The sequence below is a fragment of the Microbacterium sp. DT81.1 genome, assembly GCF_049844955.1.
GTDB lineage: Bacteria > Actinomycetota > Actinomycetes > Actinomycetales > Microbacteriaceae > Microbacterium.
The window spans coordinates 199,491-287,095 of sequence record NZ_JBNCMA010000003.1; the positions used below are offsets into that span (position 1 = coordinate 199,491).

The window sequence follows — 87,605 nt, forward strand, 5'->3', positions numbered from 1 at the left end:
CGTAGCGCGAGCGCGCGCGGCAGCGATCAGGCGATGCCGAGGCGCGTGCGCTCGCGGGTGTCGTGGGCGATGCGCGAGCGGCTGAGAATGCTCACGGCGACGTAGGTCACCACGATCGGCGCCAGGATGGACGCCGCCCACAGCCACGGGTTGTCCTCGGCGAGACCCGCCCACTGCAGGACGGTGTAGAGCACCCCGGCGGTGGCTGCGCCGATCGCGGGGGCCAGCACCACACCGCGAGTGGAGCGGTGAGGCAGCACGAAGTGCAGCACCATCCCGGCGACGGCGCCGGCGATCAGCGCGAGCAGGATCAGCACGTCAGGCCACGAACCCCACGCGGCGCGACTCCTCGCTGCCGATCTCGATGTAGGCGAGGCCCGCGGTGGGGACGACGTACTGGTTGCCCTTGACGTCGGTGAAGGTCAGATGCGTCGATCCGGAATCCAGCGCGCTGGCGACGGACTTCTTCAAGCTGTCCGCCGATTCGGAAGTGTCGAAGCTCAGCTCGCGACCGGTGTTGGTGATGCCGATGCGGATCTCCACGGGATGACTGCCTTTCGTAGCGCGCGCCCCACCCGGGGCGACACGGCAACTCTACGACACCGCCGGTGAGGCCTCGGCCGTGTCGGCAACGCTGAGGGCGAACGCTCTCCGGCCTGTCCGAGGAGCGGTGTCGGAGCGCGCAGGTAGCGTTGAAGGCATGACTTCCCAGGGCGCTCGCGTGGCTCGGCAGAGCACCCTGGATGCCGCACAGCGGGCGGTTGTGGAGCTGCCGGCCGATGCGTCCGCCGTTGTGGTCGGTGCTCCGGGAACGGGCAAGACCACGACGCTCGTGGCACGGGTGGAGCGACTGCTGGACGAGCAGCTCGAACCGGAGGAGGTGCTGGTGCTGACGCCGTCGCGGCAGAGCGCCACCGACCTCCGCGACGTGCTGGCACTGGCGGCGGGCACGGCGACGCCCGGTTCTCTCGCGCGCTCCGTGGCGTCCTTCGCCTTCCACGTGGTGCGCGCGTCGGAGGTCCATGCGGGCGCCGAGCCGCCGCAGCTGCTGACCGGCGCCGACGAGGACCAGATCGTGCAGGACCTGCTCGAGGGCGACGACCTGGATGCCGCGGCCGGGCACAGCCGGTGGCCGGAGTGGGTGGGCACCGGCATCCGCTCGTCCAAGGCGTTCCGCAGCGAGGTGCGGGCGTTCATGGCGGAGTGCGCCGCGCTCGGCATCGAGCCGCCGACCCTTGCTGCGCTGGGGTCGGCTCAGGACCGAGCGGTGTGGGTGTCGATGGCTTCCTTCATGGCGGAGTATCAGCGGGTGCGCACCGCCATGCGCGGCGCCCACCGCGACCCCGCGGGGCTGGTTCGCGAGGCCGCGGCGATCCTCCGCACGGCCGAGCCTGGGGCCGCATCGCTCGGGCAGCTGTCCCGACTGCGAGCCGTGCTCGTCGATGACGCGCAGGAATTGACGCTCGGTGGTGTCCAGCTGCTCGAGGCGTGTCGTGGGCGCGGAATCGCCGTGATGGCGTTCGGCGACCCGGATGTCGGCTCTGGAGCGTTCCGCGGGGCGGCGCCCGAGCACTTCGCCCGGCTCGCCGCGGTGCTCGGCGAGACGCACGTCGTGGCGGCGCCCCATCGCGGCACGCCGGCCCAGGCCGATCTCGTGCGCCGCGTGACCCAGCGCATCGGCGCGGCTGGGATCGTCGCGCATCGCACGCCGCCGGAGGGGCACCGCGCCAGCGAGCCGGGGGTGTGGGGCGGAGCCCCACAGGGGCACCGCGCCAGCGAGCCGGGGGTGTGGGGCGGAGCCCCACAGGGGCAGCGCGCCAGCGAGCCGGGGGTGTGGGGCGGAGCCCCACAGGGGCAGCGCCTTACCGATGACCCGTCGGTGCGGGCGGTCATCGCGCGATCCGCCTCGGAGGAGTTCGACCTCATCGCCCGGCTGCTCCGCGAACGGCATGTGCACGACGGAGTCGCGTGGGATTCCTGCGCCGTGATCGCGCATGACACGCGACAGGTCGCAGCCCTCGAGGCCGAGCTCGCGGCACGCGAGGTGCCGGCCAGGGCCAGCGGACCGGGGCGTGCTCTCGGTACGCGCGCGCCGGTGCGCGACATCCTGCACCTCATCACCCTGGCGACCAGTGAACCCGCATCGTGGACGGCCGCCGACGTCGATGACGCCCTCACGGGCGCCTTCGGCGGCCTCGATCCGGTGAGCCTTCGACGGCTGCGCACCACCCTCCGTCATGCGGAGGTCGCGCAGGGCGGCGAGAGGTCCGCGCGGGAGCTGCTGCGGTCGGCGCTGGCGAATCCGCTGGAGTTCGCCCTGATCGACACGCGGGAGGCTCGGCGAGGAGGGCGGGTGGGCGAGGGGCTCGCCCGCGTCCGGGAACAGCTGGGACGCGGGGCCACTGTCCACGACCTGCTGTGGACGGCGTGGGAATCGAGTGGACTGGAGCGGGCGTGGGGCGCCGCGGCCCGCGGCACGGGTCCACTGGCAGAGCAGGCCAATCGTGATCTCGACGCCCTCGTCGCTCTGTTCCAGGCAGCGAAGCGCTTCGTCGAGCGCGAGCCCGGCGAAGAGGCGATGGTGTTCGTGCGCAGACTGCTGGACTCCGATGTCGCCGACGACTCGCTGACCGCACCGCCGCCGCGGTCCACGGTGCGCGTGCTGACACCCGCCGCGGCGCTCGGCGCCGAGTTCGACACCGTGGTGGTTGCCGGCGTGCAGGAGGGCGTCTGGCCCAACGTGCGCCTGCGTGGCGGACTCCTCGAGACATGGCGGCTGGGCGACGCACTGGCGTCCCCCGACTCGACGGCGCCCGACGTGCTCGACCGGCGACGCACGGTGATGCACGACGAGCTGCGGCTGTTCGTGCGTGCCGTCTCGCGGGCACGCAACCGCGTCGTGGTGACGGCGGTCGATGACGATGACACGGGGCCGAGCGTGCTGTTCGAATTCCTCCCCGAGCCGGAGCGGGGCGCGAAGGGGAAGGAGCATCCGCTCTCGTTGCGCGGTCTCGTCGCCCAGCACCGGCGGGCCCTCACCGATCCGGGGGCGCCGGCCGCCGCGAGACGTGCGGCTCCTTCGCAGCTCGCTCTGCTGGCGGATGCCGGCACCGCAGGTGCCGATCCGGTGGAGTGGTACGGAGTCGCCCCCGCCACCAGCACGGCTCCGCTCCGCGACATCGTGCAGGAGGGGGTCCGAGTGTCGCCGTCGCGACTGCACGCCCTCGAGGAGTGCGAGCTCAACTGGGTGATCGCCGACCTGGGCGGTGACACGCGAGGAGGTCCCGTCGCGGGTCTGGGCGTTCTGCTGCACAGTGCGATGGAGACCGCCGATGGCATCGACCAGGAGAGTCTCTGGAAGGTCGTCGAGGCGCGGTGGGGCGAGCTCGAGTTCGACGCGGCATGGCGCGAGCGCCAGTCGCTCACGAAGGCGCGCGATCTGGTGCGCCGCCTGCACGTGTATCTTCGCGAGTTCGAGGCGGCGGGCGGCTCGCTGATCGGCGCCGAGCCGCACTTCGAGATCCCGCTGCCGTTCGACCCCGCTGCCGGGGAGGACGGCGGGCCGGGCATCATCGTCAGCGGGTACATCGACCGGGTCGAGCTGAGCGGCGCCGGCCATGTCGTGATCGTCGATCTCAAGACGGGCAAGAGCGAGCCGCAGACCGATGCCAAGGTCGCCGACAACCCGCAGCTCGCCGCGTACCAGCTCGCCTTCGAATCCGGGCTGATCACGGGGACCGACGGTCGTCCGACCGGGGGCGCGAAACTGCTCGTCCTGGTGCCGTCATCCAGCAAGGCGGATTTCGTGACGCCCACCCAGCAGCCGTTCGACGACGAGCGTCGCGCCGCCTTCCTCGCACGCGTCCGAGCCGCAGCGTCGACGATGGCGGGCGTTTCGTTCACCGCACCCTACGAGGACCACTGCCGCAAGGACCACTCCTACGGCCTGTGCCGCATCCACACCGTGCGCGCGGTGAGCGCGTCGTGACCCGCGCTCTCAGTGCCGGGGTGATCAGCGCTGCCCTCGGACAGTTCCCGCCGACGCCCGAACAGGCGGCGGTCATCGAGTCCGAATCGGCGCCCGCCCTCGTGGTGGCGGGTGCCGGCAGCGGCAAGACCGAGACGATGGCCGGTCGCGTGGTGTGGCTCGTGGCGAACGGCATCGTGCGCCGAGACGAGGTGCTGGGTCTCACCTTCACTCGCAAGGCGGCGGGAGAGCTCGCCGAGCGCATCCAGCACCGCCTGGCTCGTCTCGCGGAATTCGAGGCGCGGGGGCTGCTGCCGGCTCTTCCCTCATTGCACGCGAGCGGCGAGCTGGCGCCGTTCTTCGATCTGCAGCGGCAGGAGGAAGAGGAGAAGGATGCCGCGGCGCGGGCCGGGCGCGACATCCGCGCGGTGGAGCTGCGCTTCGCCGAGCGCCGTCGGTCGAGACTGGACGACCTCGCGGCGCGGGCCGGCGCGCCGTCCGCCGCGCCGTCGGGTGCCGACGACCTGCTGCTGCGCCCCACGGTGGCGACGTACAACAGCTTCGCCGATCAGATCGTGCGGGAGAACGCGGTGCTCCTCGGGCGGGATGCGGAGGCCGCGATCCTGTCCGAATCAGCGGCATGGCTGAAGATGCGCAAGGTGGTGCTCGCGTCCGATGATCCGCGCCTGGAATCCCGCACCGAGGCGCTCAGCACGCTGATCGACGGCGCGCTCCGCATCGCTCGCGACGCGGTCGACAACCTGGCCGAACTCGACGACATCGCCGCCTTTCCGGAGTCGTTCGCGGACGTGCTTGATCGCCCGTCGACGTCGGCGCGCGTGGGTGTATACGCGGACATCGCCACGGCCGCATCGAAGGTCGAAGGACTGTCCGTGCTCGCGGATCTCGCGCGTGCCTACAACAGCGAGAAGCGCAGGCTCGGCGTGCTGGACTACTCCGACCAGGTGGCGGGCGCCCTGGGAGTCGTTCGATCCCACCCGGCGGTCGGCGAGGAGCTGCGCAGTCGCTACCGGGTCGTGCTCCTCGATGAGTACCAGGACACCTCGGTCGCGCAGACCGATCTTCTGGCGGCGCTCTTCCACGACACCGCCGTGATGGCCGTCGGCGACCCGCACCAGTCCATCTATGGGTGGCGCGGGGCGAGCGCCGGCAACCTCGGGGGCTTCGCCGCAACGTTCGCGCCCGCGGGCGGCTCCCGCGAGTTCGCGCTGATGACGAGCTGGCGCAACAGCCGCGTGGTGCTCGACGCCGCCAACGCCGTGCTGCAGCCCCTGGCGGCCACCAGCCCCGTGCCGGTGCGCGAACTGCGGCCGCGTCCCGGTGCTCCGGAGGGAGCCCTCGAGATCATCTTCGAGGCCGACCTCGACGCTGAGGCAGACCGTGTCGCCGCGTGGTTCGCCTCGGTGCGCCGGGATCGGGCCGCCGCCGGGCGTTCGACCACCGGCGCCGTGCTGTTCCGGAGCAAGCGGCACATGGTGCGGTTCAGGGAGGCGCTGTCGGCGGCCGAGATCCCGAGCCGGATCCTCGGCCTCGGCGGCCTGCTCACGACCCCGGAGGTGGTGGATGTCGTCAGCGCCCTGCGCGTCCTGCAGGATCCGGCCGCTGGCTCGGCGCTGATCCGCCTGCTGTCGGGGCCGCGATGGGCGATCGGACTCGCCGACCTGCGCACACTTTCGGCACTGGCCGAGCGCATCGCCCGCCATGACTTCGCCTTGCAGCCCCTCGCGCCGGAGGTGGCGGCGCGCATGCGGTCATCGGCGGGCGACGAGCAGGGATCCCTCATCGAGGCGCTGGATTTCGTTCGTCGGCACCCCGACGACCATGGATGGCTGACCGGATTCACGCCCGAGGCGCGTGAACGCCTGCGTGAGGCCGGCGCGGTGATCGCCGGCCTGCGGGCGTCGGTCGGGCTTCCCATCCCGGAGCTGGTGCGCCTCATCGAGCTCGAGCTGCGCCTGGACATCGAACTGGCGGCCAATGAGATGACCGGCTCCGCACGTGTCGCATCCGCCCAGCTTCGCGCCTTCGTCGACGAGGTGCACGCCTTCCTCGCCACCGACGAGTCCGGATCCATCGCAAGCCTGCTCGCATGGCTCGACCACGCCGAGCAGCTCGACGAGTTCGCGCCCCGCACCGAACCGCCCGAGGACGATGTGGTGCAGCTGCTCACCATCCACGGCTCGAAGGGCCTCGAATGGGACGCCGTCGCCGTCGTGCGCGTGGTCGAGGGCGAACTGCCGTCGGCGCCGCGGGATACCAAGGGGTGGCTCGGATTCGGCGTGCTTCCCTACTCCTTCCGGGGGGACGGGCCATGGCTGCCCGAATTCGCCTGGAGTCGGGAGGATGCGCCGACTCAGCAGGATCTGAAGCAGAACCTGACGGCGTTCGTGGATGCCAACCGGGCGCGGCAGCGCGAGGAGGAGCGCCGTCTGGCGTATGTGGCGGTGACGCGCGCCAAGGATCACCTGCTGATCTCCGGCTCCAGCTGGGCCGGCAACAAGGAGTCGCGGGACCCGGCGCCGTACTTCGATGAGATCACCCGGGCCATCGGCCGGGAGGGCTTCGAGATCACGGCGGGCGAGAACCCCTACGTCGGGCGGCGTCGGCTGCTGGAGTGGCCCTTCGACGCGCTCGGCAGCCGTCGGCGCGCCGTGGAGGCGGCGGCCTCTGCGGTGCAGAGCGCGATCGCGGCGCCCCGGGGAGAGCCTTCGGCCGACGTGGCGCTTCTTCTCGCCGAGCGGGAGGCCCTCCGGCATCCGGTCGCACCCGACGCCCCGACCCGCATTCCGGCGTCGCGATTCAAGGACTACGTGACCGACTTCGCCGGCACGACGGCCTCGATCGCCCGGCCGATGCCCGAGCGTCCCTACCGCCAGACGCGCCTCGGCACCCTGTTCCACGCCTGGGTGGAGCATCGTTCAGGAGTCGTGGGAACAGCCGCCGCGCCGGATGATCCACTGTGGGAGCTCGACGACGACGAGTTCGTCGACGACGCGGCGGCCACGGATGCCTCGGCGGAGGATGCCGCCGAACTCGCGCGACTGCGAGAGATCTTCGAGCGATCCGAATGGGCGCCGCTTGCTCCCCTCGAGGTCGAGACCGAGATCGACTTCGTGCTGAACGCCGGATCTGACGGTGCCCGTGTCGTGATCTGCAAGCTCGACGCGGTCTACCGTCGGGAGGACCGCGGCGGGCGCATCGAGATCGTGGATTGGAAGACCGGCCGGCCGCCGCGGACGGCGGCCGAGAGGGAGGAGCGGATGCTGCAGCTCGCCCTGTACCGGCTGGCCTATCACCGAGCGCGCGGGGTGCCGCTGGAAGACATCGACGTAGCGCTGTACTACGTGGGCGATGACCTCGTCGTACGCGGCGATCGGATCTACTCGGAGCCCGAACTCGCCCAGCGGTGGATCGCGGCCCGGGCCGCCCGCTCGGCTTCGACCTCTTCGTCGTCGCCGTTGCCATCGGCGTCGGAGGAATGAGTCTTGGCATCGATCCACGCCGAGATGTCGATCGGCGCCGTTGAGACGTCCTCATCGGGGGCGGGTCGACCGGTGGCCGCGGACCGAGCGCCCGCGGAATGCTCCCGCTCGCTCGCGCTGAAGAGGGAGATCATCTCGGGGTCGTAGGCGTCGGTCTGCATCGACGTGTCGACATCGCTCGCAGCGGCGGGCTCCGGAACGCTGGCGAGCAGGGCGATCGCGTCGTCGACGCCGCCGGAGGTCGCCGCTCCGGGGTCGAGGAGCGAGTCGGCACCCACGCCGTCGGCCAGGGCGTCCAGCAGCGCGGTGGCGTCATCCACGACGTCGGGCCGGTGTGCGTCTGAGCCGTGCACCAGCCACTGCGCGAACTCGAGCTCGGCGTACAGGCGCGCCCGGGTCTGCACGAAGGCATCGGGGGAGCGGTGCGCTGCGGCGGAGTAGGCGGCGTAGATGTCGTCCGAAGCCTCTGGAGCCGAGGCCAGCCAGCGCAGATCCACCGCGGGGTCGCCGACGGAGAGGCCATGCCAGTCCAGCACGCCGGTGACGGCGGGTCCCATGTCGGTGTCCTGGTAGAGGAACGAGGAGGCGGCCGCGCCGCCGAGGGTGACCGTGGACTCGAAGCGCCACAGTGCGTCGGCCTCGACGGCGTCGCGCCAGCGGACGGTGAGGCGCACCGGCAGCCGGCCCGTCGCGCCCGCCCGGTCGATCACCGTGCGGACGTCATCCCGAGCCTCTTCGGGACTTCGCTGAGGGAGCCCCTCGGCGCGGACGACGGAGTGGGGGAGCGCGTGCAGGGATGCAAGGGCGTAGCCGATGGATATCGCTGCGCCCTCACCCGGAGGAATGTGGGCGGCGTCGATGTGGAACCCGGGCAGCATGTCGCAGACGAGCGCACGTGCGTCGCCCAGGCCCGCCTCCCCGAGAAGTCGAGGGGCGCGGAAGCCCAGCAGCTCCCGCACGCCGGGTGTCAGGGCGCGCAGTGCGAGGGCCTCGGCGGCGAGCTCGCGGGCTGCCGTCGCATCGACCGGGGCACGCACGATGACGCTCGTCCCGTCGGCGAGCGAGACCACGGCCGAATCACAGCGCCCGGCTCCACCGGACGTCAGCGAGCCCACACCGGAGACCGATGCTCCGGGCACTGCCGACGTGACCGACGCGGCTAAAGTGAGGAGTGAGCGTGCCATGCCTTCAGGGTAGGTCGGTCGCGGGGAAGAGCCTCCGCGCCACGCCCGTGAGAGAGGGAGTCGATGACAGTGCCCCCCGATCCGGTCTCTCCTCCGCTGGCACGCGCGGATCTCGATCGCCGAGGCGACGAGCGGGAGACCGAGGGCCTTCTGTCATCGGCGCAGGCGGATGCCGGCAGCCGCGTTCTGGTCCTGCGAGGGGATGCCGCGCCGCTCGCGGATGCGGACGGATCGGCTTTGCGGTACTCGTCCCCGGACGCCGTGGCACCGGGCGGCGAGTGGGCGTTCCTCGGACGCGACGCCGACGGCGCCGCTTTGCTGCTGGCCGCCTTTCCCCGTGCCGATGAGCCGGTGGAAGCCCCGCACGGCTGGGGCGCGCTGCGCGCGGTCGGCGGCGGGCTGCCGGACTTCGACGCGGGCGTCTTCGTCGAGGGGCTGAGCCTCGGGCGATGGCTTCTCGACGCCCCGTTCTGTCCCGCCTGCGGCACGCGCACCGAGACCATCAAGGCCGGCTGGAGCCGCCGGTGTCCCGCCTGCGGGCGCGAGCACTTCCCCCGCACGGACCCCGCGGTGATCGTCGCGATCGGCAGCGAGGACGGGGATCGACTGCTCCTGGGATCGAACGCCCTCTGGGGCGGGAACCGCTTCTCCTGCTTCGCGGGCTTCGTCGAAGCCGGCGAGTCCCTCGAGGCCACCGTCTCGCGCGAGATCCACGAAGAGGCGGGAGTGCGCGTGCGCGCAATCCGCTATCACGGTTCCCAGGCGTGGCCGTATCCTCGTTCGCTGATGGTCGGCTTCCATGCGACGGCGGTGGATGACGCCGAGGCGGAAGCCGATGGAGCTGAGATCCTGCAGGTACGCTGGTTCACGCGGGCGGAGATCGGCGACGCGCTCGAGGGCAGGAGCGAGATCGCTCTGCCGGGACCGGCATCCATCGCTCGCAGCCTCATCGCGTCGTGGCACGCGGGGGCGGCGTGATCGATCTTGCGCTGCAGGGCCTCGATGAACGGCAGCTCGAGGCGGTGACGGCGCTGCGCGGACCCGTCTGCGTGCTGGCCGGTGCGGGCACCGGGAAGACCCGCGTCATCACGCACCGCATCGCGCATGGCGTGGACACGGGGGCCTACTCGCCTGGCCGCGTGATGGCCGTCACCTTCACCTCGAAGGCCGCCGGTGAGATGCGGGGACGCCTTCGCAACCTCGGGGTGGAGGGCGTCGCGGCTCGTACCTTCCACTCCGCGGCGCTCGCGCAGCTCAACTACTTCTGGCCGACGCTGGCGGGCGACACGGCGCCGAAGATCGTCGACAACAAGGTGCGTCTGCTCGCACACGCGGCCGATGGCATCGGCCTCGACCTCGACACGCCGACCCTGCGCGACGTCGCGTCGGAGATCGAGTGGCGCAAGGTCACCATGCGCAGCATCGGGCAGTACGCCGCGCTCGAACGTGGCGTCGGCCGCATCGGCCCTGCGGTGGTGGTCAGCCTGCAGACCGCGTACGAGAAGCTCAAGGACGAACGCCGCCAGCTCGACTTCGAAGATGTGCTGCTCGCGTGCGCCGGGATGCTCGAAGCCGAACCGCGCGTCGCCCACGCCGTGCACGAGCAGTACCGGCACTTCACGGTCGATGAGTTCCAGGACGTCTCGCCCCTGCAGCACCGGCTGCTGGAGCTGTGGGTGGGCGACCGGCGCGACGTCTGCGTCGTCGGCGACGCCAGCCAGACGATCTATTCGTTCGCGGGCGCGGACGCCCGCTTCCTGCTGGAGTTCGCGAGCCGGCACGAGGATGCGCGGATCGTGCGGCTCGAGACGAACTACCGGTCGGATGCCGCGGTGCTCGCGGTGGCGAACGAGCTGATGCGGGGCCGGCCGGGGGCTCTGGAACTGCACGCGGCGAAGGGCGAAGCGTCATCGCCCACGCCGACGGTCACCGCATTCGACGATGACCGCGACGAGGCCGATGGGGTGGCTCAGGCGATTCAGACCCAGCTCGCCACGGGGACCCCCGGCGAGCACATCGCGGTGCTGTACCGCTCGCATGGGCAGTCCGCCGTGCTGCAGCAGGCGCTGGCCGCACGGGGGGTCGCGGCAACGGTGCTCGGCGGCAAGCGCTTCTTCGACATGCCCGAGATACGGCAAGCCGTCATGGCGCTGCGCGGGGCATCCGTCGCCCCCGTCGAGACCTCGTTCCTGGCTGCGGTGCGGGACGTGCTGCGTTCGCTCGGCCTCGCCGAGGACCCGCCCCCGGCCGGCGGCGCGCTGCGCGATGCCTGGGAGGCCCGGATGGCCCTGCTCCGGCTGGCCGAGGCCGCACCTCCGGGCACCGACCTGCGAACGTTCACGGACATGTTGATGGCGCGAGCCCGCGACCAGCACGAACCGGAGCTGCGCACCGTGACGCTCTCGACGCTGCACGCCGCGAAAGGCCTGGAGTGGCCGCACGTGCACATCGTCGGGTTCGCCGAGGGGCTGCTGCCGATCTCGTACGCCTCCACCTTCGAGGCGGTCGACGAGGAGCGTCGGCTCGCCTACGTCGGCATCACGCGTGCCGCGCGAACCCTCTCGCTGTCGTGGTCGCGGGGCCAAGGGCGGTCGGCGCGAAATCCCTCTCGCTTCCTTGCAGAGATCGGCACCCGCACTCTGCGTGCGGCCGGTGCGTCGTCCATACCCGTCGTGCGGAAGCAGCGCTCAGAGTCACCGACCGCTGCGGCTGGTCCGGAGCGGTCGCGCCCGCGCGCATGAGGCGAGCCGCGAGGCCTCCGGCTTCCGCGGCGAGCGACATGGGAACCGTGGCGACACGGCGTCCGATCAGCTGAGCCGCGAGCATCGGCCAGTCCGGGTCGGCATCGCGACGATGTGCGTGCGCGCATGCGAGGCATGCCGTGACGCCGGGCTGAACGTACGGGCCGATGGTCGCCTGGCCGCCGGAGAACACCAACGGCAGGTGGTGGATGTCGTCCCGCGTGAGGGCGGCCGCCGAGCGCGGCTCGACGATGTGCTGGGCGATCAGCAGCACGGGCAGCCCCGGCCCGGGCTGTTCGTCCGCCGCGACATCGTGCGGCGTGATCCCCGCGCTCTGCAACGACTGCCGGATCGCCTCGCGCACGTCCCGGTCGACGTCGCGATCGGCACGTACGGCCACGGCAAGGGGAGGTGCGCCGACCGCGTCGCGGGCCAGCAGCACGCGGTCGAGGGTGGCGACGAAGTCGCGCACCTCTCGATCGGGAACCCCGAAAGCGTCGGCCAGGTCGAGAAGTGCCGTGTCGGGGATGCCCCGATCCAGTTCGGTGAGGAGGCGCTGCTGCCACGGCGTCGGGTCATCGACCACGGCGACGGGCTGGATGCCGAACTGCAGGGATGCCGGCCCGCGCCAGAGGGTGGGGTAGGCGGGATCGAGGCGCAGCACCGTGGTCATGGGGCCGAGTCTGGCGCGCCTCCGATGGCCCCGGCGGTTCTCCACAGCGTCTGGACCGCTTTGCCGCGGCATACGTCACCTGGGGAGGAGACGATGCGAACACCATCTTCGGAGAATGTCGCGGACTTCGGGCATCCAGGCCCAGATGAGCCGAAGTTGATTACATCTTCCGAAGTTGGTGGCACCGGCGAAGCCCGGGGTCCCATGGCGGGCCCGACGACGAGAACACCGTCCTCGGAGCATGTCGCCGATTTCGGGCGTCCTGGGCGGGATGAGCCGAAGTCGGTCACATCTTCCGAAGTTGGTGGCACCGGCGAAGCCCGGGGTCCGATGCCAGGGCCGACAACGAGCGTTGCAGCTAGACGGCCCGCGGATCCTCCGGCCCGGCATCCGACTGTGGCGCATCGCCGTGGTCCGGCCCGGCATCGGCCGCCGGCGCATCTCCACCGTCCTCGGCGCCACCGCCCCCCGCGCCACCGCCCCCGGCACCACCGGAATCACCGGGCGCGTCGTCCTCGCCGGCGAGCAGCCGGGCAAGGGCGTCGTCCATCTCGTCCTGCACGGGCTCCTCGCCGCGCGCTCGCGCCTGCAGGCGCGCGATGAGGCCCGACGGATCGTCGATGTCCGTCGCCATCGGCATGAGGTCCGGGTAGTCCCACAGTGCGTCCCGGGCGCCGATGCCGACGGCATCCGTGACCGCCCGCCACATGGCCGCCGCTTCGCGAAGCCTGCGCGGACGCAGCTGAAGGCCCACGAGCGCGCCGAGCGCCTGCTCCGCGGGACCGCCGACCGCGCGACGACGCCGGGCGGTCTCGCCGATGCGGTCGGCGTCCGGCAGCCGCGACGTGGCGTCGGTCGTGACGACGTCGACCCATCCCTCGATCGTCGCCAGGAGGTTCTCCAGGCGATCGAGCGCCACCTTCTGCGCGTCAGACTGGCGGGGGAGCAGCACGCCGCTCTCGAGCGCCTGGCGCAGCTCGTCGGGTTCGCTGGGGTCGAACCTCGAAGCCAGCTCTTCGAGGGCATCCGTGTCGACGTGAATGCCGCGGGCATACTCCGTGACCTGCGAGATGACATGCAGCCGCAGCCACTTCGCGTGCCGGAAGAGGCGCGCGTGCGCGAGCTCGCGGGCCGCGATGAAGAGCGCGAGCTGGTCGTCCGGGATGTCGAGTCCGCGCCCGATCTCGGCGAAGTTCTGGGGGAGTATGGCCGCCTCGCCCGAGGGCATGACGGGGATGCCCACGTCGCCGCCGCTGACCACCTCGGTGGAGAGCCGGCCGACCACGTGACCGAGCTGCGTGGCGAACAGCGACCCGCCGACGTTGCGCATCAGGCGGCCGGCGCCCTCGACGACGCCCTTGAGCTCTTCCGGCGCCTGCTGCTCCAGGGCCGCCGTGAGCGCGTCGGCGATGCTGTTGGCGACGGGCTCGGCGAGCTCCTGCCACACGGGAAGAGTCTCCTCCACCCACTGGCCGCGTGTCATGGCGCGGGGTGGAGACGCGAGCTCGGCGATCTCCGTCGCCTCGCTCAGCCAGAGCCCGGCGAGCACGAACGCCTGGTCGAGGTCGGTGCGCTGGCCGGACGTGACGCTCAGGCCGTCCTGGTTCGCGATGTGGAGCGCCTGCCGCTTGGTGAGGTCCCACGAGATCCCACCGGTGCCGCTGCCGGCGAAGGCGCTCTGCAGGTGCTGCATGACCGTCGCCATCATCGCGGGGTCGATGTCCATGCCGGACAGCTTGGACAGCTGCTCCGCGTCGAGGTTCCCTCCCGCCGCGCCGAACAGCTGACGCATCAGCTCCTGGAACTCCTCTTCGGGAGTCCGGTCATCGTCTGCCACTTCAGCCGCCTTTCAGCCGCGTATCACCGTCGGCCTCTACGCTAGTCGCACGAGTCGTCGCACTCGCCGGCGGCGAACCCCTCGCCTTACGCCGGTCGCGAACGACCAGCCGGGAAGGTATCGCGTGGTGCTGATCGATGAGACCGTGGCCGTCGTGCCGGCGCCCAAGAAGCGGCTGCCCCGCGGCACGATCGTCGGTCTCTGGGCGCTCACGGTGGCGCTCGTCGTGCTGCTCATCATCACGTTCCTGCCCACGTCCTACGTGATCCAGCGCCCCGGACCCGTATACAACACGCTGGGCACGGCGACCGCCGCCGACGGGACCCAGGTGCCGCTCATCTCGGTCGAGGGTGCCGAGACGTTCGAGACCTCCGGCAGCCTGGATCTGACGACCGTCCAGGTGGTCGGCAACCGCGAGCGGACTCCGTCGTGGTTCGAACTGGCCAGCGCCTGGTTCGACCCCTCCAAGGCGGTCGTGCCCCTGGCATCGGTGTTTCCCGAAGGCCAGTCCAGCGATGAGCGCAACGAGCAGAACGCGACGCTGATGGTGGATTCGCAGCAGGAGGCCACGGCCGCCGCGCTCACCGAACTCGGCTACGACGTGGAATCGTCCGTGCGGGTCGTGGAGCTCGTCGAAGGATCCCCGGCCGAGGGGGTGCTCGAGCCTGACGATGTCATCGTCTCTGCCAACGGGACGCCCGTGGCCGACGCCGAGACCCTTCGCGAGATCATCCGCGCCGGCGAAGGCCAGCCGGTGGAGCTGAACATCCGTCGCGGGGGCTCCGACGAAACGGTGACCATCACCCCGGAGAGCCGCGAGATCGACGGCGAGGACACGTGGATCATCGGCGTCACCCTCATCCACGACTACGAGTTCCCCATCGACGTCACGATCCAGCTCGACAACGTCGGCGGTCCGAGCGCCGGCATGATGTTCGCCCTCGGCATCGTCGACACGCTGACTCCTGAGGAGCTCACCGGGGGCGAGAACGTCGCCGGCACCGGCACGATCGACGCCGAAGGCACGGTCGGCCCGATCGGCGGCATCCGCCAGAAGCTCTACGGGGCTCGCGCCGCGGGCGCCGACTTCTTCCTGGCGCCGGAGAGCAACTGCGACGAGGTCGTGGGGCACATCCCGAACGGTCTGAGGGTGTTCGCGACGGGCACTCTCGAAGAGTCCATGACGGCCCTGGACGCCATCGCGGATGGCGGAGATGTGGCGGATCTTCCCACCTGCACGGGCGCGGCAAGCTGACGGCTGCCGCTCGGCTTACCCTCAGATCCGCCCGCCTAGGATGGTCAGGTGACCACGACGTCGGCTCCTCGCCCCGCCACCCCCAACCGCTCCAGACGAATAATCTCGATCTCCCTTGTGGTGATCGCAGCCCTGGTGATCGGGTTCTTCGTGTTCGCAAGCCTGTTCGCCGACTGGCTGTGGTTCGAGCAGCTCGGCTTCGAATCGGTCCTCGTCACCCAGTGGGTGGCGCGCGTGACGATGTTCCTCGTCGGCTTCATCGGAATGGCCCTCCCCGTCTGGCTGTCCATTCAGCTCGCCTACCGGCTGCGCCCGGTGTACGCGCGCCTCAGCTCCCAGCTGGACCGCTACCAGGAGGTGGTGGAACCGCTCCGCCGGCTCGCGATGTGGGGGATCCCGATCTTCTTCGGCCTTTTCGCCGGCTTCGCCTCGTCGTCCCAGTGGGAGACCACCTGGCTCTGGTTCAACGGCGTCGCCACCGACGTGCGCGACCCGCAGTTCCAGCTCGACACCGGCTTCTACCTGTTCGCGATGCCCTTCTACTCGGCCGTTCTCGGATTCGCATCCGCCGTGCTGCTGCTCTGCCTGCTGGTGACGGCCGTCGTCTCCTACCTCTACGGGTCGGTCCGCATCGGCCAGCGCGAGCTGCGCATCTCCAAGGGCGCCCGCATCCAGGTCGCCGTCATCGCGGGTCTCTACCTGCTCGTTCAGGGCGCGAGCCTCTGGCTGGACAGGTACAAGACCCTCGTCGACCCGGGCGAGCGCATCACCGGCCCCGGCTACACCGGCGTCAACGCCGTCATCCCGGGTCTCACGATCCTCTCGATCGTCGCCGTTCTGGTCGCCATCCTGTTCTTCGTGACCGCCATCATCGGCCGGTGGCGGTACCCCCTGATCGCGACCGCGCTGCTCATCGTGTCGGCCATCGTCGTCGGCGTCGGCTACCCGTGGATCGTGAACACGTTCCAGGTGCAGCCGAACCAGTTCGCGCTCGAGAAGGACTACTACCAGCGCGGCATCGACATGACGCAGCAGGCTTACGGCATCGACGGTCTCGAGAAGAGCGACTTCCAGGCGGTGACCGACGTGGGCCCGAACCAGCTGCGGGCGGATGCCGCGACCACGGCGCAGATCCGCATCATGGACCCGACCGTGATCAGCCCGACGGTGCGGCAGCTCGAGCAGTACCGCTCGTACTACCAGTTCCAGGACCCGCTGGATGTCGACCGCTACAACATCGACGGAGTGTCGCAGGACACCGTCACGTCGGTGCGCGAGCTCAACATGGATCAGCTGGGCGCCGCTGCCTCCTGGCAGAACACGACGCTCGTGTACACGCACGGCTACGGCGTCGTCGCGGCGAAGGGCAATGACCGCACCACGGACGGCGATCCCGTCTTCCTCGAGCGCGGCATCCCCGCCGCGGGGTTCCTCTCCGACCAGGAGGACTTCGAGCCGCGTGTGTACTTCGGCGAGTACTCGCCGGAGTACTCGATCGTCGGCGCCCCCGAGGGCACGGCCCCCGTCGAGCTGGACTACCCCTCAGGCGAGGACGGCGCGAGCGAGACCAAGACGACGTTCGAGGGCGACGGCGGCCCCAGCATCGGCAGCGTCTTCAACCGCCTCATCTACGCCCTGCGCTTCCAGTCGGAGCAGATCCTGTTCTCCGACTACGTGAACGAGGACTCGCAGATCCTCTACGACCGCGACCCCAGCGTGCGTGTGCAGAAGGCGGCGCCCTACCTCGAGATCGACAGCGACCCGTATCCGAGCGTCGTCGACGGCCGCGTCGTCTGGATCATCGACGGCTACACCCTGAGCGCCAACTACCCGTACTCGACGACGGTGAGCCTGCAGCAGGCCATCTCCGACTCGAACACGACGGCCCAGCGCTTCGCCCTCGACAACATCAACTACATCCGCAACTCGGTGAAGGCCACCGTCGACGCCTACGACGGCTCGGTGACGCTGTACGCGTGGGATGCCGAGGACCCGATGCTGCAGGCGTGGCAGAACGTCTACCCGACGACGGTCAAGCCGATCAGCGAGATGTCCGGCGACCTGATGAGCCACGTGCGCTACCCGACCGATCTGTTCAAGGTGCAGCGGTACGCGCTCGGCGTGTACCACGTCGACGACGCGCAGTCCTTCTACCAGCGGGACAACGCGTGGCAGACGCCCAACGACCCGCAGCTCGAGACGCAGCTGCAGCCGCCGTACTACCTGACCATGCAGATGCCCGGTCAGGATGCGCCGACCTACTCGATGTTCACGAGCTTCATCCCGTCGTCTGAGGGGACGGCGTCGAGGAACGTGCTGATGGGCTATCTCGCCGTCGACTCGAACGCTGGAAGCGAAGCGGGCGTTCGAAGTCCGGACTACGGGAAGCTGCGGATGCTGGTGGTCGACGCCGACACGACGATCCCCGGTCCCGGGCAGGTGCAGAACACGTTCAACGCCGACCCGATCATCTCCTCGCAGATCAACCTGCTGAAGCAGGGGCAGTCCGAGGTGCTGAACGGCAATCTGCTCACCCTTCCCGTCGGCGGCGGTCTGCTCTACGTGCAGCCGGTGTTCGTGCAGGCATCCAGCGGCACGCAGCTCCCGCAGCTGCAGAAGGTGCTGGTCGCATTCGGCAACGAGGTGGCCTTCGAGGACACGCTGAACGAGGCCCTCGACGCCCTGTTCGGAGGCGACTCCGGCGCGGACACCGGTGATGCGGACGTGCCGACGACGCCCGACCTCATCCCCGATCCGGAGGCTCCGGCTCCCGAGCCGACCGAACCGGCGGACCCTGACGCACCGGAGGTCCCGTCCGGTGACCCGCGCGAGGCCGCTCTGCAGGAGGCTCAGGAGGCGCTCGTCGCCCGCGAGGCCGCTCTGCAGGCCGGCGACTGGGCCGCCTACGGCGCGGCGGACGAACGGCTCACGGCGGCCATCGAGACGCTTCTCGAGCTCGAAGGCCAGTAAGCGTGCGCGGGCTCGTCTTCCATGCCGTCGGTGACGTGCGCATGGAGGACGTGCCCGACGCGCGTCTGGTGGAGCCGACGGATGCCGTCGTGCAGACCGTCGCCGCGTGCGTGTGCGGCAGCGACCTGTGGTGGTACCGCGACGCCTCCACTAAGGCGGCGGGCTCGCGGTGCGGCCATGAGCTGATCGGCACCGTGACGGAGGTCGGCGCGGAGGTGCGCGACATCCGCCCCGGAGACTTCGTGATCGTGCCGTTCTGCTACTCGTGCGGGTTCTGCCCGGAGTGCCGTGCCGGCGTCACGAGCGCCTGCCGCAACGGCGGAGCAATCGGCGGCGCAAACGGCGACGGCGGCCAGGGCGAGGCGGTGCGCGTGCCGTGGGCCGACGGCTCGCTCAAGGTCGTGCCCGGCGGGCGCCCTGCGGACGACGGTGTGCTGGCATCGCTCCTGACGCTGTCGGACGTCTTTCCGACGGGCCACCACGCCGCCGTCACGGCCGGGGTCCGCCCGGGATCCACCGTGGCCGTGGTCGGCGACGGGGCGGTCGGCCTCCTCGGCGTCCTCGCCGCCGCGCGTCTCGGCGCCGACCGCATCATCGCCCTCAGCCGCCACCCCGACCGCCAGGCGCTCGCCCGGCGCTTCGGCGCGACGGACATCGTCGCGGAGCGCGGACGTGAGGCCACCGCCGCCGTGCGCGAGCTCACCGACGGTGTCGGCGCGGACGCCGTGCTGGAGTGCGTCGGACTCGACGAGTCCATGCAGACCGCCTTCCGCATCGCTCGGGCGGGGGCGGATGTCGGCTACGTCGGCGTTCCGCACGGGGTGCAGGTGCCGGTCGGCTACAACTTCTCGCGCAACATCGGACTTCGCGGTGGCGTGGCTCCGGTGCGCACCTACCTCGATGAACTGCTGCCCGAGGTGCTGGAGGGAGCCGTCGAGCCGGGACTCGTCTTCGATCTGCGGCTGCCCTTCGAGCGATTCGCCGACGGCTACGCCGCGATGACGGAGCGCCGTGCGGTCAAGGCCTGGGCGGTCGCCGGTTGATGGCGGCCCCCGACCGTCTCCCGCCCTCAGCTCGTCAGGATCCAGAACCAGATCAGGAGCAGCGTGACGCCGAAGCCGGCGAGCTGATTGATCCAGAGGAACCTCTTCCAGCCGCGCGTGGCCTCGGCCGCCGTTTCGTCCGTCACGTGCCGGAACGGCCACACCGCCAGCAGGTACGGCACGACCAGCAGCGCCGCGAGCGGACCGGGCCAGGCGGTCGCCAGCATCGCGACCCCCGCGAGTGCGTAGCAGACCAGCGCGAACCGGACCGTCCATGCCGGTCCGCGAGCGGTGGCGATCGAAGCGATCCCCGCTTCCCGATCCGCAGCGACATCCTGCACCGCACCGAAGGCGTGCGAGGCCACCCCCCACAGGGCGAAGGCGACGATGATCGCCAGCAGCTGCGGCGTCCAGACAGCGCCCGCCAGCACCAGGCCATAGACCGCGGGGGAGAAGAAGTGGATGCTGCTCGTGACCGAATCGGCGAACGGCACCTCCTTCAGGCGCAACGGCGGCGCGGAGTAGAAGACGACGAAGAACATGCTGGCGGCCAGCACGATCCACGACTGCCAGCTGCCGATCAACGCCAGGTAGATGAGGAAGGGGATGCACAGAACGGCGGCGGCGGTGAGGGTGATCGGGTGCATCCGGCGATCGAGCACGGCGCCGTGCGCGCCGCCCTTGCGGGGATTGCGCAGGTCGGATTCGTAGTCGAACACGTCGTTGATCCCGTACATCGCGAGGTTGTAGGGGATCAGGAAGAACAGCGTGCCGATGATCAGCGGAGCATCGATCTGCCGCGTCGTCAGAAGGTAGGCGGCGGCGAAGGGGTACGCGGTGTTGATCCAGCTGACGGGTCGCGACGACACGAAGAGCGTCCGCAGGACGGATGCCGCTCCCAGGCGTTCCGCGGCGCTCACGCCGTCGCTCCGTCGGCGGTCGCGGGAGTGCGCGGCGCGAGGAGTGTGAAGACCGCGGGAACGAGGAACGCCGCGCACAGCGCATACGTGAAGTCCTCGATCGGTGCCAGTCCGATGCGCAGTCCGCTGAGATGCTGCTCCGGGTACGTGAACAGGTCCGCCGCGATCATGACGTTGTCGAAGATCGCCGTCAGTGCGATCAGCGCCACCGACGCGATTCCGGACGCCGCCATTCGACGGCCGAAACCCGGGTGGCGGAGCGTGCTGAGCGCGACGAGCGCCGTGACGGCGAGGAACGGGAGCGTGATGACGGTGTAGGTCATGCCGTCTCCGCCGCGGTGCGGGACCTGCGCCTGGCGAGCATCCGGATCGACGCGCTCCACAGCACGACCGCCAGATAGGAGAGGAACGCCAGGAACAGGGGCTCCTCGAGCGGAAGCTCGGGGGCGAGCAGGATGCCGATGAAGATCGGGCTGTCTCCCTTCACGAACACGCCCGTGGCGATGCCCACGGCATCCCACACGAGGAAGAAGGCCGTGCCGATGCCGACCGCCGCGGCCGTGCGGCCCGGTACGGCGAAGGCCGCCAGGCGGAAGCGCCAGTCGAGCGTGGCGATCCCCGCCGCGGACACGAGGATCGCGAGCAGATACAGTCCGGGCATCACACGCCCAAGGCTACGGGCTCGGGCAGCGGGCCCGCGCTCCGGTCGCCTCGGAGCCGTTTGATCACGAGTTCCGCGCTGATGAGGCACATCGGCAGGCCGATTCCCGGCAGTGCCGATGAGCCGGCGTAATACAGCCCGTCCACCTTTTTCGATACGTTCCGTGGCCGGAAGACGGCGCTCTGGCGCAGCGTGTGCGAGAGACCCAGGGCGTTGCCCCGCCATGCGTGGAGGTCCGAGTGGAAGTCGGCCGGTGCGATGGTGCGGCGCTCGACGATGCGGTCGGCGAGGTCCGGGATGCGGCACCAGTCGGAGATCTGCGCGAGGACGCGGTCGGCCGCCGCCTCGACCGCCGCGTCGCCGTCGCCGTCGACGCCGCCATGGCCGAGCGAGGTGTCGGCGGGAACGGGCACCAGCACGAAGAGGTTCTCGTGCCCGGCCGGCGCGACGCCGGTGTCGGTCGCGCTCGGGCGGCAGATGTAGACGGACGCCGGATCGGGCACGCGGGGGCTCGCGCCGAAGATGTCGTCGAAGTTCGACCGCCAGTCCTCGGCGAAGAGCAGGGTGTGATGGGTGAGCTGGGGAAGCTCGCCCTCGACACCGAGCAGCAGCAGCAGAGCGCCGGGACTCGGCTCGCGCTTGGCCCACCACTCCTCGGGGTAGGACTGCAACGCTCGGGGGAGCAGCGACGTCTCGGTGTGGTGGAGCTCGGCCGCCGAGACGACGATGTCCGCCGACAGCACGCGCCCGTCGGTCAGCCGCACGCCCGTCGCCTTCGCCTTCGATGCGGGCTTGGACGCGCCGGCATCCGAGGAACCCGCCTCGGTCGTGATCTGCGCGACCTCCGCCCGGGTCTGGATGCGCACGCCCCGTTCCGTGGCCAGGCGGGCGATGGCCTGAATGATGCTGGTGAATCCGCCGCGGGGGTAGAGCACGCCCTCGTCGAGGTCGAGGTGACTCATCAGGTGGTAAAGGCTCGGCACGCCGTACGGCGAACCGCCGAGGAACACCGCGGGATAGCCGAGCACCTGGCGCAGACGCGGGTCGGCGAAGCGCTTGTCGATGTAGCCGGCGAGGCTCCGTGTCAACAGGGGCGCGAGCTGCGGCATCCGCTTCAGCATCTCCGGGCTGCGCAGCGCCGCGGTGCTCTCGTAGGAGTCGTAGAGGAAGCGGGTCACGGAGAGGTCGTACGCGTCGGCGGCCGAGTCCAGGTAGGCATCGAGCTTCGCGCCGGCGCCTTCCTCGACGCCCTCGAAGAGCGCTCGCGCCTGGGCGCGGCCCGACACGATCTCGAGCGGCTCGGGGTGATTCTGCGTGTACACACGGTAAGCGGGAACGAGCGGAACGAGGTCGAGCTGCTCCTCGGCGGTCGTGCCCAGCATGCGGAAGAAGTGGTCGAACACCTCGGGCATCAGGTACCAGCTGGGGCCGGTGTCCCACCGGAAGCCACCGCTCTCCCAAGAACCTGCTCGACCGCCGAGGTCATCGCGCGCCTCGAGCACGGTGACCTCGTGCCCCTCGTCCGCGAGCAGCGCCGCCGTGGCGAGCCCGGCGATCCCGCCGCCGATCACGATCGCGGTGCTCATGCGCGCTCCTCCTGGTGGCCCCGGCTTGCTGACGCCGGCGCGTGATGGGGCTCCGCCGCAAACCCCCGGCTCGCTCGGGAGGCCCGTGGAGCCCGGCCGGCGACGGCCCTGGCGGCGAGTGCGAGCTTGACGGGATCGGGCACGCGTACACGTCCTTCTGTGTCGTTGCGTCGGAGGCGGGACGAGAGTTCGGCGAAGAGGTCGTGCGCCGCGGTGACCGCCCGACGGCAATCCTTCGGCAGGTCGGGAATGACGGCGGCCGCCGCCGCGAGGTCGGCGTCGATGCGATCGAGCACATCCGCGCGGGTGATGGTCGTGCCGTCGATGGCGAGGTAGTCGCGGCCGAGTGCGCCGGCATCGTGCTGCCGGTCGCGCAGGAAGTTCACGTCCTGGAATGCGGCGCCCAGCCGTCGTGCGCCCTCGACCAGGTGCGGAGCCGGCGCCGGTGGCGGTTTCTGTCCCACGCCGACGAAGGAGCGAAGGCACATCAGCCCCACGACCTCGGCCGAGCCGTACACGTAGTCGTCGTGCGAGGCGCTGTCGTGCGATGTCACGGTGAGGTCGGTGCGCATCGACGCGAAGAACGGGGCGATCAGGTCCGCCTCGATTCCCGACGCGCGCGCGGTGCGCGCGAAGGCGTGCACGATCAGGTTGGCGCTGAAACCCCGGTCGATCGCGGCCAGGGTCTCCGTCTCGAGCTCATCCAGCACGGCATGCGCCTGCGCATTCGACATCCCGGACTCCTCACCCGGCCCGTCCACGATCTCGTCGGCGATGCGGACAAGGGCGTAGATGTTGCGGACATGCGGGCGCACGCGCGGGCCGAGCAGCATCGCGGCCATGCCGAACGACGTCGAGTAGCGGCGGATGACCTCGCCCGCCGCCGCGTCCGCGGTGCGGTCGTACAGCGCGAGCCCGGTCGAGTCCGGTTTCACGGGATGCGCCCCTCGACGGCGTGGGCGAGCTCGCGCAGCATGCGCCGCGCCTCGTCGGGAAGCCGGGCGGCATCGACGATGGCCTGCGCCTCGTCGATCGTCTGACGCACCATGTCCTGCAGGCGTCGCCGCGCCCCTGTTCCCTCCAGCGCGTCCTGCGCGCGCCGCAGCGCGATCGGCCCGGTGTGGGCGAGCGCCAGCGCGCCCTGCACATCCGTCCACGACCCCGTGTCCCTGGCGAAGGCGATGAGAGGGGTCTTCTTCGCCTCGCGCAGGTCGGCGCCCTCGGGCTTGCCGGCCTGTGCGTCGGTTCCGAACGCGCCGATGAGGTCGTCCACGAGCTGATACGCGAGACCGAGGCGGGCGCCGAAGCGCCGCAGCACGGCATCCGTCTCATCGTCCGCGCCGGCGAGCGTCGCGCCCGCGCGCAGGGGAGCGCAGAAGGAGTACACGGCTGTCTTGTCGTGGGTGGCGGCGAGGATCGCATCGGGCGCGCCGTCGAGGATCGCATGCTCGACGTCGGCGAGCTCGCCCGCCGCCGAGACCACGACCGCATCATCCAGCTGATCGAGCAGGCGTCGTCGCGTGTGCTCGTCTGCCTCGGCCAGCGCGATCATCCGCTGGGCGGCGTGCAGCAGCAGGTCGCCGGCGAGGATGCCGGCGGTGTCGCCGAGCAGCTCGGAACCGGCGGCATCCGCGCCGTGCTCGACGGCGCGGGCACGGAACTCGCCCGAGATGTTCGGGATACCGCGGCGCACGGTGTCGCGGTCGATGACGTCGTCGTGGGCCACGAGGGCGGTGTGGAGCAGTTCGTACGAGGCCGCGACGGGATAGAGGGCGGGCGTCGTCGCCGGGTCGCCGCCCAGCGCCCTGAAGGTGGAGACCACCAGCGCCGGTCGCCAGCGCTTGCCCCCGCGGATGGCGCGGCGCATGGCCTCGGCGAGAGCGTCGAAAGCCGCGCCGCGGCCCGCCATCCGCCGATCGATGTCCGAGAGCGCGCGCTCGAGTTCGCGGTTCAGCTGCTCTTCCGCGTCCGCGGCCAGGGGTGTCATGAGGCGCGTCGTTGAACGAGCGGATCCGCGATGTTGAAGAGGTGCAGCTGTTCGGCCTGGAGCACGAGCCAGGGGCTGAAGGCCCACGGCGTTCCCGACAGCGACGACGCCAGGTCGGCGGGGTGGACCCACCGCGCTTCGGCGACCTCGAGCGGGTTGAGGCGCAGCTCGTCATACGTGCGCGCGGTGTAGACGGGGCAGACCTCGTGCTCCACGATGCCGCTGGCATCCACCGCGCGATAGCGGAAGAGGGGGAGCGCGAGCTGGATGTCGGTGAGGGTGATGCCCAGCTCGTACTCGGCACGGCGGTGCACGGCCTGCAGCACCGGCTCGGCCGGGCGAGGGTGGCCGCAGAACGAGTTGCTCCACACGCCGGGCCAGGTGGTCTTGCCCAGCGCGCGGCGGGTCACCAGGACGCGGCCCTCCTCGTCCATGACGTGGCACGAGAACGCGAGGTGAAGAGCCGTGTCCGTGCCGTGCACGCTGCTCTTCGGGGCGGTGCCGATCTCGCGGCCCTCGTCATCCAGAAGGACGACGTGATCGGTGTCGGTCATGAGTCCTCCATTTGCTAGTTTATCTAGCGATCTGTGTTCGTTGATGATACAACGGCAGAGGAAGGGGTGTCCACATGGCTGGATGGGCCGCGCCGCGTACCCCGCACGAGGACGCCGTGCTCGGTGTTCTTCATGCCGTGCGCGCCTTCAGCGACGCCATGGACCGCATGTACGGAGAGATCAAGGGCGACATGGAGATGAATACCACGGACCTCGCCGCCCTCCGGATGCTCGTGGTGCGAGAACAGCGGTCGACGGATGTCAGCCCGCACGATCTCGCGCGTCATCTCAGGATATCCACCGCCTCGACCAGCAAGCTCCTGGATCGGCTATCTGCTTCGGGTCATGTGGAGCGGCGCCCGCACCCCCGGGATCGGCGTGCGCGCATCGTCGTCCTCACCGACGAATCACGCCAGGCGTTCTACACGCACTTCGGCGCGCGCCTCGAGGCGATGAGGGCCGTTGCCGACCGGTACACCGACGAAGAGCTGGCCGTCATCACCCGATTCATCGGGGAGATCTGCGAGGTCGTCGACCCCCAGTGATGCCGCTCGCGCAGGCAAGGAAAAAGTCCCGGAAACCGTGCGGTTTCCGGGACTTTCTTGTTGCGGGGACAGGATTTGAACCTGCGACCTCTGGGTTATGAGCCCAGCGAGCTACCGAGCTGCTCCACCCCGCGGCACAAGAATCAACTCTAGCACGGCCTGCGGAGTCGGTCGAACCACGGCGGAAAAGAGGCACCTCGGTTGCCGCGGTGAGCGGCAATGGCAAGGATGATCAGATGGCCGCCACGAGGGACACCCGCCCAGGAGACGACCTCGACGACGGCCGCGACGAGACGCCGAGCGAGCGTTACGACCGCAACTGGATCGAGGTGCTGCAGGAGCTTCGGGTGCTGCAGACGGGCACGCAGATCCTCACCGGGTTTCTCCTGGCCCTGGCGTTCCAGCCGGCTTTCGCGGACCTCGACGAAGGGGAGCGCACGTTCTACCTGATCCTCGTGGTGCTCTCGGCACTCAGTTCGATCATGGCGCTGGCGCCGGTATCGCTGCACCGCGCGCTGTTCCAGCGGCGGGCGAAGGCGAACGTCGTCGCGTACGGGCACGCCGCCCTCATCGCCTCCCTCGCCACGGTCTCGCTGCTCCTCGTCGGTGTCGTGGCTTTCGTCTTCGAAGTGGTGATCGGAGACGCCGCGGCATGGGTCGCCGCGATCGTTCTGGGCATCCTCATCCTCGTGCTCTGGGTGATCGCCCCGCTGCGCATGCGGGTGCGGCTGGCATCACACAGGCGGTCCGACACGTGAACGCCCTCGCGATCGCCGTGGCGCAGTTCGCCCCGACCGCCGGCGCGGGCGCGAACCTCGAGCTGATCGGCGAGCTCGTCGCGAGGGCGCGCGGCCGTGGCGCGGGGCTCGTGCTGTTCCCCGAGTACTCGAGCTACTTCGTCGACCCCTTCGACGAGTCGGTCGCCGACAACGCCGAGGACATCGACGGCCCGTTCGTCCAGGGTCTGAGGACGCTCGCCGCCCAGCACGGCGTGCACATCGTCGCGGGGCTGCTCGAGCGAGGATCCGATGACCGTCGCGTGCGCAACACCGTGGTGGCAGTGGACGGCGAGCGGATGCTGGCACGCTACCGGAAGCTGCACCTGTACGACGCCTTCGGACAGCGCGAGTCGGACTGGATCGAGGCGGGCGAGATCGAGCTGCCGCAGACCTTCGAGATCGACGGCCTGCGATTCGGACTGATGACCTGCTACGACCTGAGGTTCCCGGAGGTGTCTCGCCTGCTTGCGGACGCCGGAGTGGATGTGGCCCTCGTGCCGGCGGAATGGGTGCGTGGTCCGCTGAAGGAGCACCACTGGCGCACCCTGCTGCACGCGAGGGCGATCGAGAACACGATGTACGTCGCGGCCGCCGATCATCCGCCGCCCCTCGGCGTCGGGCACTCGATGATCGTCGATCCCCAAGGAGTCGAGATCGCCGCCGTCGGTACGACCACCGATGTGGCCGTGGCCCATATCGAGCGCGACGCGATCTCGAATGTCCGACGCGTGAACCCCGCGCTGCGGCTGCGCCGCTTCGGCGTCACACCGCTCTGAGACCCGGGACGAAGCCGCGGGCGCCGGGTGCCCTCAGCCGAGCGCCGCGAGCCGGGATGCCGCCTCTTCGAGCACCTCGACGCGCTTGCAGGCGGCGAACCTGACGAGGGTCGCGTAATCGGCGCGCCGTTCCGGAGTGGCGAAGGCCGTGAGCGGGATGGCGACCACCCCCGCGCGGTCCGGAAGCGCGCGGCAGAACTCCGCGGCATCCGTGGCGCCGATGCCCGCGGCATCCGCCACGACGAAGTAGGAGCCATCCGGCACGGACACGCCGAAACCGGCGGCACGGAGACCCTCGACCAGCACGTCGCGCTTGTGTCGGAGCGTCTCGGCGATCCCGTCGAAGAAGTCGCGACCGAGGCGCAGTCCCGTCGCGATGGCCGGCTGGAACGGAGCCCCGTTGACGTACGTGAGGAACTGCTTGACGGTCAGCACGGCGTCGACCAGTTCGGCAGGCCCGGAGACCCAGCCGATCTTCCACCCGGTTGTCGAGAACGTCTTGCCGCCCGATGAGATCGTCAGCGTGCGCTCCCACGCGCTGGGCAACGTGGAGATCGGAACGTGGGGAACGCCGAACGTGAGGTGCTCGTAGACCTCGTCGGTCACGATGATCGCGTCGTGCAGGTGCGCGAGGCGCACCACCTCGTCGAGGACCTCCCGCGAGAAGACCGCGCCCGTCGGATTATGAGGGTCGTTGACCAGGATGATGCGGGTGCGGTCGGTGACGGCATCCGCCAGCCGTTCGAGGTCGGGCTGGAAGTCCGGCCAGCGCAGCGGCACCGTGCGCATGGTCGCGCCCGCCAGCGCGACGCACGCCGCGTACTCGTCGTAGTACGGCTCGAAGACCACGACCTCGTCCTCGGGACCGTCGAGCAGCGCGAGCAGGGTCGCGGCGATCGCCTCGGTCGCTCCCGCGGTGACGATGACGTCTCGATCCGGATCGAGGTGGAGGCTGTAGAACCGCTGCTGATGCTCGGCGATCGCCTGCCGGAGATCCTGGATCCCGCGCCCGGGTGGATACTGGTTCACTCCGTGTGCGATCGCATCGCGGGCGGCCTCGAGCACCTGCGCGGGCCCATCCTCATCGGGGAAGCCCTGGCCCAGGTTGATCGCACCCGTGCGGGCCGCCAGGGCGCTCATCTCTGCGAAGATCGTCGGCGCGACGACCCCTTCCGCCGACAGCAGCCCGGCACCGGCGGCCGTGCGCTTCCAGGGGCCCGGAATGTTTCGCATCCCGCCCAGGGTACTCGCATAGGCGAATCCCATCCGCGGCATATGAAACGCACAGATACCCCGGGCACTCTGGAGGGAGCTTGTCAGAAGGAGCACTCATGACCGAGAACAACGGCGACATCCCCGCCGAGACCCCCCAGGCCCGCCAGGGCGTCGAGTCGCCGTCGCAGCCGTCTGCGCCCGCGCCGGCTCCCGCTGCATCGGGCGCCCCCGCCGCTCCCACCTACCGCCCCGCGCCGCCGTTGCCCTCCGCCCAGCCGTGGACCGCGCCGCAGCAGACGGCACCCACTCAGCCCCTCGGGTCGTCCGCCGGCACCGGTGACGACCGCGCATACGCCGGCCAGCCCACCGGGCAGTCCTTCGGCGTCACCGCTCCCCAGCAGTCCTACGCGTGGGCGCCGAGCGCTCCCGCCGGCGCCGCGACGGACACCAAGAAGAACAAGGGTGCCGGCAAGGTCGTCGGGCTCATCGTCGCTGCGGCCCTCGTCGGCGGTGCGGCAGGACTCGGCGGAGCGGCCGCCGGCAACTCGCTGTTCCCGGGTCAGACGCAGAGCCCCGCGGCGGCGCCCTCGGCCGTGACCGTCAACAACCCCGACGACGTCAACGCGACCACCGCGATCGCGACGAAGACGCTGCCGAGCGTCGTGACGATCGAGGTCTCCTCCGGTTCCGCCGGTGGCAGCGGCTCGGGTGTCATCCTCACCTCGGACGGCTATGTCGTCACCAACACGCACGTCGTGACCCTGGACGGCGCCACCGCGGACCCCGCCATCCGGGTCACCACGTCAGACGGACACCTCTACGACGCAGAGGTGGTCGGACTGGACCCGGTCTACGACCTGGCCGTCATCAAGCTCGCGGATGCCGAGGGCCTCACACCCATCGAGTTCGCCGACTCGTCCGACCTCAACGTCGGTTCGAGCACGGTGGCGGTCGGCGCGCCCCTGGGCCTTGCGAACACCGTCACCACCGGAATCGTCAGCGCGCTGAACCGCAGCATCGAGATCGCCTCCGCCGCGGTGCCCGACACCGGTGACGAGTCCGACCAGAGCGAAGAGGCCCCGGCGCCCGGGGAGGGTGGACCGTTCACCTTCGACATTCCCGGGCAGCAGCAGTCGCAGACCCCGTCGGAGACGATCTCGATCTCCGTGATCCAGACGGACGCGGCCATCAACCCGGGCAACTCGGGTGGCGCGCTCGTCGACGGCGAGGGCAGGCTCATCGGCATCAACGTGGCGATCGCCAGCGCCGGCTCCTCGTCCGGCCAGTCCGGCTCGATCGGCGTCGGCTTCTCGATCCCCTCGAACGTCGTGCAGCGCGTGACCGACGAGATCATCGAGAACGGCGTCGCGACCCACGGCCTCCTCGGCGCCAACGTGAGCGCCGCCAGCTCGATCGAGGGCTCGACGATCGCGGGTGCCTACATCGCCGCCGTCAGCGAGGGCGGTGCCGCCGCGAGCGCCGGGTTGCGCGAGGGCGACGTCGTCACCGAGTTCAACGGTGTGCCGATCACCGACCAGGTCGACCTCACGGCGCAGGTGCGCGCAGCGGCCGCCGGCAGTGACGCGTCGCTCACCTACGTGCGCGACGGCGAGTCGGTCACCGTCGATGTGACGCTCGGGACGCTCGGAGAGTAGCCCAGGCGCAGCAGTCCAGAATCAAGGACGCCACCCCGCGATAGGCTCGCGGGGTGGCGTCCTTCTCGTTCGGCGCGGGCAACGCGCAGAAGCTCGTCCGCATCCCGCTGTACCTGCTCGGCCGCATCGCCACCCTGCTGATCCCGCGCCGCGACGGCGCCTGGGTGATCGGGTGTGGGGCCGGCATCGGAGACGGAGCGCTCGCTCTGTGGGATGTCGTACGCCGCGAGCGACACGACGCGATCTGGCTGACGGGATCTCCCCGAGAGGCGGCGGATGCCGCGGCACGGGGCATACCGACCGCACCGAAGCACTCCGTGCGGGGCTTCTGGCTCACCGCCCGTGCGGGCATCGTGGTGGTGACGCACGGCTTCGGCGACGTCAACCGCTACGCCGTGTCCGGCGCATTCCTGGTGCAGCTCTGGCACGGCATCCCCCTGAAGCGCATCGGGCTGGACTCGCCGGAGACGCTCCGCAGCGGCATCCTGCCGTCGTCGGTGGTGGTGCGGGCGGCGCTTGGCGCCATGTACCGTGGCGCGACCCGGCGCATCGGCGTGCTGCCCGCGGCCTCGCACCTCGCGCGAGGCCGGTTCGAGTCGGCGTTCTCGCTGCCGGAGGATCGCGTGCCGGTGACCGGCGAGCCACGGGTCGACGTGCTCTCGGTCGGCACCGGGCAAGGGCGCCGCGCCGCGGCGACGGAGCTCGTGTCCGGGCTGCTCGGCGAGCTTCCGGCGGACAGCCGGATGGTGCTCTACGCGCCGACGTGGCGCGACGGCGATCCGGATCCGGCGATCCCGGATGCCGAGGAGTGGCGGGCGCTCGTCGATGTGCTGGAGCACCGGAACGCCGTGCTCGTGGTGCGCTCCCATCCGCTCGGCGCGGGGGAGTACCGGCCGCCGTTCGACACCGATCGGGTCCGAACCCTGGGAAGCGGCATCCTCGCCGACATCACGCCCGCCCTGCCCGCGTTCGCGGTGCTGGTCACCGATTACTCGTCCCTCGCATTCGACTGCGCGCTCGTGCCCGTGCCGGCCGTTTACCTGGCGCCCGACGTGGAGGCCTACGCGCAGCGCCGCGGCTTCTACGGAAGGTATTCGGACGTCGCCGGCGACGACTACGCCACGACCTGGAGGGCCGCGGCCGCGCAGCTGGAGGCGATCCTCGGCGACGAGACGGTTCACGCAGAACGGGTCGAACGGTCGCGAGCCCTCAGCGGGCGCGTGCACGCGCATCGCGACGGCCGCAACACGGCGCGGGTGTACCGTGCCATCATTTCTCGCGCCGGCGCAGCCGCCGGCGCTCCGAAGGGAGCCCCATGACCTCCGCCCGCTTCACGATGGACGGCACGCCCGCCTTGATCGTCGAGGGGAACGGACCAGCGCCGAGCAGCGCCGAGCTGGTGGGCGGACGCGCGCGCTCGACCGGCGTGGTGGAGGGCGATGACGCGGGTTGGACCGCCACGATCCCTCTCGAGGCGGCGCGCTTGGGCGGCCCGGTGCTTCCCCTGCCGACCGGGGACTACGAGCTGCGCATCGACCGGGCGGAGCCCTCGCATCCTGTTCCGCTCGCCATGCTGGGCACCCTCCGGGCGAGCCTCGAGGGGCACACCGTGCGGATCGGTCCGCCGATCGACCCCGCCTACGATTCGGGCGAGGGCCAGGACGCCCTCGAGCGGCGCTACGCCGCGCGTGCCGGCGGCACCCTGGAGAACGCGGTCTTCTTCGAGAGCTTCTACGGGCGCAACGCGAGCTGCAACCCCCTGGCGATCGATCGCGAGCTCGCCGTTCGATCGCCGTCGCTGACGCGTTACTGGAGCGTCGTGGACTACTCCGTGCAGGTGCCGGACGGCGCTCTCGCCGTCGTCGAGGGCAGCCCGGAATGGTGGCGTGCCCGCGGTGCCTCCCGTTTGATCGTGGTGAACGACTGGCTGCGCCGGCGCTACTCGCGCCGCCCGGGGCAGCGGGTGCTGCAGACCTGGCACGGGACACCGCTCAAGCGGCTGGCCCTGCATCGTCCGGGCTTCGACCCGCGCCGTGCCGCGGCGGTCGTCAAGGAGTCGCGGCGGTGGGACGTGCTGCTCGCGCAGAACCCCTATGCGGCCGGCATCCTGCGCAAGGCGTATGCGTTCCTCACCCGACCGATCTGGGTGGAGGGCTACCCGCGCAACGACGTGCTCAGCGCCGGTGATGCCACCGCGACCAGGGCCGCACTGGGTATCGGCGAGGACGAGAGGGTGCTGCTGTACGCCCCGACCTGGCGCGATGACCGCTCCGAGATCGTCGACTTCGTCGACCCCGCTGCCCTCGCCGCCGAGACGGACGCGGTCGTGCTCGTGCGGGGGCACTCCCGCACCCTGCAGCCGGGCCGCGACACGGCCGGACCGCGCGTGATCGACGTCACGGGCTACCCCGACACCTCGCAGCTGCTGCTGGTCGCCGATGCGCTGATCACCGACTACTCGTCGGTGATGTTCGATTTCTCCGTGACGGGGAAGCCGATGTACTTCCTGGTGCCCGACATGGAGCACTATCGCGGCGAGCTGCGGGGGTTCTACTTCGATCTCGCGGCGCACGCACCGGGCCCCGTCATCCGCACGCAGGTCGAGCTGGTGACGGCCATCCGTGCCGACGACGCGGCATCGTACGCCGAGGCGTACGCCGCGTGGCGCCGCAAGTTCAACGCCCGCGATGACGGCCATGCGGCCGAGCGCGTCGTGTCGAGGCTGCTCGACCAGCACTTCATCGAGGGCTGAGTCAGGCGCGGTGCGGAGCACCATCTCGCTGACCGACCAACGACCAACGGGAATGCCGGCCTCGGCTGCCCCGTTGCAGTTGTCTACCAGCCGAACCCAGAGGGAGCCCCGATGGCTACATCCGCGACCACCGGCCTGCCAGACGCCCCTGCCGCTCCGGTCGTCGCGCCGTCGGCGCCGAACCCGCCGTCAGTGCATGTCCGCGCGGTCATCACGTGGCTGGCGATCTTCCCGCTCGTCGCGATCGGCATGCTGCTCATCGGACCGGTCTCCGTCGACTGGCACCCGGTCGCCCGGGCGTTCGTGCTCACCCTCATCGTCGTACCCCTTGCGGTGTACCTCGTCGTCCCCCAGCTGATGCGCGCGTACGGCGCGATCCGCGCACGAAAGTCCCGCTGATGTCATCGAGTCGGGGCGGAAGGCGTCTCGCCTCCCGCGTGGTCGCGGCGTGGTCATCCCGGCGCCCGCGCCGGTCGAGTCACGTGGGTGCATAGTTGGTATGTGAGCGGCGACGGTGGTGGCGAGCGTTCCCCCACCGGCGCGCGTTTCGAAGAAGCGATCATGGAACTGCTGGCTCAACGCGCCCTCACGTCGACCATCTGTCCGTCCGACGCCGCGCGCGTTGTCGGTGGAGAGAAGTGGCGCGAGCATATGGACGATGCGCGGGCAGCAGCCGGTCGTCTGGTGGCAGCTGAGAAGGTCGATATCACTCAGCGAGGTGCAGTCGTCGACCTGGCGACTGCCCGCGGTCCGATCCGGATTCGCCGCCGCATGGGTTAGCCCATCCACCTTCCCTGCGCGAGACACCGCGAGCTCTTCACCCGCCCGACATCCAGGCGAGCGGCGATCCCGCGCTGACCCTCACCAGACGTCGATGTGCAGAACCTCCTCGAGCGGCGCACGATGTGCAGGTCGGAAGTCCGTTCCCACGGTGTACGCGACGGGCAGCAGCACGCCTTGGTGCACCGTCGGGGGGATGCCGAGGAGCTCTGCGATCTCGCGCTCGTACGCGAGATGCAGGGTCGTCCAGGCGCTGCCGAGGCCCCGTGCCCGCAACGCGAGCTGCAGACTCCAGGCGGCCGGGAGAAGTGACCCCCACAGACCGGCCTGGCTTCCGGCCTCGAAGTCCTCGGCGCCGGTGAAGATGGCGCCGATCACCAGGACCGGGACATCCCCCATGTGCTCGGCGAGGTAGTCGGCGCTCGATGAAACCCGCTGCTGCACCGCCTGACGGGTCGGGTCGGCGTACGTGCGGGCACCGGATGCGCGATAACGGGCGAATGATCGCGCGTACAGTTCGGCGATAGCCTGGCGCTTCTCTGCGTCGGTGACGACGATCCAGTGCCACGTCTGGGCGTTGCTGCCTGTCGGCGCCTGGAGTGCGACCTCGAGCGCTTCTCGGATGACGTCGACCGGGACGGGTCGTTCGAGGTCGAGCCGTCGCCGCACCGAGCGGGTAGTCGTCAACAGCTCGTCGGGGCTCAGTGGGAGTACGTCGCTCATAGCCCGACGTTATCGGGAGTGGAGGATTCCTCGGCGCCACTCCTTCTCCCCGGGACACATGATGCTGAGGCGCACGCAGACCGACACTGCGGGTTCACTGCGCTTCGAAGGACGCCCGAGGGCGGACGGTGCGTGCAGTGCGTGATGTACCGTCGAGGCGGCTGCTGTCGAAGGGAGCACGCGTGGCTCGTTCTACATGCGGCTGCACACCGTCGACATGGCTGGCGATATGGACATCGAGGTGGGCGCCTTCGCCACCGCGCACGGCGACGAGAGGGTGCAGCGTGGCGCGGCGCCGAGCGGCACCTACGCGCTGCTGCGTTACATCAATCACTCGCTGCGAGCCCACCGACTCCTCTTCGAGTGGGCCGGAGCGGAGCTCATCCCGTTCGACGTAGAGGAAGCGGAAGCCGGTGCCCGCTGGGCCGGGCGATTCGAGATCTACGTGACGGACCCTCGCACCGAGCCCCGCAAGACCCGCTGGGAGACAGAGCTCGCGTTCCTCACACGCTGAGGTGCACATCGCCGCGGCAGCCGGGCATCCGTGCCACCCGTCGGCGGCGCACCCCTGGCCCCGTTCAGCGGGCGGGAGGACAATGAGAACATGGATGCCCCGCGGGGGTCGGTCGTGTCCGAACAAGCGGACGAGTTGGAGCGCCTGCGACGACGCGCCTACGGACCGGAGGCCGACATCGCCGGCGATGCCGCGGCTCAGGCTCGCCTGTCCGAGCTGGAGGCCGCTCAACGCCGACAGCCGACTCGTGTCGGCGATGCCGGCACAGGGGTGCAGGCTCCGATCCCGGAACGCGTGCCGGTCGTTGAGACTGTTGAAGGGTGGCGTTCTGCTTCGACGTCGGTCCATCAGGCTGTCGGCGGGGCGTTCGCCGAGCAGGAGCGTGCTGCAACGTCGTTCATCGCGCAAGACGACGCAAAGGGGTCGACCGCCGATTCCGACGGGATCAACCGAGTCCCCGCGGTGTCGTGGTGGCGGCGCAGCCGCTCGTTGATCGTCGGCGCCGCCATCGCGGCCCTCGTCCTCAACGTGACCCTCACCGCGGGGATCTGGCAGCTGCTTGCTGATCAGTCCGCTCCCATCCCGGCCGAGACGGCGACCGCCGAGACGCCGCGCGTCCCCGCTGGGCAGGGACGTGGGTCGTACGTGCCCGCACCAGATCGCGTGCTCGCACTGCGGTCGGACGGTGTCTCTGCCGATCAGCCGAAGGATCCGGGAGGCAAACTCGATGTTCTGGGAATCAGTCCCGATGGGCTGAAGCGCTATGAGGACTTCGAGAGCCCCGTCGGGAGCCTCAGCGTCTGGAGCGGGGAGTCTCGCTTCGGCATGACCTGCGTGCTCATGGCCGCCTTCGGCCAGCCGATCAGCGACGGGGGGCGCGCCGCCGAAGGGTGCTCCCTCAAAGGCGCCGACACCATTGCGGACATCATGGGGAGCGGCAGTCTCACCCGCTTGGTGCTCAGGGGCGACCACATCAACGTCTACGTGTATCAGGACGGCGCTGACCCGAACGCGTCGCAAGGCTAGCCGGGGCGCTGCATTCACTGTCAATGGTGAAGATGCTGCGTCCCTACCTGACCGTCAGCCCGCTGCGCCACCATGAGCACACGTCGCCGCTGCAACGCCATAGTCGCCTCCATCTCGAGGATGCCCTCGCGCACCTGCTCGGGTGACTCGCCGGACTCGGCAGCGAGGTCCGAGGTTCGCTGCAGCAGCCGCGCGGTGATCGCGCGCTGATACTCGCGCCAATGAGGGGTGTCGTTGTACGCGATCACGTCGAAGCCGGCATCGTGGGCGATGTCGCGGTGGTCTGACACCTGCGGCGGGCGATTCGAGGGCTGACCGTCGAAATCCCAGGTCGTGACGACCAGCCGCGCGCCCGGGCGTGCGATACGGGCGAGTTCACGCAGGGCGGCCTCCTTGTGGGGGGTGAAGAGAAGGGCGTCTACGCTCATGATCGCGTCGGCGAAGCCGTCGGGGAGGCCGGTGGCCTCGAACGATCCGAGCTGGAATCCCGCACGATCGGCGAGCCCAAGCCGGACTGCCTGGGCGCGCGCGGATTCCAGCGCCGAAGCCGCGATGTCGATTGCGGTGAGGCGGGCCCCGGTCGCGCCCGCCACCCAGAGGCCGGGACCGCCACGTCCGCATCCGATGTCCACGAGCGCGCCTCCCACCCGGGGGATTGCGAGCCACTCGGCGATCAGACGCAGTTCTGATCGTGACGTGAATGAGTAGATCTCCAGGCCGGCGGGGTACTCGTCGCCATACACGTCCGCCCAGACCTCGTCGGCGACGGTCGACGCGGGTGTCGAGAACACCTCGTCGAAGGTCCGCGCCCAGTCCTCGAGCTCCGCTGCCATGCGATGAGTATCGGGCCCGTGCCGGAGGAGGGCAAGAGGTGCCGCAATCCGCTCTATCTCGGCTTGATCGCGCTGGATCTGGCTCTGGCCCTGTTCTGGCCGTCCTTCTGGGCGGCGGTGCTGTTGCCGGTGGGGGTGTTCGCCTTGTTGTGGGGAGCGATCCTCCCCGAGGAGCGCTATCTGGAGGGAAAGTTCCGCGCCGAGTACCGTGCGTACCGGGCCCGCGTGCGCCGCTGGCTCTGAGCATGCTCACGTTGTCGGGTTCTACGGCAGCGGCGTGTTGCGGTCGCCGAGGCGGCTGGTGTCGACGGTGTCGTGCGCGCCGCGCAGCAGGCCTCCCAGGAAGCCGACGCCCCACGTCAGGTGGATCGTCGGCAGCACGGCGAGCGTCCACAGCTTGTCGCGCCAGCCGCGGCCCCCGCCGCGACCCAGCGAGACGGCAACGATGAGCAGCGCGTACGCGAGCACGGGCAGGTAGACGACGGATGCCGCCAACGCCCACCACCCGGTCAGCACCCCCGTCAGCTGCAGGACCCCCACGACGAGGCTCAGAACGAGATCCAGCACGAGCGCCGGCGGCGCGAAGAAGCGGACGGAGTTGCGCCGGCCGTATCGGCGCACCAGCTCACCGCGCCAGGTTCCCGTCGCGTGGAACTGACGGGCGAGGCGCACCCAGCTCTCGCGGGGCCAGTACGTCACGGCCAGCGTCGGGTCGAACCAGACCCGGTATCCGGCGGCACGGATGCGGAGGTTGAGCTCCCAGTCCTCGCCTCGGCGGATCGTCTCGTCGAAAAGCCCCACCTCGTTCAGCACGGAGCGGCGCATCACGCCCAGGTAGGCCGACTCGGCCTCGCCCTCGTGTGTGCCACCGTGATATGCGCCGCCGCCGAGCCCGATGGGGGAGTTGTATGCCCGGGCGACCGCGCGCTGGAACGGCGTCCGCCCGTCTGCCCTCATCACGCCTCCGACGTTGGCGGCTCGCGTACGGGACAGCGTGTCGAGGGCGCGCTGTGTGTAGTCCGCTGCCAGTTCGGAGTGCGCGTCGACCCGCACCACCGTGGGCAGCGTGCTCGCGCGGATGGCGATGTTCAGACCGATCGGGATGTCCGCCTCGGGGTTGTCGACGAGGGTGATGCGCGGATCCGCCGCGCGAAGTCGCTCCGCCAGCTCGGTGGTGCCGTCGGTCGACGGTCCGAGCGCCAGCACCAGTTCAGTAGGACCGTCCACCTGCTGGGCGAGCGTGGTCTCCACGGCGCGCTCCAGATAGCGCCGCTCATTGAGCACGGGCATCACGAACGACACACCCGCACCATCGGCGACCGGAGGCGCGTCTTTGCGCCTCGGGTCGTCGACATTCACTCGTCGATCATGTCACGCACCTAAGCTGAAGCGCGTGGGATGGGTCTCGGACGCGCAGAAGGCGATCGCGCTGGTGCGCAGGGCCATGGCGTCCCGCCGCGCGGTGCAGAGCGTGCGGCACACCCTCGACGTGCTGCCGCCGCATCCGCTCCACCACTATCGCGTCGCCGTGTACTTCGCCGACGGCGCGGTGAACATGTACCAGATGAGGCAGTGGTACAAGCCGCTCGCCGAACTGTCGAAGACCTGGCCCGTGGTAGTGCTCTCTCGCGTCGCGACCGGAGCACGGGCGCTGCTGGCCGAGGATGCACCGCCCGTCGCCTTCGTGCCGACGGTGCGGGATGTCGAGGCGTTCATCGCCGACCAGGACATCCGGGTCGTGCTCTACGTCAACCAGAACACGCGAAACTTCCAGATGTTCCGATACGGTCGCCGCTGGCACGTGTTCATCAACCACGGCGAGTCCGACAAGATGTACATGACGACGAACCAGTACAAGGCGTATGACTACGCCTTCGTCGCCGGTCAGGCGGCGAGAGAGCGCCTCGGCCGGGTGCTGTGGGAGTACGACATCGACCGCCGCACGATCGAGATCGGCCGCCCGCAGGCGGACCACTACTCCGGGGCCCTGCCCTACACGCCCGACGAACGAACGGTGGTGCTCTACGCCCCGACATGGGAGGGCGACAGGCCGTCGGCGCACTACGGGTCGATCCTCAGCCACGGGGAGGCCCTCGTGCGGGCGCTGCTCGCCACCGGCACGCACCGCGTCATCTACCGCCCGCATCCGCGCAGCGGAGTGGTGAACCGCGAGTACGGCGCCGCCAACCAGCGCATCATCGCCGCGCTCGCGACCTCCAATTCCGCCGATCCGGCGGCGCATCACGTGTTCGACGACGGCCCGGAACTGGGGTGGCAGCTCGCCGCGGCGGATGTCGCGGTGGTCGACATCTCCGCGATGGTCTACGACCGGCTGGCTGCCGGCAAGCCACTGCTCGTGACGCGCCCCATCGACCCCGAGGCGGCCGTCGACACCTACGGTTATCTGCAGGCGTGCGAGTGGCTGGATGCCGCATCCGCCCCCGCGGTCGTGGGCGAGGTAACCCGCGTGCTGGGCGATGAAGCGGCCACCGCGCGGCTCACCCACTGGGTGACGCACTATTTCGGCGACACGTCACCCGGTGCCGCGACGGCGAAGTTCCACGCCGCGATCGAGCGGCTCATGGGGGAGTGGGACGTGTGGCACGACCGCGCGCTCGACCACGACGAGCAGGAGAACGATCCGGAACCGGAGGAGGCCGAGTTCGACGACTCCGAACCCGGGCTCAGTCCCGGGCGATGAGCCGCGAGATCGCGAGCAGCGGGATGGGGACCCACGTCGGGCGATTGCGCGACTCGTAGATCGCCTCGTACACCGCCTTGTCGAGCTCGAGAGCGTCGAGCAGGTGCCGCGTCGCGTCGAGTTCCGCGCCCGACGCCGCCGCATAACCCCGCAGGAAGGCACGCCGCGCCGTGAGCGCCCACTCGCGGACAGACTCCCTGGAGCGGTCCGGCTGGTCGAGCCGGATGGAGCCGGCGACGTAGTCGAACGAGCGCAGCATGCCGGCGACATCACGGAGTGCCAGGTCGGGTCGCACGCGCTCGGCCATCGGTCGCATGGGCTCGCCCTCGAAGTCGAGCAGCACCCACCCCCGGCCGGGGACGAGGATGACCTGACCCAGGTGGTAGTCGCCGTGGATGCGCTGCAGCGCCGGCCACCGCTCCTCGGCGGCACGCCCGTAGACGGCCTCGATCGCGTCTTCGCTCGCCGCCAGCGGGGGCACTTCGGCGATGGCCGTCGACAGCCTCCGCCGCCACGTACGGCGGGTGGCGTCTCGGTCGGCGGGCGTCGTCTCGTTCGACGGGAAGAGGGCGGAGAGCGACACGTGGACTTCGGCGGTTGCGACGCCGAGCGCGTACGCGCGGTCGGAGAAGTCCTCCCCGGATGCCGCGGCGCGCAGTGCCACGCGCCACGCGTCCTCGACCCCCGGCAGGAACTCCTGGGCGAACGCGAGCGATCCGCTCGTCGTGTTGCGGGGGTCGCTGGGATCGGGCCACTGGCCCTCGATCGAGCCGATGGCACGGGGCACCCGAGAGGAACCGGCAGCGGCGAGCGCGGTCTGCAGCTCGATGTCGGGGTTGAGGCCGGGGTGCACCTGGCGGAAGACCTTGCAGATCACCGGCACGTGGGCGGCGTTCTCGGGTCGGTAGACGATGCTCGTGTTGGACTGCTCGCCGGTGACCACGGCCGATTCGGCGTGCCGCGCGGTCGGCGGAGCCGCCGGCGAGGGAACGCCGCGGGCGAGCGTGCGGGACCCGCGCCCCTCGCCGCCGTGCGCGGCCATCCGCAGCAGCGCTCCTGCGTAGGCGGGGTCGAACGGACCGTCGATGAGGGTCGTGCCGGGTTCGGGGTTGCCGATCACGTGGGCGGCGGCGGCATCGACGGATGATGTGGCCCGCGCCACGACGGGCACCTGATACGTCACGGGCGGGAGGGAGCCCTCGTCTGTGACGAGGTACGTGCGGACGTGGGCGTCGCTGTCGTCATCGGCACCAGGGTCGAGGGGAAGATCCCAGGATGCGACGAAACGGAGGGTGGGTGTTCGGCCCTTGGCGGCATACCAGCGCTGCCTCGGCATCCAGGCCGCAAGACACGCCAGTGTGCTGTCCATCCTGTGAGACTATTGCCCGCGCGGCGCAGGTGTCGATTCGGGCAGTAAGCGCTTGCGCACGGTCAGCGGCCTCCTAGAGCGAACACCGGCACAGCGGTGTGCGCGGCGGCCGATGCCAGGGCCCGGGCGAGAGGGGCGACGTCGCCGTTCAGCCCGCCGACCGTGACGCGCACGAACTCGGGTGCGCCCTCGGGGCCGCCGCCGACCATGAAGGGCGATCCCGAGGCGACCCGGATCTCGGCCGCCGCGAGCTGCACGATGGCGGCCCGCTCGCTGACCACCGGCAGCCACAGGTTGATGCCATCGGGAAGGGCGAGCGCGATTCCCTCTTCGGCGAGCGCCATGACCAGTGCCCTCTGGCGTGCGGCGTACGTGGCGCGCGCCAGTTCGACCTGAGCGGTGGCCGCGGCATCCGTCAGCAGGTCGTAGAGGATGCGCTGCAGCATGCGCGAGGTCCACCCAGGGCCGAGCATCCGCCGGGCCACGATCCGGTCGATCACCGCCGATGGACCGCCCAGTGCCGCGATCCGCAGATCGGGACCGTGTGACTTCGAGAAGCTCCGGACGTGGACGACGCGGTAGGGCAGCCAGCGGCCGATCGAGACGTCCGGAGCCAGCGAGATCAAGCCGGAGTGATCGTCCTCGACCACCACGACGTCCGCGGCGTCTCGGTGCGTCTCGAGGATCTGCGCCAGCTCCCGGGCGCGCTCCTCGGTCATCGACGCGCCGGTCGGATTGTGGGCTCGCGGCTGGAGGAGAACCGCACGCACGCGGCGACCGAGCGCGCTCGACAGTGCGGCGGGAGTCACGCCGCACTCGTCGACGGCCATGGGCACCGCATCCGCTCCGAGTGCGTCGAGTAGGTCGTAGAAGGGCGGGAAGCCGGGGCTCTCGATGGCGACCCGGTCGCCGAAGCTCAGGAGTTCTTCGAGGGTGCGGCTGATGCCGTCCAGGGCTCCGTCGACCACGGTGATCGACTGCGCCGTGGTCGGCCAGCTCTCGGCGAGCACGCGTGCGAGCTCCGGCATGACCGGCAGCTCCTGATAGCTTCCGGTCTCGGCCCGCATCGACACGCGCCCGAGCGCGGGCCCGAGCGGCGGCAGCAGCGCCGGATCAGGGGTGCCCCGGGAGAGGTCCAGCTTGAGGGGTTCGCCGTAGCCCGCCAGTCCTCGCATCCGCGGGGTGAGCCAGTCCCTCCGGCGTTCTCGCACGAACGACCCGGCGCGCCCGCGCGATTCGATGAGGCCGGCGCGGCCCAGCGCCTGCCACGCGGCGCTGATCGTCGCCGGGCTCACCCCGATGGCGGCCGCGAGCGTGCGGACGGTCGGCAGGCGGTCGCCGGGTGCGAGATCACCGGCCGATACGCCCCGGGCGATGGTCGCGGCGATGCCCCCCGGCGATCGATCCGGGAACTCGAGAGGAAAATCCATCGACGCCAGACCTTTCGCTGGGACCCGAAGGTGATGAACAATCGCAAAAGCGGGGAAACACAAACGAAATGTTCACGCATCACGATAACAAAACCGGAGCGACGACAGACGGGAGCGGGGAATGGCCACGGTACGAGCCGCCATCACCCAGACGACATGGACCGGCGACAAGGAGTCCATGATCGCGAAGCACGAGGGCTTCGCGCGCCAGGCGAAGGAGCAGGGTGCCCAGATCATCTGCTTCCAGGAGCTCTTCTACGGGCCCTACTTCGGCATCACCGAAGACAAGAAGTACTACCGCTACGCTGAGCCGGCCGACGGCCCGATCGTGCAGCGTTTCGCGGCCCTCGCAAAGGAGCTCGAGATGGTCATGATCCTCCCGATCTACGAGGAGGACATCACCGGCGTCTACTACAACACCGCCGTGATCGTCGAGGCAGACGGCACGATCCTCGGCAAATACCGCAAGCACCACCTGCCGCACCTCGACCGCTTCTACGAGAAGTTCTACTTCCGGCCCGGCAACCTCGGATACCCCGTGTTCGACACCTCCGTGGGCAAGGTCGGCATGTACATCTGCTACGACCGGCACTTCCCTGAAGGATGGCGAGAGCTCGGCCTGAACGGCGCGCACGTCGTCTTCAACCCCAACGCCACCAAGCCTGGCCTGTCCAACCGGCTGTGGGAGGTCGAGGGCCCTGCCGCCGCCGTCGCCAACGGCTACTTCGTGCTTCAGCCCAACCGCGTGGGGCGCGAAGACAACGAATACGGCGAGCTGGCCGTCGACTTCTACGGCACCAGCCAGGTCATCGACCCCCGTGGCAATTTCGTCGGGGAGCGCGGGTCGGGCTCCGAAGAGGAAGTGCTCATCCGAGACCTGGACATGGACATGGTGCGGGAGATGCGCGACGACTGGCAGTTCTATCGCGACCGCAGACCCGACTCGTACAACTCGATCGCGAAGCCGTAGGCACGGGGGATGGCATGACAACGACACTTCTCACCGGCGGGACGGTCGTCAGCGCGACCGGGCGGGTGCAGGCCGATGTGCTCATCGACGGCGAGCGCATCGTCGCCGTGCTCGCACCCGGATCGCAGCTGCTCGGGACCGACCTGACCGCATCCGTCGACGCCGTTCTGGACGCCACGGGAAAGTACGTCATCCCCGGGGGGATCGACGCGCATACCCACATGGAGCTTCCCTTCGGAGGCACCGCCGCGTCCGACACCTTCGAGACCGGCACCCGGGCGGCCGCGTGGGGCGGGACGACGTCGATCATCGACTTCGCGGTGCAGCGCTACGGCGAGCGGATCGAGGACGGTCTCGCCGCGTGGCATGCGAAGGCCGCCGGCAATTGCGCGATCGACTACGGCTTCCACCAGATCATCGGCGGGGTCGATGACGACGCGCTGGCGGCGATGCCCGGCCTGATCGACGAGGGCATCACGAGTTTCAAGCTGTTCATGGCCTACCCAGGCGTCTTCTACTCCGACGACGCCCAGGTGCTGAAGGCCATGCAGGTCAGCCGCGACACCGGGCTCCTCACGATGATGCACGCCGAGAACGGGCCCGTCATCGACGTGCTGGCGGAGCAGCTCGTCGCCGAGGGCAAGACCGACCCCTACTTCCACGGCATCGCCCGTGCGTGGCAGATGGAGGAGGAGGCGACGCACCGCTCGATCATGCTCGCGAATCTCACCGGCGCGCCGCTGTACGTCGTGCACGTCAGCGCGAAGCAGGCCGTCGAGCAGATCGCCACGGCCCGCGACCGCGGTCAGAACGTCTTCGGCGAGACATGCCCGCAGTACCTGTACCTCTCCCTCGAGGATCAGCTCGGGGCATCGAGCGAGCAGTTCGGTCGGTTCGAGGGTGCGAAGTGGGTGTGCTCCACCCCGCTGCGCTCCCGCGCCGAGGGGCATCAGCACTCGATGTGGCAGGCGCTGCGCACCAATGACCTGCAGATGGTCTCCACCGACCACTGCCCGTTCTGCATGAAGGATCAGAAGGAGCTCGGCCTCGGCGACTTCCGCAAGATCCCGAACGGCATCGGCTCGGTCGAGCACCGCATGGACCTCATGTATCAGGGCGTCGTCACGGGCGAGCTGACACTGGAGCGCTGGGTCGAGCTGACCAGCACGACCCCGGCCCGCATGTTCGGCCTGTACGGCAAGAAGGGCGTCATCGCCCCCGGCGCGGATGCCGACATCGTGATCTACGACCCGAACGGGCACACCTCGATCGGATATGGGAAGACCCACCACATGAACATGGACTACTCGGCGTGGGAGGGCTACGAGATCGACGGGCACGTCGACACGGTGATCTCGCGGGGGCGCGTGATCGTCGACAGCGGCCAGTACCACGGTGCGGCCGGGCACGGGCAGTACCTCCGCCGCGGCCTGTCGCAGTATCTGGTGTGAACGTGCTGTCGCCGCGTTTCGTCTCGCTTCGCTCGCTCAACGACCGGGGGGTCTAGCCATGCAGTTCGGAGCAGTTCTCCAGACGAATCCGCCGGCGTCGCGCACCATCGCTCTCGCCAAGCTCGCCGAGCAGCACGGCTTCTCGCACGTCTGGACGTTCGACTCGCACCTGCTCTGGCAGGAGCCGTACGTCATCTACAGCCAGATCCTGGCCGAGACGCGTCGGGTCACCGTGGGTCCGTTCGTGACGAATCCGGCCACGCGCGACTGGACGGTCACGGCATCCGTCTTCGCCACCCTCAACGAGATGTACGGCAACCGCACCATCTGCGGCATCGGCCGGGGCGATTCCGCCGTGCGCGTGACCAACGGCAAGCCGACGACCCTCAAGGAGCTCCGCGAGTCGATTCACGTCATCCGCGAACTCGCCAACTCGCGCGAGGTCGAGTACAACGGGGCGACCCTGCGGTTCCCGTGGTCGGTCGGCAGTCGGCTGGATGTCTGGGTCGCGGCGTACGGACCTCTCGCGCTCAAGCTGGCGGGCGAGGTGGGCGACGGCTTCATCCTGCAGCTGGCCGACGTCGACATCGCCAAGTGGATGATCCAGCACGTGCGGGATGCCGCGGAGGCCGCCGGCCGCGACCCGATGAGCGTGAAGATCTGCGTCGCTGCGCCGTTCTACATCGGCGACGACTGGCAGCACATGCGCGACCAGTGCCGCTGGTTCGGCGGCATGGTCGGCAATCACGTCGCCGACATCGTCGCGAAGTACGGGGCGTCCGGGGCGGTGCCCCAGGCGCTCACCGACTACATCGAGGGCCGGCACGGCTACGACTACAACGAGCATGGTCGCGCCGGCAACACGCACACCGACTTCGTCCCGGACGAGATCATCGACCGGTTCTGCGTGCTCGGCACGTCGGCGCAGCACATCGAGAAGCTCCAGGAGCTCAAAGCGCTCGGGGTGGACCAGTTCGCCGGCTACCTCCAGCACGACAACAAGGAGGAGACGCTGCGCGTCTACGGCGAGACCGTGATCCCGGCGCTCTCCGACCACCTCACGGCCAAGGCATGACGACATCCACCCTGCTCGAGGAGGCGGCGCCCGCGCCGTCCATCCGCCGCCGACGCGGCGGGCGTGAGGCGGCGCGCTGGCTCTGGGGGATCGCGGGCATCGTGCTGGTGGCCGTGCTCTGGGAGCTCTACAAGGCGCTCGGTCCCGCGGAGGGCGTGCTGGTCGGCGACATGCGGGTGCTTCCCCGCACGACGGATCTCGCGATGCCGCACGTCTGGGACATGGGCGCCCGGCTGCTCGAGCCGGTGACCCGCTCGCCCTCGGCGAACCCGCTGTGGCTCGAGGTGGCGCTGGCCGCCGTCGTGACGCTCGGCATCGCCGCTGTCGGGTGGCTCATCGGGGTGGTGGTGGGCATCGGGTTCGCCCTGATCATGCAGCGCTGGCGGCTCGCCGAGTGGGGCCTGCTGCCGTGGATCGTGCTCAGCCAGACGGTGCCGCTCATCGCCTTCGCGCCGATCGTCCGCAGCTGGGGCTCTCGCATCGAGATCGGTGCCCTCGAGTGGCAGGACTGGATGAGCGTCGCGCTGATCGCCAGCTACCTCGCCTTCTTCCCCATCGCGATCGGCGCGCTCCGCGGCCTGCAATCCCCCGATCGCATTCACACGGAACTGATGCGCACCTATGCGGCCGGCTATTGGGCGACGCTCCTGAAGCTCCGGTTCCCGGCATCCGTGCCGTACCTGATCCCGGCTCTGCGCCTCGGCGCGGCGAACGCCGTCGTAGGAGCGGTCGTGGCTGAGGTCTCGACGGGACTTCAGGGCGGCATCGGGCGCATCCTCATCCAGTATGCGGGGCAGGCGTCCGGCGACCCGGCGAAGGCGTGGGGGCCGATCTTCGGCGCGATCCTGCTGGGCCTCGTCGCCGCCGGATCGGTCGCCCTCCTCGGTGTGCTGTTCAGGAATTACCGTCGAGTGGAGGTCGGCGCATGACCGTTCGACAGGCTCAGGGACCGGAGGATTCGGCTCAGGGACCGGAGGATCCGGGCGCGATCGCGGGACTCGCCGCGGTCGAGGCCACGGGCGTCGACAAGACGTTCCAGACGCGCTCGGGCGAGGTGCCGGCCCTGGTCGGCGTCGACCTCACGGTGGCGGCCGGCGAGTTCGTATCGCTCATCGGGCCGTCGGGATGCGGCAAGTCCACGCTGATGCGCCTCATCGCCGACCTCGACTCGCCGACCGCCGGGGCCATCCGGGTGTTCGGCAAGACCGCCGAGCGGGCGCGCAAGGACCAGGACTACGGCATCGCCTTCCAGCAGGCCGGGCTGCTCCCGTGGCGCACGGTGTCGGCCAACGTCGCCCTGCCGCTCGAATTGCACGGGACGGATGCCTCGGGCCGGCGCGCCCGGGTGTCAGAGCTGCTCGAGATGGTGGGCCTCACCGATTTCGCCGACCGGTATCCCGACCAGCTCTCGGGCGGGATGCAGCAGCGCGTCGCGATCGCGCGCGCTCTCGCCGAGCGGCCGAGCCTGCTGCTCATGGACGAGCCCTTCGGCGCTCTGGATGAGATGACCCGGGAGCGGATGCAGACCGAGCTCGTGCGGATCTGCGGAGAGACGGGTGCCGCCGTCGTGTTCGTCACCCATTCGATCCCCGAGGCGGTTTTCCTCTCCGACCGTGTCGTCGTGATGTCGCCGCGACCCGGCCGGATCCAGGAGATCGTGCCCATGCGACTGGAGCGCACCGGCGCGCGCACCGACGATCTGCGCGAGGACACGTCGTTCTTCGAGATGGTCACCGCCGTGCGCGAAGCCCTGCACCAGGGCACCGGGTCGCTCGACGCGGGCGCGGCCAGGGGAGTGGAAAACCGCTGATGGCGACGGCATCCACCACCGCCACGGGCAGGGTGCGCGTGCGCACCGGCGGGAGCGACGGCTGGCTTCGGATCGCCGCACCGGTCGTCGTCGGGGTGGTCGTGCTGGGCGGGTGGCAGTTCCTCGTCAGCGTCGTGGGGGTGAGCGAGTACCTGCTGCCGAGCCCCGCGTCGATCCTCGAGCAGTTCGTCGCCTTCGCCCCCGCCATCCTCTCGGCGACCCTCATCACCGGCACGAACGCGTTCATCGGGCTGGTCGTCGGCTCGGTCCTCGGCATCCTGCTGGCCGCCCTCGCCTCGCGCTGGAGCGCCCTTGACATGATGAGCGCGCCCGTCGTCGCGAGCCTCGCCGTCATCCCGATCGTCGCCCTCGCCCCGGTGCTCAACTCGATGTTCGGCGCCGACAGCCAGTTCGGCCGCCAGGCGATCGCCGCGCTGGCCTCGTTCGTTCCCGTCTTCCTGAACACCCTCCGAGGCTTCCGCCAGGTGATCCCCGTGCATCGCGACCTGATGGCCGCGTACGCGGCCGGGGGCACCCAGATCCTCCGTACGGTGACCCTGCCCACCGCGGTGCCGTTCATCTTCACCGGCATCCGCATCGCCTCGTCGCTCGCCGTCATCTCGGCGCTGGTGGCCGAGTACTTCGGCGGTCCTCGCGGCGGGCTGGGCGGCCTCATCTCGACGTCGGCGGCGACGAGCGCCTACGCCCTGGCATGGGCGTTCGTGTTCGCGGCGATCCTGCTGGGACTGCTGTTCTTCGTCGCCACGCTCCTGCTCGAGCGTCTCGTCGTGCGCCGCCCCTCCGGCACATGACCACTGCGACGGCGTCTTACCCACCCGTCCTCCCGCCACCGGGCGCCGAGGCCGAACTGCACCCGAGAGTAATGAAAGGACTGACATGACACACAGCACACGCCGCCTCGTCGCGGCAGGGGCGCTCGTCGTCACCGGAGCCCTCGTCCTGGCCGCCTGTTCCGGTGGCTCAGGCGGGTCGGGGGACGGCGACGCCTCGGGCGATGCCGGCTCCGGCGACCTCACCCCCGTCAAGCTGCAGCTGCAGTGGCTGCCGCAGGGCCAGTTCGCCGGGTACTTCGCGGCCCAGGAGCAGGGCTTCTTCGAGGACGAGGGCCTGGAGGTCGAGATCATCCCGTCCGGTGGCGACATCGTGCCGCAGGATGCGCTCAACAACGGCGACGTCGACTATGCCATCGCGTGGGTTCCGAAGGTGCTCGGGTCGATCGAGGCCGGCGCGAATGTCACTGAGATCGCGCAGATCTTCCAGCGCTCCGGCACGCTCCAGGTCTCGTGGGCGGATTCCGGCATCGACTCGGTCGCCGACTTCGAGGGTAAGAAGATCGGCTCGTGGGGCTTCGGCAACGAGTGGGAGATCTTCGCCGCGATGGCCGAGGAGGGCTTGGACTCCTCCACGGTCGAGATCATCACGCAGGACTTCAACATGAACGCGTTCCTGCAGGGCGACATCGACGCGGCCCAGGCCATGACGTACAACGAGTATGCGCAGTTGCTGGAGGCGGTCGATCCTGAGACTGGTGAGCAGTACACACCAGACGATTTCTCCGTCATCAGCTACGAGGAGACCGCGGGCGCGATGCTGCAGGACGCCATCTGGGCCGACACCGAGCGTCTGGAGAGCGACGAGGAGTATCAGGACACGACCGTGAAGTTCCTGAAGGCCGCCATGAAGGGCTGGGTGTACGCCGCGGAGAACCCCGAAGAGGCGTCGGAGATCACGCTCGCCGCCGGCTCCGCATGGGGTCCGAGCCACGAACTGTGGATGGTGAATGAGACCAACAAGCTCATCTGGCCCTCACCGGACGGCATCGGATACATCGACGAGGCCGCGTGGAACAAGACCGTCGAGGGCGCGCTGGCCGCCGTCAACGAGACGGGCGCGAGGCTCATCAGCGAGGAGCCGCCCTCGTCCGCGTGGACGAACGAGTGGATCGAGAAGGCCCACGACGAACTGGCGGACGAGGACATCGACCTCACCGGAGACGGCTTCACCCCGATCGACGTCACCCTTGAAGAGGGCGGTAACTAGCACCACCGTCGAGCGGGCCGCACAGCGCGGCCCGCTCGACCCCGAAGAAAGGCACCACCATCATGACCGCGGAACTGCAGACCGAGCCCGTGGAAACCGCGGACCTCGACGCCCGCACCTACGAACTCGACCGCGCGCACGTCTTCCATTCGTGGTCGGCGCAGGGGGCACTGAAGCCCCTCGTGCTCGCCGGAGGATCCGGCACCACCGTCTGGGACCATGCGGGCAACCGCTACCTCGACTTCTCGAGCCAGCTGGTCAACCTCAACATCGGCCACCAGCATCCGGCGGTCGTGCGCGCGATCCACGAGCAGGCCGACCTCCTTGCCACCGTCGCACCGTCGACCGCGAACCTGGCACGGGGGGAGGCCGCCCACCGCATCGTCTCGCGGGCGCCGGATGGGTTCTCGAAGGTCTTCTTCACCAACGGCGGCGCCGACGCCAACGAGAACGCGATCCGGATGGCGCGCCTGCACACCGGGCGCGACAAGGTGCTCTCCACGTACCGGTCGTACCACGGCAACACCGGCGCGGCCATCGTGTCGACGGGTGACTGGCGCCGCATCCCGAACGAGTTCGCCCGTGGCCACGTGCACTTCTTCGGCCCGTACCTCTACCGCAGCGAGTTCTGGGCGACATCGCCCGAGCAGGAGAGCGAACGCGCCCTGCGGCACCTCGAGCGGGTCATCCAGTCGGAAGGACCCGACGGCGTCGCTGCGATCCTGCTGGAGTCGGTGCCGGGCACCGCCGGCATCCTCATCCCACCACCGGGCTACCTCGCGGGAGTGCGCGCACTGGCCGACCGGTACGGCATCATGCTGATCCTCGATGAGGTGATGGCGGGCTTCGGACGCACAGGACGCTGGTTCGCGTTCGAGGGCTACGACGTGGTGCCCGACCTGATCACGTTCGCGAAGGGGGTCAATTCCGGCTACGTCCCGGTCGGCGGCGTGATCATCTCGGACGTGATCGCGGCGACGTTCGACGAGCGGGTCTTCCCGGGCGGACTGACCTACAGCGGACATCCGCTGGCGATGGCGTCCATCGTCGGGGCGCTGGACGCGATGGAGTCGGAGGGCATCGTCGAGAACGCCCGGCGGGTCGGCGCCGAAGCCATCGGGCCGGGATTGAACGCTCTCGCCGACAAGCATTCCGTTCTCGGAGAGGTACGAGGCGAAGGCGTATTCTGGGCCTTGGAGCTGGTGGCCGACCGCGACTCGCGTGAGCCCCTCGCGGCGGATGCCATGGCTGAGGTCAAGAAGAACCTGCTCGCACGCGGCCTTCTTCCCTTCGTGCAGGACAACCGCATACACGTCGTTCCGCCTTGCGTCGTCACCGACGATGAGGTGGCGCAGGCGCTGTCGATCTACGACGAGGTCCTGAGCCTCGTCCCGCAGAACTAGGCCTCCGGGTCCGTAGAAGGGAACATCATGACCGATACGACGACGATCGAGCGTGAAGCGAAGACGACCGAGCCCACGGTGCTCGATCACTGGGTCGGCGGCGCCGCGTGGGCGGGGACGTCCACGCGCACGGGCCCGGTGTACGACCCGGCGAAGGGCATCGTGCAGAAGGAGGTGCGGCTGGCATCGACCGATGACGTGTCGGCCGCCGTCGAGATCGCTTCGGCCGCCCTCGTCGAGTGGCGGGACGCCTCGATCGCCAAGCGCCAGACGGTGCTGTTCGCCTTCCGAGAGCTGCTGAACGCGCGCAAGCAGGAGCTCGCCGAGATCCTCACCTCCGAGCACGGCAAGGTGCTCTCGGACGCGCTCGGCGAGATCGCCCGCGGCATGGAGGTCGTCGAGTTCGCGTGCGGCCTCGGGCACCTCACCAAGGGCGCTTACTCCGAGAACGTCTCCACCGGCATCGACGTCTACACGCTGCGTCAGCCCCTCGGCGTCGTGGGAATCATCAGCCCGTTCAACTTCCCCGCGATGGTTCCGCTCTGGTTCTTCTCGATCGCGCTGGCGGCCGGTAACGCCGTCGTCCTGAAGCCGAGCGAGAAGGACCCGTCCGCGGCGAACTGGATGGCCGCGCTCCTCAAAGAAGCGGGGCTCCCCGACGGCGTGCTCAACGTCGTGCACGGCGACAAGGAGGCGGTCGACGCGCTGCTCGAGCACCCCGATGTACGCGCGATCTCATTCGTCGGCTCCACGCCGATCGCTCGTTACGTCTACGAGACGGCCACCGGCCACGGCAAGCGGGTGCAGGCGCTCGGGGGAGCGAAGAACCACATGCTGGTGCTTCCGGATGCCGACCTCGACCTCGCCGCCGATGCCGCTGTCAACGCCGGCTTCGGATCGGCGGGTGAGCGCTGCATGGCCATCTCCGTCGTGCTGGCCGTCGACACGATCGCCGACGAGTTCGTTCAGAAGGTGAGCCAGCGCATGGGGACGCTTCGCACCGGCGACGGCACTCGCGGGTGCGACATGGGGCCGCTCATCACCGAGGTGCACCGCGACAAGGTCGCGTCGTACATCGACGTGGCATCCTCGGACGGCGCAACCGTCGTGGTCGACGGGCGCGACGTCGAGGTCGACGGCGACCCGGACGGATTCTGGCTCGGGCCCACCCTGATCGACAACGTGCCGACGTCATCGACCGTGTACGGCGACGAGATCTTCGGTCCGGTGCTCTCGGTGGTGCGCGTCGACGGCTACGAAGAAGGGCTGGGCATCATCAACGGCAGCCAGTACGGAAACGGCACGGCGATCTTCACGAACGACGGCGGCGCCGCGCGACGCTTCCAGCGCGAGGTGCACGTCGGCATGATCGGCATCAACGTGCCCATCCCGGTGCCGGTCGCGTACCACTCCTTCGGCGGGTGGAAGGCGTCGCTGTTCGGCGACGCGAAAGCGTACGGGCCGCACGGGTTCGACTTCTTCACGCAGGAGAAGGCGGTCACCTCCCGGTGGCTCGACCCTTCGCACGGCGGACTCAACCTGGGTTTTCCCCAGCACGACTGAGGCGCCAGCGGGGCGATCGTCGCCCTCAGACAGTGAGTGCGACGATCGCCGCGATGGCCGAGGCGAAGGGCCAGCGCGAGCGCCACCCCGATGACCCTCGAGCCTATGCTGGGCCGATGCGCGCGATCGTGGTCACCGAATTCGGAGGGCCAGAGGTCCTCATCCCCACAGAGGTGCCCGATCCCGTGGCGGGCGAGGGGCAGCTGCTCGTGACCGCCGACCGGGCCGGGATCAACTACGCCGACACGCACCAGGTGGAGGACACGTACCTCTCGCGCACGAAGCTGCCTCTCATCCCGGGTGGTGAGGTGGTCGGCCGGACGGCGGACGGACGCCGCGTCGTCGCGCTGGTGGATGCGGGTGGCTACGCCGAGCGCGCGGTGGTCGACCGGCGGAGCGCCTTCGACGTGCCCGACGGGGTGGACGACGTGTCGGCCCTTGCCCTGGTCGTCCAGGGAGCAACGGCGTGGCTGCTCCTGCACCACACCGCCCGCCTGCAGCCGGGCGAGAGCGTGGTGGTGCATGCGGCCGCAGGTGGGGTCGGCAGCCTCGCCGTTCAGCTCGCGCGCACTGCGGGGGCGGGTCGGGTCATCGCGACCGCGAGCACCCCCGAGAAGCGGCAGCTGGCGCTGTCGCTCGGCGCCGACATCGCCATCGATGCGGATGTCGAGGACCTGACCGGCGCACTGCGTTCGGCCAACGGCGGCAAGCCGGTGGATGCCGTCCTCGACATGACCGGCGGTGCCACCACCGACCAGAGCCTGGGGGCCCTCGCGCCGTTCGGCCGGCTGGCTTTCTACGGCATGGCCAGCCGCGCGGCCCCGACGCCTGTGTCGCCGGCGAGCCTGCTCGCCCACTCGACGTCTATCTCGGGAATGTGGCTGCCGCACGCCTTCCGGGTCCCGGACCTCATGCCCCGGGTACTGGCCGAGCTCTTCGAGCTCGTGTCGTCCGGTTCGCTGCGCATCATCGCCGGCGGCGAATACCCGCTGGCGGACGCGCGGCGGGCGCACGAAGACCTGCGAGCACGACGCACGGTCGGCAAGCTCGTGCTCGATCCGTCGCGCTGACCGCACGCTCCTAGGAGCCCGCGGAGTCGCCCTCGGGCTCGGCCGGCGCGTTGACCGACTCAACCGCTTCGATGTCGACCGAGATCGAAGCGACCCCGGCGCCCGTGACGAGGCCGAGCAGGTCCACCGACTCATCGGTGGACAGTCGATCCGCGGGGGAGCGCTGCTCGAGTGGCTCCGAGGGGAGGCCTGCCCACTCCGTCGGCTCTTCAGGTCGCTGCGTGAACAATCCCATGACGACATCCTTCCCCCGTTGCGAGCCTGCCCATCGTACGTCGGGGATTCTCGATATGCCCGCCGCGGAGGCCGACCGTCTGCGACGATGGCCGCATGGACGAGCTTGAGAGCTGGGCCCCCCTCGATGTGACACACGGAGGAGAGACACGGCAGGTGTTCCGCAAGGGACGCGGCCCCGGGGTCATCGTGCTCCACGAGATCCCGGGGATCGAGCCCGACCTGGTCGCCTTCGCCGAGCAGATCGTCGCCCGGGGTTACACGGTGCTGCTGCCCCGGCTGTTCGAACTTGGCGGCGGGTTCTCCCCGGCCGGCATCGCCTCGACCGCGCGTCAGTTCTGCGTGCGCCGTGAGTTCTCGGTCTTCGCGCGGGGAAGAACCAGCCCGATCGCGGGTTGGCTTCGAGCGCTTGCGCGCGACCTGCATGCGGACACGGGCGGGAAGGGCATCGGCGTCATCGGCATGTGCTTCACGGGAGGCTTCGCTCTGGCCATGATGGCCGATGCCCCCGTGATCGCACCGGTGGTCGCCGAGCCGTCGCTGCCCGCCGCCGTCGGCCTGCCGCGCGGTGCTGCCCTGCGGGGGGCGGACCTTGGCCTCGATTCCCAAGATCTCGATGCCGTCAGGGCGAGCGGCTGCGACGTGCTCGGACTTCGCTACCGCACCGATGCGGCGACCGGCACGAGATTCGACACGCTCCGGCGGGAGCTCGGGGATCGCTTCCTCGCGGTCGAGTTCGAGGGGGCTGGGCACTCCGTGCTCACCCTCCACCGTCGCGAGTTCGCGGTGCACGAGGTGCTCGCCTTCCTCGACCGTGCGCTCCTGTCGTCGGTCGTCCGGGAGCAGCCGGAGCGGGACGGAACGCTGGAGAGCGTCCTGGAAGCGCGACTTCCGCCCGGCTTCACCGCGCGGATCACGCGCGACCCGTACCGCGTCGTCCTGTTCGTCGACCGCGGCCTGACCGAGTCCGGGCGCCGGCGGGTCGAGGGCATCGCGCGTGATGAGACCGGGCTGACGCCCGAGATCGTGCGGCTGACACCTCGGCGTCAGGACATCACGGCGGAGAGCACGGCGTAGCCCACTTCGCGGCCCGTGATCGCGCCGTGGTCGGCGATGAAGGCATCCGATTTCACGTTGTAGACGACTCCGCGGGAGAACGCGTACGTCCCCCCGACCGGCAGCAGCTCGCCCGCGACGGCGCCGGGCGTGCGCTGGGCGCCGTTGCTGCCCATGCCTCCGAAGGTGTCATTCGCGTCGCCGAGGTCGACGCCGACGTGCCCCGCCAGCCGAGCGGCTATCGCGTACGCCATCCCGACCGCCTTGTCGTTTCGGGTGTGCGATACGAGCACCGGCCCTCCGATCTTGGCCGGCATGTCTGCGAAGGCTCCGCTGCGGCCGGGCAGCACTCCTGGCTTGTCCCAGTCCTCGCGGTCGAAGTTGCGGGCAAGCCCGTAATGGCTGTACGCGGCCTGCAGCAGCGTGACCGATGAAATGGGCGCCTTCGTCGTCAGTGCCGCGGCGGTGACGGCGCGCCCTCCGAACGAGTGACCGACGAGGTGCAGCCTCGCGTCGGGAGCCTCCGTGTGCACCCGCTCGAGCAGCTTTGCAATGCCCTTCCGGCCGACCACGCCCGCGCGATCCTTCATCGTGTAGAACGTGGTGATGTTGACGAGGTTGCGTGCGGCGTCGAAGAACCCGCCGAGCGAGAAGCCCGCGCCGCCGCCGGTCGCGGCGATGCCCCCTGTTCCGCCGACGGATGCCGCGCCGCCGGAGACGGTTCCGGAGCCGCGCCGCCTCCGGCCTGGATTGCCCTTCACAACGGTGAAGACGTCGTCAGGGTCTCCCGTCGCGAACCGCGAAGGCGGGGCGTCGCCATCCTCGGTGGTGTCCTTGAACACGCGCGCCGGCACGCTCTTGCGGAGCTGCGCGAGGAATTCGGCACGCGCCGCTGGGTCGTTCTCGAGTTCGGGGATCAGCGCCAGCAGCCGCTTGCGGATGGTGCGACTCTCGATGCGCTGTTCGACGAGTTCGGCGAGGGCGTCCGCGGCGCCGAGCGCTCCCGCGCCGGCGCCGGCGCTCTCATCGGGCGCCCACTGGATCGATGGCCAGACAACGCCCACGATGACGAAGCGCCGCGCTCGGGCGCCGCGGACCGCACCCCGGACCGCGACGAGCGACTCGACGAGCTTCTCGTACAGGTCACGTGCCTGCGCGGGGGAGCTGTTCCAGCCGTGGCTGAGCACGATGACGTCGGTGGGGTTCTTCTCGCCCAGCAGCTGCGCGAGCGCCTCGAGCTGAGCCGGATCGGCGAAGGCGCCCTTCTTGTCGATCGACACCTCGGCATAGGGAAGCTTCATGTCCTCCTCCTTCACACGTTGGGCGTCATCTCGGCGTCGGCGCCGATCACACGCTCTGGATCGCGCGCATGGCATCGACCAGCCCGCGACCCTGGAAATGCTTGTCGCGGCCGAGGTCGGTCGCAGCATCCATCAAGATGCGCTTCACGTCGTCGGGTCGCCCGATGTACTCCCGATGTATGGAGAGAAAGCCGGCGGCGACGCCTGATACATGCGGCGCTGACATCGAGGTGCCCGAGTCCTCGACGTAGCTGGCCTCCGTGTCCATCCCACGGGCCCGTTCGAGAAGCTTGCCGGTGCCCGCGCTGACCACCCGTTCGCCCGGGGCGACCAGGTCCGGCTTCACTCGCCCGTCGCCGGTCGGGCCTTTCGACGAGAAGTACGACACGCCGGTCGCATGCGGCTTGATGGATGTCGAGCCGACCGTGATGGCACGCGCGGCGTTCCCCGGATCATTGATCGTCATGCCGAATGCCATCGGGATGTCATTGCCATTGGTGCCCGATGCGAAGCCGTAGCCGGTGTTGCCGGCCGAGACGACCACGATGACGCCCTGGCTGACCAGACGATCGACCTCGCGGCACACGGGGCTCAGTCCGGTGGCGAACCACTCAGGGTCGAAGGTGTAGCCGAGGGACAGGTTGACCCCGTGCACGTTCATCTCGCGGCCGCCGCGGTTCAGGTCCTGGATGTACTCGAGGGCGGTGATCAGCGACTCGGTGTCGCCGATGCGGTCGTCATCGAGCACCTTGCACGAGACGATCCTCGTCTTCGGCGCCATGCCCTGGATGCGCGTGAGGCGCACGTCCGAGACCCCGGTCTGGCCGTCCTCAGTCCGATACCACGTGGCAGCGATGATCGGATTCTTGGCGCTGCCGACTCGACCGCCCGCGATGATCCCGGCGACGTGGGTGCCGTGTCCGTTAGCGTCGGCGAGCGCGTCCCCGTCATCTCCTCCCGGGAGGAAATTGCGGTGCCAGTTCTCCAGACCCTTGAGGTTGCCGTGCTCGGCGAAGTGCTCGTGCTTCCTGTTCACGCCCGAGTCGAGCACCGCCCACACGATGCCCTCACCAGTCGCTTCGAACGAGCGGACGGCCGCGTCCGCCTTGGTCGTCAATGAGCTTCGGTGGATCGTCGCCTGCACCTCGAAGTTCGGCCAGATGCGGTGCACGTAGCGGCGAGGCGCCGACTTCGTCATCTGTCCTTTCGGCGACGTGGCGGCCGACGCCGCTCCGCTGTCGAGTTCGACGAGGGCGCGGATCTCCTCCGCCGTGAGCGCCGCGAAGATGTAGGAGCGCGTGCGCCTCTTGGGCGCGTCCTTCGCGACGTTCCCGATCATCGTCAGCACCAGCACCATGACCTCGTCGGTGCTGATCGCCAGTTCGGAGCGCACCTCGATCAGCACTCCGATCCGCCGCCCCGCAGGAGACTGCGCCATCCGCTGCGCCAGCGGACGCGTGATGACGGAGTCCGGGACGAGCGACACCGACTCCGGCATGCCGGGAAGGGAGAAGTCGCCCGCAGGAGGGGGCGGCGCTTCTTCGGCGTCGCCCGGAGGCGGGGAGGGCGGCACGTTCCGCCGGGGACGCTGCGGCGCCGGCTCGGCGGGCGGCGTCGTGTCCGAGGTCTCGGGCGGACGCCCCGGGAACTCGCGCGGGAACGGCGCCGCCTGCTCGTCCGAATCGGCCATGGCCCCCGCGTTTCTCTCCCCGCGGTGAGAGTACCGCCAGGCGGCGGCGCGTGCCACGGGGTCGGGTGGTCAGGAGCTGGGAGTGAACGCCGGCTGGTCGGAGTCTGTGGCTTCTGCCTGATCGGCGCTCGGTGCTTCGGCCTGGTCGCTCAGAGCGTGGGGCTCGTCGCCGGCGGCCTTGCGGCGCGTCTTTCCGGTGGCCCCTGCAACGGCGCCGCCCGCCGCCTTGCCGACGGTGCCGACCGCGCTCGTGATCGCTCCGCCGACGCGGCGGGCGGTGCGGGTGGCGGCACCTCCGATGCGTACGGAGCCCGCGCGCGGCTCGAGCTCGCCCGGCAGCTCCATGGGAGGCGTGCCGAATGCCCGATGCGATGTGATCAGCACGCGACGGCCGAGGATGTGGTTGCCGGCTCCGCCGATGGCTGCGCCGATGCCGAAGGGCAGGGCCTTGCCGATCCACGAGGCGCCTCCCCTGACGCCGAACTGGTGGATGAAAGACTTCTTGAGCCGATCGAGCAGCGGGCCCACGGCGGCGCGGGGGAGGGACTTCGTCACCACCTCGCCCCAGTACTTATCGCGGCCCTCGGACTTGCCGCGCGCCTGTCCGGCCAGCTGGCGGACGAGGTCGGTGCCCTCCTTGCCCAGCATGAGCGTGAGCACGAGGGCACGGGCGCGGTCGGGGTCCTCGATCGCGACCCCGTGCACCTCGGCGACCGATTGAGCGAAGAGGGCGGTCGACTCGAGGAAGCCGATCGTCTCCACGCCGGAGAGGGCGAGGGTGACCCCGGTGCCGATGCCGGGGACCACGGCCGTCGCGCCGACGGCGGCGCCGCCTGTCGTCACCGCGGCGAGGTAGCGGCGCTCGAGCATCCGCACGATATCGGACGGCGAGGCATCCGGATGACGACGGCGGATGCTGCGGATGTGCGCGAGCACGACGGGACGCTGGATGGCGAGCACCCGGTCGATCCCGCGGATCATGGGCGGATGCTCGACGGAGCCCACGGGAGGAAGCCCGCCCACCCACGCGGAATCGTCGGGGAGCGAGTGGATCTTGTGCACCTTCTCTGCCATCACGCCGATCCTAGGCGTCGACGCCGAGGCCCCGCTGGGGCTTGACAGAGAATAGCTGTGCGCTGTGCCATCCGGTGATGGCGCAGCCTCAGACGAAGAGGTTGGCGCGCTCCAGGTCCTCGGCGAAGTCGACCTCGACGGCATACAGGTCCGAGATGTCGAGCGGCTGGATGCGCAGGCCGTCCTCGGCGATGGCGAGCTCCAGTCCGCGCTCGAAGTAGTCCTGGTCATCCACTCGCGACAGCTGGCGGATGAACGCCTTCTTGTCTGCGCGAGAGATGTAGTTGATGCCGACGGCCTCGCCGATCCCGCCCTTGACGGTCTTCGACAGCTGGTCGATGTGCCCGTCGGCCGTGACGGTGTACTTGACCTCTTCGTCGCTGACCTTGGCGGTGTTGACCGACACGAAGGACTGGTCGCGCTCGATGAGCGAGATGGCGCGGCCGAGCACGCGCGGGTCGAAGACGACGTCGCCGTTCATCCACAGAACGCCGCTGCGGCCCGTCGCCTGCAGGGCGCGCAGCAGGCTCTTGGACGTGTTCGTCTGGTCGTAGCGGTCGTTGTAGACGTAGTCGGCCTGGGGGAAGGCCTCGACGATGGTCTCGGCGCGATAGCCGACGACGGTGGTGATCCTGGCGTCGTCTCCGAACGCGGCGCGGATGTTGTCGTGCTGCTGACGCATGATGCTGCGTCCGTCACTCAGCTCGGTCAGCGGCTTCGGCAGAGCACGGCCCAAGCGCGAGCCCATGCCCGCAGCGAGGATGACTGTCTGAAGTGTCAAGATGAGCTCCCGGAGTGCGCGTGTATTTCATTATCGATTCATCGATGCGACACTCCCTTGTGCCTGCCCCATGGTAGCGAAGAGGCCTGGGAAGTGGCACAATACGCGACCGCCGTTGTCGTTTCGTGACACTTCGCATCGGCTACGAGTTCGGGAACGCACCGGTTTCACAGAGGGTTGGTTGATACGTTGGGTCGGTGACTGCACCCATGCCGGCACGATCAGAGCCATTCGAGGACGACCCGGACGCCCGGGTCGTCTCCGGCGGCGAGGGCGGGCTCGCGGATGCCCTCTCGACACCCGTCCCGCGCAAGACGGCGAATACCCGCCCCGCCAAGAAGCCGCGTCCGCTCCGCGTCGCCGGGGAATCGGCGGAACCGCGGCCTACGCCTGCCGCCGCGGATCAGTCCTCCGGACCGCCGCCGGTCCCGGCGGAAATCATCGTGACGCCTGGGCGACCGGCGATCGTGGTGCCGCCGAGGCCGCCCCTTCCCGTGCCGGTGGCCCCGGCACTGAAGATTCCGGCCGAAGTGCCGGCCCTTGTCGTGGCCGGACCCGAAAGCCCCGTCGAACCCGAAGTCGTGGCGGAGCCCGAACTCGTGGCGGAGCCGGAACTCGTGGCGGAGCCCGAACTCATGGCGGAGCCCGAACTCATGGCGGAACCGGAACTCGTGGCGGAACCGGAAGTCGTGGCGGAGCCGGAAGTCATGGCCGAAGCCGAATTCGTGACCGAACCCGAAGTCGTGACCGAACCCGAAGTCGTGACCGAACCCGAAGCAGTCGCCGAGTCCGGAGTTCGCGTCGAACCGGAGCTCGAGGTCGACGCCGTTCCCGCGACGATCACGCAGTCGGGGCACGAGGACCTCTCGATCGTCGTCGAGCCTCTCGAACGCGTCGAGCCCGTCGACCACGAGGCGGCCGAGGCACTGGCCGTCGCACTTACGGCACAGGGCGATGCGCCGCAGCCCAGCGGGGAGGCCCCGGCTCTGTCTGTGCGCGGCCTCACCAAGCGCTTCGGCGACACGGTCGCCGTGGACGGGATCGACCTCACGGTGCCGGCGGGCACGTTCTACGGGGTGGTCGGTCCCAACGGCGCCGGCAAGACCACCACGCTGTCGATGGTCGCCGGTCTGCTGCGCCCCGACCGCGGCCACATCGAGGTGTGCGGCCTCGATGCCGCGAAGGACCCCGTGGCCGCCAAGCGGCTGATGGGCGTGCTGCCCGATCGATTCCGCACGTTCGACCGGCTGACCGGGCGCCAGCTGCTGTACTACTACGGCATCCTGCGCGGGCTTCGCCCCGCCGTCGTCGAGTCGCGCACGGCGGACCTTGCCCGCGCCTTCGACCTCACCGATGCCCTCGGCCGGGTCGTCTCCGACTACTCGGCCGGCATGACGAAGAAGGTCATGCTCGCGGGTGCGATGATCCACTCGCCGCGCCTGCTCGTGCTCGATGAGCCGTTCGAGTCGGTCGATCCGGTGTCTTCGGCGATCATCCTCGACATCCTCGGCACCTACGTCGCGCATGGCGGCACCGTCATCCTCTCCAGCCACGGCATGGAGCTCGTCGAGCGCGTCTGCTCGCGCGTCGCGGTGATCGTTGCAGGACAGGCACTCGCGGAGGGGACCCTCGCCGATGTGCGGGGAGAGCTCACGCTCGAGCAGCGCTTCATCGAGCTCGCCGGCGGCCTCAGCGACGTGGAGGGCCTCGAGTGGCTGCACACGTTCTCGGACTGAGGGCGGTGATGCTGCTGGGCGCCCTGCGGGGCGACCGCACGCACGTCGCTCGGGTGGTCCTGGGGCTGCTCCTCCTTGCCGGAGCCACGGCCGCCGGATGCTGGGCGCTCCTCACGCTGACGGATGCGCCGACCGATGTGGCGCAGACGGTGATCCTGTTCGGCGGCTCCGCGCTGACGCTCGGGTTCGCGCTCGCCCCGCTGATCGCCGGCGCGAGCGATCCTCTCGATCCTCGGCGCTTCGCCGTCTTCGGGCTGCGCGAACGCTCTCTCGCCGGCATCCTGCTGCTCGCCGGCTTCGTCAGCGTGCCGATCGTCGCAGTGCTCGCGCTCGCGGTGTGCACGGTGATCGTCTGGGAGGCGCACGGCGTGCCGGTCGTGTTCGGGGCGCTGTCGGCGCTCCTCGGGGTGCTCACCTGCGTGCTGCTGGCCCGGGTGTGCATGGCGATCACGGCCCTTGCGCTGCGCGAGCGCCGCTCTCGTGAACTGTCGGGACTGTTGGCACTCGCCATCATCGTGGTGCTGGTGCCCACCGTCGTGTTCCTCGCCTCCCTGGAATGGAACGGACAGGTGCCGACACAGCTGGAGTCAGCGGCCTCCTTGCTGGCCGTCACGCCGTTCGGCGCGGCGTGGGCGATTCCCGGCGTGATGGCACAGGGAGGCGTCGTCTGGACGCCCGTGCTCATCGCGCTCGCCACGGTGCTCGTGCTGGCGGCCGTCTGGTACTGGCTGGTCGCGCGCCTGCTCACCACGACGGAGGGGCCGGTCTCCGTCCGGGAGCGCGGCGGGCTCGGCTGGTTCGCCGTGGCGCCGGGCACGCCGACGGGTGCGGTGGCGGCGCGGAGCCTGCTGTACTGGCTGCGCGACGCGCGCTACCTCGTGAACGTGCTGGTCGTCCCGGTGGCGGCCGGCCTGGTCATGGTGCCGCTGCTGATCGCGGGAGTGCCGTTGCCCATCGTGGCGCTGGTGCCCGTGCCGATCATGGCGCTGTTCTTCGGCTGGATGCCGCACAACGACGTTGCCTACGACAACACCGCCATCTGGATGCACATCGCGAGCGGCATCCACGGGGCCGCCGACCGCGTCGGCCGGCTCATCCCGATCCTGCTGATCGGCATCCCGCTCCTGGCTCTCTCGATTCCGTTCGCCATCACGATCTACGACCGATGGGCGCTGCTGCCCGCGATGATCGGCGTGTGCGCGACCCTGTTCCTCTCGGGACTCGGACTCTCGAGCATCGCCTCGGTGGTCGCGCCGTACGCCGTCTCCCGGCCGGGAGACAGCCCCTTCCAGCAGCCCCAGCGATCGAGCGCCGGGGGAGCGATCTCCCAAGCGGTGGTTCTGCTCGGCGCGATCGTGGTGAGCGTCCCCACCCTCTGGTGGGCGTGGCTCGCGCTGACCCGCGACATCTCATACGCCATGCCGACCCTGTGGGCCGGGATCGGCACGGGTCTGGCGGTGCTCGTCTGCGGCATCGCGATCGGGTCGCTGCTGTTCCGCCGGCGCGGTGCGCGCCTCATGGAGTTCGCCGAGGCCGCATAGCCCGTGCGAGGCTAGACTGGCTGACCATGAGCACCCCCCTCGAGAGCCCAGACCAGGGCGGACTTGCGACCCTCGACCGCGAGCTCGAAGAGCTCATCCGCGAGGAGAACATCGAGCCGGGCGACCACGAGCGCTTCTCGCATTACGTCAAGAAGGACAAGATCCTCGAGTCCGCGATCACCGGCAAGCCGGTGCGGGCGCTGTGCGGCAAGAAGTGGACGCCCGGACGGGATCCCGAGAAGTTCCCGGTCTGCCCGACCTGCAAAGAGATCTACGAGTCGCTGAACAAGTGACGCAGCGCCGCGTCCGCTCCCGACAGGTCTGATTCGGGACGCGTCCGATTCGGGACGCGTCCGATTCGGGACGTCCGGTTCGTGCTGGATCAGGATGCGTCGACGAACACCGTCGGAAGCGCCGGGTCGGAGCGGCTGAGGGCGAGGCCGCGCACCGGCAGCTCTTCCCGCGCGCGTCCGTGATGCTCGCGGGCGCTCAGCACGCCGGCCGGACCCTCGAAGGACGCGTCGATGTCGCCGGCGACCGCGAGCGGCACCTGCAGCAGCCGGGCATCCGGATGCTCGTCCTGCGTGTCGACGGCCTCGAACCCGTCCGACACGGCGATGAGTTCGCTGGTGGCCGTGCCGTTCTCCAGCGTGCGGAACGCCGCCTTGCGCCCGCCCTTCGAGCCCTTGTCGGTCGACGCCTTCGCGACGGCGACCCACGATTCATCCGCCGCCTGCCGGGCGACCAGCTTGTAGACCATGCCCGCCGTCGGTGTGCCCGAGCCCGTGACGACCGAGGTGCCGACGCCGTATGAGTCGACGGGGGATGCCGCGAGCGCGGCGATCGCGAACTCGTCGAGGTCGCTGGTGACGGTGACCTTGGTCGCGGTGGCACCGAGCTCGTCGAGCTGCGCACGCACCTCGGCGGCCACGATGGGCAGATCGCCGGAGTCGATCCGCACGCCGCCGAGCCCCGTGCCGGCGACGCGGACCGCGGTGGCGACGCCCTCGCGGATGTCATAGGTGTCCACGAGCAGCGTGGTCTCGGCGCCGTGCGACTCGACCTGGGAGCGGAAGGCATCCTCCTCGGTGTCGTGCAGCAGCGTCCAGGCGTGGGCGGCGGTCCCCATGGTCGGGATCCCCCAGCGGCGGCCCGCCTCGAGGTTGCTCGTTGCGCCGAAACCCACGATGAAGGCGGCGCGGGCCGCCGCCACCGCCGACTGCTCGCCGGCACGGCGCGAGCCCATCTCGGCGAGGGGCCGGTCGCCCGCGGCGATGCTCATACGTGCGGCGGCCGTGGCCACGGCGGAGTCATGGTTGAGGACGCTGAGGGCCAGGGTCTCGAGCACGACCGCCTCGGCGAACGTGCCCTCGATCGTCAGGATCGGCGAGCCGGGAAAGTACAGCTCGCCCTCGCGATAGCCGGTGATCGAGCCGGTGAAGCGGTAGTTCTCCAGCCACGTCAGCGTCTCGGCATCCACCACCCTCTCGTCTCGAAGGAAGCGCAGCTCGTCCTCGCCGAAGCGGAAGTCGCGGATGAGGCTCAGCAGTCGCCCGGTGCCGGCGACCACGCCGAAGCGGCGACCGGCCGAGAGCCGCCGGGAGAAGAGCTCGAAGACGCAGCGCCGGTGCGCGGTGCCGTCGCGGAGGGCGGCATCCAGCATCGTGAACTCGTAGCGGTCGGTGTGCAGGGCCGTCGACGCCGTCATGGCCACAGCCTACTGAGGCCCGCCGCCCCGAGACGAAGGGCCCCGAACGACCGGAGATGAAGGGCGGCGTAGGCTGGGGAACCATGAACGACGCGCCGATCGGCATCTTCGACTCCGGGGTCGGCGGTCTCACCGTGGCGAGGGCGGTCACCGATCAGCTCCCGCGGGAGTCGATCATCTACGTCGGTGACACCGCGCACTCGCCGTACGGCCCCAAGCCGATTGCCGATGTGCGGCGCTATTCGCTCGATGTTCTCGATGCGCTCGTCGACCAGGGTGTGAAGATGCTCGTCATCGCATGCAACACCGCGTCGTCCGCGATGCTGCGGGATGCGCGCGAGCGCTATGACGTTCCGGTGGTCGAGGTGATCGGGCCGGCGGTTCGCACCGCCATGTCGACCAGCCGCAACGGCCGCATCGGCGTCATCGGCACGGAGGGCACGATCGGGTCCGGCGCCTACCAGGACATGCTCGAGGTGAACGAGCGGCTGCGCGTGTTCGCGCGCGCGTGCCCTCGCTTCGTCGAGTTCGTGGAGGCGGGCCAGACCAACACCCCCGAGGTGCTCGCCGTCGCCGAGGGCTATCTCGCGCCGCTCCGCCACGCGGGGATCGACACGCTCGTCCTGGGGTGCACGCACTACCCGTTCCTGAAGGGTGCCATCAGCTACGTCATGGGACCGGATGTCTCCCTCGTCTCGAGCGATACGGAGACCGCGAACGACGTGTACCGGCAGCTCGTAAGCCGGGACCTCCTCGCCGGCGCGAACGCCGCATCCACGCACATCTACGAAGCCACCGGCGACTCCGCCGACGACTTCGTCGCCCTCGCCAACCGTCTGATGGGCCGCGAGGTGCACGACGTGCAGCTCGTGCGCACGGGCGCCATCGACCTGCCGCTCGCGGCATCCTGAACAGGAGCACACAGCAGAATGACCGACATCGTCCGCGCCGATGGGCGCGCCACCGAGGATCTGCGCCCCATCACGATCGAGCGCGGGTGGAGTGCGCACGCGGAGGGCTCGGCGCTGATCAGCTTCGGCGGCACGAAGGTGCTCTGCACCGCATCCTTCACCAACGGCGTGCCGCGATGGCTGGTCGGCAAGGGCAAGGGGTGGGTGACCGCCGAGTACGCGATGCTGCCCCGCGCGACGAACAGCCGCAACGACCGCGAGAGCGTCAAGGGCAAGATCGGCGGCCGCACGCACGAGATCTCGCGCCTGATCGGCCGCGCGCTGCGGGCCGTGGTCGACACCAAGGCGCTCGGCGAGAACACCATCGTGATCGACTGCGACGTTCTGCAGGCCGACGGCGGGACCCGCACGGCCGCCATCACGGGCGCCTATGTGGCCCTCGCCGATGCGATCGAGTGGGGTCGCGCCAAGAAGTTCATCGGCCAGAAGGCGACCCCCCTGATCGACTCGGTCGCGGCCGTCTCGGTCGGCATCATCGACGGCGAGCCGATGCTCGACCTCGCATATGTCGAGGACGTGCGGGCCGAGACCGACATGAACATCGTCGTCACCGGCCGCGGACTCTTCGTCGAGGTGCAGGGCACGGCCGAGGGCGCCCCCTTCGACAAGCGAGAGCTCGACGCGCTGCTCGAGCTCGGCATCGCCGGATGCGCCGACCTCCGCGACCTGCAGGCTGCGGCCCTCGCGGCGGACTGATGGGCCGGGTCGTCCTCGCGACGCACAACGCGCACAAGGTCGTGGAATTCCAGGCGATCGTCGCCCGGGCGCGACCCGACCTCGAAGTGATCGGCTACGACGGTCCGGAGCCGGTCGAAGACGGTGTGACGTTCGCCGGGAACGCCCTGATCAAGGCGCGGGCGGCCGCCGCATACACGGGGCTGCCCGCGCTGGCGGACGACTCCGGCATCGCGGTCGACGTGCTCGGCGGGTCGCCTGGGGTGTTCTCGGCCTACTGGGCCGGGCACGCGAAGGATGCCGCGGCCAACGTCGCGCTGCTGCTCGACCAGCTCGCGGACGTCCCCGACCCGCACCGCGACGCGTCGTTCGTCTCGACGATCGCGCTCGTGGTGCCGGAGATCGAGGGGCACGCCGGCGCCGAGCACGTGGTCGAGGGGCGCTGGCCCGGCCGCCTGGCGACGCGGCCTTCAGGGAGCGGGGGCTTCGGCTACGACCCGATCTTCATCCCCGACGACCAGCCCGCCGCAGCCGAGCGCACCGTGGGGGAGTGGTCGGCGGCGGAGAAGAACGCGGCATCCCACCGCGCCCGCGCCTTCGAGGCCCTCATCCCGCTGCTCGAGTCCCTCTGACCCGACCGAGGTGAGAGTGAGAACCGGACTCATTCCCGACTAGGCGGTTCGGGCTTCGCTGGGCGCCCCGCGGTCGTAGCCTGGGCGCATGCACGATCACGCCCCCGGCGGCGAAGGGATCCGCGGCGCGAGCAACCGGCGCCTGCTGGCGATCTCGCTCGCGATCACGAGCCTCGTCATGGTCGTGCAGGTGGTGGGCGCGATCCTCAGCGGCTCGCTCGCCCTCTTGGCGGATGCCGCGCACATGCTGACGGACGTCGCCGCGCTCATCATCGCCCTGATCGCCAGCGCGGTCGCCGCCCGGCCCGCCAACGAGCGGAGCACCTTCGGCTACCGCCGGGCGGAGGTGTTCGGCGCCCTGGCCAACGGCGTCATCCTGATCGTCCTGTCGATCGGCGTCGCGTGGGAGGCCGTGCGGCGCCTGATCGAGCCGGGGGAGACCGAGGTGGCCGGCGGGCTCATGCTCGTCGTGGCGACCGTCGGCCTCGTGGCGAACGGCGTCGCCATGTGGCTGCTCGGCAGGGCGCAGCGCACGAGCATCAACGCCCGCGGCGCCTACCTGGAGGTGCTCGGCGACCTGATCGGCTCGGCGGCGGTGATCGTCGCGGCGATCCTCATTCTGACGACCGGGTGGATGCCGGCCGATGCCCTCGCCTCCCTGTTCATCGCGGCGATGATCGTGCCCCGCGCGATCGGACTGCTGCGCGAAGTGGCCTCGGTGCTCTCGGAGGCCGCGCCCAAGGGCATGCAGGTCGCCGACATCCGCGACCATCTCCTGGGCGCAGCCGGGGTGCGGGACGTGCACGACGTGCACGTGTGGCAGCTCACCCGCGGCGCGCCGGTGTTCTCGGCACACGTCGTGGTCGACGAGGCCGTTCTGATCGGCGACCGGGCCGGCCGCCTTCTCGTCGAGCTGCAGGGATGCCTCGCCGACCACTTCGACGTCGAGCACTCGACCATCCAGCTGGAGCCGGCCGGACACTCCGACCGTGACGAGGCGCTGCACGCGTAGCGTCCGTGCCCGAGGGCTGTGTCCTACCGCCCGCTTCTGTCCGGAGCGCCGTTTCAGGACTCCCGGACCACCTCGTCGGCGCTCTTGTCGGGTCGAAGCCCCCGCCAGCGCGCCTGCCGCAGGATGCCGCCCGGCGTCCACTCCGCGAACTCCACCTCGCCGACCACCTCCGGCCGGACCCACAGGGCGTCCCGGGTGTCCGCCGCGGGCACGCCGACGAAGGGGTTCTTCTTGGACCCGAGAGGTCCGAGCGCGGTTTCGAGCTGCTTCAGCACGGCGTCGCTGAAACCGGAGCCGACCCTCCCCGCATACTGCAGTCCGTCCTCGCCCGGCACACCGATGAGCAGGGAGCCGATCGTGCCGGCACGGTTGCCCTTGCCCGGCCGGATGCCGCCGATCACCACTTCCTGAGTCTGGGTCAGCTTGACCTTCAGCCAGTCTTCGGAGCGCGTCGCCCGCCGGTACGACGACCTGGGGTTCTTCACCACGATGCCCTCCAGCCCGAATTCGCGGCTGGCGGCGAGCGTCGCCTCGACGTCGTCGAACACCGGCGGGGTCGCGATGCTCGGGCCTGCCTCCGCGGCGATCCGTTCGAGCAGCTCGCGGCGCTCGGCGAGCGGCAGCGCGGTGACGTCCTCTCCGTCGAGCTCGAGGATGTCGAACAGGTAGTACCGCACCGGCGTGCGCGCCGACTCGCGCTCGATCTCGCGCGCCTTGGTCAGGTTCATGCGCAGCTGCAGCATCGAGAAGCTCGGGCGCCCACGCTCGTCGAGCGCGACCAATTCTCCGTCGACGACCGCGGATGTCGCGGCGAAGCGCACTGCGCCGGGCGACGTCAGCTCCGGATACCGCGCGGTGATGTCGCTGCCGCGTCGGGCGAAGAGGCGCAGGCGCCCGTCCGCCCAGTCGCCGAGCGAGCGGATGCCGTCCCATTTGAACTCGACCCACGCACCCGCGTCGTGCGAACTCCACCGTCGCCCGGCACCGGCGGCCAGAGTCGGCGATGCGTGCGTTGCGAGCATCGGAGCGAGCCGGTCCGACGTCCCGGCGTCGGGCGCAGGGCGGCGTTCGGGCGTGGCGGCGAAAGTGGCGCGCGGCCGGCGCGTAACGGCTTCAGTGTGAGGCGGCGCGGCGGTGGCAGCATCGAGGCGTTCGTGTGGGGCAACCCCGTCCTGGAGCTCGTGGCCGCTTTCGCGGGCCACCCGCGTGGACGCGGCGTCGGGTCGGGCCGGTGCGACTGCGTCGGCACCGCCCGCAGCCCGCGCACCACCGCCCGCTCCCGGCACCTCATCCGCCTGCTCGGAGGGCACGACAGGCTCCCCGTCCGCCTGTGGCCGACCCTCGGCATCCGTCTTCATCCGGTGCATCAGCCAGGTGGACTTCTCGCCCTTCCCGTCCGTGCGGATGAGCGCCAGGCGCACGCGCCCGAGCGGCCCTCCGGGTCTGCCTTCCACGGTGAGGATCACCTCGTCGTCCCGCCACTTCTCGAGCTCGTAGCGGCCGTCGTCCCAGATCGTGACCGTCCCGCCGCCGTACTCGCCCTTGGGGATCGTGCCCTCGAAGGTCCCGTACTCGAGGGGATGGTCCTCGGTCATCACCGCGAGGTTGTTACGCGCGGTGCTGGAGGGCACGCCCTTCGGAACGGCCCAGCTCACGAACACGCCGTCGTGCTCGAGGCGGAAGTCCCAGTGCAGGCGGGACGCGTGGTGCTCCTGGATGACGAACCTTGGCCGCTCGCCGGGATCGGCTGTCGCACCCAGCGCGTTGCTCGGCACCGGCTCCGGAGTGCGGCCCGCGGTGCGCTTTGCGATGTAGGTGCGCAGCGGACCGTCATCCGATTCGCGGCCACCGGCGTGGAAGCCGAGCGCCGCCATCGGATCGCCGAGGGTCTCTGCCCTCTCGAGCACCTGCAGGAAGTCGAGGTGCTGCAGTTGGGGATCATCCAGCTCGTCCCATGTCCGCGGAGCGGCGACCATGGGATGCGGCCGCCCGCGCAGCGAATACGGCGCGATGGTCGTCTTGTTCTTGTTGTTCTGGCTCCAGTCGATGAACACGCGCCCCGGGCGCTCGACCTTGGCCATGTTGCTCACGACGAGATCGGCGTGGTCGGCCTCGATGGCCCGCGCCAGCTCTTTGGCGAACATGGTGATCTGGTCGCTCGTCTGCTCGCCGGGGAGGGCCGCGTACAGGTGGATGCCCTTGCTCCCGCTGGTCAGCGGGTACGGGTCGAGGCCCATCCCGGTGAGGATCTCCCGTGCCCAGCGGGCGACTTCGGCGCACTCGAGCAGTCCCACACCCGGCCCAGGGTCAAGGTCCAGCACGATGCGGTCCGGGTTGCCGCGTCCGCCTTCGGGGGTGAACCGCCACTGCGGCACGTGCAGTTCGAGGCTTGCGACCTGCGCCAGATAGACGAGCGTCGGCACGTGCTCGACGAGGGGATAGTCCTTTGCGCCGCTGGAGTGCTCGATCGGCCGGCGGGGGATCCACGAAGGCGCTCCCGGTTCCAGATGCTTCGCGAAGAATGCCGGCTCGGGATGCTCCGCCGTGCCCACCCCTTCGACCCAGCGCTTTCGCGTCACCGGTCGGCCGCTGGCGTGCGGGATCAGCAGGGGAGCGATGCGGGTGTAGTAGTCGAGCACCTCGCCTTTGGTCGTGCCCGTCTCCGGGTAGAGCACCTTGTCGAGGTTCGTGAGGCGCAGCCGCCGGCCGGCGATGCTGACGAGCTGCTCGCCGGCACCGTACGCGGCCACCGGGCCGGATCCGGATCGGGCGTCGGGAGGCGACATGCCCCCATCCTGCCCCGTTCCCCGGACCGGCGGGGGATCGCGGCGTCGACCCGCGCGGAGAACGAGTTCGCCGTGCAGATCGAGGTCCGCGCGTAGGGCCTGCGGTCAGCGACGGGCCTGGGCCCAGAGCCGGATCGCCCGGTATCCGATGCCGACCAGCACGACAAGGGCGCCGACGATCACCCCGAGGGTGGGAAGCGTCACCACCAGTGCGACGCAGCCGGCGGCGCCCAGTGCCTGCAGCGCCCGTGGGTAGAGCCGCGCGCGTGCCGCCTGACGCCATGCCGCAACGTTCGCGATGAAGTAGTAGATCAGCACGCCGAAGGAGGAGAACGCGATCGCTCCGCGCAGATCGACCAGCAGCACCGCGGCGATCACGAGAAGCGCCACGGCGACCTCCGCCCGGTGCGGCACCCTCCAGCGCGGGTGCACGGCCGCGAAGTAGCGGGGCAGGTCGTCCTCCCGGGCCATCGCCAGGCTCGTGCGGCCGATGCCGGCGATGAGCGCGAGCAGCGCTCCGAGCGACGCGGCGGCGGCCCCGACCCGCACCAGCGGCTCGGCCCAGGGCCACCCCGGGGAGGCCGCCGTGTCGGCGAGCGGCGCGAGCGAGACGGCGGTCCCGGCTGGTCCGAGCGTCGCGAGCACCGTCAGCGCGATGACCCCGTAGACCCCCACGGCGATGCCGAGCGACAGCACGATCGCCCTCGGGATGGTGCGCCGGGGATCGCGCACCTCCTCGCCGAGGGTCGCGATGCGGGCGTAGCCCGCGAAGGCGAAGAACAGGAGGCCGGCCGACTGCAGGATGCCGTACGCGCCCGCGTCGACGGCATCCGTGCGAAGTAGCTGCACGCCCCTCCAAACGTCCGGTATGCCCTCCGCGTCGATCCCTGCGGCCACGACCACGGCGAGCGTCATCAGCACGAACACCACGATGATCCGCGTCAGCAGCGCGGTCCGGGTGATGCCGAAGTAGTTCACGGCCGCGAGTGCGGCCACGGCCACGACCGCCACCGGCCGCTCCCACCCGGGCGGCGCGGCGTATGCCGCGAAGGTCAGGGCCATCGCGGCGCAGCTCGCCAGCTTTCCGATCACGAAGCACCAGCCGGCGACGAATCCCCACCACGGGCCGAGCTCGGCCCGGCCGTAGGCATACGTTCCGCCCGACGTGGGGTGCGCCGCCGCGAGCTGCGCGGACGCCGTTGCGTTGCAGAACGCCACGATCGCCGCCAGAGCCAACCCGATCAGCAGCGCGGTGCCCGCCGCGGCGGCCGCAGGGGCGAACGCCGCGAACACGCCCGCGCCGATCATCGATCCCAGCCCGAGAAAGACCGCATCCGCCAGCCCGAGGCGTCGGAGGAGGGCGGGCTGGGAGTGCACGCGCAGACTCTACAGACATCGGACGACCGGATATGGTGACTAGCCCTGTGGCGTGCGGCGGGTGTCTACTTGAGGGATGAGATCGATCTGGAAGGGCGCCCTGACCTTCGGACTCGTCAACGTGCCCGTCAAGGTATATTCGGCGACCGAAGATCACGATGTCTCGCTGCATCAGGTGCACAACAAGGACGGCGGCCGCATCCGGTATCAGCGCGTCTGCGAGATCGACGGCGAAGTGGTGCCGTATTCCGATATCGACAAGGCCTACGACGACGGCCAGCGCACGGTCGTGCTGACCAAAGAGGACCTCGATTCGCTCCCCTCGGAGCGCAGCCGGGAGATCGATGTCGTCGAGTTCGTGCCCAGCGAGCAGGTCGATCCGATCATGTTCGACAAGGCCTACTACCTCGAACCCGACTCCGCGTCACCGAAGGCATACGTCCTGCTGCGCAAGACGCTCGAGCAGACCGACCGCACTGCGATCGTGCGGTTCTCGCTTCGCCAGAAGACCCGGCTCGCCGCTCTGCGGGTGCGCGGTGACGTGCTCATGCTGCAGACGCTGCTCTGGGCGGACGAGGTGCGCGAGGCCGCGTTCCCGTCCCTCGAGGAATCGGTGCGCATCTCGTCGAAGGAGCTGGAGCTCTCGTCATCCCTCGTCGACAGCTTCTCGAGCGAGTTCACCCCCGATGAATTCGTCGACGAGTACCAGGCAGAGCTGCGCACCCTGATCGAGGCGAAGATCGAGCAGGGCGACGCGCTCGACACCGAGGCGACCTTCGGCGACCGTGAGGAGGAGGACACCGGTGGTGAGGTCATCGACCTGATGGAGGCCCTGCGCGCGAGCGTCGAGCGTTCGCGCGCGGCGCGCGGTTCTTCATCCGAGAAGAAGGATGACGACGCCGACAAGCCGGCCGCCAAGAGTGCGCCGAAGGCCGCGGCGAAGAAGCCGGCCGCGAAGAAGCCGGCGGCCGCCAAGAAGGACGACGCGGCGAAGCCCGCCGCCAAGAAGAAGACGGCGAAGGCGTCCTAGAGCGGCGGGCGTGTGTCGCCGGCGCGACCGTCGCCCGGGGCGTCGCCGTGGTGCCCCACCTCGGGGCCACGATCGAAGACCTCGGGGTCGAGCACGAGCTCCTGTGCCTCGACGGCATCCGTCACCACGTCCTCGCCCGCCGCGGCCGCCTTCTTGGCCTTGCGACGCTCGCTGAAATAGTGCCACAGCGTGATCAGCGCGGTGCCGCCGACGGCCACCAGCAGGATGATGTCGATGTACTCGGTGACGATGTCGGCGATCCAGGGCACGAACCCGATGACGTAGCCGAGCATCACCAGGCCGAAGCCCCACAGCAGCGCGCCGATGAGGTTGTAGAGGGTGTACCGCCGCCAGGGCATGTGACCCACGCCGGCCGCGACGGGAGCGAAGGTGCGCACGATCGGGACGAACCGGGCGAGGATGATCGTCAGCCCGCCGAAGCGCTCGAAGAACGCGTTCGTGCGCTCGACGTTCTTGACGCTGAAGACGCCGGATTCCTTGCGTTCGAAGACGGCGGGGCCACCCTTGTGGCCGATGTAGTAGCCGACCTCACCGCCGATGAAGGCCGAGAGGGCGATCAGGAGCGCCACGATCCAGATGTTGACGCCGAAGATGTTGCTCGTGTTGGTCAGCAGGCCGGAGATGACGAGCAGGGTGTCGCCGGGGAGTAGGAACCCGACGAGCAGCCCCGTCTCGGCGAAGACGATGAAGCAGACCACGAGCAGAGCCCAGGGGCCGGCCGCAGCGATGATCGTCTCCGGGTCGAGCCAGGGGATGAGGGCGATATTGTGCACGGTGTCGTTCCCGTCGGTCTTGTGCGGCGGTCGGCAGTTCAGCGGATGGCGCGCCATCGAGCCGTGCGGAAGGTGGGACTTGAACCCACACGCCCGAAGGCACAGGAACCTAAATCCTGCGTGTCTGCCAATTCCACCACTCCCGCGGGTGTCCCAGTCTACCGATCGGCCTGTGCGTCACCTGCGGGGGTCAGCCCCCGAAGCCGACCCGGGGCTTGCACCCCTGACCCGCCGCGCTCGGGCGGATCCGCCGGGCGCCTGTGGATAACTTTCCGCCGCTGGCCCGCGGATTTGTGAGGATCGTCGACGTGAGTCCCGCCGCCGCATCCGTCGCCGAACGCGTGCGCGACCGACTGCGGGCAGAACAGGCGGATCCGGGACGGCGCCCCGAACTGGCGGCGCAGATCGCTCGCGCCGAGGTGCAGCGTCACAACGACTACGCCCTCGCCCGTGGGCTGGCGCCGGTGGATGACGAGGCTCGTTGCGTGCGCGAGGTGCTCGCGGCGGTCTCGGGGTACGGTCCACTGCAGGCGTACCTCGACGATCCGAGCGTCGAGGAACTCTGGATCAACGCCCCTGACCGCATCTTCGTCGCACGCGGCGGGGTGCCCGAGCGCACGCCCCTCTCGTTGACGGATGGCGCGATCCGCGATCTGGTCGAGCGGATGCTGCACGCCTCCGGTCGCCGGGTCGACCTGAGTCAGCCCTTCGTCGACGCCTCCATGCCCGACGGGAGCCGCCTGCACGTCGTCATCCCCGACATCACCCGGGTGCATTGGTCCGTCAACATCCGCAAGTTCCTGCCCGGCTACCGCTCGCTCGAGAAGCTGGTGGATGCCGGGTCCCTCGCCCCGGAAGCGGCGACAATCCTCCATCAGGCGGTGGTCGCAGGGCGCAGCATCCTCGTATCGGGGGCGACGCACGCCGGCAAGACCACCCTTCTCGGCGCTCTGATCGCCGCCTGCCCGCCGCACCAGCGGATCGTCACGGTCGAGGAGACGTTCGAGCTCGCGGTCGACGCTCCCGACATCGTGTCGCTGCAGGGCCGGCAGCCTAGCCTCGAGGGAACGGGCGAGGTCACGCTCCGTCGGTTGGTCAAGGAGGCCCTGCGCATGCGCCCCGACCGGCTCGTCGTCGGCGAGGTGCGCGATGCCGAGGCCCTCGACCTGCTGCTCGCGCTCAACACCGGCGTCCCCGGCGCGGCGACGATCCACGCGAACTCCGGCCGCGAGGCACTCGCCAAGCTCGCGGCCCTGCCGCTGCTGGCCGGGCGCAACATCGACAAGGGCTTCGTGCTGCCGGCGGTCGCGACATCGGTCCATCTCGTCGCGCACTGCGCGATGGACGGGCGCGGACGACGCAGAGTCATCGAGCTGGTCGCACCGACGGGACGAATCGTCGACGATGCCATCCAGGCGCGCACGCTCTACGAGGTGCAGAGGTGACGATCGTGTGGGGTGCGGTGCTGGCCGCGGGTCTGCTGCTGGCGCTCTCGCCGTGGCTGTGGCCGGCACGGCCGGATGCCGAGCCTACGACGCTCGATGGTCCGCTGACCGCGCTTCTCGAGGCCGCCGGCCTCGCGCACGTTCCCTCTCGCATAGTCCTGGTCGGGGCGGCTTTCGCCGGTGCGCTGGCGACCTCGATCGCCTGGCTCGTCACCGGCGTCCCGGCACTCGCCGGAGTGGCGGCGGTCGCCGGGTGCGCGGCCCCCATCGCGTGGCTGCGGGCGCGGGTGCTGAAGCTCCGCAAGGTCCGCCGCGGCCTCTGGCCCGACATCTGCGATCTGCTGATCGCCTCCGTCCGGGCCGGGATGTCGCTGCCGGACGCAGTCGCGAGCCTGTCGTCATCCGCGCCCGCATCCTTGCGGCCGGCGTTCGTGTCGTTCGAGGCCGATCTCGCGGCTTCCGGTCACTTCGACTCGAGCGCCGAGCGCCTGAAGACCCAGCTCGCCGACCCGACGGCTGACCGCATCCTCGAGACCCTGCGGATGGCCCGGCAGGTCGGCGGCACCGAGCTCACTCCGGTGCTGAGGGCGCTCGCCGCGTCCGTTCGAGCCGATGCGGCGCTTCGTGCCGAGGTGGAGGCGCGGCAGTCATGGATCCGCGGAGCCGCCGTGCTCGGGGTCATCGCACCGTGGGTCATCCTCGCGATGCTGGCGCTGCGGCCTGAGGGAGCGAAGGCCTATGGCAGCCCCGAGGGCGTCGTGCTCATCCTGGCGGGTGCGGCGGTCTCGTTCGTCGCCTTCCGCATCATGATCCGGATCGGGCGGCTGCCCGAGCCTCGGCGGTGGTTCGGATGACTTCGGCGGGCTGGGGGACGGATGCCGCGCTGGCGCTCGTGCTGGGCGCGGCGTTCGGCGTCGGTGTCTGGAGTCTGCTGGCGCTCGCGCCACGCTGGGGTGCTCCCTCGCTGGCGCGCCGGATCGCTCCGTACGTGCGCGACGTAACCGATCCCCGCGGCGCGACGCCGTGGGGATCGAGCAGCGATCCGGCCGGCATCCTCGTCGGCGGAGCCTCCGCGGTGTGGGGGAGTGCCCGCGACCGATTCGGATCGGCGCTCGGCGGGTCCGAGACCATCGCCCGACGACTCACCCAGGCGGGATGGACGATCGACGTCCCGGCCTTCCGCGGACGTCAGCTCGCATGGGCGCTGGTCGGCATCGCGCTGGGCGGACTCCTGCTCGTCGGCCTGGCGCTCGCCGGCACGCTCACGGCGACCGGCGTTCTCGTTCCGCCGGTCTTCGCCGTCGGGGGCTTCGTGCTCTGCGATGCGCGCCTCACCCAGGCATCCCGTGCCCGTGTCGCCCGCATCGAGGACGAGCTGCCGACCGTGCTCGAGTTCCTGGCGCTCTGCCTCGCGGCCGGCGAGAGCCTGCTCGACAGCCTGCGCCGCATCGGCTCCGTCGGGGCGGGAGAGCTGACCCTCGAGATGCGGACCGCGGTGCTCGCCGTCAGCACGGGGTCATCGCTGTCCGACTCGCTGGGTGCCCTCGCACACCGGCTGCAGGTACCCGCGCTGACGCGGGCGATCGATCACCTCGTCGCCGCGATCGACCGCGGCGCGCCGCTGGCGCTCGTGCTGCAGGCCCAGGCCACCGATGCACGCGAGGAGGCCAAGCGCGGCCTCATCGAGCGCGCCGGGCGGAAAGAGATCTACATGCTCATCCCGCTCGTCTTCCTCATCCTTCCTCTGAGCGTGCTGTTCGCGGTGTTCCCCGGCGTCTTCATGCTTCGGCTGGGTGTCGGATGACGGTTCCACATCAACATGCAGGTGACCGCTCGCGGTCGGGAAAGGACAACACCATGCTTCGGCGCACCATCGCGCGCACGCGCACCTTCTGGGGAGACGTCTACGACGATGAGCGGGGCGACGTCCCCGGGTGGGTGCTCATCACGCTCATGACCGCGGGTCTGGTCGTCGTGATCTGGGCGCTCGCCGGTCCCGCCCTGGCCGGCGTCTTCGAGCAGGCGATCGCGCGCGTGTCGGGCTTCTAGGCGTGCGGCGCCTGTGGGAGGCGCTCGCGAGGGAGACCCACGACGAGCGCGGTTCGAGTCCCGTCGAGTTCGTGCTCGTGGGGACTCTCCTGACCGTGCTGACGCTCGCCGTGCTGCAGCTGGGCCTCGCGATCTACGTGCGCAACGTCGTTCACGACGCGGCGGTCGAGGGAGCGCACCACGCCGCCCTCGCGGACACCTCGCTCGCCGAAGGCAGCGCGCGCACGCGGGAGATCGTGGCGAGGACCGTCGGCTTGGAGTACGCGGGAGACGTCTCGGTGCGGCAGAGCCACTCGTTGAAACACGAGAGCGTCGAGGTCACCGTCGTCACGACCCTGCCCCTCGTCGGTCTGCTCGGGGCTCCCCGCTCGCTGGAGGTGACGGCTCATGCGCCGGTGGAATCGCTGGAGTAGCCGACTGCGGAACGCCGCATCTGGCGAGGTAGGGTCCGCGGCGCTCGAGTTCATCACTGTAGGGGTGCTCATGCTCGTCCCACTGGTCTACCTGGTGGTCGCGCTCGGCCAGATCCAGGGTCAGGCGCTCGGCGCGGAGGCCGGGGCGCGTCACGTCGCGCGGGCGATCGCCTCGGCACCGGATGCCGCGGCGGCGACGGCCCGGACGGATGCCGTGCTGCGCTCCGTCGTCGGCGAGTATGGCATCGATCCCGATGAGGTGAGGCTGTCGCTTTCCTGCCGGCCCGCGGGATCGGTATGCCCGGAGGCGGGCTCGACGGTCGTGGTCACGGTCTCGACCCGCGTCGCGCTGCCGCTGATTCCTTCGGTGCTCGGGCTCGAATCGCTCGCGAGCGTTCCGGTGGAGGCATCCGCCGCCCAGAAGGTGTCGCGGTTCTGGGGTTCCGAGTGATGCTGCGCCCGCCCGTGTCGGACCCGGATGAGGAGGGCAGCATCCTGCTCCTCACGCTCGGCTATGCGATGCTCGCCATCGTCGCGATCCTGGTGTGCGTGAACGCGACGAGCCTGTACCTCGCGCAGAAGCGGCTCGACTCGCTGGCGGATGCCGCGGCGCTAGCCGGCGCCGACGGGTTCAGCATCGGCATGTCGGGCGGGGAGCCGCATGCCGAACTGCGAGACGACGCGGTGTTCACGCAGGCGAGCGAGATCGTCGATGCCGTCGGCGACGGCGCGATCCTCGTCTCGGCCGGCACACCCGACGGGCTCTCCGCCCGCGTCTCGGTCGCGACCGTGTGGCAGGCCCCGATCGTCTCGCTGTTCGTGCCGGAGGGTGTGCGGCTCGCTTCGACAGCGACGAGCCGCACCGCTCTGCGCTGAACCACTGGTGGTGCCCTAGGCGTCCGCGCTACCATCGGGCCTACGTCGTTTTCATTGTTCGAAAACCGAGTCCCCACATGCTTGCTCGCGCGCGCCTCGTCCTCCTCGCAGGGGCATCCATCGTTGTGTCCGGCTTGTTCGGTGCGTCGTCAGTGATGGCGACCGCGAATGAGCGAGCGACTGACTTGTCGAGTTCGAGCACCGCGCTCGCGGTGTCTTCGGGGATCGCGCCCACCGGGGCGGTCGCCGGCGTGTCCACAGGGATGGCGGCTTCCAGCGCCTCGACGCCCGTTTATCGGTTCTACAGCCCCACCTTTCAGGGACACTTCTACACCGCGGACCCCGTCGAGCGGGACACGATCATCAGGCAGTGGTCAAGCGACTGGACCTACGAGGGTGAGCGCTACAGCGCGTTCACGACGCAGGTCGCCGGCACGGTGCCGCTGTACCGGTTCTGGAGCGACCAGCTGCGCGGACACTTCTACACGGCCGACCAGGGGGAACGCGACCACGTCATGCGAACGTGGGCGGCCACCTGGTCGTATGAGGGCGTCGCCTACTACGTCTACCCGGCCGGCTCCGGTGCGCCGAACACGGTTGCGGTGAGCCGATTCTGGGGTCCGGGGGTTCAGCACCACTTCTACACGGCGGACGCGACAGAGCGCGACACGGTGATCTCTAGGTGGCCGAACGTCTGGAGCTTCGAGGGCGAGCGGTTCCGTGTGCCCTTACCCGGCAATCCGGTCGAGCCGTCGGTCCTCACGCAGACCCAGCAGAACGCGGTCGCTCTCGCCAAGGAGTATCTGAAGTACCTGAGCTTCTCGCGCCTCGGGCTCATCGAACAGCTCGGGTACGAGGGGTTCAGCACCGCTGACGCCACGGTCGGCGTCGACCACGCTGGGGCCGACTGGAGATCCGAGGCCGTCGAGGGTGCCTCCCTCTACCTCGACGAGTGGAGCTTCTCGCGCTCGGGGCTGATCGAGCAGCTGGAGTTCGAGAGCTTCAGCACCGCTGACGCCACGTACGGCGTGGACCACGCCGGCGCCGACTGGAACGCGGAGGCGGCGGAGGGCGCCGCTTGGTACATGCAATCCTCGAACTACACCCGTGATGCGCTGCGCGCCGCACTGGTCCGCGACGGCTTCACTCCGTCACAGGTCGAATTCGGACTGGACTCGGTCGGCTACTGACCGATCGAGTGTGGAGCCTGACGATCTCCTGGGCTAGAGGCCGCTGACCATCCCGCTCGACCGAACCACGCGCGAGGGTCGAGCCCCCGTCAGCCCGCGAGCGTCAGCAGCCCGTGCTCCTGCACGAGGTCCAGCGCCAGCACCTTGTAGCCCTGCTCGCCGAAGAAGACGGTGAGTCGGTCGTCCTCGACATCCACCACGCTCCCGCGGCCCCACTCGATGTGCTCCACGGCAGCGCCGGCGGGGAATGGAACGGAGAACTCGTCCACGACGATCTCGTCCGCCGTTCCGGCGCGGCACGTGTCGCAGTGCCCGCAGGGCTCCGGCAGGTTCTCGCCGAAGTAGCCCAGCAGTACCCGCCGACGACAGTCGCGCGTCTCGGCGTAGCGGCGCATCACCTCGACGCGCGACTCCTCGATGCGCTGCCGGCGCTCGGCCGCCTCCTCCGCGGCGACCACGGCATCGTCCGCATCGAGCGGGCCCATCGTCTCCGCGCCATCGCGCGTCAGACGCACCGACCCGCCCTCGACGAGCTGATTGACCAGCGCGGTGACGCTCCGCGTCGACACGCCGAGCTGTGCGGCGAGATCCTTGCCGCGCAGCGGCCCTCGTGCCGCGGCCAAGACGGTGTAGGCCCCGCGCAGCCGGACGGCATCCGTCCCCCTCGCAGCGAAGTATTTCCGCAGACCGAGGTCTTCCGAGCGGTAGAACAGCACCGCCGACGCCGCCTCGCCATCGCGGCCGGATCGACCGATCTCCTGGTAGTAGGCGTCGAGCGACTCGGGGACGGACGCGTGCACCACGAACCGCACGTCCGGTTTGTCGATCCCCATCCCGAACGCGTTGGTGGCGACGACAACGTCGGATGCCCCGTCGAGGAACGCCTCGTGCACGCGAGCTCGCTCACGGGCCGAGAGCCCCGCGTGGTAGACGTCGGCGCGCATGCCGCGGGCCGAAAGCTCCGTGCCGTACTCCTCGGCCTCGCGTCGGGTCGCCGCGTACAGCAGACCGGGGCGTGGCAGGCTCGGCACCAGCTCGAGGACGGCATCCCGCTTCTCGCTCTCCGAGGTGGATCGCCGCACGTCGAGGTCGATGTTGGGACGGTCCACGCCGTGGACGACGACCAGCGGATCCTTCAGGGCCAGCCGCTCGATGATCTCCACCCGCACCGGTTCCGCCCCGGTCGCGGTCAGCGCCACGGTGGTGGGGTTGCCGAGCGCGTCGCGGACTTCGCCGAGGCGCAGGTAGTCGGGACGGAAGTCGTGGCCCCAGCTGGCGACGCAGTGCGCCTCGTCGACCACGAAGAGGGTGATCCGCAGCGTCGCCAAGCGACGGAGGACGTCATCCTTGGCCAGCTGCTCGGGGGCGAGGAAGACGAACTCCGTCGCTCCGCTCTCCAGCGACTCCCAGGCCTCCTCGGTCGCGCGCTCGCCGAGGGTCGAGTTGATCGCGACGGCCCGCGGGGCGTTCGGATGCTCGCTGAGCTGATTGAGCTGGTCGGCCTGGAGGGCGATGAGCGGCGAGACGACGATCGTGATGCCGTCCCGCAGGATGCCGGCGAGCTGGTAGATCGCGGACTTGCCGCCTCCGGTAGGCAGCACCGTGAGCACGTCGCGGTCCTCGAGCAGGGCGGAGATCGACTCTTCCTGTCCACCCCGCAGGCTCGGCCACCCGAAGACTTCCTGCGCTGTCCGAGGGATGGGCGAGTGCGGCACGTGAAGGCTCCTTCCCGCCCGGGGGAGGGCGACGGTCCATCCTCCCTGATCGCATTTCCCGTGCGGACGGGATTGACAAGGCTGTGGAGAAACCCGTTACAGCCCGAGCTCCGCCATCCAGTCGTTGCGCAGCACTCCTCGGGGGTCGAACCGCTCCCGCAGCGCGGCGAAGTCCGACCACCGCGGATACAGCCGGCCGACGTCGCGCCGGACGAAGAGCTTGCCCCAGTGCGGGCGCGCGTCGAACGGCGCGAGCGCCGCCTCGAGGTCGGGAAGGAACGCCTCGACCCCCGGCTGGTCGGGCAGCCATGTGAAGTGCAGGCCGACGGCATCCGTCTCGTACGACGAGCTCAGCCACAGGCCATCCGACGCCACCGTGCGCACCTCGCACACCTGCAGCAGCGGCGATATGCGCCCCGCGAGCGACCGGAGGGTGCCGAGAGCCTCGACCGCGAAGCGCCGCGGCACGAGGTATTCGGACTGCAGCTCCTCGCCGTTGGAGGGCTGGAAACCCATGCGGAAGTGCGGCAGCCGGTCGAGCCACGGCCCGGCGGAGCCCTGCTGCGGCGTGCAGTTCACGGCAGAGACACCGGGCAGTGGATGCCGGTCCTGCGGCGCCGGCCGCGCACCGAGCACCTCGTCGGGCACCGTGCCGCCGGCATCCACCCGCGCCTTCATCCAGAGCTGGTCGACGACGTCGGCGTCCCGCCAGGTCGTGAACATGCTCGTGCTGTAGCCGAGCGCGGTGACGGCATCGAGATCCGCGAGCACGCCGTCCCACGGCAGTCCTTCGAACACGGTCTGCGCGATCTCGAACGACGGCACGATGTCGAGGTCGATCGCGACCATCACGCCGAGGGCGCCCAGCGAGACGACCGCCCCTTCGAAGTCCGCGTCGCCTCGTTTGAGGGAGTGCAGGTCGCCGTCCGGTGTGACGAACTCGACGCGGGCGACGGATGCCGCAAGCGAGGGAACGCGGTCGCCCGAGCCGTGTGTTCCCGTGGCCACGGCGCCGGCGACGGAGATGTGGGGGAGGGAAGCGAGGTTCGGCAGGGCCCAGCCCCCCGCCTGGAGTTCGGCGGCGAGGTCGCCGTAGCGCGTGCCGGCCGACACCCGCACGAGCCTCTGGTCGGCGAAGATGTCGGCGACCGACGGCAGTGCGGACACGGAGACCAGCGTGCTGTGCGTGTCGGCGATGCGGTTGAAGGAGTGCCGAGTGCCGAGCGCGCGTACTCGCGAGGCGCCCCGCAGCACATCGGCGAGCTCCTCCACGCTCGTCGGTCGTGCGATCTCGGTCGCCGAGTAGGCGAGATTTCCGGCCCAGTTCGTTCCCACAGCGGTCGTCATGGTTCCACTCTTTCATCATCCGGCGGACCGGCGTCGGCACCGGTGCGAGGCACGAACATGGGAACCCATCGGACGAAGGCGCCGGCGCCCAGCAGGCCGACCACTCCGACCAGCCCGGTGGCGAGGGCGAGCGAGAACGCGGCCGTCAGGCCCGCGACCACGAGCGGGGTGATCGCCCCACCGGCATCGGTCAGCGTGCGCCACGATCCGAGGAAGGGGGCAGGGTCCTCCCGCGGCGCGACGTCAGCGCCGAGGGTCAGCAGGATGCCGGAGGACAGGCCGTTTCCGACGCCGAGGATCATCGCGAACACCCCGAACCACAGGTCGGCGGTCGGCAGGTCGTGCGTGAACGCGAGGGCGAGGAACCCCAGTCCCATCAGCACCATCGCCGGCAGCGCCGCCCAGAGGCGGCCGAATCGGTCCATCACCTGGCCGCTCGCGTAGAAGAGGGCGAAGTCGATGGCGCCCGAGAGCCCGACGATGAGCGCGATCGTCGACGCGTCCAGGCCGATCGACACGCCCCAGAGCGGGAGCACGAGCTGGCGCGCGGATCGCACGGCGGACAGCGAGGCGGCCGCGAGGCCGAGTCGAGAGAGGAGGCGGCGGTACTCCCACATCGTGCGGAAGACCCCGGCTCCGGGTTTCAGGGCGCGACCCAGGCCGGACGTCGGGATGGAGCCTGTGACCGGCTCGCCCGTGTCTTCGACGGAGGCTCGAGCCCCGGCATCCGCCCCGTTCACGACCTTCTCCGGGTCGGGCCCGAGAAGTACGAGCGCCACGGTGGCGATCAGGCACACCCCGAAGAACCAGATGGCGGCGTGCTCGTCGCCGAAGAGCGCCAGCAGCCCGGCAGCGACGAACGGACCGATGAACATGCCGAGCCGGAAGGTGCCGCCGAGCAGCGACAGGGCACGGGCGCGGAAGCCGAAGGGCACCCGCGTCGTCATGAAGGAGTGCCGGGCCAGGCCGAAGGCGGCGGCGCAGAAGCCGATGACGAACACGGATGCCGCGAGCACGCCGATGTGCGCCGCGAAGATCATGCCCGCCACGCCGGCGAGGCAGACGACCCCCGCGATCGCCATGGTCAGGCGTTCGCCGATGCGGGCGACCGCCCACCCCGCCGGAAGATTGCCGCAGAGCTGCCCGACGACGAGGGCCGAGGCGACGAGCGCCGCGGTGGCGATGTCGGCGCCAAGCTGCGCGGCGAGCACCGGCAGCAGCGGGATCACCGCGCCCTCGCCGACCGCGAACAGCAGGGTGGGACCGTAGATCATCGGCGCGAACCGGCGGAGGACGGTCGTCGCGCTGTCGGTCACGAGCATCCACGTTAGTCTGGAGTGTCATGCTCGAACTCGATCTCTCCGCCGACATCCAGGCGCTTCGCACCACGTTCCGCGACATCCGCGAGGTGGTCGATGTCGAGCGCCTCCAGGGTGAGATCGCCCGTCTCAGTGAGGAAGCCGGTGCGCCGGACCTCTGGGACGACACCGATAAGGCTCAGAAGGTCACGAGCGCGCTGAGCCACCGCCAGTCGGAGCTCGCGAAGATCGAGAGCATCGAGTCGCGCCTCGATGATCTCGATGTGCTCGTCGAGCTCGCGAACGAGATGGGCGACGAGGACTCCGCCGACGAGGCTCGCAAGGAGCTGGCAGAGCTCGAGGACATCATCGGCCAGCTCGAGGTGCAGACGCTGCTCGACGGCGAGTACGACGATCGTCCCGCTGTCGTCACCATTCGGGCGGGTGCGGGCGGGGTGGATGCCTCCGACTTCGCCGAGATGCTGCTGCGGATGTATCTGCGCTGGGCCGAGCAGCACAAGTACCCGGTCACGATCATGGACTCGTCCTACGCGGAGGAGGCGGGCATCAAGTCCGCCACGTTCGAGGTCGACGCCCCCTACGCCTTCGGCACCCTGAGCGTCGAAGCAGGCACGCACCGCCTCGTGCGGATGAGCCCGTTCAACTCGGCCGGCAAACGGCAGACGTCGTTCGCCGCGGTCGAGGTGATTCCGCTGCTCGACGAAGCCGTCGAGGTGGAGATCCCCGAGTCGGACCTGCGCGTGGACGTGTTCCGCTCGTCAGGTCCAGGCGGGCAGTCGGTCAACACGACCGACTCCGCCGTGCGCCTGACGCACCTTCCCACCGGCACCGTCGTGTCCATGCAGAACGAGAAGTCGCAGATCCAGAACCGTGCCGCCGCGATGCGCGTGCTGCAGTCGCGCCTGCTGATCCTCCAGAAGGAGCAGGAAGCCGCGATCAAGAAGGACCTCGCGGGCGTCATCACCGCGAGCTGGGGCGATCAGATGCGCTCGTACGTGCTCGCGCCGTACCAGATGGTCAAGGACCTGCGCACGGATCACGAAGTCAACAACCCGTCCGCCGTCTTCGACGGCGACCTCGACGGCTTCATCTCCGCGGGCATCCGCTGGCGCAAGCGCCCCACCGACGACTGAGCGACCTTCCGTTCCAGACCGGGTCCCGCTCCCTGAGCCTGTCGAAGGGTCGCGCGGGCAGGGACGCCTCGACAGGCTCGGCGACCGGGGGCTTTAGCGGATGCCGCCGCGTTGGGTGTCGCTGGGCCACGACTCGCGTGGCGAGAATAGGCTCGTTCAGCCATGATCCGCTTCGAAAACGTCACCAAGAGGTATCGCGGCACCGTACGGCCGGCGCTCGACGACGTCGACTTCGAGGTGCAACGGGGAGAATTCGTCTTCCTCGTCGGGCCCTCCGGATCGGGAAAGTCCACGTGCCTGCGCCTGATCCTGCGCGAGGACACCCCCAGCTCCGGCCGCGTCGTCGTGCTCGGCCGTGACCTGCGCACCCTCTCGAACCGCCGCGTCCCGTACTTCCGTCGGCACATCGGTGCGGTGTTCCAGGATTTCCGGCTTCTCCCGTCGAAGACCGTGTTCCAGAACGTGGCGTTCACCCTGCAGGTGATCGGGTCCTCCCGCGGCTTCGTGCAGCAGGCCGTACCCGAAGCGCTCCGCCTTGTCGGCCTCGAGGGCAAGGAGAAGCGGTTCCCCCACGAGCTCAGCGGCGGCGAGCAGCAGCGCGTGGCGCTTGCACGAGCCCTGGTGAACCGGCCGCAGGTGCTGCTCGCCGACGAGCCGACCGGCAACCTCGACCCGGGCACGTCCGTCGACATCATGCAGCTGCTGGCCCGGATCAGCGCCGGTGGCACCACCATCCTCATGGCGACGCACGAGGCCGGCTTCGTCAATCAGATGCAGCGCCGCGTGATCGAGCTGAGCGATGGCCAGATGGTGCGCGACGAGCGCCACGGCGGATACGGCGACACGTCCGCGATCCCGAGCCTCACCCCGCTCGTCGAGCGCGGAGCCGCCAGCGTCGCGGCTCTCACCGCGGTGCTCGAGGTGCAGCGCGAGGTGCTCGCCACCGACTCCGTGCAGCTGGCCGCGGCATCCACCATTCGCGAGCCCGAGGTCGAGGCGCTTCACCACCAGCCGGATCTGATGGAACCCGATCCCGAGCCGGAGACCGAGGCGGAGGCGATCCGAGAGGCCGAGGCATCCCCCCCGATGCACACCGGCCCGGTGGCCCTGCCGCAGATCGCCGACATCGAACTCGCGGATCTCGGCGTCGCCGATCGGCTCGGCCTGTCCGGGCACGACGACGAGGAAGAAGTGGGGCCGACCACATGAGGTTCGGTCTGATCGCGTCGGAGGTCTTCACGGGTCTTCGCCGCAACGCGTCGATGGTCATCTCTGTGATCCTCGTCACCTTCGTGTCGCTGACGTTCGTCGGCGCGGCGATCCTGATGCAGGCGCAGATCGGCACGATGCGCGACTTCTGGGTGGATCGTGCCCAGGTCGCGGTCTACATGTGCACGTCGGTCTCGACCGAGGACACGTGCGTCGGCGGAGAGGCGACCGATCAGCAGGTCGCCGAGGTGGAGGCTGCGCTGCAAAGCCCGACGCTCGCGCCACTGATCCAGAACGTGCGCTTCGAGACCCACGAGGAGGCGTACGCGAACCTGATCGAGCTGCTCGGCGACGACTACGCCGACGTCATCACGCCCGAGCAGGTGAACGAGACATTCTGGGTGAACCTGCGCGACCAGACGCAGTCCGATGTGCTCATCGAGGCGTTCAGCGGAACCGCCGGCGTCGAGGAGGTCGCTGACCAGCTGCAATACCTGGAGCCGCTCTTCTCGGCGCTCACCGTCGCCACCTACATCGCGGTGGGCATCGCCGCGCTCATGCTGATCGCCGCGGTACTGCTGATCTCGACGACCATTCGGCTCTCCGCATATGCCCGCCGCAAAGAGATCGGCATCATGCGCCTGGTGGGCGCATCCAATCGCTTCATCCAGACCCCGTTCGTGCTCGAAGGCGTCTTCGCCGCCCTGATCGGGTCCGTGCTGGCCAGCGCGGCGATCGTCGCCGGCGTGCAGTTCGGTGTCAACGACTATCTGCGGCAACGGGTCGATTTCGTCACCACCTGGATCGATCTCACCGACGCGGTGCTCGTCATCCCCGTTCTGATCGGCATCGGCGTCATCCTCGCCGCGCTGTCCGCGGGCTTCGCGATCCGGCGCTGGCTGCGCGCGTAGCCCTGGCATCCGTGTCGGCATCCGCGCCCCCGTCCCGGCCTTCATCCGCGCGTCCGGGCCTGCATCCCCCACCGCGGCGGGCCAGCTGCCGGCTCGCGTCGGTCCCTGAGCCGGGCTCCCGTCGGTCCCTGAGCCGGCTCGCGTCGGTCCCTGAGCCGGCTCGCGTCGGTCCCTGAGCCGGCTCGCGTCGGTCCCTGAGCCGGCTCGCGTCGGTCCCT

At 70.0% G+C, this 87,605-nt stretch carries 78 protein-coding genes and 2 tRNA genes; 49 read left to right on the forward strand and 31 right to left on the reverse strand.

Annotated elements, in window-relative coordinates; translation table 11 throughout:
• Positions 1–26: 26 nt before the first annotated feature.
• Entirely contained in the window at positions 27–317 is a 291-nt protein-coding gene (locus ACLQ2Q_RS09445; RefSeq protein ID WP_425820189.1) for a hypothetical protein, read from the reverse strand.
• Position 318: 1 nt separating this feature from the next.
• Positions 319–543 carry a DUF3107 domain-containing protein gene (locus ACLQ2Q_RS09450; protein WP_425820190.1) on the reverse strand — a complete coding sequence of 75 codons (225 nt, stop codon included), beginning with the start codon at positions 541–543 and terminating at the stop codon, positions 319–321.
• A gap of 157 nt (positions 544–700) precedes the next feature.
• Here ACLQ2Q_RS09450 and ACLQ2Q_RS09455 point away from each other — a divergent pair, with 157 nt between their 5' ends.
• Together ACLQ2Q_RS09455 and ACLQ2Q_RS09460 are read left to right on the forward strand one after the other, a co-directional pair.
• Positions 701–3,988: an ATP-dependent helicase gene (locus ACLQ2Q_RS09455; RefSeq protein WP_425820191.1), complete on the forward strand. Its 3,288-nt coding sequence runs from the start codon at positions 701–703 to the stop codon at positions 3,986–3,988.
• The gene (locus ACLQ2Q_RS09460) at positions 3,985–7,470 is read left to right on the forward strand and encodes a UvrD-helicase domain-containing protein (RefSeq protein ID WP_425820192.1); all 3,486 of its coding nucleotides are present in this window, start codon (positions 3,985–3,987) and stop codon (positions 7,468–7,470) included. Before ACLQ2Q_RS09455 ends, ACLQ2Q_RS09460 begins: the two co-directional genes overlap by 4 nt.
• On the opposite strand, the gene ACLQ2Q_RS09465 is transcribed toward ACLQ2Q_RS09460, so the two are convergent.
• A complete protein-coding gene (locus ACLQ2Q_RS09465; protein WP_425820193.1) occupies positions 7,368–8,654 on the reverse strand; it encodes a phosphotransferase in 1,287 nt (428 codons plus the stop codon). The genes ACLQ2Q_RS09460 and ACLQ2Q_RS09465 overlap by 103 nt on opposite strands.
• Before the next feature lie 63 nt (positions 8,655–8,717).
• Between ACLQ2Q_RS09465 and nudC the strand changes: the two genes are divergently transcribed.
• Together nudC and ACLQ2Q_RS09475 are read left to right on the forward strand one after the other, a co-directional pair.
• Positions 8,718–9,632, forward strand: coding sequence for an NAD(+) diphosphatase (nudC, locus tag ACLQ2Q_RS09470; RefSeq protein ID WP_425820194.1), 915 nt, complete (start codon positions 8,718–8,720; stop codon positions 9,630–9,632).
• Positions 9,611–11,395, forward strand: coding sequence for an ATP-dependent helicase (locus ACLQ2Q_RS09475; protein WP_425820195.1), 1,785 nt, complete (start codon positions 9,611–9,613; stop codon positions 11,393–11,395). The genes nudC and ACLQ2Q_RS09475 overlap by 22 nt, the downstream gene beginning before the upstream one ends.
• Before the next feature lie 1,031 nt (positions 11,396–12,426).
• Here the strand turns inward: ACLQ2Q_RS09475 and ACLQ2Q_RS09480 are convergent.
• Positions 12,427–13,905: a zinc-dependent metalloprotease gene (locus tag ACLQ2Q_RS09480; RefSeq protein ID WP_425820196.1), complete on the reverse strand. Its 1,479-nt coding sequence runs from the start codon at positions 13,903–13,905 to the stop codon at positions 12,427–12,429.
• 124 nt (positions 13,906–14,029) lie between these two features.
• Here ACLQ2Q_RS09480 and ACLQ2Q_RS09485 point away from each other — a divergent pair, with 124 nt between their 5' ends.
• Genes ACLQ2Q_RS09485 through ACLQ2Q_RS09495 form a run of 3 tightly spaced genes read left to right on the forward strand, consistent with a single transcriptional unit; the run spans position 14,030 to position 19,173 of the window.
• Complete coding sequence (locus ACLQ2Q_RS09485; RefSeq protein WP_425820197.1) at positions 14,030–15,160, forward strand: YlbL family protein; 1,131 nt, start codon at positions 14,030–14,032, stop codon at positions 15,158–15,160.
• A 48-nt stretch (positions 15,161–15,208) separates the two neighbouring features.
• The gene (locus ACLQ2Q_RS09490; RefSeq protein ID WP_425820198.1) at positions 15,209–18,130 is read left to right on the forward strand and encodes a UPF0182 family protein; all 2,922 of its coding nucleotides are present in this window, start codon (positions 15,209–15,211) and stop codon (positions 18,128–18,130) included.
• 2 nt (positions 18,131–18,132) lie between these two features.
• The gene (locus ACLQ2Q_RS09495; RefSeq protein ID WP_425820199.1) at positions 18,133–19,173 is read left to right on the forward strand and encodes a zinc-binding dehydrogenase; all 1,041 of its coding nucleotides are present in this window, start codon (positions 18,133–18,135) and stop codon (positions 19,171–19,173) included.
• Positions 19,174–19,199: 26 nt separating this feature from the next.
• Here the strand turns inward: ACLQ2Q_RS09495 and ACLQ2Q_RS09500 are convergent, their stop codons facing one another.
• Genes ACLQ2Q_RS09500 through idi form a run of 7 tightly spaced genes read right to left on the reverse strand, consistent with a single transcriptional unit; the run spans position 19,200 to position 24,881 of the window.
• Positions 19,200–20,093, reverse strand: coding sequence for a prenyltransferase (locus tag ACLQ2Q_RS09500; RefSeq protein ID WP_425820200.1), 894 nt, complete (start codon positions 20,091–20,093; stop codon positions 19,200–19,202).
• Entirely contained in the window at positions 20,090–20,416 is a 327-nt protein-coding gene (locus ACLQ2Q_RS09505) for a lycopene cyclase domain-containing protein (RefSeq protein WP_425820201.1), read from the reverse strand. Before ACLQ2Q_RS09505 ends, ACLQ2Q_RS09500 begins: the two co-directional genes overlap by 4 nt.
• On the reverse strand, positions 20,413–20,754 hold the full coding sequence (locus ACLQ2Q_RS09510; RefSeq protein ID WP_425820574.1) for a lycopene cyclase domain-containing protein: 342 nt from the start codon (positions 20,752–20,754) through the stop codon (positions 20,413–20,415). The genes ACLQ2Q_RS09505 and ACLQ2Q_RS09510 overlap by 4 nt, the downstream gene beginning before the upstream one ends.
• Positions 20,754–22,340 (reverse strand): phytoene desaturase family protein, encoded by a 1,587-nt coding sequence (gene crtI, locus ACLQ2Q_RS09515; RefSeq protein ID WP_425820202.1) that lies wholly within the window; start codon positions 22,338–22,340, stop codon positions 20,754–20,756. The genes ACLQ2Q_RS09510 and crtI overlap by 1 nt, the downstream gene beginning before the upstream one ends.
• The gene (locus tag ACLQ2Q_RS09520) at positions 22,337–23,275 is read right to left on the reverse strand and encodes a phytoene/squalene synthase family protein (protein ID WP_425820203.1); all 939 of its coding nucleotides are present in this window, start codon (positions 23,273–23,275) and stop codon (positions 22,337–22,339) included. Before ACLQ2Q_RS09520 ends, crtI begins: the two co-directional genes overlap by 4 nt.
• Positions 23,272–24,327 carry a polyprenyl synthetase family protein gene (locus ACLQ2Q_RS09525; RefSeq protein WP_425820204.1) on the reverse strand — a complete coding sequence of 352 codons (1,056 nt, stop codon included), beginning with the start codon at positions 24,325–24,327 and terminating at the stop codon, positions 23,272–23,274. The genes ACLQ2Q_RS09520 and ACLQ2Q_RS09525 overlap by 4 nt, the downstream gene beginning before the upstream one ends.
• Entirely contained in the window at positions 24,324–24,881 is a 558-nt protein-coding gene (idi, locus tag ACLQ2Q_RS09530) for an isopentenyl-diphosphate Delta-isomerase (RefSeq protein WP_425820205.1), read from the reverse strand. Before idi ends, ACLQ2Q_RS09525 begins: the two co-directional genes overlap by 4 nt.
• A gap of 74 nt (positions 24,882–24,955) precedes the next feature.
• Between idi and ACLQ2Q_RS09535 the strand changes: the two genes are divergently transcribed.
• Positions 24,956–25,426: a MarR family winged helix-turn-helix transcriptional regulator gene (locus ACLQ2Q_RS09535; RefSeq protein ID WP_425820206.1), complete on the forward strand. Its 471-nt coding sequence runs from the start codon at positions 24,956–24,958 to the stop codon at positions 25,424–25,426.
• A gap of 60 nt (positions 25,427–25,486) precedes the next feature.
• Here ACLQ2Q_RS09535 and ACLQ2Q_RS09540 read toward each other — a convergent pair.
• Positions 25,487–25,560, reverse strand: a tRNA-Met gene (locus ACLQ2Q_RS09540).
• Positions 25,561–25,662: 102 nt separating this feature from the next.
• On the opposite strand from ACLQ2Q_RS09540, the gene ACLQ2Q_RS09545 reads away from it, so the two are divergent.
• Both ACLQ2Q_RS09545 and ACLQ2Q_RS09550 read left to right on the forward strand, forming a co-directional pair.
• The gene (locus ACLQ2Q_RS09545) at positions 25,663–26,184 is read left to right on the forward strand and encodes a DUF6328 family protein (RefSeq protein ID WP_425820207.1); all 522 of its coding nucleotides are present in this window, start codon (positions 25,663–25,665) and stop codon (positions 26,182–26,184) included.
• Entirely contained in the window at positions 26,181–26,981 is an 801-nt protein-coding gene (locus tag ACLQ2Q_RS09550) for a carbon-nitrogen hydrolase family protein (protein ID WP_425820208.1), read from the forward strand. Before ACLQ2Q_RS09545 ends, ACLQ2Q_RS09550 begins: the two co-directional genes overlap by 4 nt.
• A 33-nt stretch (positions 26,982–27,014) precedes the next feature.
• Here the strand turns inward: ACLQ2Q_RS09550 and ACLQ2Q_RS09555 are convergent, their stop codons facing one another.
• Entirely contained in the window at positions 27,015–28,214 is a 1,200-nt protein-coding gene (locus tag ACLQ2Q_RS09555; RefSeq protein WP_425820209.1) for an aminotransferase class I/II-fold pyridoxal phosphate-dependent enzyme, read from the reverse strand.
• 98 nt (positions 28,215–28,312) lie between these two features.
• Here ACLQ2Q_RS09555 and ACLQ2Q_RS09560 point away from each other — a divergent pair, with 98 nt between their 5' ends.
• From ACLQ2Q_RS09560 to ACLQ2Q_RS09580, 5 genes are all read left to right on the forward strand, one after another.
• Positions 28,313–29,851 (forward strand): S1C family serine protease, encoded by a 1,539-nt coding sequence (locus ACLQ2Q_RS09560; RefSeq protein WP_425820210.1) that lies wholly within the window; start codon positions 28,313–28,315, stop codon positions 29,849–29,851.
• Between the two features lie 53 nt (positions 29,852–29,904).
• Positions 29,905–31,170: a CDP-glycerol glycerophosphotransferase family protein gene (locus tag ACLQ2Q_RS09565; RefSeq protein ID WP_425820211.1), complete on the forward strand. Its 1,266-nt coding sequence runs from the start codon at positions 29,905–29,907 to the stop codon at positions 31,168–31,170.
• Positions 31,167–32,603 carry a CDP-glycerol glycerophosphotransferase family protein gene (locus ACLQ2Q_RS09570; protein ID WP_425820212.1) on the forward strand — a complete coding sequence of 479 codons (1,437 nt, stop codon included), beginning with the start codon at positions 31,167–31,169 and terminating at the stop codon, positions 32,601–32,603. Before ACLQ2Q_RS09565 ends, ACLQ2Q_RS09570 begins: the two co-directional genes overlap by 4 nt.
• Positions 32,604–32,714: 111 nt before the next feature.
• On the forward strand, positions 32,715–33,002 hold the full coding sequence (locus ACLQ2Q_RS09575; protein ID WP_425820213.1) for a hypothetical protein: 288 nt from the start codon (positions 32,715–32,717) through the stop codon (positions 33,000–33,002).
• Positions 33,003–33,104: 102 nt separating this feature from the next.
• On the forward strand, positions 33,105–33,383 hold the full coding sequence (locus tag ACLQ2Q_RS09580; protein WP_425820214.1) for a DUF3253 domain-containing protein: 279 nt from the start codon (positions 33,105–33,107) through the stop codon (positions 33,381–33,383).
• 81 nt (positions 33,384–33,464) lie between these two features.
• On the opposite strand, the gene ACLQ2Q_RS09585 is transcribed toward ACLQ2Q_RS09580, so the two are convergent.
• On the reverse strand, positions 33,465–34,106 hold the full coding sequence (locus ACLQ2Q_RS09585) for a nitroreductase family protein (protein ID WP_425820215.1): 642 nt from the start codon (positions 34,104–34,106) through the stop codon (positions 33,465–33,467).
• 217 nt (positions 34,107–34,323) lie between these two features.
• Between ACLQ2Q_RS09585 and ACLQ2Q_RS09590 the strand changes: the two genes are divergently transcribed.
• Both ACLQ2Q_RS09590 and ACLQ2Q_RS09595 read left to right on the forward strand, forming a co-directional pair.
• Positions 34,324–34,620 (forward strand): hypothetical protein, encoded by a 297-nt coding sequence (locus tag ACLQ2Q_RS09590; RefSeq protein ID WP_425820216.1) that lies wholly within the window; start codon positions 34,324–34,326, stop codon positions 34,618–34,620.
• Between the two features lie 90 nt (positions 34,621–34,710).
• Complete coding sequence (locus ACLQ2Q_RS09595) at positions 34,711–35,646, forward strand: hypothetical protein (protein ID WP_425820217.1); 936 nt, start codon at positions 34,711–34,713, stop codon at positions 35,644–35,646.
• Positions 35,647–35,666: 20 nt separating this feature from the next.
• On the opposite strand, the gene ACLQ2Q_RS09600 is transcribed toward ACLQ2Q_RS09595, so the two are convergent.
• Positions 35,667–36,479, reverse strand: coding sequence for a class I SAM-dependent methyltransferase (locus tag ACLQ2Q_RS09600; protein ID WP_425820218.1), 813 nt, complete (start codon positions 36,477–36,479; stop codon positions 35,667–35,669).
• A 3-nt stretch (positions 36,480–36,482) separates the two neighbouring features.
• On the opposite strand from ACLQ2Q_RS09600, the gene ACLQ2Q_RS09605 reads away from it, so the two are divergent.
• Positions 36,483–36,722, forward strand: coding sequence for a hypothetical protein (locus ACLQ2Q_RS09605; RefSeq protein WP_425820219.1), 240 nt, complete (start codon positions 36,483–36,485; stop codon positions 36,720–36,722).
• A gap of 21 nt (positions 36,723–36,743) precedes the next feature.
• Here ACLQ2Q_RS09605 and ACLQ2Q_RS09610 read toward each other — a convergent pair whose 3' ends face one another.
• Positions 36,744–37,769 (reverse strand): glycosyltransferase, encoded by a 1,026-nt coding sequence (locus tag ACLQ2Q_RS09610; protein ID WP_425820575.1) that lies wholly within the window; start codon positions 37,767–37,769, stop codon positions 36,744–36,746.
• A gap of 103 nt (positions 37,770–37,872) precedes the next feature.
• On the opposite strand from ACLQ2Q_RS09610, the gene ACLQ2Q_RS09615 reads away from it, so the two are divergent.
• Positions 37,873–39,180 (forward strand): CDP-glycerol glycerophosphotransferase family protein, encoded by a 1,308-nt coding sequence (locus ACLQ2Q_RS09615; RefSeq protein ID WP_425820220.1) that lies wholly within the window; start codon positions 37,873–37,875, stop codon positions 39,178–39,180.
• Here ACLQ2Q_RS09615 and ACLQ2Q_RS09620 read toward each other — a convergent pair.
• Together ACLQ2Q_RS09620 and ACLQ2Q_RS09625 are read right to left on the reverse strand one after the other, a co-directional pair.
• Positions 39,164–40,549 carry a maltokinase N-terminal cap-like domain-containing protein gene (locus ACLQ2Q_RS09620; RefSeq protein WP_425820221.1) on the reverse strand — a complete coding sequence of 462 codons (1,386 nt, stop codon included), beginning with the start codon at positions 40,547–40,549 and terminating at the stop codon, positions 39,164–39,166. The two genes, ACLQ2Q_RS09615 and ACLQ2Q_RS09620, sit on opposite strands and share 17 nt — an antisense overlap.
• A 62-nt stretch (positions 40,550–40,611) precedes the next feature.
• Positions 40,612–41,979: an aminotransferase class I/II-fold pyridoxal phosphate-dependent enzyme gene (locus ACLQ2Q_RS09625; protein ID WP_425820222.1), complete on the reverse strand. Its 1,368-nt coding sequence runs from the start codon at positions 41,977–41,979 to the stop codon at positions 40,612–40,614.
• A gap of 121 nt (positions 41,980–42,100) precedes the next feature.
• On the opposite strand from ACLQ2Q_RS09625, the gene ACLQ2Q_RS09630 reads away from it, so the two are divergent.
• From ACLQ2Q_RS09630 to ACLQ2Q_RS09675, 10 genes are all read left to right on the forward strand, one after another.
• The gene (locus ACLQ2Q_RS09630; RefSeq protein WP_425820223.1) at positions 42,101–42,949 is read left to right on the forward strand and encodes a nitrilase-related carbon-nitrogen hydrolase; all 849 of its coding nucleotides are present in this window, start codon (positions 42,101–42,103) and stop codon (positions 42,947–42,949) included.
• 14 nt (positions 42,950–42,963) lie between these two features.
• A complete protein-coding gene (gene hydA, locus ACLQ2Q_RS09635) occupies positions 42,964–44,400 on the forward strand; it encodes a dihydropyrimidinase (RefSeq protein ID WP_425820224.1) in 1,437 nt (478 codons plus the stop codon).
• A gap of 58 nt (positions 44,401–44,458) precedes the next feature.
• Positions 44,459–45,475 carry a TIGR03842 family LLM class F420-dependent oxidoreductase gene (locus ACLQ2Q_RS09640; RefSeq protein WP_425820225.1) on the forward strand — a complete coding sequence of 339 codons (1,017 nt, stop codon included), beginning with the start codon at positions 44,459–44,461 and terminating at the stop codon, positions 45,473–45,475.
• Positions 45,472–46,404, forward strand: coding sequence for an ABC transporter permease (locus ACLQ2Q_RS09645; RefSeq protein WP_425820226.1), 933 nt, complete (start codon positions 45,472–45,474; stop codon positions 46,402–46,404). Before ACLQ2Q_RS09640 ends, ACLQ2Q_RS09645 begins: the two co-directional genes overlap by 4 nt.
• Positions 46,401–47,285 carry an ABC transporter ATP-binding protein gene (locus ACLQ2Q_RS09650; RefSeq protein ID WP_425820227.1) on the forward strand — a complete coding sequence of 295 codons (885 nt, stop codon included), beginning with the start codon at positions 46,401–46,403 and terminating at the stop codon, positions 47,283–47,285. The genes ACLQ2Q_RS09645 and ACLQ2Q_RS09650 overlap by 4 nt, the downstream gene beginning before the upstream one ends.
• Positions 47,285–48,097, forward strand: a complete 813-nt coding sequence (locus ACLQ2Q_RS09655; RefSeq protein WP_425820228.1) for an ABC transporter permease — start codon at positions 47,285–47,287, stop codon at positions 48,095–48,097. Before ACLQ2Q_RS09650 ends, ACLQ2Q_RS09655 begins: the two co-directional genes overlap by 1 nt.
• An 85-nt stretch (positions 48,098–48,182) precedes the next feature.
• Complete coding sequence (locus tag ACLQ2Q_RS09660) at positions 48,183–49,346, forward strand: ABC transporter substrate-binding protein (protein WP_425820229.1); 1,164 nt, start codon at positions 48,183–48,185, stop codon at positions 49,344–49,346.
• Positions 49,347–49,408: 62 nt separating this feature from the next.
• The gene (locus ACLQ2Q_RS09665) at positions 49,409–50,749 is read left to right on the forward strand and encodes an aspartate aminotransferase family protein (protein ID WP_425820230.1); all 1,341 of its coding nucleotides are present in this window, start codon (positions 49,409–49,411) and stop codon (positions 50,747–50,749) included.
• A 27-nt stretch (positions 50,750–50,776) separates the two neighbouring features.
• On the forward strand, positions 50,777–52,312 hold the full coding sequence (locus tag ACLQ2Q_RS09670) for a CoA-acylating methylmalonate-semialdehyde dehydrogenase (protein ID WP_425820231.1): 1,536 nt from the start codon (positions 50,777–50,779) through the stop codon (positions 52,310–52,312).
• Positions 52,313–52,428: 116 nt separating this feature from the next.
• A complete protein-coding gene (locus ACLQ2Q_RS09675) occupies positions 52,429–53,382 on the forward strand; it encodes a quinone oxidoreductase family protein (RefSeq protein WP_425820232.1) in 954 nt (317 codons plus the stop codon).
• Positions 53,383–53,392: 10 nt separating this feature from the next.
• Here the strand turns inward: ACLQ2Q_RS09675 and ACLQ2Q_RS09680 are convergent, their stop codons facing one another.
• Positions 53,393–53,617 (reverse strand): hypothetical protein, encoded by a 225-nt coding sequence (locus ACLQ2Q_RS09680; RefSeq protein ID WP_425820233.1) that lies wholly within the window; start codon positions 53,615–53,617, stop codon positions 53,393–53,395.
• 95 nt (positions 53,618–53,712) lie between these two features.
• On the opposite strand from ACLQ2Q_RS09680, the gene ACLQ2Q_RS09685 reads away from it, so the two are divergent.
• The gene (locus ACLQ2Q_RS09685) at positions 53,713–54,693 is read left to right on the forward strand and encodes a dienelactone hydrolase family protein (RefSeq protein ID WP_425820234.1); all 981 of its coding nucleotides are present in this window, start codon (positions 53,713–53,715) and stop codon (positions 54,691–54,693) included.
• On the opposite strand, the gene ACLQ2Q_RS09690 is transcribed toward ACLQ2Q_RS09685, so the two are convergent.
• The 4 genes from ACLQ2Q_RS09690 to ACLQ2Q_RS09705 form a co-directional block, all read right to left on the reverse strand.
• The gene (locus ACLQ2Q_RS09690) at positions 54,663–55,973 is read right to left on the reverse strand and encodes an alpha/beta fold hydrolase (RefSeq protein ID WP_425820235.1); all 1,311 of its coding nucleotides are present in this window, start codon (positions 55,971–55,973) and stop codon (positions 54,663–54,665) included. The genes ACLQ2Q_RS09685 and ACLQ2Q_RS09690 overlap by 31 nt on opposite strands.
• Positions 55,974–56,019: 46 nt before the next feature.
• Positions 56,020–57,663 (reverse strand): S8 family serine peptidase, encoded by a 1,644-nt coding sequence (locus tag ACLQ2Q_RS09695; RefSeq protein ID WP_425820236.1) that lies wholly within the window; start codon positions 57,661–57,663, stop codon positions 56,020–56,022.
• A 69-nt stretch (positions 57,664–57,732) separates the two neighbouring features.
• The gene (locus tag ACLQ2Q_RS09700; protein ID WP_425820237.1) at positions 57,733–58,737 is read right to left on the reverse strand and encodes a hypothetical protein; all 1,005 of its coding nucleotides are present in this window, start codon (positions 58,735–58,737) and stop codon (positions 57,733–57,735) included.
• Between the two features lie 88 nt (positions 58,738–58,825).
• A complete protein-coding gene (locus ACLQ2Q_RS09705; protein ID WP_425820238.1) occupies positions 58,826–59,518 on the reverse strand; it encodes an NTP transferase domain-containing protein in 693 nt (230 codons plus the stop codon).
• A 197-nt stretch (positions 59,519–59,715) separates the two neighbouring features.
• On the opposite strand from ACLQ2Q_RS09705, the gene ACLQ2Q_RS09710 reads away from it, so the two are divergent.
• From ACLQ2Q_RS09710 to ACLQ2Q_RS09720, 3 genes are read left to right on the forward strand one after another with little or no spacing between them, the layout of a single operon-like run.
• A complete protein-coding gene (locus ACLQ2Q_RS09710; protein WP_425820239.1) occupies positions 59,716–61,254 on the forward strand; it encodes an ATP-binding cassette domain-containing protein in 1,539 nt (512 codons plus the stop codon).
• Positions 61,230–62,795, forward strand: coding sequence for a hypothetical protein (locus tag ACLQ2Q_RS09715; protein ID WP_425820240.1), 1,566 nt, complete (start codon positions 61,230–61,232; stop codon positions 62,793–62,795). The genes ACLQ2Q_RS09710 and ACLQ2Q_RS09715 overlap by 25 nt, the downstream gene beginning before the upstream one ends.
• Before the next feature lie 26 nt (positions 62,796–62,821).
• Positions 62,822–63,088: a DUF3039 domain-containing protein gene (locus ACLQ2Q_RS09720; protein ID WP_325483155.1), complete on the forward strand. Its 267-nt coding sequence runs from the start codon at positions 62,822–62,824 to the stop codon at positions 63,086–63,088.
• Between the two features lie 89 nt (positions 63,089–63,177).
• On the opposite strand, the gene ACLQ2Q_RS09725 is transcribed toward ACLQ2Q_RS09720, so the two are convergent.
• Positions 63,178–64,503, reverse strand: a complete 1,326-nt coding sequence (locus ACLQ2Q_RS09725; protein WP_425820241.1) for a nicotinate phosphoribosyltransferase — start codon at positions 64,501–64,503, stop codon at positions 63,178–63,180.
• Positions 64,504–64,586: 83 nt separating this feature from the next.
• Here ACLQ2Q_RS09725 and murI point away from each other — a divergent pair, with 83 nt between their 5' ends.
• From murI to ACLQ2Q_RS09745, 4 genes are all read left to right on the forward strand, one after another.
• Positions 64,587–65,414, forward strand: coding sequence for a glutamate racemase (murI, locus tag ACLQ2Q_RS09730; RefSeq protein ID WP_425820242.1), 828 nt, complete (start codon positions 64,587–64,589; stop codon positions 65,412–65,414).
• Positions 65,415–65,432: 18 nt separating this feature from the next.
• Positions 65,433–66,170, forward strand: coding sequence for a ribonuclease PH (gene rph / locus ACLQ2Q_RS09735; protein ID WP_425820243.1), 738 nt, complete (start codon positions 65,433–65,435; stop codon positions 66,168–66,170).
• Entirely contained in the window at positions 66,170–66,781 is a 612-nt protein-coding gene (locus ACLQ2Q_RS09740; protein WP_425820244.1) for a non-canonical purine NTP pyrophosphatase, read from the forward strand. Before rph ends, ACLQ2Q_RS09740 begins: the two co-directional genes overlap by 1 nt.
• An 88-nt stretch (positions 66,782–66,869) precedes the next feature.
• Positions 66,870–67,793, forward strand: coding sequence for a cation diffusion facilitator family transporter (locus ACLQ2Q_RS09745; RefSeq protein WP_425820245.1), 924 nt, complete (start codon positions 66,870–66,872; stop codon positions 67,791–67,793).
• 53 nt (positions 67,794–67,846) lie between these two features.
• Here the strand turns inward: ACLQ2Q_RS09745 and ACLQ2Q_RS09750 are convergent, their stop codons facing one another.
• Complete coding sequence (locus tag ACLQ2Q_RS09750) at positions 67,847–70,579, reverse strand: ATP-dependent DNA ligase (protein WP_425820246.1); 2,733 nt, start codon at positions 70,577–70,579, stop codon at positions 67,847–67,849.
• Positions 70,580–70,684: 105 nt separating this feature from the next.
• On the reverse strand, positions 70,685–71,956 hold the full coding sequence (locus ACLQ2Q_RS09755; RefSeq protein ID WP_425820247.1) for an APC family permease: 1,272 nt from the start codon (positions 71,954–71,956) through the stop codon (positions 70,685–70,687).
• A 76-nt stretch (positions 71,957–72,032) separates the two neighbouring features.
• On the opposite strand from ACLQ2Q_RS09755, the gene ACLQ2Q_RS09760 reads away from it, so the two are divergent.
• Entirely contained in the window at positions 72,033–72,986 is a 954-nt protein-coding gene (locus tag ACLQ2Q_RS09760) for a Ku protein (RefSeq protein ID WP_425820248.1), read from the forward strand.
• On the opposite strand, the gene ACLQ2Q_RS09765 is transcribed toward ACLQ2Q_RS09760, so the two are convergent.
• Both ACLQ2Q_RS09765 and ACLQ2Q_RS09770 read right to left on the reverse strand, forming a co-directional pair.
• Positions 72,983–73,780, reverse strand: a complete 798-nt coding sequence (locus ACLQ2Q_RS09765; protein ID WP_425820576.1) for a DedA family protein — start codon at positions 73,778–73,780, stop codon at positions 72,983–72,985. The two genes, ACLQ2Q_RS09760 and ACLQ2Q_RS09765, sit on opposite strands and share 4 nt — an antisense overlap.
• Before the next feature lie 64 nt (positions 73,781–73,844).
• A tRNA-Leu gene (locus ACLQ2Q_RS09770) sits at positions 73,845–73,926 on the reverse strand.
• A 162-nt stretch (positions 73,927–74,088) separates the two neighbouring features.
• On the opposite strand from ACLQ2Q_RS09770, the gene ACLQ2Q_RS09775 reads away from it, so the two are divergent.
• The 8 genes from ACLQ2Q_RS09775 (at position 74,089) to ACLQ2Q_RS09810 (ending at position 79,753) form a co-directional block, all read left to right on the forward strand.
• Positions 74,089–75,225, forward strand: a complete 1,137-nt coding sequence (locus ACLQ2Q_RS09775; RefSeq protein WP_425820249.1) for a CpaF family protein — start codon at positions 74,089–74,091, stop codon at positions 75,223–75,225.
• Positions 75,222–76,079 (forward strand): type II secretion system F family protein, encoded by an 858-nt coding sequence (locus ACLQ2Q_RS09780; RefSeq protein WP_425820250.1) that lies wholly within the window; start codon positions 75,222–75,224, stop codon positions 76,077–76,079. The genes ACLQ2Q_RS09775 and ACLQ2Q_RS09780 overlap by 4 nt, the downstream gene beginning before the upstream one ends.
• Positions 76,076–77,029, forward strand: a complete 954-nt coding sequence (locus tag ACLQ2Q_RS09785; protein ID WP_425820251.1) for a type II secretion system F family protein — start codon at positions 76,076–76,078, stop codon at positions 77,027–77,029. The genes ACLQ2Q_RS09780 and ACLQ2Q_RS09785 overlap by 4 nt, the downstream gene beginning before the upstream one ends.
• Before the next feature lie 53 nt (positions 77,030–77,082).
• Complete coding sequence (locus ACLQ2Q_RS09790) at positions 77,083–77,274, forward strand: hypothetical protein (protein WP_425820252.1); 192 nt, start codon at positions 77,083–77,085, stop codon at positions 77,272–77,274.
• A gap of 2 nt (positions 77,275–77,276) precedes the next feature.
• A complete protein-coding gene (locus ACLQ2Q_RS09795; RefSeq protein WP_425820253.1) occupies positions 77,277–77,687 on the forward strand; it encodes a TadE/TadG family type IV pilus assembly protein in 411 nt (136 codons plus the stop codon).
• A 70-nt stretch (positions 77,688–77,757) separates the two neighbouring features.
• Positions 77,758–78,138: a TadE family protein gene (locus ACLQ2Q_RS09800; RefSeq protein WP_425820254.1), complete on the forward strand. Its 381-nt coding sequence runs from the start codon at positions 77,758–77,760 to the stop codon at positions 78,136–78,138.
• Positions 78,138–78,563 carry a pilus assembly protein TadG-related protein gene (locus tag ACLQ2Q_RS09805; RefSeq protein WP_425820255.1) on the forward strand — a complete coding sequence of 142 codons (426 nt, stop codon included), beginning with the start codon at positions 78,138–78,140 and terminating at the stop codon, positions 78,561–78,563. The genes ACLQ2Q_RS09800 and ACLQ2Q_RS09805 overlap by 1 nt, the downstream gene beginning before the upstream one ends.
• A gap of 185 nt (positions 78,564–78,748) precedes the next feature.
• Positions 78,749–79,753: an Ltp family lipoprotein gene (locus ACLQ2Q_RS09810; protein ID WP_425820256.1), complete on the forward strand. Its 1,005-nt coding sequence runs from the start codon at positions 78,749–78,751 to the stop codon at positions 79,751–79,753.
• A gap of 89 nt (positions 79,754–79,842) precedes the next feature.
• Here the strand turns inward: ACLQ2Q_RS09810 and ACLQ2Q_RS09815 are convergent, their stop codons facing one another.
• The 3 genes from ACLQ2Q_RS09815 to ACLQ2Q_RS09825 form a co-directional block, all read right to left on the reverse strand.
• Entirely contained in the window at positions 79,843–81,468 is a 1,626-nt protein-coding gene (locus tag ACLQ2Q_RS09815; protein ID WP_425820257.1) for a RecQ family ATP-dependent DNA helicase, read from the reverse strand.
• Between the two features lie 96 nt (positions 81,469–81,564).
• The gene (locus tag ACLQ2Q_RS09820) at positions 81,565–82,815 is read right to left on the reverse strand and encodes an FAD-binding protein (protein WP_425820258.1); all 1,251 of its coding nucleotides are present in this window, start codon (positions 82,813–82,815) and stop codon (positions 81,565–81,567) included.
• A complete protein-coding gene (locus ACLQ2Q_RS09825; RefSeq protein WP_425820259.1) occupies positions 82,812–84,137 on the reverse strand; it encodes an MFS transporter in 1,326 nt (441 codons plus the stop codon). Before ACLQ2Q_RS09825 ends, ACLQ2Q_RS09820 begins: the two co-directional genes overlap by 4 nt.
• 20 nt (positions 84,138–84,157) lie before the next feature.
• On the opposite strand from ACLQ2Q_RS09825, the gene prfB reads away from it, so the two are divergent.
• From prfB to ftsX, 3 genes are all read left to right on the forward strand, one after another.
• Complete coding sequence (prfB, locus tag ACLQ2Q_RS09830) at positions 84,158–85,267, forward strand: peptide chain release factor 2 (RefSeq protein ID WP_425820260.1); 1,110 nt, start codon at positions 84,158–84,160, stop codon at positions 85,265–85,267.
• Positions 85,268–85,429: 162 nt separating this feature from the next.
• Positions 85,430–86,476 carry a cell division ATP-binding protein FtsE gene (gene ftsE / locus ACLQ2Q_RS09835; protein ID WP_425820261.1) on the forward strand — a complete coding sequence of 349 codons (1,047 nt, stop codon included), beginning with the start codon at positions 85,430–85,432 and terminating at the stop codon, positions 86,474–86,476.
• Positions 86,473–87,387 (forward strand): permease-like cell division protein FtsX, encoded by a 915-nt coding sequence (gene ftsX, locus ACLQ2Q_RS09840; protein WP_425820262.1) that lies wholly within the window; start codon positions 86,473–86,475, stop codon positions 87,385–87,387. The genes ftsE and ftsX overlap by 4 nt, the downstream gene beginning before the upstream one ends.
• Positions 87,388–87,605 lie beyond the last annotated feature (218 nt).

Bases quoted from the DNA above. Each gene is read 5' to 3' on its own strand.
- ACLQ2Q_RS09720 (WP_325483155.1), top strand. From the start codon at position 62,822: ATGAGCACCCCCCTCGAGAGCCCAGACCAGGGCGGACTTGCGACCCTC.
- rph (WP_425820243.1), top strand. From the start codon at position 65,433: ATGACCGACATCGTCCGCGCCGATGGGCGCGCCACCGAGGATCTGCGC.
- ACLQ2Q_RS09585 (WP_425820215.1), bottom strand. From the start codon at position 34,106: ATGAGCGACGTACTCCCACTGAGCCCCGACGAGCTGTTGACGACTACC.
- ACLQ2Q_RS09670 (WP_425820231.1), top strand. From the start codon at position 50,777: ATGACCGATACGACGACGATCGAGCGTGAAGCGAAGACGACCGAGCCC.
- ACLQ2Q_RS09675 (WP_425820232.1), top strand. From the start codon at position 52,429: ATGCGCGCGATCGTGGTCACCGAATTCGGAGGGCCAGAGGTCCTCATC.
- ACLQ2Q_RS09680 (WP_425820233.1), bottom strand. From the start codon at position 53,617: ATGGGATTGTTCACGCAGCGACCTGAAGAGCCGACGGAGTGGGCAGGC.
- ACLQ2Q_RS09465 (WP_425820193.1), bottom strand. From the start codon at position 8,654: ATGGCACGCTCACTCCTCACTTTAGCCGCGTCGGTCACGTCGGCAGTG.
- ACLQ2Q_RS09620 (WP_425820221.1), bottom strand. From the start codon at position 40,549: ATGGACAGCACACTGGCGTGTCTTGCGGCCTGGATGCCGAGGCAGCGC.
- ACLQ2Q_RS09805 (WP_425820255.1), top strand. From the start codon at position 78,138: ATGCTGCGCCCGCCCGTGTCGGACCCGGATGAGGAGGGCAGCATCCTG.
- ACLQ2Q_RS09690 (WP_425820235.1), bottom strand. From the start codon at position 55,973: ATGAAGCTTCCCTATGCCGAGGTGTCGATCGACAAGAAGGGCGCCTTC.
- ACLQ2Q_RS09575 (WP_425820213.1), top strand. From the start codon at position 32,715: ATGGCTACATCCGCGACCACCGGCCTGCCAGACGCCCCTGCCGCTCCG.
- ACLQ2Q_RS09570 (WP_425820212.1), top strand. From the start codon at position 31,167: ATGACCTCCGCCCGCTTCACGATGGACGGCACGCCCGCCTTGATCGTC.
- ACLQ2Q_RS09740 (WP_425820244.1), top strand. From the start codon at position 66,170: ATGGGCCGGGTCGTCCTCGCGACGCACAACGCGCACAAGGTCGTGGAA.
- ftsX (WP_425820262.1), top strand. From the start codon at position 86,473: ATGAGGTTCGGTCTGATCGCGTCGGAGGTCTTCACGGGTCTTCGCCGC.
- ACLQ2Q_RS09605 (WP_425820219.1), top strand. From the start codon at position 36,483: ATGAGTATCGGGCCCGTGCCGGAGGAGGGCAAGAGGTGCCGCAATCCG.
- ACLQ2Q_RS09600 (WP_425820218.1), bottom strand. From the start codon at position 36,479: ATGGCAGCGGAGCTCGAGGACTGGGCGCGGACCTTCGACGAGGTGTTC.
- ACLQ2Q_RS09665 (WP_425820230.1), top strand. From the start codon at position 49,409: ATGACCGCGGAACTGCAGACCGAGCCCGTGGAAACCGCGGACCTCGAC.
- ACLQ2Q_RS09630 (WP_425820223.1), top strand. From the start codon at position 42,101: ATGGCCACGGTACGAGCCGCCATCACCCAGACGACATGGACCGGCGAC.
- ACLQ2Q_RS09590 (WP_425820216.1), top strand. From the start codon at position 34,324: ATGGCTGGCGATATGGACATCGAGGTGGGCGCCTTCGCCACCGCGCAC.
- ACLQ2Q_RS09555 (WP_425820209.1), bottom strand. From the start codon at position 28,214: ATGCGAAACATTCCGGGCCCCTGGAAGCGCACGGCCGCCGGTGCCGGG.
- ACLQ2Q_RS09455 (WP_425820191.1), top strand. From the start codon at position 701: ATGACTTCCCAGGGCGCTCGCGTGGCTCGGCAGAGCACCCTGGATGCC.
- ACLQ2Q_RS09760 (WP_425820248.1), top strand. From the start codon at position 72,033: ATGAGATCGATCTGGAAGGGCGCCCTGACCTTCGGACTCGTCAACGTG.
- ACLQ2Q_RS09560 (WP_425820210.1), top strand. From the start codon at position 28,313: ATGACCGAGAACAACGGCGACATCCCCGCCGAGACCCCCCAGGCCCGC.
- nudC (WP_425820194.1), top strand. From the start codon at position 8,718: ATGACAGTGCCCCCCGATCCGGTCTCTCCTCCGCTGGCACGCGCGGAT.
- ACLQ2Q_RS09700 (WP_425820237.1), bottom strand. From the start codon at position 58,737: ATGGCAGAGAAGGTGCACAAGATCCACTCGCTCCCCGACGATTCCGCG.
- ACLQ2Q_RS09510 (WP_425820574.1), bottom strand. From the start codon at position 20,754: ATGCCCGGACTGTATCTGCTCGCGATCCTCGTGTCCGCGGCGGGGATC.
- murI (WP_425820242.1), top strand. From the start codon at position 64,587: ATGAACGACGCGCCGATCGGCATCTTCGACTCCGGGGTCGGCGGTCTC.
- ACLQ2Q_RS09800 (WP_425820254.1), top strand. From the start codon at position 77,758: ATGCTCGTCCCACTGGTCTACCTGGTGGTCGCGCTCGGCCAGATCCAG.
- ACLQ2Q_RS09645 (WP_425820226.1), top strand. From the start codon at position 45,472: ATGACGACATCCACCCTGCTCGAGGAGGCGGCGCCCGCGCCGTCCATC.
- ACLQ2Q_RS09640 (WP_425820225.1), top strand. From the start codon at position 44,459: ATGCAGTTCGGAGCAGTTCTCCAGACGAATCCGCCGGCGTCGCGCACC.
- ACLQ2Q_RS09650 (WP_425820227.1), top strand. From the start codon at position 46,401: ATGACCGTTCGACAGGCTCAGGGACCGGAGGATTCGGCTCAGGGACCG.
- crtI (WP_425820202.1), bottom strand. From the start codon at position 22,340: ATGAGCACCGCGATCGTGATCGGCGGCGGGATCGCCGGGCTCGCCACG.
- ACLQ2Q_RS09820 (WP_425820258.1), bottom strand. From the start codon at position 82,815: ATGACGACCGCTGTGGGAACGAACTGGGCCGGAAATCTCGCCTACTCG.
- idi (WP_425820205.1), bottom strand. From the start codon at position 24,881: ATGACCGACACCGATCACGTCGTCCTTCTGGATGACGAGGGCCGCGAG.
- ACLQ2Q_RS09505 (WP_425820201.1), bottom strand. From the start codon at position 20,416: ATGACCTACACCGTCATCACGCTCCCGTTCCTCGCCGTCACGGCGCTC.
- ACLQ2Q_RS09525 (WP_425820204.1), bottom strand. From the start codon at position 24,327: ATGACACCCCTGGCCGCGGACGCGGAAGAGCAGCTGAACCGCGAACTC.
- ACLQ2Q_RS09535 (WP_425820206.1), top strand. From the start codon at position 24,956: ATGGCTGGATGGGCCGCGCCGCGTACCCCGCACGAGGACGCCGTGCTC.
- ACLQ2Q_RS09655 (WP_425820228.1), top strand. From the start codon at position 47,285: ATGGCGACGGCATCCACCACCGCCACGGGCAGGGTGCGCGTGCGCACC.
- prfB (WP_425820260.1), top strand. From the start codon at position 84,158: ATGCTCGAACTCGATCTCTCCGCCGACATCCAGGCGCTTCGCACCACG.
- ACLQ2Q_RS09725 (WP_425820241.1), bottom strand. From the start codon at position 64,503: ATGACGGCGTCGACGGCCCTGCACACCGACCGCTACGAGTTCACGATG.
- ACLQ2Q_RS09545 (WP_425820207.1), top strand. From the start codon at position 25,663: ATGGCCGCCACGAGGGACACCCGCCCAGGAGACGACCTCGACGACGGC.
- ACLQ2Q_RS09790 (WP_425820252.1), top strand. From the start codon at position 77,083: ATGCTTCGGCGCACCATCGCGCGCACGCGCACCTTCTGGGGAGACGTC.
- ACLQ2Q_RS09610 (WP_425820575.1), bottom strand. From the start codon at position 37,769: ATGCCCGTGCTCAATGAGCGGCGCTATCTGGAGCGCGCCGTGGAGACC.
- ACLQ2Q_RS09825 (WP_425820259.1), bottom strand. From the start codon at position 84,137: ATGCTCGTGACCGACAGCGCGACGACCGTCCTCCGCCGGTTCGCGCCG.
- ftsE (WP_425820261.1), top strand. From the start codon at position 85,430: ATGATCCGCTTCGAAAACGTCACCAAGAGGTATCGCGGCACCGTACGG.
- ACLQ2Q_RS09695 (WP_425820236.1), bottom strand. From the start codon at position 57,663: ATGGCCGATTCGGACGAGCAGGCGGCGCCGTTCCCGCGCGAGTTCCCG.
- ACLQ2Q_RS09625 (WP_425820222.1), bottom strand. From the start codon at position 41,979: ATGGATTTTCCTCTCGAGTTCCCGGATCGATCGCCGGGGGGCATCGCC.
- ACLQ2Q_RS09785 (WP_425820251.1), top strand. From the start codon at position 76,076: ATGACTTCGGCGGGCTGGGGGACGGATGCCGCGCTGGCGCTCGTGCTG.
- ACLQ2Q_RS09750 (WP_425820246.1), bottom strand. From the start codon at position 70,579: ATGTCGCCTCCCGACGCCCGATCCGGATCCGGCCCGGTGGCCGCGTAC.
- ACLQ2Q_RS09660 (WP_425820229.1), top strand. From the start codon at position 48,183: ATGACACACAGCACACGCCGCCTCGTCGCGGCAGGGGCGCTCGTCGTC.
- ACLQ2Q_RS09595 (WP_425820217.1), top strand. From the start codon at position 34,711: ATGGATGCCCCGCGGGGGTCGGTCGTGTCCGAACAAGCGGACGAGTTG.
- hydA (WP_425820224.1), top strand. From the start codon at position 42,964: ATGACAACGACACTTCTCACCGGCGGGACGGTCGTCAGCGCGACCGGG.
- ACLQ2Q_RS09685 (WP_425820234.1), top strand. From the start codon at position 53,713: ATGGACGAGCTTGAGAGCTGGGCCCCCCTCGATGTGACACACGGAGGA.
- ACLQ2Q_RS09745 (WP_425820245.1), top strand. From the start codon at position 66,870: ATGCACGATCACGCCCCCGGCGGCGAAGGGATCCGCGGCGCGAGCAAC.